At 75.8% G+C, this 112792-nt stretch carries 115 protein-coding genes and 2 tRNA genes (1 of these 117 cut by a window edge); 54 read left to right on the forward strand and 63 right to left on the reverse strand.

Going from position 1 to position 112792, the window contains the following annotated elements; translation table 11 throughout:
* The first annotated feature begins 12 nt into the window (after positions 1-12).
* Positions 13-777 (forward strand): lysophospholipid acyltransferase family protein, encoded by a 765-nt coding sequence (locus ACI79E_RS03955; RefSeq protein WP_456931242.1) that lies wholly within the window; start codon positions 13-15, stop codon positions 775-777.
* On the opposite strand, the gene ACI79E_RS03960 is transcribed toward ACI79E_RS03955, so the two are convergent.
* The 3 genes from ACI79E_RS03960 to ACI79E_RS03970 all read right to left on the reverse strand — a co-directional run bounded on the left by ACI79E_RS03960 (position 740) and on the right by ACI79E_RS03970 (position 3976).
* Entirely contained in the window at positions 740-2404 is a 1665-nt protein-coding gene (locus ACI79E_RS03960) for an ABC-F family ATP-binding cassette domain-containing protein (RefSeq protein ID WP_456931243.1), read from the reverse strand. The two genes, ACI79E_RS03955 and ACI79E_RS03960, sit on opposite strands and share 38 nt — an antisense overlap.
* A gap of 24 nt (positions 2405-2428) precedes the next feature.
* The gene (locus tag ACI79E_RS03965; protein ID WP_456931244.1) at positions 2429-3412 is read right to left on the reverse strand and encodes an adenylate/guanylate cyclase domain-containing protein; all 984 of its coding nucleotides are present in this window, start codon (positions 3410-3412) and stop codon (positions 2429-2431) included.
* A gap of 105 nt (positions 3413-3517) precedes the next feature.
* Positions 3518-3976 carry a universal stress protein gene (locus ACI79E_RS03970; RefSeq protein ID WP_456931245.1) on the reverse strand — a complete coding sequence of 153 codons (459 nt, stop codon included), beginning with the start codon at positions 3974-3976 and terminating at the stop codon, positions 3518-3520.
* A gap of 173 nt (positions 3977-4149) precedes the next feature.
* On the opposite strand from ACI79E_RS03970, the gene ACI79E_RS03975 reads away from it, so the two are divergent.
* From ACI79E_RS03975 to ACI79E_RS04005, 7 genes are all read left to right on the forward strand, one after another.
* A complete protein-coding gene (locus tag ACI79E_RS03975) occupies positions 4150-5091 on the forward strand; it encodes an ABC transporter ATP-binding protein (protein WP_456931439.1) in 942 nt (313 codons plus the stop codon).
* A complete protein-coding gene (locus ACI79E_RS03980) occupies positions 5088-5843 on the forward strand; it encodes an ABC transporter permease (RefSeq protein ID WP_456931246.1) in 756 nt (251 codons plus the stop codon). The genes ACI79E_RS03975 and ACI79E_RS03980 overlap by 4 nt, the downstream gene beginning before the upstream one ends.
* 53 nt (positions 5844-5896) lie before the next feature.
* Positions 5897-6706, forward strand: coding sequence for an ankyrin repeat domain-containing protein (locus ACI79E_RS03985; RefSeq protein WP_456931247.1), 810 nt, complete (start codon positions 5897-5899; stop codon positions 6704-6706).
* Between the two features lie 147 nt (positions 6707-6853).
* On the forward strand, positions 6854-10732 hold the full coding sequence (locus tag ACI79E_RS03990) for a multifunctional oxoglutarate decarboxylase/oxoglutarate dehydrogenase thiamine pyrophosphate-binding subunit/dihydrolipoyllysine-residue succinyltransferase subunit (protein WP_456931248.1): 3879 nt from the start codon (positions 6854-6856) through the stop codon (positions 10730-10732).
* 68 nt (positions 10733-10800) lie between these two features.
* Entirely contained in the window at positions 10801-10983 is a 183-nt protein-coding gene (locus tag ACI79E_RS03995; RefSeq protein ID WP_456931249.1) for a DUF6104 family protein, read from the forward strand.
* A 93-nt stretch (positions 10984-11076) separates the two neighbouring features.
* Entirely contained in the window at positions 11077-11499 is a 423-nt protein-coding gene (locus ACI79E_RS04000; protein WP_456931250.1) for a DUF2269 family protein, read from the forward strand.
* Between the two features lie 65 nt (positions 11500-11564).
* Positions 11565-12278: a metal-dependent hydrolase gene (locus ACI79E_RS04005; RefSeq protein WP_456931251.1), complete on the forward strand. Its 714-nt coding sequence runs from the start codon at positions 11565-11567 to the stop codon at positions 12276-12278.
* A 61-nt stretch (positions 12279-12339) separates the two neighbouring features.
* Here ACI79E_RS04005 and ACI79E_RS04010 read toward each other — a convergent pair whose 3' ends face one another.
* Positions 12340-13548 (reverse strand): NAD(P)-dependent malic enzyme, encoded by a 1209-nt coding sequence (locus ACI79E_RS04010; RefSeq protein ID WP_456931252.1) that lies wholly within the window; start codon positions 13546-13548, stop codon positions 12340-12342.
* Positions 13549-13601: 53 nt separating this feature from the next.
* Between ACI79E_RS04010 and ACI79E_RS04015 the strand changes: the two genes are divergently transcribed.
* Entirely contained in the window at positions 13602-14207 is a 606-nt protein-coding gene (locus ACI79E_RS04015; RefSeq protein ID WP_456931253.1) for a dTDP-4-dehydrorhamnose 3,5-epimerase family protein, read from the forward strand.
* Here ACI79E_RS04015 and ACI79E_RS04020 read toward each other — a convergent pair.
* Positions 14190-14498, reverse strand: a complete 309-nt coding sequence (locus ACI79E_RS04020; protein ID WP_456931440.1) for a S26 family signal peptidase — start codon at positions 14496-14498, stop codon at positions 14190-14192. The two genes, ACI79E_RS04015 and ACI79E_RS04020, sit on opposite strands and share 18 nt — an antisense overlap.
* 120 nt (positions 14499-14618) lie before the next feature.
* Between ACI79E_RS04020 and sodN the strand changes: the two genes are divergently transcribed.
* The 6 genes from sodN (at position 14619) to ACI79E_RS04050 (ending at position 19224) form a co-directional block, all read left to right on the forward strand.
* The gene (gene sodN, locus ACI79E_RS04025; protein WP_456931254.1) at positions 14619-15020 is read left to right on the forward strand and encodes a superoxide dismutase, Ni; all 402 of its coding nucleotides are present in this window, start codon (positions 14619-14621) and stop codon (positions 15018-15020) included.
* Positions 15021-15109: 89 nt separating this feature from the next.
* Entirely contained in the window at positions 15110-16396 is a 1287-nt protein-coding gene (locus ACI79E_RS04030; RefSeq protein WP_456931255.1) for a PP2C family protein-serine/threonine phosphatase, read from the forward strand.
* A 32-nt stretch (positions 16397-16428) separates the two neighbouring features.
* Complete coding sequence (locus ACI79E_RS04035; RefSeq protein WP_456931256.1) at positions 16429-17094, forward strand: phosphatidylserine decarboxylase; 666 nt, start codon at positions 16429-16431, stop codon at positions 17092-17094.
* An 11-nt stretch (positions 17095-17105) separates the two neighbouring features.
* On the forward strand, positions 17106-17933 hold the full coding sequence (pssA, locus tag ACI79E_RS04040; RefSeq protein ID WP_456931257.1) for a CDP-diacylglycerol--serine O-phosphatidyltransferase: 828 nt from the start codon (positions 17106-17108) through the stop codon (positions 17931-17933).
* Positions 17930-18415 (forward strand): N-acetyltransferase family protein, encoded by a 486-nt coding sequence (locus ACI79E_RS04045; RefSeq protein ID WP_456931258.1) that lies wholly within the window; start codon positions 17930-17932, stop codon positions 18413-18415. Before pssA ends, ACI79E_RS04045 begins: the two co-directional genes overlap by 4 nt.
* Positions 18412-19224, forward strand: coding sequence for an HAD-IIA family hydrolase (locus tag ACI79E_RS04050; RefSeq protein WP_456931259.1), 813 nt, complete (start codon positions 18412-18414; stop codon positions 19222-19224). The genes ACI79E_RS04045 and ACI79E_RS04050 overlap by 4 nt, the downstream gene beginning before the upstream one ends.
* Before the next feature lie 4 nt (positions 19225-19228).
* Here ACI79E_RS04050 and ACI79E_RS04055 read toward each other — a convergent pair whose 3' ends face one another.
* Positions 19229-19708, reverse strand: a complete 480-nt coding sequence (locus tag ACI79E_RS04055) for a hypothetical protein (protein WP_456931260.1) — start codon at positions 19706-19708, stop codon at positions 19229-19231.
* A 107-nt stretch (positions 19709-19815) separates the two neighbouring features.
* Here ACI79E_RS04055 and ACI79E_RS04060 point away from each other — a divergent pair, with 107 nt between their 5' ends.
* Complete coding sequence (locus ACI79E_RS04060; RefSeq protein WP_456931261.1) at positions 19816-20838, forward strand: diacylglycerol/lipid kinase family protein; 1023 nt, start codon at positions 19816-19818, stop codon at positions 20836-20838.
* A 330-nt stretch (positions 20839-21168) separates the two neighbouring features.
* Positions 21169-21420 carry a WhiB family transcriptional regulator gene (locus ACI79E_RS04065; RefSeq protein ID WP_097208407.1) on the forward strand — a complete coding sequence of 84 codons (252 nt, stop codon included), beginning with the start codon at positions 21169-21171 and terminating at the stop codon, positions 21418-21420.
* Positions 21421-21518: 98 nt separating this feature from the next.
* On the opposite strand, the gene ACI79E_RS04070 is transcribed toward ACI79E_RS04065, so the two are convergent.
* Complete coding sequence (locus ACI79E_RS04070; protein WP_456931262.1) at positions 21519-23003, reverse strand: sensor histidine kinase; 1485 nt, start codon at positions 23001-23003, stop codon at positions 21519-21521.
* An 86-nt stretch (positions 23004-23089) separates the two neighbouring features.
* Between ACI79E_RS04070 and ACI79E_RS04075 the strand changes: the two genes are divergently transcribed.
* Entirely contained in the window at positions 23090-23596 is a 507-nt protein-coding gene (locus tag ACI79E_RS04075; protein WP_456931263.1) for a GNAT family N-acetyltransferase, read from the forward strand.
* 24 nt (positions 23597-23620) lie between these two features.
* Here the strand turns inward: ACI79E_RS04075 and ACI79E_RS04080 are convergent, their stop codons facing one another.
* The gene (locus ACI79E_RS04080; RefSeq protein ID WP_456931264.1) at positions 23621-23842 is read right to left on the reverse strand and encodes a biotin/lipoyl-binding carrier protein; all 222 of its coding nucleotides are present in this window, start codon (positions 23840-23842) and stop codon (positions 23621-23623) included.
* Positions 23843-23893: 51 nt separating this feature from the next.
* Positions 23894-24937 (reverse strand): biotin carboxylase N-terminal domain-containing protein, encoded by a 1044-nt coding sequence (locus tag ACI79E_RS04085; RefSeq protein WP_456931265.1) that lies wholly within the window; start codon positions 24935-24937, stop codon positions 23894-23896.
* 219 nt (positions 24938-25156) lie between these two features.
* Between ACI79E_RS04085 and ACI79E_RS04090 the strand changes: the two genes are divergently transcribed.
* Positions 25157-25231, forward strand: coding sequence for a 50S ribosomal protein bL37 (locus tag ACI79E_RS04090; protein WP_014377707.1), 75 nt, complete (start codon positions 25157-25159; stop codon positions 25229-25231).
* A gap of 105 nt (positions 25232-25336) precedes the next feature.
* Here the strand turns inward: ACI79E_RS04090 and rsrA are convergent, their stop codons facing one another.
* Positions 25337-25669 (reverse strand): mycothiol system anti-sigma-R factor, encoded by a 333-nt coding sequence (gene rsrA, locus ACI79E_RS04095; protein WP_456931266.1) that lies wholly within the window; start codon positions 25667-25669, stop codon positions 25337-25339.
* Positions 25666-26349 (reverse strand): sigma-70 family RNA polymerase sigma factor, encoded by a 684-nt coding sequence (locus ACI79E_RS04100; protein ID WP_456931267.1) that lies wholly within the window; start codon positions 26347-26349, stop codon positions 25666-25668. Before ACI79E_RS04100 ends, rsrA begins: the two co-directional genes overlap by 4 nt.
* A 226-nt stretch (positions 26350-26575) precedes the next feature.
* Between ACI79E_RS04100 and ybaK the strand changes: the two genes are divergently transcribed.
* Entirely contained in the window at positions 26576-27049 is a 474-nt protein-coding gene (gene ybaK, locus ACI79E_RS04105) for a Cys-tRNA(Pro) deacylase (protein WP_456931268.1), read from the forward strand.
* 9 nt (positions 27050-27058) lie between these two features.
* On the opposite strand, the gene ACI79E_RS04110 is transcribed toward ybaK, so the two are convergent.
* Both ACI79E_RS04110 and ACI79E_RS04115 read right to left on the reverse strand, forming a co-directional pair.
* Positions 27059-28600 (reverse strand): fused MFS/spermidine synthase, encoded by a 1542-nt coding sequence (locus ACI79E_RS04110; RefSeq protein WP_456931269.1) that lies wholly within the window; start codon positions 28598-28600, stop codon positions 27059-27061.
* Position 28601: 1 nt separating this feature from the next.
* A complete protein-coding gene (locus ACI79E_RS04115; RefSeq protein ID WP_456931270.1) occupies positions 28602-29348 on the reverse strand; it encodes an SOS response-associated peptidase in 747 nt (248 codons plus the stop codon).
* A gap of 174 nt (positions 29349-29522) precedes the next feature.
* Between ACI79E_RS04115 and ACI79E_RS04120 the strand changes: the two genes are divergently transcribed.
* From ACI79E_RS04120 to rsgA, 4 genes are read left to right on the forward strand one after another with little or no spacing between them, the layout of a single operon-like run.
* Positions 29523-30983 carry an NAD-dependent succinate-semialdehyde dehydrogenase gene (locus tag ACI79E_RS04120; protein WP_456931271.1) on the forward strand — a complete coding sequence of 487 codons (1461 nt, stop codon included), beginning with the start codon at positions 29523-29525 and terminating at the stop codon, positions 30981-30983.
* Positions 30984-31038: 55 nt separating this feature from the next.
* Positions 31039-31479: a YdeI/OmpD-associated family protein gene (locus ACI79E_RS04125; protein WP_456931272.1), complete on the forward strand. Its 441-nt coding sequence runs from the start codon at positions 31039-31041 to the stop codon at positions 31477-31479.
* Between the two features lie 23 nt (positions 31480-31502).
* Positions 31503-32771 (forward strand): 3-phosphoshikimate 1-carboxyvinyltransferase, encoded by a 1269-nt coding sequence (gene aroA / locus ACI79E_RS04130; protein ID WP_456931273.1) that lies wholly within the window; start codon positions 31503-31505, stop codon positions 32769-32771.
* Positions 32741-33784, forward strand: coding sequence for a ribosome small subunit-dependent GTPase A (gene rsgA, locus ACI79E_RS04135; protein ID WP_456931274.1), 1044 nt, complete (start codon positions 32741-32743; stop codon positions 33782-33784). Before aroA ends, rsgA begins: the two co-directional genes overlap by 31 nt.
* Before the next feature lie 145 nt (positions 33785-33929).
* Here the strand turns inward: rsgA and ACI79E_RS04140 are convergent, their stop codons facing one another.
* Together ACI79E_RS04140 and ACI79E_RS04145 are read right to left on the reverse strand one after the other, a co-directional pair.
* A complete protein-coding gene (locus tag ACI79E_RS04140) occupies positions 33930-34661 on the reverse strand; it encodes a hypothetical protein (RefSeq protein ID WP_456931275.1) in 732 nt (243 codons plus the stop codon).
* Positions 34662-34740: 79 nt separating this feature from the next.
* Positions 34741-35277: a DUF2087 domain-containing protein gene (locus ACI79E_RS04145; protein ID WP_456931276.1), complete on the reverse strand. Its 537-nt coding sequence runs from the start codon at positions 35275-35277 to the stop codon at positions 34741-34743.
* A gap of 53 nt (positions 35278-35330) precedes the next feature.
* Here ACI79E_RS04145 and ACI79E_RS04150 point away from each other — a divergent pair, with 53 nt between their 5' ends.
* Together ACI79E_RS04150 and hisN are read left to right on the forward strand one after the other, a co-directional pair.
* Positions 35331-35507 (forward strand): DUF2795 domain-containing protein, encoded by a 177-nt coding sequence (locus tag ACI79E_RS04150; protein WP_456931277.1) that lies wholly within the window; start codon positions 35331-35333, stop codon positions 35505-35507.
* A gap of 22 nt (positions 35508-35529) precedes the next feature.
* Positions 35530-36324: a histidinol-phosphatase gene (gene hisN, locus ACI79E_RS04155; RefSeq protein WP_456931278.1), complete on the forward strand. Its 795-nt coding sequence runs from the start codon at positions 35530-35532 to the stop codon at positions 36322-36324.
* A 54-nt stretch (positions 36325-36378) separates the two neighbouring features.
* Here the strand turns inward: hisN and ACI79E_RS04160 are convergent, their stop codons facing one another.
* From ACI79E_RS04160 to ACI79E_RS04185, 6 genes are all read right to left on the reverse strand, one after another.
* Positions 36379-36573, reverse strand: coding sequence for a hypothetical protein (locus ACI79E_RS04160; RefSeq protein WP_456931279.1), 195 nt, complete (start codon positions 36571-36573; stop codon positions 36379-36381).
* 85 nt (positions 36574-36658) lie between these two features.
* The gene (locus ACI79E_RS04165) at positions 36659-38038 is read right to left on the reverse strand and encodes a xylulokinase (protein ID WP_456931280.1); all 1380 of its coding nucleotides are present in this window, start codon (positions 38036-38038) and stop codon (positions 36659-36661) included.
* Positions 38035-38541, reverse strand: a complete 507-nt coding sequence (locus ACI79E_RS04170; RefSeq protein ID WP_456931281.1) for an XdhC family protein — start codon at positions 38539-38541, stop codon at positions 38035-38037. The genes ACI79E_RS04165 and ACI79E_RS04170 overlap by 4 nt, the downstream gene beginning before the upstream one ends.
* On the reverse strand, positions 38538-39554 hold the full coding sequence (locus ACI79E_RS04175; protein ID WP_456931282.1) for an aldo/keto reductase: 1017 nt from the start codon (positions 39552-39554) through the stop codon (positions 38538-38540). Before ACI79E_RS04175 ends, ACI79E_RS04170 begins: the two co-directional genes overlap by 4 nt.
* Positions 39551-40810: a cytochrome P450 family protein gene (locus ACI79E_RS04180; protein ID WP_456931283.1), complete on the reverse strand. Its 1260-nt coding sequence runs from the start codon at positions 40808-40810 to the stop codon at positions 39551-39553. The genes ACI79E_RS04175 and ACI79E_RS04180 overlap by 4 nt, the downstream gene beginning before the upstream one ends.
* 57 nt (positions 40811-40867) lie before the next feature.
* Positions 40868-41647, reverse strand: coding sequence for an aldo/keto reductase (locus tag ACI79E_RS04185; RefSeq protein WP_456931284.1), 780 nt, complete (start codon positions 41645-41647; stop codon positions 40868-40870).
* 98 nt (positions 41648-41745) lie between these two features.
* On the opposite strand from ACI79E_RS04185, the gene ACI79E_RS04190 reads away from it, so the two are divergent.
* Genes ACI79E_RS04190 through ACI79E_RS04200 form a run of 3 tightly spaced genes read left to right on the forward strand, consistent with a single transcriptional unit; the run spans position 41746 to position 44823 of the window.
* Positions 41746-43140: a cystathionine beta-synthase gene (locus ACI79E_RS04190; protein ID WP_456931285.1), complete on the forward strand. Its 1395-nt coding sequence runs from the start codon at positions 41746-41748 to the stop codon at positions 43138-43140.
* Positions 43137-44276, forward strand: coding sequence for a cystathionine gamma-synthase (locus ACI79E_RS04195; protein ID WP_456931286.1), 1140 nt, complete (start codon positions 43137-43139; stop codon positions 44274-44276). The genes ACI79E_RS04190 and ACI79E_RS04195 overlap by 4 nt, the downstream gene beginning before the upstream one ends.
* 37 nt (positions 44277-44313) lie before the next feature.
* Entirely contained in the window at positions 44314-44823 is a 510-nt protein-coding gene (locus ACI79E_RS04200) for a VOC family protein (RefSeq protein WP_456931287.1), read from the forward strand.
* Positions 44824-44838: 15 nt separating this feature from the next.
* Here ACI79E_RS04200 and ACI79E_RS04205 read toward each other — a convergent pair whose 3' ends face one another.
* The 4 genes from ACI79E_RS04205 to ACI79E_RS04220 form a co-directional block, all read right to left on the reverse strand.
* On the reverse strand, positions 44839-45126 hold the full coding sequence (locus ACI79E_RS04205; RefSeq protein WP_456931288.1) for a GNAT family N-acetyltransferase: 288 nt from the start codon (positions 45124-45126) through the stop codon (positions 44839-44841).
* Positions 45127-45166: 40 nt separating this feature from the next.
* Positions 45167-45358 (reverse strand): ferredoxin, encoded by a 192-nt coding sequence (locus ACI79E_RS04210; RefSeq protein WP_456931289.1) that lies wholly within the window; start codon positions 45356-45358, stop codon positions 45167-45169.
* Positions 45358-46644 carry a cytochrome P450 gene (locus tag ACI79E_RS04215; protein ID WP_456931290.1) on the reverse strand — a complete coding sequence of 429 codons (1287 nt, stop codon included), beginning with the start codon at positions 46642-46644 and terminating at the stop codon, positions 45358-45360. Before ACI79E_RS04215 ends, ACI79E_RS04210 begins: the two co-directional genes overlap by 1 nt.
* A 133-nt stretch (positions 46645-46777) precedes the next feature.
* A tRNA-Met gene (locus ACI79E_RS04220) sits at positions 46778-46851 on the reverse strand.
* Between the two features lie 102 nt (positions 46852-46953).
* Between ACI79E_RS04220 and ACI79E_RS04225 the strand changes: the two genes are divergently transcribed.
* The 3 genes from ACI79E_RS04225 (at position 46954) to ACI79E_RS04235 (ending at position 48731) form a co-directional block, all read left to right on the forward strand.
* The gene (locus ACI79E_RS04225) at positions 46954-47361 is read left to right on the forward strand and encodes a hypothetical protein (protein ID WP_456931291.1); all 408 of its coding nucleotides are present in this window, start codon (positions 46954-46956) and stop codon (positions 47359-47361) included.
* Positions 47362-47526: 165 nt separating this feature from the next.
* On the forward strand, positions 47527-47967 hold the full coding sequence (locus ACI79E_RS04230) for a hypothetical protein (RefSeq protein WP_456931292.1): 441 nt from the start codon (positions 47527-47529) through the stop codon (positions 47965-47967).
* Positions 47964-48731, forward strand: a complete 768-nt coding sequence (locus tag ACI79E_RS04235) for a DUF6544 family protein (protein WP_456931293.1) — start codon at positions 47964-47966, stop codon at positions 48729-48731. Before ACI79E_RS04230 ends, ACI79E_RS04235 begins: the two co-directional genes overlap by 4 nt.
* Here the strand turns inward: ACI79E_RS04235 and ACI79E_RS04240 are convergent.
* The 4 genes from ACI79E_RS04240 to ACI79E_RS04255 form a co-directional block, all read right to left on the reverse strand.
* Positions 48709-49173 carry a CPBP family intramembrane glutamic endopeptidase gene (locus ACI79E_RS04240; RefSeq protein WP_456931294.1) on the reverse strand — a complete coding sequence of 155 codons (465 nt, stop codon included), beginning with the start codon at positions 49171-49173 and terminating at the stop codon, positions 48709-48711. The genes ACI79E_RS04235 and ACI79E_RS04240 overlap by 23 nt on opposite strands.
* A 181-nt stretch (positions 49174-49354) precedes the next feature.
* Positions 49355-49428: transfer RNA gene (locus tag ACI79E_RS04245), tRNA-Met, on the reverse strand.
* A 113-nt stretch (positions 49429-49541) separates the two neighbouring features.
* Complete coding sequence (locus tag ACI79E_RS04250) at positions 49542-52478, reverse strand: UPF0182 family membrane protein (RefSeq protein ID WP_456931295.1); 2937 nt, start codon at positions 52476-52478, stop codon at positions 49542-49544.
* 212 nt (positions 52479-52690) lie between these two features.
* Positions 52691-53713, reverse strand: a complete 1023-nt coding sequence (locus ACI79E_RS04255; protein WP_456931296.1) for a YlbL family protein — start codon at positions 53711-53713, stop codon at positions 52691-52693.
* 113 nt (positions 53714-53826) lie between these two features.
* Here ACI79E_RS04255 and ACI79E_RS04260 point away from each other — a divergent pair, with 113 nt between their 5' ends.
* Positions 53827-55215 carry a zinc-dependent metalloprotease gene (locus tag ACI79E_RS04260; RefSeq protein WP_456931297.1) on the forward strand — a complete coding sequence of 463 codons (1389 nt, stop codon included), beginning with the start codon at positions 53827-53829 and terminating at the stop codon, positions 55213-55215.
* 9 nt (positions 55216-55224) lie between these two features.
* Here ACI79E_RS04260 and ACI79E_RS04265 read toward each other — a convergent pair whose 3' ends face one another.
* The gene (locus ACI79E_RS04265) at positions 55225-55893 is read right to left on the reverse strand and encodes a M48 metallopeptidase family protein (RefSeq protein WP_456931298.1); all 669 of its coding nucleotides are present in this window, start codon (positions 55891-55893) and stop codon (positions 55225-55227) included.
* A gap of 374 nt (positions 55894-56267) precedes the next feature.
* On the opposite strand from ACI79E_RS04265, the gene ACI79E_RS04270 reads away from it, so the two are divergent.
* The 3 genes from ACI79E_RS04270 to ACI79E_RS04280 all read left to right on the forward strand — a co-directional run bounded on the left by ACI79E_RS04270 (position 56268) and on the right by ACI79E_RS04280 (position 59184).
* Positions 56268-56420: a DUF5679 domain-containing protein gene (locus tag ACI79E_RS04270; RefSeq protein WP_012950213.1), complete on the forward strand. Its 153-nt coding sequence runs from the start codon at positions 56268-56270 to the stop codon at positions 56418-56420.
* 110 nt (positions 56421-56530) lie between these two features.
* Positions 56531-57610: a ThiF family adenylyltransferase gene (locus ACI79E_RS04275; protein WP_456931299.1), complete on the forward strand. Its 1080-nt coding sequence runs from the start codon at positions 56531-56533 to the stop codon at positions 57608-57610.
* Positions 57611-57861: 251 nt separating this feature from the next.
* On the forward strand, positions 57862-59184 hold the full coding sequence (locus ACI79E_RS04280) for an ABC1 kinase family protein (RefSeq protein WP_456931300.1): 1323 nt from the start codon (positions 57862-57864) through the stop codon (positions 59182-59184).
* Positions 59185-59512: 328 nt separating this feature from the next.
* On the opposite strand, the gene ACI79E_RS04285 is transcribed toward ACI79E_RS04280, so the two are convergent.
* From ACI79E_RS04285 to ACI79E_RS04300, 4 genes are all read right to left on the reverse strand, one after another.
* Entirely contained in the window at positions 59513-59677 is a 165-nt protein-coding gene (locus ACI79E_RS04285; protein WP_456923783.1) for a hypothetical protein, read from the reverse strand.
* Positions 59678-59760: 83 nt separating this feature from the next.
* Entirely contained in the window at positions 59761-59997 is a 237-nt protein-coding gene (locus ACI79E_RS04290) for a WhiB family transcriptional regulator (protein ID WP_456931301.1), read from the reverse strand.
* A gap of 242 nt (positions 59998-60239) precedes the next feature.
* A complete protein-coding gene (locus ACI79E_RS04295; RefSeq protein ID WP_456931302.1) occupies positions 60240-60590 on the reverse strand; it encodes a hypothetical protein in 351 nt (116 codons plus the stop codon).
* A 184-nt stretch (positions 60591-60774) separates the two neighbouring features.
* Positions 60775-62793: an ATP-dependent helicase gene (locus ACI79E_RS04300; protein ID WP_456931303.1), complete on the reverse strand. Its 2019-nt coding sequence runs from the start codon at positions 62791-62793 to the stop codon at positions 60775-60777.
* Between the two features lie 158 nt (positions 62794-62951).
* Between ACI79E_RS04300 and ACI79E_RS04305 the strand changes: the two genes are divergently transcribed.
* From ACI79E_RS04305 to ACI79E_RS04315, 3 genes are all read left to right on the forward strand, one after another.
* The gene (locus ACI79E_RS04305) at positions 62952-63215 is read left to right on the forward strand and encodes a mycoredoxin (RefSeq protein WP_456931304.1); all 264 of its coding nucleotides are present in this window, start codon (positions 62952-62954) and stop codon (positions 63213-63215) included.
* A gap of 122 nt (positions 63216-63337) precedes the next feature.
* Positions 63338-63895 (forward strand): ANTAR domain-containing protein, encoded by a 558-nt coding sequence (locus ACI79E_RS04310; protein WP_456931305.1) that lies wholly within the window; start codon positions 63338-63340, stop codon positions 63893-63895.
* Positions 63896-63996: 101 nt separating this feature from the next.
* Positions 63997-64545 (forward strand): uridine kinase, encoded by a 549-nt coding sequence (locus tag ACI79E_RS04315; RefSeq protein WP_456931306.1) that lies wholly within the window; start codon positions 63997-63999, stop codon positions 64543-64545.
* On the opposite strand, the gene nudC is transcribed toward ACI79E_RS04315, so the two are convergent.
* The 6 genes from nudC to ACI79E_RS04345 form a co-directional block, all read right to left on the reverse strand.
* Positions 64538-65536: an NAD(+) diphosphatase gene (gene nudC, locus ACI79E_RS04320; protein ID WP_456931307.1), complete on the reverse strand. Its 999-nt coding sequence runs from the start codon at positions 65534-65536 to the stop codon at positions 64538-64540. The two genes, ACI79E_RS04315 and nudC, sit on opposite strands and share 8 nt — an antisense overlap.
* Before the next feature lie 61 nt (positions 65537-65597).
* Positions 65598-66977 (reverse strand): M16 family metallopeptidase, encoded by a 1380-nt coding sequence (locus ACI79E_RS04325; RefSeq protein WP_456931308.1) that lies wholly within the window; start codon positions 66975-66977, stop codon positions 65598-65600.
* Complete coding sequence (locus ACI79E_RS04330; RefSeq protein ID WP_456931309.1) at positions 66974-68284, reverse strand: M16 family metallopeptidase; 1311 nt, start codon at positions 68282-68284, stop codon at positions 66974-66976. The genes ACI79E_RS04325 and ACI79E_RS04330 overlap by 4 nt, the downstream gene beginning before the upstream one ends.
* Before the next feature lie 142 nt (positions 68285-68426).
* The gene (locus ACI79E_RS04335; RefSeq protein WP_456931310.1) at positions 68427-69023 is read right to left on the reverse strand and encodes a hypothetical protein; all 597 of its coding nucleotides are present in this window, start codon (positions 69021-69023) and stop codon (positions 68427-68429) included.
* A 77-nt stretch (positions 69024-69100) separates the two neighbouring features.
* Positions 69101-70003: a DUF2510 domain-containing protein gene (locus ACI79E_RS04340; RefSeq protein ID WP_456931311.1), complete on the reverse strand. Its 903-nt coding sequence runs from the start codon at positions 70001-70003 to the stop codon at positions 69101-69103.
* 9 nt (positions 70004-70012) lie between these two features.
* Positions 70013-71470 carry a M20/M25/M40 family metallo-hydrolase gene (locus ACI79E_RS04345; RefSeq protein WP_456931312.1) on the reverse strand — a complete coding sequence of 486 codons (1458 nt, stop codon included), beginning with the start codon at positions 71468-71470 and terminating at the stop codon, positions 70013-70015.
* 55 nt (positions 71471-71525) lie between these two features.
* On the opposite strand from ACI79E_RS04345, the gene ACI79E_RS04350 reads away from it, so the two are divergent.
* Positions 71526-72362, forward strand: a complete 837-nt coding sequence (locus tag ACI79E_RS04350) for an alpha/beta fold hydrolase (protein WP_456931313.1) — start codon at positions 71526-71528, stop codon at positions 72360-72362.
* Between the two features lie 2 nt (positions 72363-72364).
* On the opposite strand, the gene ACI79E_RS04355 is transcribed toward ACI79E_RS04350, so the two are convergent.
* From ACI79E_RS04355 to ACI79E_RS04385, 7 genes are all read right to left on the reverse strand, one after another.
* Positions 72365-75670: an ATP-dependent helicase gene (locus ACI79E_RS04355; RefSeq protein ID WP_456931314.1), complete on the reverse strand. Its 3306-nt coding sequence runs from the start codon at positions 75668-75670 to the stop codon at positions 72365-72367.
* A complete protein-coding gene (locus ACI79E_RS04360) occupies positions 75667-78849 on the reverse strand; it encodes an ATP-dependent helicase (RefSeq protein WP_456931315.1) in 3183 nt (1060 codons plus the stop codon). The genes ACI79E_RS04355 and ACI79E_RS04360 overlap by 4 nt, the downstream gene beginning before the upstream one ends.
* 57 nt (positions 78850-78906) lie before the next feature.
* Positions 78907-79224, reverse strand: coding sequence for an MGMT family protein (locus ACI79E_RS04365; RefSeq protein WP_456931316.1), 318 nt, complete (start codon positions 79222-79224; stop codon positions 78907-78909).
* A gap of 20 nt (positions 79225-79244) precedes the next feature.
* Entirely contained in the window at positions 79245-79829 is a 585-nt protein-coding gene (locus ACI79E_RS04370; RefSeq protein WP_456931317.1) for a TIGR03086 family metal-binding protein, read from the reverse strand.
* A 134-nt stretch (positions 79830-79963) separates the two neighbouring features.
* Positions 79964-81124 (reverse strand): adenylyltransferase/sulfurtransferase MoeZ, encoded by a 1161-nt coding sequence (gene moeZ / locus ACI79E_RS04375; protein ID WP_456931318.1) that lies wholly within the window; start codon positions 81122-81124, stop codon positions 79964-79966.
* Positions 81125-81306: 182 nt separating this feature from the next.
* The gene (locus tag ACI79E_RS04380) at positions 81307-82203 is read right to left on the reverse strand and encodes a DUF3152 domain-containing protein (RefSeq protein ID WP_456931319.1); all 897 of its coding nucleotides are present in this window, start codon (positions 82201-82203) and stop codon (positions 81307-81309) included.
* Between the two features lie 296 nt (positions 82204-82499).
* Positions 82500-83540, reverse strand: a complete 1041-nt coding sequence (locus tag ACI79E_RS04385) for an alpha/beta fold hydrolase (protein WP_456931320.1) — start codon at positions 83538-83540, stop codon at positions 82500-82502.
* 68 nt (positions 83541-83608) lie between these two features.
* On the opposite strand from ACI79E_RS04385, the gene ACI79E_RS04390 reads away from it, so the two are divergent.
* Positions 83609-84259 carry a TetR/AcrR family transcriptional regulator gene (locus ACI79E_RS04390; protein WP_456931321.1) on the forward strand — a complete coding sequence of 217 codons (651 nt, stop codon included), beginning with the start codon at positions 83609-83611 and terminating at the stop codon, positions 84257-84259.
* A 101-nt stretch (positions 84260-84360) separates the two neighbouring features.
* On the forward strand, positions 84361-84597 hold the full coding sequence (locus tag ACI79E_RS04395; RefSeq protein WP_456923807.1) for a DUF3107 domain-containing protein: 237 nt from the start codon (positions 84361-84363) through the stop codon (positions 84595-84597).
* Positions 84598-84655: 58 nt separating this feature from the next.
* Here ACI79E_RS04395 and ACI79E_RS04400 read toward each other — a convergent pair whose 3' ends face one another.
* Both ACI79E_RS04400 and ACI79E_RS04405 read right to left on the reverse strand, forming a co-directional pair.
* Positions 84656-85315 (reverse strand): SDR family NAD(P)-dependent oxidoreductase, encoded by a 660-nt coding sequence (locus ACI79E_RS04400; RefSeq protein WP_456931322.1) that lies wholly within the window; start codon positions 85313-85315, stop codon positions 84656-84658.
* A gap of 12 nt (positions 85316-85327) precedes the next feature.
* A complete protein-coding gene (locus tag ACI79E_RS04405; RefSeq protein ID WP_456931323.1) occupies positions 85328-85978 on the reverse strand; it encodes a ferritin-like fold-containing protein in 651 nt (216 codons plus the stop codon).
* A 476-nt stretch (positions 85979-86454) separates the two neighbouring features.
* Here ACI79E_RS04405 and ACI79E_RS04410 point away from each other — a divergent pair, with 476 nt between their 5' ends.
* From ACI79E_RS04410 to ACI79E_RS04425, 4 genes are read left to right on the forward strand one after another with little or no spacing between them, the layout of a single operon-like run.
* Entirely contained in the window at positions 86455-87939 is a 1485-nt protein-coding gene (locus ACI79E_RS04410; RefSeq protein WP_456931324.1) for a DEAD/DEAH box helicase, read from the forward strand.
* Between the two features lie 9 nt (positions 87940-87948).
* A complete protein-coding gene (locus ACI79E_RS04415) occupies positions 87949-89085 on the forward strand; it encodes an outer membrane protein assembly factor BamB family protein (RefSeq protein ID WP_456931325.1) in 1137 nt (378 codons plus the stop codon).
* 44 nt (positions 89086-89129) lie between these two features.
* A complete protein-coding gene (locus ACI79E_RS04420; RefSeq protein WP_456931326.1) occupies positions 89130-90077 on the forward strand; it encodes an alpha/beta fold hydrolase in 948 nt (315 codons plus the stop codon).
* Between the two features lie 36 nt (positions 90078-90113).
* Complete coding sequence (locus ACI79E_RS04425) at positions 90114-90980, forward strand: oxygenase MpaB family protein (protein ID WP_456931327.1); 867 nt, start codon at positions 90114-90116, stop codon at positions 90978-90980.
* On the opposite strand, the gene ACI79E_RS04430 is transcribed toward ACI79E_RS04425, so the two are convergent.
* The 5 genes from ACI79E_RS04430 to ACI79E_RS04450 form a co-directional block, all read right to left on the reverse strand.
* Positions 90970-91851, reverse strand: coding sequence for a RecB family exonuclease (locus ACI79E_RS04430; RefSeq protein ID WP_456931328.1), 882 nt, complete (start codon positions 91849-91851; stop codon positions 90970-90972). The genes ACI79E_RS04425 and ACI79E_RS04430 overlap by 11 nt on opposite strands.
* A 36-nt stretch (positions 91852-91887) precedes the next feature.
* The gene (locus tag ACI79E_RS04435; protein WP_456931329.1) at positions 91888-92745 is read right to left on the reverse strand and encodes a PHP domain-containing protein; all 858 of its coding nucleotides are present in this window, start codon (positions 92743-92745) and stop codon (positions 91888-91890) included.
* 50 nt (positions 92746-92795) lie between these two features.
* Complete coding sequence (locus ACI79E_RS04440; RefSeq protein WP_456931330.1) at positions 92796-93470, reverse strand: PH domain-containing protein; 675 nt, start codon at positions 93468-93470, stop codon at positions 92796-92798.
* A gap of 9 nt (positions 93471-93479) precedes the next feature.
* Positions 93480-93638 carry a hypothetical protein gene (locus ACI79E_RS04445; RefSeq protein WP_456851673.1) on the reverse strand — a complete coding sequence of 53 codons (159 nt, stop codon included), beginning with the start codon at positions 93636-93638 and terminating at the stop codon, positions 93480-93482.
* Between the two features lie 133 nt (positions 93639-93771).
* Positions 93772-94395 carry a DUF6758 family protein gene (locus tag ACI79E_RS04450; RefSeq protein ID WP_456931331.1) on the reverse strand — a complete coding sequence of 208 codons (624 nt, stop codon included), beginning with the start codon at positions 94393-94395 and terminating at the stop codon, positions 93772-93774.
* 74 nt (positions 94396-94469) lie between these two features.
* Between ACI79E_RS04450 and ACI79E_RS04455 the strand changes: the two genes are divergently transcribed.
* Positions 94470-94901: an NUDIX domain-containing protein gene (locus tag ACI79E_RS04455; RefSeq protein WP_456931332.1), complete on the forward strand. Its 432-nt coding sequence runs from the start codon at positions 94470-94472 to the stop codon at positions 94899-94901.
* Positions 94902-94911: 10 nt separating this feature from the next.
* Here ACI79E_RS04455 and ACI79E_RS04460 read toward each other — a convergent pair whose 3' ends face one another.
* Complete coding sequence (locus tag ACI79E_RS04460; RefSeq protein ID WP_456931333.1) at positions 94912-95418, reverse strand: MaoC family dehydratase; 507 nt, start codon at positions 95416-95418, stop codon at positions 94912-94914.
* Between the two features lie 136 nt (positions 95419-95554).
* Here ACI79E_RS04460 and ACI79E_RS04465 point away from each other — a divergent pair, with 136 nt between their 5' ends.
* Both ACI79E_RS04465 and ACI79E_RS04470 read left to right on the forward strand, forming a co-directional pair.
* Positions 95555-96043, forward strand: a complete 489-nt coding sequence (locus tag ACI79E_RS04465) for a hypothetical protein (RefSeq protein ID WP_456931334.1) — start codon at positions 95555-95557, stop codon at positions 96041-96043.
* Entirely contained in the window at positions 96040-96987 is a 948-nt protein-coding gene (locus tag ACI79E_RS04470) for an MFS transporter permease (protein WP_456931335.1), read from the forward strand. Before ACI79E_RS04465 ends, ACI79E_RS04470 begins: the two co-directional genes overlap by 4 nt.
* 13 nt (positions 96988-97000) lie before the next feature.
* On the opposite strand, the gene ACI79E_RS04475 is transcribed toward ACI79E_RS04470, so the two are convergent.
* Positions 97001-97294, reverse strand: a complete 294-nt coding sequence (locus ACI79E_RS04475) for a WXG100 family type VII secretion target (RefSeq protein ID WP_456931336.1) — start codon at positions 97292-97294, stop codon at positions 97001-97003.
* A gap of 150 nt (positions 97295-97444) precedes the next feature.
* Between ACI79E_RS04475 and ACI79E_RS04480 the strand changes: the two genes are divergently transcribed.
* Positions 97445-101683 carry an FtsK/SpoIIIE domain-containing protein gene (locus tag ACI79E_RS04480; protein ID WP_456931337.1) on the forward strand — a complete coding sequence of 1413 codons (4239 nt, stop codon included), beginning with the start codon at positions 97445-97447 and terminating at the stop codon, positions 101681-101683.
* A 20-nt stretch (positions 101684-101703) separates the two neighbouring features.
* Here ACI79E_RS04480 and ACI79E_RS04485 read toward each other — a convergent pair whose 3' ends face one another.
* The 4 genes from ACI79E_RS04485 to ACI79E_RS04500 form a co-directional block, all read right to left on the reverse strand.
* Positions 101704-102216, reverse strand: a complete 513-nt coding sequence (locus ACI79E_RS04485) for a DUF6912 family protein (RefSeq protein WP_456931338.1) — start codon at positions 102214-102216, stop codon at positions 101704-101706.
* Positions 102217-102288: 72 nt separating this feature from the next.
* Positions 102289-103668 (reverse strand): WS/DGAT/MGAT family O-acyltransferase, encoded by a 1380-nt coding sequence (locus ACI79E_RS04490; protein ID WP_456931339.1) that lies wholly within the window; start codon positions 103666-103668, stop codon positions 102289-102291.
* A gap of 152 nt (positions 103669-103820) precedes the next feature.
* Complete coding sequence (locus ACI79E_RS04495; RefSeq protein ID WP_456931340.1) at positions 103821-105116, reverse strand: AAA family ATPase; 1296 nt, start codon at positions 105114-105116, stop codon at positions 103821-103823.
* Entirely contained in the window at positions 105116-105946 is an 831-nt protein-coding gene (locus ACI79E_RS04500; RefSeq protein WP_456931341.1) for an SAF domain-containing protein, read from the reverse strand. The genes ACI79E_RS04495 and ACI79E_RS04500 overlap by 1 nt, the downstream gene beginning before the upstream one ends.
* A 181-nt stretch (positions 105947-106127) precedes the next feature.
* Between ACI79E_RS04500 and ACI79E_RS04505 the strand changes: the two genes are divergently transcribed.
* Complete coding sequence (locus ACI79E_RS04505; RefSeq protein ID WP_456931342.1) at positions 106128-106418, forward strand: helix-turn-helix domain-containing protein; 291 nt, start codon at positions 106128-106130, stop codon at positions 106416-106418.
* Between the two features lie 6 nt (positions 106419-106424).
* On the opposite strand, the gene ACI79E_RS04510 is transcribed toward ACI79E_RS04505, so the two are convergent.
* Positions 106425-106994 (reverse strand): hypothetical protein, encoded by a 570-nt coding sequence (locus ACI79E_RS04510; RefSeq protein WP_456931343.1) that lies wholly within the window; start codon positions 106992-106994, stop codon positions 106425-106427.
* Positions 106995-107094: 100 nt separating this feature from the next.
* On the opposite strand from ACI79E_RS04510, the gene ACI79E_RS04515 reads away from it, so the two are divergent.
* Positions 107095-108009, forward strand: a complete 915-nt coding sequence (locus ACI79E_RS04515; protein WP_456931344.1) for a hypothetical protein — start codon at positions 107095-107097, stop codon at positions 108007-108009.
* 46 nt (positions 108010-108055) lie between these two features.
* Positions 108056-108622, forward strand: coding sequence for an Rv3235 family protein (locus tag ACI79E_RS04520; protein WP_456931345.1), 567 nt, complete (start codon positions 108056-108058; stop codon positions 108620-108622).
* 97 nt (positions 108623-108719) lie between these two features.
* On the opposite strand, the gene secA is transcribed toward ACI79E_RS04520, so the two are convergent.
* Positions 108720-111824, reverse strand: coding sequence for a preprotein translocase subunit SecA (gene secA / locus ACI79E_RS04525; protein ID WP_456931346.1), 3105 nt, complete (start codon positions 111822-111824; stop codon positions 108720-108722).
* Positions 111825-111882: 58 nt separating this feature from the next.
* Here secA and ACI79E_RS04530 point away from each other — a divergent pair, with 58 nt between their 5' ends.
* Complete coding sequence (locus ACI79E_RS04530; protein ID WP_456931347.1) at positions 111883-112275, forward strand: pyridoxamine 5'-phosphate oxidase family protein; 393 nt, start codon at positions 111883-111885, stop codon at positions 112273-112275.
* Positions 112276-112332: 57 nt separating this feature from the next.
* Here ACI79E_RS04530 and hpf read toward each other — a convergent pair whose 3' ends face one another.
* A protein-coding gene (gene hpf / locus ACI79E_RS04535) for a ribosome hibernation-promoting factor, HPF/YfiA family (protein WP_456931348.1) crosses the window boundary here: on the reverse strand, positions 112333-112792 show its 3' portion. It continues 218 nt past the right edge of the window; 460 of the gene's 678 nt are visible here — the last part of the coding sequence; the start codon falls outside the window, past its right edge; it ends in the stop codon at positions 112333-112335.

Here is a 112792-nt window from a genome sequence, read left to right on the forward strand (position 1 = left end):
CCGGGGGGCACCGTGCCGCCACCGACCGCGCCGCCACCGACCTCCGCCCGCTGGCTGCGCGCCGGCGCCGTCCTGGCCGCCCAGCGGCTGCGGCCCCCCGTCGGCAGCGCCCGCCGCCGGGCGGTCTGCGGCGCGGCGCGGCTGCTGACCGGCCTCGGGGTGCGGGTCGACGTCCGGGCGCCCTCGGTCGCCTGGCCGCGCACCGGTCGTGGCACCGGGGCCCTCCTGGTGGCCAACTCCGTGTCGCCGCTGGACCCGCTGGTGCTGCTCACCGCCGTCCCCGGGGTCGTCGTCGCCGGGCCCGACCGCGCGGCCGGGGTGCCCGTCCCCGCCGTCCCGGCGACCGTGGCCGGGGTCCGTGCCGCGCTGGCCCGCGGGACGTCGGTCCTCGTCCGCCCCGAGCTGCCCGCCGGCGGGCGCGCCAGGCTGGGCCGCTTCTCCCCCGCGCTGTTCGCCGCGGCCGTGGACACCGGCGCCCCGGTCTGCCCGGTCGCGCTGCACTACCGGGGGGACGGCGGCGCCCCGCCGCCGGCGCCCGGTGGCCGGTCGCTGCTCGCGGCGCTGCGCTGGGTCGGCACCGCGCGCGACGTCGTCGTGGCGGTGCAGCCCCTCCCCGCCCTCGGCTCGGCGGGCGCGACCGCGGAGGAGCTGGCCACCCTCGCCGAGTACGCGGTCGCCGCGGGCCTGGAGGCCCCGCCGGCACCGCGCGGGCCCACGGCAGGGAGTCGCCCCGAGCCCGTCAGGGACGAGGCGCGGCGCGGGCCTGGTACTCGGTGACCCGCCCGTCGTCGACGGCGATCCGGCGGGTGGTCGCGACCGCGTCGAGCATCCGCCGGTCGTGGGTGACCAGCAGCAGGGTGCCCTCGTAGCCGGCCAGCGCCTGCTCCAGCTGCTCGATCGCGGGCAGGTCCAGGTGGTTGGTCGGCTCGTCGAGCACCAGCACGTTCACCCCGCGGGCCTGCAGGAGGGCCAGCCCGGCGCGGGTCCGCTCCCCCGGCGAGAGGGTGTCGGCCGGGCGCAGCACGTGCTCGGCGGTCAACCCGAACTTGGCCAGCAGGGTGCGCACCTCGGCGGCCGGCCACTCGGGCACCTCGGCGGAGAACGCCGCGAGCAGCGTCTCGGAGCCGAGGAACGCCTGCCGGGCCTGGTCGATCTCACCGATCCGCACCGACGGCCCGAGTGCGGCCCGCCCCTCGTCCAGCGGCACCCGGCCCAGCAGCGCCGCCAGCAGCGTCGACTTGCCCGCGCCGTTGGGCCCGGTGATCGCCACCCGGTCGCCCCAGTCGACCTGCAGGTCCACCGGCCCGAGGGTGAAGCTCCCCCGTCGCACCACCGCCCCCGACAGCGTGGCCACGACGGCTCCGGCCCGCGGCGCGGCAGCGATCTCCATGCGCAGCTCCCACTCCTTGCGGGGCTCCTCGACCACCTCCAGCCGCTCGATCCGCCGCTCGGTCTGCCGCGCCTTGGCCGCCTGCTTCTCCGAGGTGGCCCGCATGTGCGCGCGGATGTTCTTGTCCGGCTCGTTGCCCTGCTTGCGCACCGCGTTGCGCACGCCCTTGGCCATCCAGTTGCGCTGCATGCGCGCCCGGCCCTCGAGCCCGGCCCTGGTCTCGGCGTACTCCTCGTACTCCTCGCGGGCGTGCCGGCGGGCGACCTCCCGCTCGACCAGGTACGCCTCGTAGCCGCCGTCGTGCACCCGCACCAGCTGCTGGGCCAGGTCGAGCTCGACCACCCGGGTGACGGTGCGGGCCAGGAACTCCCGGTCGTGGCTGACCACCACGATCCCGCCGCGGGCCTCGGCGACGAACCGCTCCAGCTGCTCCAGCCCTCCGAGGTCCAGGTCGTTGGTGGGCTCGTCGAGCAGCAGGACGTCGTAGCGCGACAGCAGCAGCGCGGCCAGCCCCACCCGCGCGGCCTGGCCACCGGACAGCCCGGTCATCGGGGCGTCCAGCGACACCCCGGGCGCCACGTCGGCGACCACCTGCCCGGCCCGCTCGTCGACGTCGGCGCCGCCGAGCGCCAGCCAGCGCTCCAGCGCCTCCCCGTAGGCGTCGTCGGCGCCGGCCGCCCCCGCGGTGAGGGCCTCGGTCGCGGCGTCCAGCGCCGCCTGCGCCGCCGCCACCCCGGTGCGGCGGGCCAGCGCCGCGCGCACCGTCTCCCCCGGGCGGCGCTCGTGCTCCTGCGGCAGGTAGCCGAGGGTCGCCGTCGGCGGGCTGACCGTCACGCTGCCGGACTCCGCGGGCAGCTCACCGGCGAGGGTGCGCAGCAGCGTCGACTTCCCCGCGCCGTTGACGCCGACGAGGCCGACCACGTCGCCGGGTGCCACGACGAGGTCGAGGTCGGAGAACAGGACGCGGGCACCGTGGCCGGCGGCCAGCCCACGGGCGACGAGGGTGGCACTCACGCACCCCACCCTCTCACCGCGCCGTCAGCGCCCCTCCTCGTCCTCCTGGTCGACGCCGAGGACGTCGGCCGCCATCTCGTCGAGCATGCCCTCCAGGGCGTTGTCCTCCTCGCCCGGCGGACGGCGGCGGACCAGCCACGGCTGCAGCTCGTCGTAGCCCCGCACCGAGACCTGGCGCAGCGGGCGCACCCGGTACCGCGGCTGCGCGTGCAGCCGCCGCGCGAGCTCGCGGTCGACCAGCAGCGTCTCCGGGCGGGCGATGGAGGTCAGCCGGCTGGCCAGGTTGACCACCGGCGAGTAGACGTCGCCGAGGTGGGTGAGCACCGTGCCGTGGGCCGCGCCGACGCGCAGCGGCGGGCGGTCCTCGGCGTGCCAGGCCTCGGGCAGCTCCAGCCCGATCTCCACCGCGTCGACCGGTGCGGCGGCGGTGTAGAGGACGCCGTCGCCGACGCTCTTCACCACCCGGCCGTGGTGCCGGGCGATCACCTCGGCCGCGGTGGCCTCGAAGTCCTCGACCATCCCGCCGAGCTCGCGGGCGCTCATGCCCTGGCTGCGGGTGGTGTAGCCGACGAGGTCGGCGAAGCCGACGGAGAGCTCGCGGCGGTCCCCCGCGCCGGCGGCACCGAGCAGCCGCTCGGCGTTGGCCGCGAGGTGCCGGCGCCACACGTAGTCCTGCACGGCCCGCAGCAGGGGCAGCAGCCGCCGGGTGCTCTCCGCCGCCCGCTCGGCGTCGACGGTCCCCCGCCCCCCGGCGTCCCGCGTCAGGGTCTCGGCGAGCATGTCGGTCTGCCAGTCGGCCAGCCGGGCCAGCGACTGGGCCATGGCCCGTGCGATGGAGGCCTCGGTGCCCTCGTCGACGAAGCCCGCGTCGATGAGGGAGGACAGCAGCCCGAGCGCCTGGACGTCGGCGTCGGTGAAGACCAGGTCGTCGTCGGCGGCGTCGGGGAAGCCCAGCGCCCGCCACAGCCGCTGAGTGCGGCGGGCCGGCATGCCGGCCTGCTCGGCCACCTGCAGCCGGGTGTAGCGGCGTGGCCCGCCGAGCAGCAGGCGCTCCAGCGCCTCGCGGGCGTCGGGGAGGCCCGGGGCGTCGTCGGGGCCGGTCTCGGGCAGGACTCAGCCCGTGGTGTGGACGACCAGCACGTCGATGGCGGAACGGCGGGTCACGTCGGAGGGGACCGAGCCGAGCAGCCGGCCCTTGATGCTGTTGAGGCCACGGTTGCCGACGACCAGCAGGTCGGCCTGCTCGCGCGCGACGACGTCCATCAGCGCCTCGACCGGCGAGCCGACGACGGCGATCGGGTAGACGTCGGTCGCGCCGGCGGCGCGGGCGCGCTCGGCGGCGGTGCGCACGGTCTCCTCCGCCGGGGCGTTGCCGATGACCTGGTAGGCGTCCTCGCCGAGCACCTCCTGGGCGCGGCGGACCTCGCGGTCGTCGGCGCGCGGCGGCAGGTAGGCGCAGACGATCACCAGCCGGGCGGCGCAGGCCCCGGCCAGCGCGCCGGCGCGGCGCACCGCGCGCAGGGAGGACTCCGACCCGTCGGTCCCGACGACCACCGTGCGATAGGCGCTCACGGGCAGGCAACCTACCTGCTCAGCGCTGCGTGTGCCCGTCGTCACCCGGGGCCGCCACGCCCGCGCGGCACTGCCGGACCGTCGTCCCGGTGCGGTTGGATGGACGCGCCGTCCGGCCCCCCGAACGCGAGGAGAGTGCCATCCACCCCGGCAGCCCCGCCCGGCCCGACCCCGTGCGGGTCGAGGTCCGCGGACTCACCAAGACCTTCGGCGCCGTCCGCGCCGTCGACGACCTCACCTTCACCGTCGAGCCCGCCTCGGTCACCGGCTTCCTCGGCCCCAACGGGGCCGGCAAGACCACGACCATGCGCATGGTGCTCGGCCTCGAGCGCCCCGACTCCGGGACGGCGACGTTCAACGGCGCGCCCTACACCTCCCTGCCCGCCCCGGTGCGCACGGTGGGCGCGGTGCTCGAGACGGCCTTCCACCCGGCCCGCTCCGGCCGCAACCACCTGCGCGTGTACTGCCGCGCCGCCGGCCTGCCGGTCTCCCGGGCCGACGACGTGCTGGCCCAGGTCGGCCTGGCCGACGCAGGCGGGCGCCGGGCGGGCGGCTACTCCCTCGGCATGCGCCAGCGGCTGGCGCTGGCCACCGCCCTCCTCGGCGACCCCTCGGTCCTCGTGCTCGACGAGCCGGCCAACGGGCTGGACCCCGAGGGCATCCAGTGGCTGCGCGGCTTCATCCGCCACCTGGCCCACGACCAGGGCCGGACGGTGCTGGTCTCCAGCCACCTGCTGTCGGAGATGGAGCACACCGCCGACCGCGTGGTCATCGTCGGCGCCGGACGGCTGGTCCGGGAGGGCTCGATCGCCGAGCTGCGCACGGGCGCCCAGGGCGAGGGCGCGGTGCTCGTCCGGGGCCCGGAGCCGGCGCGGCTGGCCGAGGCCCTCCAGGCCGCCGGGCTCGTCGTCCGCCGCGGCGACGACGGCCTGGTCACGGTGACCGGTGCGACGCCGGCCGAGGTCGGCGCCCGGGCCTTCCGGGCCGGCCTCGAGCTGCACGAGCTGCGGGCGGAGTCCAGCGGGCTGGAGGAGCTGTACTTCCGGCTCACCGCCGGCCAGGAGCAGTACGCCGCCTCCTCGACCGACACCACCACGCAGGGAGCAGCCCGATGACCGCGCTCGTCCGCGCCGAGTGGACCAAGCTGTTCACCACGCGCGTGTGGATCGGGCTGCTGCTCGGCTCCTGCGTGATGGTCGCCGGGTTCGCGATCCTGTTCACCTCGTTCGCCGGCGACGCGCAGAGCGGACTGCCGGCGGTGGGCACGGAGCAGTACGAGGAGCTCATCCTCGCCACCGCGGCCAACGTGACGGTGCTCTTCCTCATCCTCGGGATCATCGGGATGACCCAGGAGTACCGGCACCGGACCGCCACCCCGACGTTCCTCACCACGCCCCGCCGCGGCCGCGTCGTCGTCGCCAAGCTGGTCGGCTACGCGCTGGCCGCGGTGCCCTTCGCGCTGGTCGTCCTGGCCGTCAACTACCTGGTCGTGCTGGTCCACGCCGGGGCCAAGGGCGACGCGCCGTCGCTCACCGGGGACAACCTGCGGATCCTGGCCAGCAGCGGGCTGGCGCTGGTCGTCTACGCCGTCATCGGGGTCGGCCTGGGCGCCCTGCTGCGCAACCAGGTCGGGGCCATCGTCGGCGGGCTGGTCTACCTCTTCGTGGTCGAGCCGATCATCCGGTCCATCCCGGCGACGGCCCCGGCCTACAAGTGGCTGCCCGGCGGCGGGCTGGAGGCCATGACCGCGACCTTCCAGGGGCCCGACCTCCTCCAGCCCTGGCAGGGAGCCGTCCTGCTCCTCGGATACGGTCTGGTCGCGGCCCTCCTGGGCGCCCTGCTGGCCGTCCGGCGCGACGTCGTCTGACGCCCGCGGGACGCCGCACCCGCACACCCGACACCAGGAACGGGGATCCCCCGATGACCGTCCGCATGACCGCACAGCGGCTGGGCCGGCTGATCGCCGAGGGCGACACCGAGGCCGTCCGCACGGCCGTCAGCGACTCCCCCCGCCTGCTGGCCACGCCCCTGGAGCGGGCCGGCCAGGGCGGGTGGACGCCGCTGCACGTGGCCGTCGCGGAGGCGCAGGCGGAGGTGGTCCGCGTGCTCGTCGCCGCCGGCGCCGACCTCGGCGCGCGCACCGAGCACGACCGGACGCCGCTGCACGTGGCCCTGGAGTCCGCCCCCCAGCTGGTGGCGGTGCTCCGTGAGCTCGGCGCCCCGGTGGACGCCCCCAGCGCCGCCTACCTCGACGACGTCGACCAGCTGACCGCCGAGCTGGACCGGGGAACCCCGCTGGCCGACCCGGTCACCGGCGTGCACCTGCTGACCTGGGCGGCGGCCGGGGGCGCGTCCGGCGCGGTGCGGGCGCTGCTCGACCGGGGTGCCGACGTCGACGGCGGGGCCCTGCACGCCGCCGCGGCCGGCGGCCACCTGGAGGTGGTCCGCCTGCTGCTCGACGCCGGCGCCGACGTCGACCGGCGGGACCCCGACACCGGCCGGTCCCCGCTGCACGCCGCGGTGACCGCCGGGGCCGACGGCGACGCGCCCGAGGTCGTGCGCGCCCTCCTGGACGCCGGGGCCGACGTCAACGCGACGACCAACGACGGCGCCAGCGCCCTGGACATCAGCCGGGTGTCCGCGGCCCGCAACCGGCGCGCCGACGCAGGTCAGGCGACCGCCCACGACGCGCTCGCCGACCTCCTGGTCACCCGCGGCGCCACCGACTGAGCGGGGCCCCCGACGTGCCCGCTCCCGCCCCCGACCTGCCGACGTGCCGCTGCACGGCCGGTCAGGGGCACGGGACGGGCGTAGACTGACCGCCCGGTCCAGAGACGTCCACCGACGACGAAGAAGGCACTCGACCCCGTGTCAAGCGTGAGCTCATCCCGGCCGTCCGCCACTCCCTCCTCCTCCGCGGTCGCGGGGTTCGGCACCAACGAGTGGCTGGTCGAGGAGATGTACCAGCAGTTCCTCGCCGACCCGTCCAGCGTGGACCAGGCGTGGCACGAGTTCTTCGCCGACTACCGGCCGGGGAGCCCGGTGGCCGCCAGCGACGACCGTGAGACACCCGCCGCCTCCCCCGACGGGGGCTCCACGCCGCCGCCGGCCACCCCCGCCACCCCCGCGCCGACGCAGGAGGTGACCGCCCCCGCGTCGCCGGCCCCCGCGTCGCAGGCCCCCGCCGCGCCGGCCCCCGAGCCACAGCAGCCGGCCGGCAAGCCGCAGCAGCCGGCCCCCGCGGCGGCGGCACCGTCCCGCGCGACGGCCGTCGAGCCCAAGACCGAGGACACCGTCGTGAACCGCGCCGCCGAGCGGACCGCCCAGCAGCAGGCGGCCACCCCCGCCCCCAAGCCCGCCGCCAAGCCGGCCCCGAAGGCCGCCGACGGCGGGGGTCCCAAGCGCACCCCGCTGCGCGGTGCGGCCGCCAGCATCGTCAAGAACATGAACGCGTCGCTGACGGTGCCGACGGCGACCAGCGTGCGCGCGGTGCCGGCGAAGCTGCTGGTCGACAACCGCATCGTCATCAACAACCACCTGGCGCGCGCCCGCGGCGGCAAGGTGTCGTTCACCCACCTGATCGGCTACGCGCTGGTCCGGGCGCTGGACGACTTCCCGGAGATGAACGCCTCCTACGCCGAGGTCGACGGCAAGCCGACCCTGGTGCAGCCCGAGCACGTCAACTTCGGCCTGGCCATCGACCTGCCCAAGCCCGACGGCTCCCGCTCCCTCGTCGTCGCCTCGATCAAGGCCGCCGAGGAGATGGACTTCGCCCAGTTCTGGGCCGCCTACGAGGACGTCATCCGCCGCGCCCGCGCCGGCAAGCTGACCCTCGAGGACTACTCCGGCACCACCATCAGCCTCACCAACCCGGGCACGATCGGCACCAACCACTCGGTGCCGCGCCTGACCGCCGGCCAGGGCACGATCGTCGGCGTCGGCGCCATGGAGTACCCGGCGGAGTTCCAGGGGATGAGCTCCGAGGCGCTCACCGAGATGGCCGTCAGCAAGATCATCACGCTGACCTCCACCTACGACCACCGGATCATCCAGGGCGCCCAGTCCGGTGACTTCCTGCGCCGGCTGCACCAGCTGCTCCTCGGCGAGGACGGCTTCTACGACGGGGTCTTCCGCTCGCTGCGCATCCCCTACGAGCCGGTGCGCTGGATGCCCGACGTGCGGGTCAGCCGCGAGGGGCAGATCGACAAGGAAGCCCGGGTCATCGAGGTCATCGAGTCCTACCGGCGCAACGGCCACCTCATGGCCGACACGGACCCGCTCGAGTTCAAGGTCCGCAGCCACCCCGACCTCGACATCCTCCAGCACGGCCTGACCCTGTGGGACCTCGACCGGAAGTTCCCGGTCGGCGGGTTCGCCGGCGAGCGGCTGATGGCCCTGCGCGACGTGCTGGGCGTGCTGCGCAACTCCTACTGCCGCACCGTCGGCGTGGAGTACATGCACATCACCGACCCCGAAGAGCGCGAGTGGATCCAGAAGCGCGTCGAGGTCAAGGCCGACCAGCCCGACCGTGAGAAGCAGAAGCACATCCTCGGCCGGCTGAACGCCGCCGAGGCGTTCGAGACCTTCCTGCAGACCAAGTACGTCGGGCAGAAGCGGTTCAGCCTCGAGGGCGGCGAGTCGGTCATCCCGCTGCTGGACGAGGTCCTCATCGCCGGCACCGACCACGGCCTCGACGAGGTCGCGATCGGCATGGCCCACCGCGGCCGCCTCAACGTGCTGGCCAACGTGCTGGGCAAGAGCTACGCCAAGATCTTCGGCGAGTTCGAGGGCAACATCGACCCGGGCACCGTGCAGGGCTCCGGCGACGTCAAGTACCACCTGGGCGCCGAGGGCACGTTCCGCAACCCGTTCCGGCCCGACGCCGAGATCGACGTGTCGCTGGCCAGCAACCCCTCGCACCTGGAGACGGTCAACCCCGTCCTCGAGGGCGTCGTGCGCGCCAAGCAGGACATGATCGACAAGGGCGAGCAGGGCTTCACCGTCCTGCCGGTCCTGCTGCACGGTGACGCGGCCTTCGCCGGCCAGGGCGTGGTCGCCGAGACGCTCAACCTCTCGCAGCTGCGCGGCTACCGCACCGGCGGCACCGTGCACGTCGTCATCAACAACCAGGTCGGCTTCACCACCAGCCCGGCTCAGTCGCGCTCGAGCCTCTACTCCACCGACGTCGCGCGGATGATCGGCGCGCCGATCTTCCACGTGAACGGCGACGACCCCGAGGCGTGCGTGCGCGTGGCCCGGCTCGCGGTGGAGTACCGGCAGGAGTTCAAGAAGGACGTCGTCATCGACCTGGTGTGCTACCGCCGCCGCGGGCACAACGAGGGCGACGACCCGTCGATGACCCAGCCGCTGATGTACGACATCATCGACCGCAAGCGCTCGGTCCGGAAGCTCTACACCGAGGCGCTCATCGGCCGCGGGGACATCACCCTGGCCGAGGCCGAGGAGGCGCTCAAGGACTACCGCGGGCAGCTGGAGCGGGCCTTCGCCGAGACCCACGACACCCAGGACACCCCGAAGGCCCAGCCGGCCATGGACCAGCCGGCCCAGGAGTCGTCCACGGTGGCCACCGCGATCAGCACCGAGGTGCTCAAGGCGATCGGCGACGCGCACGTCTCGCTGCCGCCGGACTTCACCGTCCACCCGAAGCTGCAGCGGCTGCTCGAGCGGCGCGCGGCGATGGTGAGCGAGGGTGGCATCGACTGGGCGATGGGTGAGCTGCTCGGCTTCGGGTCGCTGCTCATGCAGGGCATCCCGGTCCGGCTGGCCGGGCAGGACTCCCGCCGCGGCACCTTCGTGCAGCGCCACTCGGTGCTCATCGACCGGGAGACCGCCGCGGAGTACACGCCGCTGGCCCACCTGTCCGAGGACCAGGCGAAGTTCTTCGTCTACGACTCGCTGCTGTCGGAGTACGCGGCGCTGGGCTTCGAGTACGGCTACTCGCTGGCCAACCCCAAGGCGCTGGTGCTGTGGGAGGCGCAGTTCGGCGACTTCGTCAACGGCGCCCAGATGGTCATCGACGAGTACATCAGCTCCGGTGAGGCCAAGTGGGGCCAGCGGTCCGGCGTCGTCCTGCTGCTGCCGCACGGTCTCGAGGGCCAGGGCCCGGACCACTCCAGCGGCCGCATCGAGCGCTTCCTGCAGCTGTCGGCGGAGAACAACATGACCGTCGCCAACTGCTCGACGCCGGCGAACTACTTCCACCTGCTGCGCCGCCAGGCGCTGTCGGACGTGCACCGGCCGCTGGTGGTCTTCACGCCGAAGTCGCTGCTGCGGGCCAAGGCGGCCGTCAGCCCGGTCGCGGACTTCACCGAGGAGACCTTCCGGCCGGTGCTGCCCGACCCGGGCGTCGGGGGCGACCCGCTCGACGACGCCGCCGTCCGGCGGGTGCTGCTGTGCAGCGGCAAGGTCGCCTACGACCTGCTCGCCCAGCGGGAGACCGAGGGCACCGCCGACGTCGCGGTCGTGCGGGTGGAGCAGCTCTACCCGCTGCCGGCCGAGCAGATCGCCCAGGCCCTCGAGCGCTACCCGAACGCCTCGGACGTGGTCTGGGTGCAGGAGGAGCCGGCGAACATGGGCGCCTGGCAGTTCATGGCGGTCAACCTGCCCGAGCACCTGCCGGCCGGCCGCAGCCTGCGGCGGGTCAGCCGCCGGGCCTCGGCCAGCCCTGCCGTCGGCTCGGCCAAGGTCCACGAGGTGGAGCAGAAGCAGCTGATCGCGGACGCCTTCGCCCGCTGACCCACCCCGTTCCCGCCGACGCCCGGCCGCCGACCCAGTCGGTGGCCGGGCGTCGTAGGTTCTGCTGCGTGTACTTCACCGACCGCGGTCTCGAGGAGCTCGCCGACCGGCGGGGCGAGGAGCAGGTCACCCTCGCCTGGCTCGCGGACCAGATGCAGGCCTTCGTCGACCAGCACCCCGACTTCGAGGTACCCGTCGAGCGGCTGGCCACCTGGCTGGCCCGCGGCGGCACGGACGACGAGGACGAGTAGCAGGCCTCCCGCCCCCCACCGCTCGCACGCCCGCGGCGGGACCCTGCAGCGGGCCTCGGCCGGGACGGGGCCACGGTTGCCTAGCCTCGGGTCATGGGCACCGTCCTCGCCGTCCTGCACGTCGTCGCCGCCGTCTTCCTCATCGGGCCGATGGCCCTGCTCCCCCAGACCGCCCTGCGCGCGGTGCGGGCCGGCAACGGGCCGATGGTGGAGCTGCTCACCCGCTCGACCCGGGTCTTCACGTGGGCCTCGCTGGCGGTGGCCGTGTTCGGGTTCGGTGTGTCGGGGGTCGAGGGCATCCCGCTGTCGCGGACCTGGCTGTGGCTGTCGATCGTGCTGTACCTGCTCGCCCTCGTGCTCAGCCTCGTCCTCGTCGTCCCCTCGCTGAGCCGCGCGGCGGCCGACCTCGCCGGGGGCCGCCCGGCCACGGCCCTCTACGGTCGCATCGCCGCCGGCTCGGGCGTGGTCTCGCTGCTGCTGCTCGCCGTCGCCGTGCTGATGGTCTGGAAGCCCTGAGCCGACCGACACGCCCGGATGGCCGCGTCCCCCGCTGACGGGGACGGCGGCGGCACGCTTCGTGCGTGCTCGGTCACTCCCACGCCCTCTCGGGGCTGGCCGCGGGAGCCGCGACGCTCCCGTGGGCCCCGGTGGAGGGCCCGATCGCCCAGGTCGCGTGGATCGCCGCCGTCGGCGGGATGTCGATGCTGCCGGACCTGGACCACAGCGGCTCCACGGTCTCCGACATGTGGGGCCCGGTCACGGACGTGCCCTCGGGCGCGGTCGGCCGGCTGGCCCAGGGGCACCGGTGGGGCACCCACGACGCGGTCCTCGCCCCCGTCGCGTTCGGCGCCCTCGCGCTGGCCGCGGCCAACGCGTTCTGGTCCAGCCTGCTGCTCATGGCCCTCGCGATCGGGCTGGCGCTGCGGGCCCTGCACTTCGTCATCCCGGGCCGCGCGGAGAACACCGTCGTCGGCAACCTCGTGCTGTCCTGGGCCGGGGCGTGGCTGCTCCTGGAGCACATGCCCGCCCCGGCCTGGCTGCCGTGGGCGGTCGCGCTGGGCGTGCTCACCCACATCGCCGGCGACGCGATCACCACCCAGGGCGTGCCCGTGCCGCTGGTGTGGCTGGTCAGGCGCTGCCGGCTGGCCCTCACCCCGCTGCGCACCGGGACGGTCCTGGAGAAGGCGGTCCTGGCGCCGGCGTTCGTCGTCGTCACGCTGTGGTTCGTGTACGCCAACACCGGCGTCCGGGCGGCCGTCGACCCCTGGCTGCAGGACCTGCGCGGACTGGGCTGAGCGGCCCTGTGCCGGGCTCGCCACGCGCGTGCGCGTGGCGGGCCCGGCAGGGGCGCCTCGCTCAGCGGGTGACGCCCTGCTCCCGCGCGCAGGCCGCCACCGCGGCGGCCACCGCCTCGGCCACCCGCCGGTCCAGCGGGCTCGGGACGACGTAGTCGGCGCGCACCTCGTCGCCCACCACGTCCGCGATCGCGGTCGCGGCCGCCAGCTTCATCTCCTCGGTGATGGAGGTGGCGCCGGCGTCGATCGCCCCGCGGAAGACCCCCGGGAAGGCGAGCACGTTGTTGATCTGGTTCGGCTCGCCGCTGCGGCCGGTGGCGACCACCGCCGCGTACCGGGCCGCCATCTCCGGGTCGACCTCGGGGATCGGGTTGGCCAGGGAGAACACGATGCAGCGCTCGGCCATGGTGGCGATCGCCGACTCGGGCACCGACCCGCCGGACAGGCCCAGGTAGACGTCGGCCCCCTCCAGGGCGCCGGTCATCGTGCCCGCGTACCCGGCGCGGTTGGTGTTCTCCGCGACCCAGCGCTTGATCGGCGTGAGGTCGTCGCGGCCCGTGTGGACCACGCCGCGGGAGTCGGCCACCGCGATGTCGCCGATGCCCGCCTCGAGCAGGATCTTGGTGCAGGCGATCCCGGCCGCCCCGGCGCCGGCGACGACGACCCGCAGGTCGCCGATCTCGCGGCCCACGATCCGCGCGGCGTTGCGCAGCGCGGCCAGGACGACGATCGCCGTCCCGTGCTGGTCGTCGTGCATGACCGGGATGTCCAGCCGCTCGCGCAGCCGCTCCTCGATCTCGAAGCAGCGCGGCGCGCTGATGTCCTCGAGGTTGATCCCGCCGAAGGACGGCGCGATCGCCGCCACCGTCTCGACGATCGCGTCGGTGTCGGTCGTCGAGAGCACCACCGGCACCGACGACAGGCCGGCGAACTCGCTGAACAGGCAGGCCTTGCCCTCCATGACCGGCAGCGCGGCGGCCGGCCCGATGTCGCCCAGGCCGAGGACGGCGGTGCCGTCGGAGACCACGGCGACCACGCGCGGCGCCCAGGTGAACCGGTGCGCGAGCTCGGGCTCCGCGGCGATCGCGCTGGAGACCCGGGCGACCCCCGGGGTGTACGTGAGCGCGAGGTCGGCCACGGAGTCGATCGAGCGGGTGGGGCGTACCGCCAACTTCCCGCCCTCGTGCACCGCGAACGCCGGGTCGTCGGCGAATCGGTCGGGGCTCCCCGCCCGGGGAGCGGAGGACTCGGGATGCTGGGTTCCGCCCATGGACACGGCAGCGTAGACCGGTCGCCGTCCACCGCATCGCTACGGTCGACTCCGTGCAGATCCGCGAACTCGCCGTGCGCGACGCCTACGTCCTGGACCTGGTCCCCCACGGTGACGCCCGGGGCCGGTTCACCGAGTGGTACCGCGCCGACGTCCTGTCCGGGGCGCTCGGGTTCGGCCTGGGCCTCGCCCAGGCCAACCACAGCGTCTCCGCCCGCGGGGTGCTGCGCGGCGTCCACTTCGCGCTGGTGCCGCCCGGCCAGGCCAAGTACGTGTACTGCCCGGCGGGCCGGGTGCTCGACGTCGTCGTCGACGTCCGCGTGGGCTCCCCGACGTTCGGCGCGCACGACGCCGTCGTCCTGGACAGCGACCGGCCGCGGGCGGTGTACCTGGCCGAGGGGCTCGGCCACGCCTTCGTCTCCCTCACCGACGCGAGCTCGGTGACCTACCTGGTCTCCAGTGGCTACGACCCGACGCGGGAGTTCGGCATCCACCCGCTGGACCCGGCGCTGGGCCTGCCCTGGCCGGCCGACGTGGAGTTCGAGCTCTCCGCCAAGGACCAGCAGGCCCCCACCCTGGAGCAGGCGCGCCAGCAGGGGCTGCTGCCCACGATGGAGGAGTGCACCGCGCGGTACGCGCAGCTACGCGGCGGGCGCTGACCCCAGGCGCCCCGGGCGCGGCCAGAGCCGGCCGACGACCCGGCCCACGACGACCGCGGGACCGAACGCCCGGCTGTCGTCGGCGACCAGCGGGTTGTCCCCCACGACCCAGTGCCCCCCGGGCACGGCCCGGTGCACCCGCTTGACCACGAGCAGCCCCGGGCGGGTCGGGAACCGGGCCAGGACGACGTCGCCGGCGCCCACTGCGTCCGCGGCGTCGACCCGGCGCACCAGCAACCGGTCGCCGTGCCGCACGGTCGGGGACATGGACGGACCGGAGACACGGGCCATGACCCAGGGCGTGACCAGCGGCGGGACCGTTCCGGGGGTCTCGTCCTCGGACCTGTCGTCGGCGTTCACCGGGAGTAGGGTCGCAGACGAAACGACCCACGAGACCCGGAGGGCAAGTCCATGCGTTTCCGCATGTTCTCCGCCGTGGAGGCCACCGCGCACTGCGACCTCCCCTGCGGCGTGTACGACCCGGCCCAGGCCCGCATCGAGGCGGAGTCCGTCAAGGCGATCCAGGAGAAGTACCAGGCCAACGAGGACCCGGTCTTCCGCACCCGGGCGATCCTGATCAAGGAGCAGCGCTCCGACCTGGTCAAGCACCACCTGTGGGTGCTGTGGACCGACTACTTCAAGGCCCCGCACTTCGAGAAGTACCCGCAGCTGCACGAGCTGTTCAACAAGGCGACCAAGCAGGCCGGCGCCTCCGGCGGCAAGGGCAGCATGGACCCCGCCGAGGGGCAGAAGCTGCTCGACTACATCGCCGAGATCGACAAGATCTTCTGGGAGACCAAGGCCGCGGCCTGACCGCTCCCGCTGGCAGCGGCGCCGTCCGGCGGGGATCCCCGCCGGTCGGCGCCGCTGTCGTCTGCCCCCTCGCCCCGGCGGCCGCCGGGATGACCGCGCACTCCCCCGACCGTCCACCGCACACGTCAGCCAGGAGGTCTCCGATCGACGTCGGGGCACTGCTCCAGCGGGTCGAGGACGCCGCTCCCATCGAGGCGGTCGAGGCCGTCGCGGCCGCCCTCGCCGAGCAGGTGGGCGCACGCGCGGTCAGCTTCCTGATCGCCGACTTCAGCGGCCGGGCCGTCGTCCGGCTCTCCTCCTCCGGGCCGGCCGCCGGTGCCCGCAGCCACGCCGCCGAACAACCCCAGACCGTGCCGCTCGCGGGCAGCGTCTTCGAGCAGGTGCTGCGCTCACAGCAGGCCGACGTGCGCGCCGAGGACGACCTGTACCGGGCCCTGGTCCCGGTCACCGACCGGGGCGACGCGATCGGCCTGGTGGAGCTGCTCCTGCCCGAGGCGCCCACACCGCAGGTGCTGGAGGAGGTGCGCAGCGCCGCGCACGCGCTGGCCTACGCCGTCATCGCCGCCCGCCGGCACACCGACGTCTTCGAGTGGGGCATGCGCTCCACCCCGTTCACCCTGGCCGCCGAGATCCAGCGCCGCCTGCTCCCGGACGCCTACAGCTGCGAGGCCGCGCAGTTCACCCTGGCCGGCTGGATGGAGCCGGCCAGCTCCGTCGGCGGGGACACGTTCGACTACACGCTCGACCGCGACGCGCTGCAGCTGTCGATCACCGACGCCGTCGGCCACCAGGTGCCCGCCGCCCTCCTCGCGACGCTGCTGGTCGGCGGCCTGCGCAACGGCCGGCGGCGCGGGCTGGACCTGCTCGCGCAGGCCCGCTACGCCAACGACGCGCTGGCCGAGAACGCCGCCCCGGGTCAGTTCGTCACCGGGCAGCTGGTGCGGATCGACCTGCACAGCGGCACCGCCGTCGTCGTCAACGCCGGCCACCCGTTCCCCCTGCGGCTGCGCGACGGCCGGGTCAGCGAGGTCACACTGGCGATCGACCCGCCGTTCGGCGTCCGGCCGGGCGGGTCGTTCACGGTGCAGCCCCTCGCGCTGGAGCCGGGCGACCGGATCGTCTTCCTCACCGACGGCATGCAGGAGCGCAACGCCGCCAGCCTCGACGTCGCCGCCACGCTGGCCGCCACCGCCGACCTGCACCCGCGGGAGGTCGTGCACGCCCTCGGCGCCGCCGTCCTCGGCGCCACCGGCCACGACCTGAGGGACGACGCGACGATGCTGTGCCTGGACTGGTACGGCGGCCCGCAGCGGGCCCGGAACAGCGAGCACGGCGCCGATCCCGCACGCGTCTCCCCACCCGCCGCCCCCGGGTGACGCCGGGTGCGTCCCGGTACCGTTTGACCACGATGCGCATCGACCCGGCCGGGTGGCCCTTCATCACCGGGCCCCTGGCCCCCGCCGCCCTGCTCACCGCCGCGGGACGGGCCACCGGACGACGCGGTCTCCGGGTCGCGGCCTGGCCGCTGGTCGGCCTGGCCGCCTACATGGCGCTGTTCTTCCGCGACCCCGACCGCCGCTGCGACGTCCGGCCGCCGGACCCCGACGACGTCGTCTCCCCGGCCGACGGGGTGGTGATGGTCGCCGGGGAGCCGCAGGAGGGCGTGGCGCCCGACGGGGACTGGCAGCAGGTCAGCGTCTTCCTGTCGGTCGTCGACGTGCACGTCAACCGCTCGCCGTACCGCGGCGAGGTCGTCGAGAGCTCCTACCGCAAGGGCAGCTTCCTGGCCGCCTACCGCAAGGAGTCCGCGCACCGCAACGAGCGCAGCGAGCTGTGGCTGCGCGACGGCGAGCGCACCGTGGTGTTCCGGCAGATCGTCGGGGTCCTCGCCCGGCGCATCGTCACGCGCACCGGCGTCGGGCAGCGGCTGGAGACCGGCGAGCGGATGGGGCTGATGAAGTTCGGCTCCCGGATGGACGTGTTCGTCCCGCGGGAGTGCACGATCACCGTCCGCACGGGGCAGCGGGTGCGGGGCGGCGAGACCGTCATCGCCCGCTGGCCCGCGGCCGGCTGAGGAGCGCCCCCGTGCCCAGCTCAGCCTCCGGCCACCGGCTCCCCCCGACCCGGCGCACGGCCACCGTCGAGTTCGTCCGCGGCTCGGTCCGCGGCACCCGGCGCCGGGCGCTGGCGACCCTGCCCAGCCTGTTCACCCTCGCCAACATGATGTGCGGCTTCGCCGCGATCCTGGTGTCGATCCGCGGGCAGTACACCCTGGCCGCGGTGCTGGTCGGGCTGTCGGTGGTCTTCGACATCACCGACGGCGCGGTGGCCCGGCTGGTCGGCGCCGTCACGCCCTTCGGGCTGCAGTTCGACTCGCTGGCCGACCTGGTGTCCTTCGGCCTGGCCCCGGCGCTGCTGGCGTTCACGCTGTTCTCCGAGGGCCGCGACGAGTGGGACCCCCTCGGCTGGGTGGTCTGCTTCCTCTGGGTGGCGTGCGCCGCGATCCGCCTGGCCCGGTTCAACACGACGATCGACCCCACCGCCGACAAGCGGTACTTCACCGGCATGCCCAGCCCCGGCGCCGCCGGCGTCGTCCTGGCCTCGGTGTTCGCCTTCGGTGACCAGATGCACGGCCGCGACCGGCTGTGGGTGCTGCTGATCGTCGCCGTGCCGGCGCTGCTCATGGTGAGCACCGTCCGGTTCCGCTCGTTCCGCTCGCTGGTCAGCCCGAAGAGCGGGAAGCCCTACGGGCTGGTGGTCGCCGCGCTGGCGGTGGTCGTCGGCTTCGCCCTCGCGCCCGTGGTCACCGGCTGTGTGCTGGCCTACGGCTACCTGCTGGCACCGGTCCTCGTGCCGCTGCTGTCCCCGCTGTCCCGGCTCGTGCCGACCCGACTCAAGGAGCTGCTCACATGAGCGTGCGGCCCATCCGCCCCGACGACGTGCCGGCCGTGGTCGGTCTGGTCCGGGAGCTCGCCGAGTACGAGAAGGCCGCCCACGAGGTCCGGCTGACCGAGGAGCAGCTGAGCGCCGCCCTGTTCGGCGACTCGCCGAAGCTGTCCGGCCACGTCGCGGTGGTCGACGGCGAGGTGGTCGGGATGGCGCTGTGGTTCCTCAACTTCTCCACCTGGAGGGGCACCCACGGCATCTACCTCGAGGACCTCTACGTCCAGCCCCGGCACCGCGGCAGCGGCCTGGGCCGCGAGCTGCTGCGCACGCTCGCCGAGGTGTGCGTGGAGCGCGGCTACAGCCGGCTGGAGTGGTCGGTGCTGGACTGGAACACCCCGTCGATCGAGTTCTACAAGGGCGCCGGAGCGGTCCCCATGGACGAGTGGACGGTCTTCCGGCTCACCGACGAGGCCCTCAGCGGCTTCGCCGCCGACCGGCGGCCGCGGTGAGCGGGCCGGCCGACACCCGCGCCCACCCGGGCACCGAGCGCCGGCCCGCGGAGTGCTGGCTCACCGACATGGACGGTGTCCTGGTGCACGAGGGCAACGCGCTCCCCGGCGCCGCGGAGTTCCTGCAGCGACTGGTCGAGCGGGGACGCCGCTTCCTCGTCCTCACCAACAACTCGATCTTCACCCCGCGCGACCTGGCCGCGCGGCTGGCCCGCTCCGGCCTGGACGTGCCCGAGGAGTCCATCTGGACCTCGGCCCTGGCGACGGCGGACTTCCTCGCCACCCAGCTGCCCGGCGGCTCGGCCTACGTCATCGGCGAGGCCGGCCTGACCACGGCGCTGTACGAGGCGGGGTACACCCTGACCGACACCGACCCGGACTACGTCGTCCTCGGGGAGACCCGCACCTACTCCTTCGAGGCCATCACCCGGGCCATCCGGCTGGTGGGCCACGGCGCGCGGTTCATCGCGACCAACCCCGACGTCACCGGGCCCTCCCCCGAGGGCCCACTGCCGGCCACCGGGTCGGTCGCGGCGATGATCACCAAGGCGACCGGCGCGGAGCCCTACTTCGTCGGCAAGCCGAACCCGATGATGTTCCGCAGCGCGATGAACCGGATCGCCGCGCACTCGGAGTCCACGGTGATGATCGGCGACCGGATGGACACCGACGTCGTCGCCGGCATCGAGGCCGGGCTGGACACGATCCTGGTGCTGACCGGCTCCACCCGGGCCACCGACGTGGCGCGGTTCCCGTTCCGGCCCGGGCGGGTCCTGGACTCCATCGCCGACGTCGTCGACCTGGTCTGAGGGCTCAGCGCCCGGAGAAGGCCAGCCGCGCCTCCGGCGTGGCCAGCAGCCACAGCTCCAGGGCGACGAGCACCAGCAGCGGGACGCCGACCAGCGGGCCGCCCCACTCGAACGCCGAGAACCAGCCGAACAGGCCCAGCAGCACCTGCAGCACGACCACCGGCCCGCGGGCCCAGCCCGACACCCGCCACAGCCCGACGGCCGCCGCGGTCAGCACGGCGGCGAAGAAGCCGACGTAGACGACCTCGGCGAGGGCCCGGCCCAGGCTGTCGGGCTCGGAGGTGATGGTCAGGTACAGCAGCACCAGCGCGACGACGCCGAGCGCGGCGGCCTCCACGGCGACGACCAGCGCCGCACGGCGGACGGCCGGCGGCGCCTCGGTCCGCCGGGCCGGGCGGGCCGCCGTGGGCTCGGCAGCGCCGCCGAGCAGCCGCTCGGCCAGCCGGCGCTGTCTCGGGGGCTGCGCCCCCGCCTCCTCCGTCACGGCCGCGAGGGTACGCGCCGCGGCCGGGTGCCCCCCTCGACCGCCGGCGCCCGCGTCCTCCCTGTGCCTGCCGGGGAGCGGGCGCGGTCCTGGTTAGCCTGACCGGCATGCGTGCGCTCGTGGTGGCCAACCCCGCGGCGACGACGACCAACCGCAGCGTCCGCGACGACGTCCTCGCCGTCCTGGGCGGCGAGCTGAAGGTGGACCTCGCCGAGACGACCCACCGCGGCCACGGCACGGAGCTGGCCCGGGAGGCCTGCGCCGACGGCGTCGACGTCGTCGTCGCCCTCGGCGGTGACGGCACGGTCAACGAGGTGGTCAACGGGCTCCTGCACCGCGGACCGGGCGAGCACCTGCCGCCGCTGGCCGTCGTCCCGGGCGGGTCCACCAACGTCTTCTCCCGGGCCCTGGGGCGGTCCCGCGACCCGGTGACGGCGGCCGGTGAGATCACCGACTCGCTGCGGGCCGGGCGCACCCGCCGCGTCTCCCTGGGCACCGCCAGCGCCCGCGGCGCCACCGGCGCCCCGGTGGCGCTGCCCGACCCCGCCCGCGCCCAGGAGGCCGCCGACGCGGGGGCCGCGGCGCACCCGGGGTGGACCGACCCGCGCTGGTTCGCCTTCAGCGCCGGCCTGGGCTTCGACGCCGACGTCATCGGGCGCGTGGAGGCGCAGCGGGCCCGGGGACGGCGGTCCACCGGAGCGCTGTACGTGGTGGAGGCGACCAGCGCGTTCGTCCTGGGGCACGAGCGGCGGCGTCCGCCCATGACCCTGGAGCTGCCCGGGGAGCCGCCGCTGGACGGGGTGTTCCTCTGCCTGGTCTCCAACGTCTCGCCGTGGACCTACCTCGGCGCGCGGCCGGTCAACCCGAGCCCGGAGGCGTCCTTCGACGCCGGGCTGGACGTGTTCGCGATGGGCCGGATGGGGGTGCTGCGCATGCTGCACCACGTGCGCCAGGTCTTCGCCGCCCGGCCCGACGCCCGCGGCCGCGGGGTGCACCGCCGGCACGACCTGCCGTGGCTGACCATCACCGCGCAGCGGCCCCAGGGGTGGCAGGTCGACGGCGACCACCTGGGGACGGCGACGGGGCTGCGGGTGTGCAGCGTGCCCGCCGCCCTGCGCGTCGTCGCCTGAACCGGGCGTTCTCGCAATTCCGGGTGTGACCTGCGTCTTTGCGCACGCCGGGCAAGGGTTGTCAACGGCCCGGCCGCGGGATGGGCAGGTCGAGTGGCGCACCTAGCACGCCCGTGGTGAGCTTGCTCACGAGGGGTCGACCGAAGCCCCCGATCTGCTTGACAGGCCCCCACGCCGTGAAAACATCGCGGCAGGAAAGCAACCTGTCGGTAACAAATGCACGAAGTCGCTGTGCCATGGCGCTGGCCAATCCCGGTGCCGGCCTGCGGAGCGGTCCGAGGCCGGCGACTGACGCACCACACCGTAGACGACATCGAGGAGAACACCGCCATGGACTGGCGCCACCGCGCGCTCTGCCGCGACGAGGACCCGGAGCTGTTCTTCCCCATCGGGACGACCGGTCCGGCCCTCGGCCAGATCGAGCAGGCCAAGGGTGTGTGCCGGCGTTGCCCGGTCGTCGAGTCCTGCCTGGACTGGGCCCTGCGCTCGGGTCAGGACTCCGGCGTCTGGGGTGGGCTGTCCGAGGACGAGCGGCGCGCGCTGAAGCGGCGTCAGGCTCGCACCCGGGTCCGCACCGCCTGAGCACACCGCACGCCGGCGTCCGGGCCCCGCGCCCGGCACCGCCGTACTGAACCGTCACGAGGCCGGTCCGGGCGCACCCGGTCCGGCCTCGCGGCTGTTCAGCGCCGGAGCCGACCGGCTCCGGGCAGCGTCAGCACCACCTCGGTCCCCGGCCGGCCGGTGGGCTCGCCGCCCATGCTCAGGTGCCCGCCGAGCTCGCTGGTGACGAGGGTGCGCACGATCTGCAGGCCCAGCCCGTCGCTGGCCGCGACGTCGAAGTCCGCCGGCAGGCCGCGCCCGTCGTCGCGCACCCGCACGACGAGGTCGTCGCCGTCGCGCTCGGCGACCAGCTCGATGGTGCCGGGCCGGCCCTCCGGGAAGGCGTGCTCGGCGGCGTTGTGCAGCAGCTCGGTGACCGCGAGGACCAGCGGGGTCGCCGCCACCGACGGCAGCTCGCCGAACTGGCCCACGCGCCGGGTGCAGGCCGCCGGGCCGACCGAGGTGAGGTCGCCCAGCATCGGCAGCACCTGGTCGAGGACGTCGTCGACGTCGACCACGTCCTCCCGGCTGCCGGCCAGGGTCTCGTGCACCACGGCGATGGAGGACACCCGGCGCACCGACTCCTCCAGCGCCTCCCGGGCCGCGGGCACCGTCATCCGCCGCGCCTGCAGCCGCAGCAGCGCGGCCACCGTCTGCAGGTTGTTCTTCACCCGGTGGTGGATCTCGCGGATGGTGGCGTCCTTGGTGAGCAGCGCGCGGTCGCGGCGCCGGACGTCGGTGACGTCGCGCACCAGCACCAGCGCGCCCTCCTCACCGCCGGGCGCCTGCAACGGCAGCGCCCGCACCAGCATCGTGGCGGCCTGCCCCTCGACGTCCATCGGGTCGGGGAACCGCCCGGCGACGGCGGCCCGGATCCCGGCCACCACCGCCTCCCCCGCCACCCGGTCGGCGGCCGCGTCGCGGGTGAGCCGGGCCAGGTCGGCCCCGACGACGTCCCCGGTGACGCCCATGCGGCGGTAGGCCGACAGCGCGTTGGGGCTGGCGTAGACCGCGGCGCCGGTCCCGTCCAGGCGCACCAGGCCGTCACCCACGCGCGGGCTCAGCTCGGCGTCCAGCAGCTTCTCCGGCGGGAAGGTGCCCGCCGAGACCATGAGGCACAGGTCGGCGGCGATGTCGAGGTAGGTCAGCTCCAGCGTGGACGGCGACCGGGTGACCGCCAGGTTCGTGTCCCGCGCGAGGACGGCGACCACGACGCCGTCGTGCCGGACCGGGATCACCTCGCGACGCCGGGGGGCCGCCCCCGACCAGTCCGGCTCGCCCTCGGTGACCGGGCGCCCCTCCCGGTGGGCGACCTCGAACGGCTCCGCGCCGGGCCCCTGCAGCTCCGAGCCGACGAGGTCCTCCGGCTGGCTGGTGGGGGCCGTCAGCGGCCGCACCTGCGCCACGCACCACCAGGCCCCGGTCGGCAGCGGCACCCACAGGGTGAGGTCGGCGAAGGAGAGGTCGGCCAGCAGCTGCCAGTCGGCGACCAGCCGGCGGGCGTGGTCGACCTGGGCGGGCGCGGAGGCCGCACCCCGGGTGAGGCGCTCGGAGAGGCTGCTCATGGTGCTCCGAGCGTAGAGAAGGGCCCCCTCCCGGCCCGCACCGCTCGCGGCGGGCCCGGCGGGAGGGCCGCACCTAGGCTGCCGACGTGGTCTCCCCCACCGGCGCCTCCCGCGTCTCCGTCGAGCACGCCCGGCCCGTGGACTTCCCCGCCATCGCCGAGCTGACCGTGCGCGTGTACGTCGACGGCGGCCTGGCCCCACCCGAGTACCTCCCCGCGCTGGCCGACGTGGAGGGCCGGGCGGCCCGCGCGGAGCTGCTCGTCGCCCGCGACGCGGGCGGGCGGGTGGTGGGCAGCGTGGCGCTGGTGCTCGACGGCGAGTTCGGCGAGGTGGTCGAGTCCGACGACGAGGCGGCGTTCCGCATGCTCGTCGTCGACCCGGCCGAGCGGGGTCGGGGCATCGGGGAACGGCTGGTGACCGACTGCCTCACGCGGGCCCGCGCGGCCGGCAAACGGCGGATGGTGCTCTCCACCGACCCACGGATGACCGCGGCCCACCGGCTGTACGCGCGCCTGGGCTTCACCCGGCTGCCGGAGCGCGACTGGTCGCCCGTGCCCGGGGTCGAGCTGATGGTCTACGCCCGGGAGCTGTGACGCGCCCGTCGTCCGGGGTCTCCCTCAGTCGTCGACCGTGGCGATGAGGTCGCCCTCCTGGAGCACCTCGCCCTCGACGACGTGCAGCTCCCGCACCCTCCCGGCGCGCTCGGTCAGCACCGGGATCTCCATCTTCATCGACTCGAGGATCACCAGGGTGTCACCGGCGGCCACCTCGCTGCCCGGCTGCACGAGCACCTTCCAGACGCTCGACACCATCTCGGCGTGGATCTCCTCGACCGCCACCGGCACCTCCCTCGCTCGCCTGCGTCCATCCAAGCACGCAGGGCGGGGCGGTCAGCTCCCCGGCGTGCAGCCGCTGGCCAGCCGGTCGAGCACCGGGCAGATCTCCGGCCCGTCGTGCGGCACACCCGTCTCCGGCAGGCCCGTGAGCAGGTCGCTGGCGGCCCGGGCCGCGGTCGCGGTGTCCGGCCCGCTGGCGCTCACGGTGGCCAACAGGGCGTCGTACCAGCCGTCGAGCCGGTCTCCGGGGTCGTAGCCGCTGACGGCCACGACCTCGACCCCGTCGGTCCCACCCGGTCGCCGTCCGGACTCGGGCAGCCGGCCGGTCACCCGGCCCGCCTGCCCCGGCGGCAGCGTCGAGCGCAACTGGACGGCGACAGCCTTGCGCGGCGTGCGTCCCGGGCCTGGATCCGCCGCGGCGCGGCCACCGACCGCGCTGCGCAGCGCGAGCTCGACGGCGTCCACCCCGTGCGCGCGCTCGAGGACGGCCATGTCGAGGGAGAAGCCGGCCGCCACCTCCGCCAGCTCGCCGTCGGGTGCGATGCCGACCGTCACCAGCCCCCGCCAGCCCACCTCGGCCAGGCGCTTGGCGGCCGGCGGCAGCTCGACCGGCTCGTCCGGCGTCCAGGAGACGCGGGCGATGCCGGCGGCGCGGTCGCGGGAGACCGGGGTCGTGTGGTGCAGGCCGGAGTCGGTGACCCAGGCGAGGAAGCCGCGCTCGCTGGCCGGCTCCACCCCGTCGCCGCCCAGCCGTTCCAGCACCGCCGCCGACGGCCCCACCCAGGTGAGGCCGGCCGCGACGACCGCAGCGGCCAGCCGGGCGTTGCCGGCGAGGGCCGGCGGCACTGGGAGCACCGCGGCCACCCCGCTGCGCCGGGCGGCCTCCACGATGCGGTCGACGGCGAGGTAGGACTCCGCGGCCGGCGCCGGCCCCAGCAGCACCGCGTCGTCGGCCAGCCGGACGTGCCGGGCGGAACGGTCGGCCTCGGAGTGGACGGCGACGGCCTTGACCTCCAGCCGGGAGCAGGCCGCCACCACCGCGCACGCGGCGGGCCCCCGCCCCGCGACGAGGACGCTCTCGATCCCGACCTGTGCCACCCTGCCGGCCCTCCCCCAGTGGTGCGTCGTGCCACCCACAGCCTGACCCGCCGCCCGGCTCCACCGCCACAGGGGGACGACGTCGCTCGGGGCCGTGAGAGGCTGGGAGGCGTCAGCTTGACGGGTCCCCCGGCACCGCACACACGCGGGTCCGGGGTGCCCGGCGGCACCGAGGGCCCGCCACGGGCCCGTACCGGCGATGAGGAGAGGAGGGCAGCGATGTCCAAGCGTGGACGCAAGCGGCGCTCCCGCAAGGGGAACAAGGCCAACCACGGCAAGCGGCCCAACGCGTGAGGCGCGGCCCCGTCCACCCGGGCTCAGGCCGGGACCTGGGACGGGGGCCGAACGCCAGAGGCCCAGGACCCGACGGGTCCTGGGCCTCTGGCGTTCGAGCGGCCGTCAGGCGGAGGGGCGTTCCTGGGTCCGCTCCACCGTCAGCTTCTCGACGCTGACCTGGGTGCCGTCCTCCTCGAAGGAGACGGTCGTCAGCTGGAACTTGATCCGGTCGCGCAGCCCGGGCGGCGGGGTGTCCCCGCCGCAGCGGCGGCGGACCAGCGCCTTGAACTCCTGCTCGATGCCGAACTGGCGCAGGCAGGGCGAGCAGTCCTCGAGGTGCTCGGCGATCACGTCGCGCCGGGCGTCGTCGGTCTCGTGGTCGAGGAACTCGAAGACGTGGGACAGGACGTCGTCGCAGGAGTTGATCTCGATCGGCTCGCCACGGTCCTCGCTCACGACTGCGTCGCCCCCTCCCCGGCCCCGGCGCGGACGAAGCCGCGCTCCCGTGCGTAGTCGGCCAGCAGCTTCTGCAGCCCCCGGCGACCGCGGTGCAGACGGGACATCACCGTGCCGATGGGCGTGCCCATGATCTCGGCGATCTCCTTGTAGGCGAACCCCTCGACGTCGGCGAGGTAGACCGCCAGCCGGAAGTCCTCCGGCAGCTGCTGGAGGGCCTCCTTGATGTCGGAGTCCGGCAGGTGGTCCAGCGCCTCGATCTCGGCCGACCGCAGGCCACTGGAGCTGTGCTCCTCGGCGGCGTACAGCTGCCAGTCCTGCACCTGGTCGGTGGGGTACTGCTGCGGCTGGCGCTGCTTCTTGCGGTAGCTGTTGATGTAGGTGTTGGTCAGGATCCGGTACAGCCAGGCCTTGAGGTTGGTCCCCTCGGCGAACTGGTGGAACGCGGAGTAGGCCTTGACGAACGTCTCCTGCACCAGGTCCTCGGCGTCGGCGGGGTTGCGGGTCATCCGCAGGGCCGCCGGGTACAGCTGGTCCAGGAAGGGCAGCGCGTCGCGCTCGAAACGGGCGTCCCGCTCGGCGCGGGTCTCGGCCACCTCGGTACGGCTGCCGCCTTCGCGCGCCTCGGGGACCTCCACCGGGGCGGTCTGGGGGTTCAGTTCCGCGGACTCCTCGGGCACCGACCGTCCTCTCTGCGGCGCCCGGACGCGGGCCACCGCCTCGGACGATCCTAGCCGCGGTGCGTCGGGGCGGCCCGGGGGCCGCCGGTGCGCGACCCGCGCTCGGGCGCTGGAGGACAGGGTGCTGCTCACGGCCACTCCAACCGCGCCCGCGGCGGCGTCCATTCCCCCTGCGACCGGGATCTCCGTGGCCCGCCGCGACGGCCCGCGGCTAGGCTGCCGCGCCGTGGCGGCGACCCCGGCGGTGCGGACCCTCGAGAGGGCGCGCGTGGCGCACACCCTGCACCCGTACGACCCGGAGCACCCCGCGGACCAGGGCCACGGCGAGGCCGCCGTGGCCGCCCTGGGCGCCGATCCGCGGCAGGTGTTCAAGACGCTGGTGGCCCGCGTCGACGGCGCGCTCACCGTCGCCGTCGTCCCGGTCAGCGGCAGCCTCGACCTCAAGGCCCTCGCGGCCGCGGCCGGCGGCCGGAAGGCGGCGATGGCCGACCCCACGGACGCGGAGCGGACGACGGGCTACGTGCTGGGCGGGATCAGCCCGCTGGGCCAGAAGAAGGCGCTGCCGACCGTCGTGGACGACACGGCACTGGCCTTCGACACGGTCATGGTGAGCGCCGGGAAGCGCGGCCTGCAGGTGGAGCTGGCCCCGGCCGACCTCGTGCGGCTGACCCGGGCCCGGACCGCCCCCATCGGACGCTGAGGACCGCCGTCAGGCGCCGGGCGCGGCGTACGGGGTGAGCAGCTGGTCGACCGGCGCGTGGTCGTCGGTGAGCACCTCGGCGTCCGCGACGAAGCCGGTCAGCCGCTCCCCCTCGGCCACCTGCCAGGTCAGGCCCCGCGCGCGCAGCGCACCGGCGACGGCGTCGGCCGGCAACGGCGCCTGCGAGGCCACCGCGACGACGTTGCCGCCGTCGTCCCCCGCCAGCACCGGCTCCCGGGCCAGCAGCAGCACCGAGCCGAACACCGCGCGCAGGGTGGCCAGCTCCGCGCGCACGAAGCCCATCGGCGGGTTGTCGATGAGGTTGGCGACGTAGACGCCGTCGTCGTCGAGCGCCCGGTCGACCAGCTCGAGCGCCTCGACGGTGGTCAGCTGCCAGGGCACCGACAGGCCGCCGAAGGCGTCGCCCACGACGAGGTCCCGCTCCCCCGCCGGCTCGTCGGCCAGGCCCACGCGGGCGTCGGCCACCCGGACCCGCAGGTCGTCGGACTCGGCCAGCCCGAGCTGCTCGCGGTCCATCGCCACCACCCCGGGGTCGACCTCCAGCACCAGGCTGGTGGTGCCCGGGCGGACCTCGGCCAGGTAGCGCGGCACGGTCAGGCCGCCACCGCCCAGGTGCAGCGCCGACAGCGGCTCCCCCTCGGGCGCGAGGACGTCGGTGACCGCGGCGATCGCCTGGACGTACTCGAACTCCAGGTGCGTGGGGTCGTCGAGGTCGACGTAGGAGTGCCGCAGCGTGTCCAGCACCAGCACGCGGCCGCCGTCCCGCTGCGGGTCGGCCACCACACGGGCGCAGTGGTAGGCGGTCTCGGCCTCGCACGGGGTGGGGGCGACCGCGGCCAGCAGCGAACCGCCGAGCGCGAGGACGAACAGCCCGGCCGGTACCCGCCCTGCGCCGCTCCCGGACCGCCGGCGCAGCAGCAGCGCCACCGCTCCCCCGGCCAGGACGGTCACGATGCCGGTGCCCACGAGGATGCCGCTGGTCGGGAAGACGGCGATGAGCAGGAAGCCGGTGACGAAGGTGGCCGCGATCCCGCCGAGCGTGCCGATGCCCGACAGCCGGCCCACCACGGCGCCGGTCTCGGCCAGGCTGGCCAGCTGCAGCTTGACCACCATCGGCGGCACCGCCGACAGCAGCGCCGCGGGGACCACGACGGCGACCGCGGCGAGCAGCAGCACGCTGCCGGCGTCGGCGCCGGTGAGCCACGACCCGGCGAACCGCACCAGCGGGAGGACGGCGACCACCAAGGCGCCGCCGGCGACCATGAGCGGCGCGATCAGCCGCCGCGGGTCGGTGCGGTCGGCCGCCGCGCCGCCGGACCACGCGCCCAGCGCGATCGCGGCGAGGGCGAAGCCGATGACCGCGGTGTTGGTCTGCAGCGTGATGCCGACGTAGGGGGCGATCAGGCGGAGGCCGGCGATCTCCAGCACCAGCACCGCACCCGAGCTCAGGAACGTGACGGCGGCGGCGACCCAGCCGGGCAGCGCGGCGGTCCCGGCGGTCGGCTCGACCGCCTCCTCGGTACCGGCCACCTCAGAACAGCGCGGGCTGGTCGGCCGGCGGGCTGACCGCCTCGGCGCGGGCGGTCAGCTCCGCGCCGTTGTTCTTGACGTTGTTGACCGCGGTGCCCACCGGCCGCAGCTCCAGCCGCTCGACGAGGTCGGGCGGGGTGGGCTGGGTGAGCGCCTCGACGTCGTCGCGGGCCGGGTCGAGCCAGTCGGCCCAGCGCTCGCGGGGCAGCACCAGCGGCATCCGCTCGTGGATCCCGGTGAGCGCACCGACCGCGGGCGCGGTGACCACGGTGCACGTGTACAGGCGGTCCTCGCCCTTCCCCCACACCTCCCACAGCCCGGCGAAGGCGAGGCCGGAGCCGTCCTCGGGGGTGATGAAGTACGGCTGCTTGCCGGGCCCGTCCAGCCGCTTGGCCCACTCGTACCAGCCGTCGGCCGGCACCAGGCACCGCCGCGAGCGGGCCGCCGTCCGGAACGCCGGCTTCTCGGTGAGGGACTCCACCCGGGCGTTGAGCATGCGGTTGCCGATCGAGGCGTCCTTGGCCCACGACGGCACCAGCCCCCAGCGGACGGCGCGCAGCTCCCGGTGCCCCTCGCCGGTGGGCCGGCCCTCGGCGTCGCGTTCCTCCTTGTGCCGGACCACGTAGACGTCCTTGGTCGGGGCGACGTTGTAGTCGGCCGGCAGCGCCGGCTGCCCCTCGGCGCGGACCGCCTCGAACTCGAGGACGAGGTCCTCGGGACGGCGGCTGGCGGCGTAGCGGCCACACACGGTGCGTACTCCCTCCCCGGGCGGGCGCGGGTCCGCCCGGACGGCGGCCGGCGACCCGACGGTCGCGAGCCTAGATCCGTCTTCCTCCCGACGCGGGCCCCTGCGCGTGCCCGCGGGGGTCAGGGGTAGACCTGGGGTGCGACACAACCGAGACGCGACGGAGGACACAGAGCAGTGACCACCACCCAGACCTCCCCAGCCGGCAAGACCGCCAGCGACGCGGGCGACCGGCCGTACGCGACGATCAACCCGGCCACCGGCAGGACCGAGAAGGAGTTCCCCTTCCTCGACAGCGGCGAGGTCGACGGCGTCGTCGAGCGGGCGCACGCCGCGTTCCTCGAGTGGCGGCGCCGTCCCGTCGAGGAGCGCGCCGGGGTCGTGGCACGCATCGGCGAGCTGATGATCGAGCGCCGCGACCAGCTCGCCGCCCTCATCACCACCGAGATGGGCAAGCCGATCCGGGAGGCGGCCGGCGAGGCGATGCTGGTGGCCAGCATCTTCGACTACTACGCGAAGAACGGCCCGCGCTTCCTCGAGCCCCGGCCGATCGACGTGATGGACGGCGAGGCGGTCGTCGTCAACGAGCCGACCGGCGTCCTGCTGGCCATCGAGCCGTGGAACTTCCCGCTGTACCAGGTGGCCCGCGTCGCGGCGCCGAACCTCGTGCTGGGCAACGCGATCCTGCTCAAGCACGCGGAGAACAACCCGCAGACCGCACTGGCGCTGGAGCAGCTGTTCATCGACGCCGGCGTCCCCGAGGGCGTCTACACCAACCTGTTCCTGCGCATCTCCGACGTCGAGCGGGTCATCGCGCACCCGCACGTGGCCGGCGTGACGCTCACCGGCAGCGACCGGGCCGGCAGCGCGGTGGCCTCCCTGGCCGGCAAGTACCTGAAGAAGTCGGTGCTGGAGCTGGGCGGCAGCGACCCGTTCATCGTCCTCGACGCCCCCGAGGTCGCGCAGACGGTGAAGGCCGCGGCGATGTCGCGGACCATGAACGCCGGCCAGGCGTGCATCGCCGCCAAGCGGTTCATCGTCATGGACGACGTCTACGACGAGTTCGTCGCCGGCCTCGCCGACGTCTTCAAGGGTCTGCAGCCCGGCGACCCGAGCGACCCGGGGACGCGGCTGGGCCCGCTGTCGTCGGAGCGGGCGGCGGCCGACCTCAGCGCCCAGGTCCAGGACGCCATCGACAAGGGCGCGACGGTGCTCGCCGGCGGGGGCCGCCCCGACCGCGAGGGCGCCTACGTCGACGCCACCCTGCTGGCCGACGTCACCCCGGAGATGCGGGCCTACCGCGAGGAGCTGTTCGGCCCGGTGGGCGTGGTCTACCGCGTCTCCTCCGAGGAGGAGGCCGTGCGGCTGGCCAACGACACCCCGTACGGGCTGTCGGCGACGGTGTTCAGCAGCGACGTCGAGCGGGCCCGCAAGGTCGCCGACCAGGTCGACTCCGGCATGGTGTGGATCAACTCCCCGTCGGGCACCTCGGCGGAGCTGCCCTTCGGTGGCGTGAAGCGCTCCGGCTACGGCCGCGAGCTCTCCGAGCTCGGCATGTTCGAGTTCGCCAACCGCCGGCTGGTGCGCACGGCCGGGGCCAAGAAGGCGAAGCCGGCCGACGCCGCGGCCGCCGGCTGACCCGGTGGTGGCCCGGGCCCTGTCGCTGCGGGGTCCGGGCTGCCAGGCTCCGGCCATGAGGTTCACGACGACGATCGAGCTGGGTGGCAAGACCGCGACGGGGTTCGAGGTGCCCCCCGACGTCGTCGAGGCCCTGGGCTCGGGACGTCGGCCGGCGGTCACCGTGACCCTCGCCGGGCACTCCTACCGCAGCACGGTGGCGACGATGGGCGGCCGGTTCCTCGTGCCGCTGGCAGCGGAGAACCGGGAGGCCGCCGGCGTCGCGGCCGGCGACACCGTCGAGGTGGACCTCGAGCTGGACACCGCTCCGCGCGTGGTGGAGGTGCCCGCCGACCTCGCCGCCGCGCTGGACGCCGAGCCCGCGGCGCGGCGCCGGTTCGACGCCCTCTCCTACAGCCACCAGCGCCGGCACGTGCTCGCCGTGGAGGGGGCCAAGGCCGCGGCCACCCGGGAGCGCCGGGTGACCGCCGCCGTCGCCGCGCTGCTGGAGGGCTGAGGCGCGCAGGGCACACTGGGGCCGTGACGCAGGTCTGGACGACGCCGCACCGCGCGACCCCCGTGGACGCCGTCGTGGCCCTGCCCGGCTCCAAGTCGCTGACCGCCCGCGCCCTGGTGCTGGCCGCCCTCGCCGACGGGCCGGGCCGGCTGGTGCGCCCGCTGCGCGCCCGCGACACCGACCTCATGGCCGCCGCGCTGCGCGCGCTGGGCGTCCGCGTCGAGGACGACGGCGACGACTGGGTGGTGACCCCCGGGCCGCTGCGCGGCCCCGCCGAGGTCGACGCCGGGCTGGCCGGCACCGTGCTGCGCTTCCTGCCGCCGGTCGCGGCGCTCGCCGCCGGCCCGGTCCGGCTGGACGGCGACCCCCGGCTGCACGAGCGGCCCAACGCCGGCCTGATCGCGGCGCTGCGCGACCTCGGCGTCGAGGTCGACGACGGCGGCCGCGGCCGGGCCCCGTTCACCGTGCACGGCACCGGCCGGGTGCGCGGCGGCGCCGTCACCGTCGACGCGAGCGAGTCCTCGCAGATCGTCTCCGGGCTGCTGCTGGCCGCCGCCCGCTTCGACGCGGGCCTCGACCTGGCCCTCGCCGGCGGGCTGCCCTCGATGCCGCACGTGGAGATGACCGTCGAGTCCCTCCGCGAGCGCGGCGTCGAGGTCACGCCCACCGGGCGCGGGTGGCGGGTCTCCCCCGGCCCGGTCGCCGCCCGCGACGAGGTGCTGGAGCCCGACCTGTCCAACGCCGCCCCCTTCCTCGCGGCCGCGCTGGTGACCGGCGGGCGGGTCACCGTCCGCGACTGGCCGGAGCGGACCACGCAACCGGGCGGACAGCTGGACCGGCTGCTGACCGGGATGGGCGCGGCGGTGACGCGGACCGACGACGGGCTGCAGGTCAGCGGGGGCGCGACCATCGCACCGCTGGTCGCCGACCTCGGCGCGGTCGGCGAGCTCACCCCGGTGCTGGCCGCGCTGTGCGCCCTGGCCGACGGCCCGTCCCGGCTGACCGGCATCGGCCACCTGCGCGGGCACGAGACCGACCGGCTGCAGGCCCTCGACGAGGTGCTCACCGCGGTGGGGGCGACGGTGGAGCAGTTGCCCGACGGGCTCGTGGTCACCCCCGGCCCGCGGCGGCCGGCCCGCCTGGACTCCTACGCCGACCACCGCATGGTGCACGCCGCGGCCGTCCTCGGACTGGCCATCGACGGGGTCGAGGCGGCCGACCCGGGAGCGGTGACCAAGACCCTGCCCGACTTCGTCGAGCGGTGGCACGCGATGCTCGGGGCCGAGCGCTGAGCCGCCGGCACGACCGCCGGTCCGACGAGGACGACATCCGGGTCCGGCCCAGCCGCCGCGGCTCGCGGCCGCGGACCCGCACCCGGCCCACCCACGACGACGCCGTCCCGGGGCTCGTGGTCGCGGTCGACCGGGGCCGGATGACGGTGCGCGTCGACGGCCCGGACGGCGCACCGGTGGAGGTCACCGCCATGCGCGCCCGGGAGCTCGGCCGGCACGGGGTGGTCGTCGGCGACCAGGTGCGGCTGGTGGGCGACACCAGCGGGCGGACCGACACCCTGGCCCGCATCGTCGTCATCGAGGAGCGCACGACGTCCCTGCGGCGCACCGCCGACGACACCGACCCCACCGAGCGGGTCGTGGTGGCCAACGCCGACCAGCTGGTGATCGTCACCGCCGTCGCCGACCCGGACCCGGCGCTGGGCTTCCTGGACCGCTGCCTGGTGGCCGCCTACGCGGGCGGGCTCGAGCCGCTGCTGTGCCTGACCAAGACCGACCTGGCCAGCCCGCAGCCGCTGCTGGACCGCTACGCGGGTCTGGACGTCGACGCCGTCCCGATGTCGCGCGAGACGCCGCTGGACGAGCTGCTGGGCCGCCTCGACGGGCGGATGAGCGTGCTGGTGGGCCAGTCCGGTGTCGGCAAGTCGACACTGGTCAACCGGCTGGTGCCCGACGCGTTCCGGGCCACCGGCGAGGTGACCAAGGTGGGCAAGGGGCGACACACGTCCTCCTCGGCCGTGCTGCTGGACCTGCCCGGTGGGGGCACGGTCATCGACACCCCCGGCATCCGCTCCTTCGGGCTCGCGCACGTCACCGCGGAGGACGTCGTGGCCGCGTTCGACGACGTCGCCGAGGCCGCCGTCGACTGCCCGCCCGGCTGCGGGCACACCGCCGCGGACCCCGACTGCGTCCTGGACGCCTGGGCCGACGCCGGTCCCCCGGCCCGTCGCGAGCGGCTGGAGAGCCTGCGCCGGCTTCTGGACGCCGTCGGCCAGCTTGGCCCCGGCTACTAGGAGGACCCCGTCCTCCCCACGCCTCGCAGGCTCGGCGCGGGCCCCTGGACGGGGCCAGGAACCGAGGGAGACCCCGTCCTCCCCACGCCTCGCAGGCTCGGCGCGGGCCCCTGGACGGGACCAGGAACCGAGGGAGACCCCGTCCTCAGCCGAACAGGGCGTCGGGCATCGGCTCGTCGACGGCCTCGATGCGCAGGACGTGCCCGGTGCCGACCCACGTGCCGTCCAGCGCCTCGGTCCACACGCAGACGCCGGTCTGCGCGTCCAGCCGCACCAGGTACTCCGTGGGGTACTCCGCGTCGGCGAAGGCGTCCTCGCCCCACTCGGAGCGGTCGACGAGCCGGGAGCGCAGCAGCGGGCAGCAGCCGCAGCGGGGCTCGTACAGCGGCGTCGGGCGGACGACGGCCTCCCACGCCGGACGCCCGCCGTGCTCGACCTCGGCGACACCGGCCACGTCCAGCCCCGGCCCGGTGCGCTCACCGGTCCCGGGGTCGCGGCCGTCGGCGAGCTCCACCGGGTCGAGCACCGCCACCCACGAGTAGGACTGGTACATCGGCGCGTCGTAGGACAGGCCCTCCGGCCGCTCGGCGACCAGCCCGTCGGGACGCCGGACGGGCGGCGGGCCGTCGGCCGGCCACGGGGCGACCGTCTCCCGCCCACCGTCCGGGCCCAGCTGCACGACGTGCCTGCCCGGCTCGCGCACGACCTGGAGCAGGTGCCCGTCGAGGCTCTCCACCCGGACGACGTCCGGCCGGCGCAGCCAGGCCCGCACCGGCGGCAGGGCGTGCTCGCCGCGCCAGCGGACGCTGAACCGCAGCGTCGCCCAGCGCCACGGCGAGGAGCGGGCGAGGGCGCGGAAGTCGTCGGCGTCGGGCACGGGTGGAGTGTCGACGCTCCGGCCCCGGGTCCACCACCGAGTTCGTGTCCCCGCCGTGAGCGGGAGGACGCGGTCTCCCTCAGACGTCGACCCAGCCGCCGCTGCGCCAGTAGAGGCCCGCCTCGCGGGTGAGCAGGCCCTCGTCGACCAGGTAGCGGCGCAGCGCGGCGGTGTCGGGGTGCCAGACCGCCAGCAGTGCGTTGACCTCCCGCTCGGGGTAGCGGACGCCGACGTCGAACACCCGGACCAGGTGCTCGAGCACCACCCGCCGCTTGCTGTGCTGGGCCGGGATGGAGACCAGCCGCCCGTCGCGCACGAACGCCGAGAGCACGGCGTCCTCGGCCGGGTCGTCCGACAGCGGCTCCGGTGGCGGGGCGGACTCCGCGGCGGCCCGGGCAGCCGCGCCGAAGCGTTCGGTCAGCAGCTCCAGGTCGTGCCGGTCGCGGCGCACCAGCCCGGCGCGGGCCAGCCGGCGGGCGGCGAGCGCAACGTCCTTGAGAGAGAGCCCGGTGGCCTGGGCGACCTCCTCGATGGTCCGGGCACCGAGGGCGAGCGCGGCGACCACCTTGAGGCGGGCCGGGTCCGCGAGCAGCCCGGCGATCGTCGCGGCGTCCACGTCCCCGACGGTATCCGCGCATTCCCGGGACGGGGCGAGGGTAGCCCGGGGGCATGGTGAGCCCCATCGACATCCAGAAGGCCCTGAAGGGCATGGACTACCCGGCGACGAAGGACCAGATCCTCGACCACGCCAAGGGCAGCGACAAGGAGGTGCTCGAGGCACTGCAGGGCATCGAGGACCGCGAGTACGAGGGGCCCAGCGGGGTCAGCTCCGCGGTGTTCGACTGAGCGCCCGCTAGGTTCGGTGCCCATGACACCGGGCCGGGACTACACGGGTGACATGCACCTGGCGCACGTGCTCGCCGACCAGGCCGACTCGATCAGCCTCGACCGCTTCCGTGCGCTGGACCTCCAGGTCGACACCAAGCCGGACCTCACGCCGGTCACCGACGCCGACCGCGCCGTGGAGGAGCAGCTGCGGATCACCCTCGCCCGCGCGCGCACCCGCGACGCGGTGCTGGGTGAGGAGATGGGCGTGACCGGCCACGGGCCGCGGCGCTGGGTGCTCGACCCCATCGACGGGACGAAGAACTTCGTCCGCGGCGTGCCGGTGTGGGCCACGCTCATCGCCCTGTTCGACGGCGACGAGCCGGTGGTCGGGCTGGTCTCGGCACCGGCGCTCAACCGTCGCTGGTGGGCGGCGAAGGGCGTCGGGGCCTGGACCGGCCGGCGGCTGGAGTCGGCGACCCGCTGCACCGTCTCGCAGGTGGGCTCGCTCGGTGACGCCAGCCTGTCGTACTCGAGCCTGTCGGGCTGGGAGGAACGCGGCCTGCTCGGCGGCTTCCTCGACCTCACCCGGTCGGTGTGGCGCACCCGCGCCTACGGCGACTTCTGGAGCTACGTGCTGCTGGCGGAGGGCGCGGTCGACGTCGCCTGCGAGCCCGAGGTGTCGCTGTGGGACCTCGCGGCGCTCGACGTCATCGTGCGGGAGGCCGGCGGCCGCTTCACCGACCTGACCGGCGCGCCCGGTCCGGCCGGCGGCAGTGCGCTGGCGACCAACGGCGCGCTGCACGACGCCGCCCTCGGCCTGCTGCGGCCGGCCTGAGCCGTCTCCCGGCCGGCGCCTGCGCGGCCCGGCCGGGAGACGGCGGGGGTGCTGCTAGTGGCCGGTGCCCCACCCGCGGTCGGTGCCCGTCCCGCGGCCGCCCTGGAACCTGCGACGCGCCTCGTCGATCTTGGCGCGGGTCTTGGGGTCCTTCGCCATCTGCTGGGCCCGCTCGGTCACCTGCCGGATGGCCTCCTTGCCCTTGGGGCTGTTGGCCAGCTGGGTGAGCTTCGTGAACATCGACGCCATCGAGCACGCCTCTCTGTGATCGGCCGGGACCGTCTCCCGGCCCCGCTGACCGTCCCAACGGGCCGGCCGGCCTGGCCGTTCCGGCTCACTCCCCGCGCCAGCGGCGGGCCGCCGCGTGCAGCTCCGGGCTCGGCCGCGGCTCCACCAGCCGGCCGGGCTCCCGCCGCGGGGCGGTCTCGAGCCCGCTCCCGCGCGCCGCGAGGAGGGCGGCACCGACGGCGGACGCGCTGCGGATCGGCAGGTACCGCACCGGCACCCCGAGGACGTCGGCGACCAGCTGGGAGACCACCGGGGACCGCCCGCCGCCCCCGGTGAGCACGACCGGCCCCTCGCCTCCGAGCAGCTCCGCTGCCGCGCCCACCGCGAACACCACGCCCTCGACCGCGGCCCGGGCGAGGTCGGCGCGGGTGGTGCCGGCCGACAGGCCCGTCCAGCTCCCCCGGTCCGCCGGACCCGCCACGGCACCGCGCTCGCCGGTGAGGAACGGCCGGAAGACCACTCCCCCGGCGCCGGCCGGTGCGCCCGCGGCGGCGTCGAGGAGCTCGGCGGTGTCGATCCCCAGGACCTGGCACACCCACGACCAGGCCAGCCCGCCGTTCTGCAGCGCGGCCATGGCGTACCAGCCGTCGTCGACGTCGGCGTAGCAGTGCACCGGCGGGTCGTCGGCCGGCGCGGGCGTGCGTCCCGGCGCGAGCACCTGGGCGCCGGTGCCCAGGTTGACCTGGCGGGCGGCGCCGGTGCCCGCGGCCAGCAGCGCCAGCGGGGTGTCCGCGCCGCCCACCACCACCGGCACCTCCCTGACCGGGAGGGCGGCGGTGCCCACCACCTCCGCGGAGGGGCGCACCGCCGGCAGCTGGGCGGGGTCGATCCCGGCGGCGGCGGTCGCGGCGGCCGACCAGCCGTCGGCGACGACGTCCCACAGCAGCGTGCCCGAGGCGTCGCTGCGGTCGGTGACCCGCGGGTCGGCGTCGGGCACGAGCGTGGCGCGCACGGCGTCCTTGGGCAGCAGCACCGCGGCCGCCCGCGCCACGAGCTGCGGCCGGTGCGCCGCGAGCCAGGCGAGGACCGGGCCGGTCATGCCGGGCACCAGCGGGTTGGCCAGCGCGGCGCGCGCGTCGTCGGGCAGCGCGCGCCAGCGGGCCACCTCGCCGGCGGCGCGGGCGTCGGGCCAGAGCACGGCGGGGGCCAGCGGGGCGCCGGCCGCGTCCACCAGGACGGCGCCGTGCATCTGCCCGGACAGGCCCAGCCCCACCACCCGCCGGCCGGCCAGCGCCGGGGCGACCTGCGCGAGCGCGTCGTCGAGGGCCCGCCGCCAGCGCGCCGGGTCGGTCTCCGCCCACCCGCCACGCGGGCGGTCCAGGTCGTAGCCGGACTCGCCCTCAGCGACCACGGCGCCGGACTCGTCGAGCGCGACCAGCTTGAGCCCGCTCGTGCCGACGTCGGCACCGAGCAGGACGGCGCTCACCGCGGCCGGTGCACCGTGCCGCCGCTGCGGCCGTTGCGGTCGGCGAGCAGCCCCGCGAGCGTGCTGAGCGCGATCTCCGGCGGCGTCCGGGAGCCGATGTCCAGGCCGATCGGCCGGTGCACGCGCGCCACCTCCTCCGGCGGCACGCCGAGCGCGGCCAGAGCGGCGACGTGCGGGCCCTCGTGCCGTGGGTTGCCCATCACCCCGACCCAGCGCACCGGTCGGGCCAGCGCGTCGCGCAGCACCTCGCCCAGCTCGGGCCGGTGGTGGTCGGTGACGACGACGTCGGCGTCGGCCAGGTCGCCGTCCAGCGCGGCGAAGCCGGGGACGTCGGCGCCACGTGCCGGGTCCGGGTCGAGCAGCACCGTGCGGAAGCCGAGCTCGGGTGCCCACCGCTGGAGCACCTCGGCCACCGGCGAGGCGAAGACGGCGACCAGGACCCGCCCGGTCTGCTCCCCGGCCGGGGCGCCGTGGGCCACCCCGCAGGTCGGGTCGACGCTCACCGCGCACTCCGCTCCGGGCTGTCGCCGTAGGCGTAGGAGGCGTCGGCGTACCGGCTGCCCTCGGCCACCCCGGGCGGGGCGATCGCCGACAGCCGCGCCAGCTCGTCGTCCGACAGCTCGACGGCCGCCGCGCCGACGTTCTCCTCCAGGTAGGACCGCCGCTTCGTGCCGGGGATCGGGACGACGTCGTCCCCCTGCGCCAGCACCCACGCCAGCGCCAGCTGGCCGGGGGTGCAGCCCTTCTCCTCCGCCATCGCCCGGACGGCGTCGACCAGCCGCAGGTTGGCTGCGAAGGCGTCCCCGGTGAAGCGCGGGTGGCCGCGCCGGAAGTCGTCCTCCGCGAAGTCCTCCGGGCTGGTGACCGCCCCGGTGAGGAAGCCGCGGCCCAGCGGGCTGAACGGCACGATCCCGATCCCGTGCTCGCGGGCCACACCCAGCACCTCGCCCTCCAGGTCGCGCGTCCACAGCGACCACTCGCTCTGCAGCGCCGCGATCGGGTGGACGGCGACGGCACGGCGGATCGACGCGGCGCTGGCCTCGGACAGGCCGAGGTGGCGGACCTTGCCCTGCTGCACCAGCTCGGCCATCGCCCCGACGGTGTCCTCGATCGGCACCCGCGGGTCGACCCGGTGCTGGTAGTAGAGGTCGATCACGTCGACGCGCAGCCGGCGCAGGCTCGCCTCGGCGCAGGCCCGCACGTTCTCCGGGCGGCCGTCGATCGCCATACCGCCGTCCCGGCGGGACAGCGAGAACTTGGTGGCCAGCTGCACCTCGTCGCGCCGCGCGGCGATCGCCTCGCCGACGAGCTCCTCGTTGTGGCCGTCGCCGTACACGTCGGAGGTGTCCAGGAAGGTGACGCCGAGGTCGAGCGCCCGGTGGAGGGTGGCGATCGACTCGTCGCGGTCGGCGGCGCCGTAGCTCTGGCTCATCCCCATGCAGCCCAGGCCGAGGGTGGAGACGACCAGGCCGTCGCGGCCGAGCGGGCGGGTGCCGAGAGGTGGGTTGGGGGTCACCCCGGCATCCTCGCGCCGCCGCTCCCCGGGCCGCCACCGCCCGGCTGCTGCAGGACCACCGGCAGCCGCTCCAGGCCGTGGACGATGACGCTGCGCCGGTGACGCAGCTCCTCCGGCGGCACGGCCAGGCGCAGGCCGGGGAACCGGTCGAGCAGCGACCGCAGGGCCACCTCGCCCTCCAGCCGGGCCAGCGGCGCCCCCAGGCAGTGGTGCAGGCCGTGACCGAAGGCCAGGTGCCCACCCGTGTCCCGGTCGGGGTCGAGCAGCTCCGGCCGGTCGAAGCGGTCCGGGTCGCGGTTGGCCGCGCCCACCGAGAGCGTCACCACCGATCCCGCGGGGATGGTGGTGCCCGAGTACTCGACGTCCTCGGCGGCGAAGCGGAACGGGGCGTTGTGCACGGGGCCGTCCCAGCGCAGGAACTCCTCGACGGCCGCCGGGATGCGGTCCGGGTCGGTGAGCAGGTGCTCGCGCAGCGCGCCATCGGTGGCCACGCCCAGCACCGCGTTGCCGACGAGGTTGGCCGTGGTCTCGTGACCGGCGATGAGCAGCAGCACGCCCATCGCGACGACCTCCTCGGTGCTGAGCTGGTCACCGGCCTCGGAGACCTCGACCAGGGCGGAGACCAGGGCGCCGTCCGGGGAGCGCCGCTTGGTCTCGACGAGGTCGTACAGGTAGCGGGCCAGCCCCGCGGTGGCCTGCTGCTCGTCGACGTCGTCGTGGTCGTCGACCAGCGCGCGCGACCACGTGCCGAAGGCGTCGCGGTCGGTGTCGGGCACCCCGAGCAGCTCGCAGATCACGGCCATGGGCAGCGGCACCGCGTAGGTGGCCAGCAGGTCGACCGGCTCCCCGGTGGGCAGCGCGTCGAGCAGGCCGGCGGCCAGGGCCTCGATGCGGGGTCGCAGCTCGGCGGTGCGCCGCGGGGTGAAGGCCCGCGCGACCAGCCGGCGCAGCCGCGTGTGGTCCGGCGGGTCGAGCAGGATCATCATCGAGCCGAACGGGCCCGGCAGGCGCGGCGCCCGCGCGCGGACCTCCGGTGGCAGCGTCGCCCGGTGGTCCTTGACCAGCCGGGGGTCGGTGAAGGCGGCGCGCACGTCGTCGTAGCGGGTGATCAGCCACGTGCTGCCGCCCCGGGGCAGCGCCACCTCGCACACCGGGGCTCCGTCGCGCAGCCGCTCGTAGGCGGGGTACGGGTCCCGCCAGAACGACCCCTGGAACAGCGGGCCGTCGACCGCCGCCACCTCGGGCTCCCGGCTCATCCCCCCAGCGTCGGGCCCGCCGGCCGGGGCGGCAAGGCGGGGCCGGGGACCTCGAGCTCAGCCCCGCGACAGGCCGTCGATGCGCGCGACCTCCTCGTCGGTCAGGGCGAAGCCCCCGACGGCGAGGTTGGCGCGGATCCGCTCCGGGCTGGCCGACCGGGGGATGACGACGACGCCGTGCTGCACGTGCCAGCGCAGCACCACCTGCGCCGGGGTGACGCCGTGGACCTCGGCGACCTCCCGCAGCACGGGGTCGGTGAGGTCGCTGTTCAGGAACGGGCTGTAGCCCTCGAGGACGATCCCGCGCTCCCGGTGCCCTGCCTCGACCGCGGCGTCGTAGCGCGCCGGCGCCCAGCTGACCTGGTTCACCTGCGGCACCACCCCGGTCGCCCGTGCCAGCCGGTCGACCTGCTCCAGCGAGTGGTTGCTCACCCCGACGGCCCGGGCACGGCCGGCCTCCCGGGCGGCGACGAAGCGTTCCCACAGGGCCTCACCGGCGTCGCGGGGCGGCCAGTGGACCAGCCACAGGTCCACCGCGTCGAGCCCCAGCGCGTCCAGCGACGCGGCCAGGGTCCGGTCGGCGCGGTCGGCGTCCCGGGGGTGCAGCTTGGTGGTCACGAAGACCTCGTCGCGGTCGATGCCGGAGTCGCGCAGCGCCCGCCCGACGTCGGCCTCGTTGCGGTACATGGTCGCGGTGTCCAGGTGCCGGTAGCCGGCGTCCAGGGCGGTGCGGACGGCGTCGTAGCAGGTGGACCCGGTCAGCTGCCAGGTGCCGAAGCCGAGCAGGGGCATGCTGCCGCCGCCGGGGAGCGGCACCGTCGGGACGGTCTCGGTCATGCCGACCCGGTGCCCGGCCCGCCGCCGGACGACACCCCCGCACGGGCGCCGGCCGTCTGGTGGGATGGCGGGGTCCACCCCGCCCGTCTGGAGGCCCCGTGCAGTACGCCGAGTCCGTGATCGACCTGGTCGGCAACACCCCGCTGGTGCGGCTCACCTCCGTCACCCGCGACCTGGGCCCCGACGCGCCGCTCGTGCTCGCCAAGGTCGAGTACCTCAACCCCGGCGGCTCGGTGAAGGACCGCATCGCCGTGCGCATGGTCGACGCCGCCGAGGCCAGCGGCGCGCTGCGACCGGGCGGCACCATCGTGGAGCCGACCAGCGGCAACACCGGCATCGGCCTGGCGCTGGTGGCCCAGCAGCGCGGGTACCGCTGCATCTTCGTCTGCCCCGACAAGGTGGGCCAGGAGAAGATCAACGTGCTCAAGGCCTACGGCGCGGAGGTCGTCGTCTGCCCCACCGCCGTCGACCCCGCCGACCCGCGCTCCTACTACTCGGTGTCCGACCGGCTCACCCGCGAGACGCCCGGCGGGTGGAAGCCCGACCAGTACTCCAACCCGGCCAACCCGCGGTCCCACTACGAGACCACCGGGCCGGAGATCTGGGCGCAGACCGAGGGCCGGGTCACCCACTTCGTCACCGGCATGGGCACCGGCGGCACGATCAGCGGCACCGGGCGCTACCTCAAGGAGGCCTCCGGCGGGCGGGTGCGCGTCATCGGCGCCGACCCGGAGGGGTCGGTCTACTCCGGCGGCACCGGCCGGCCGTACCTGGTCGAGGGCGTCGGCGAGGACTTCTGGCCCTCCACCTACGACCGCACCATCGCCGACGAGGTGATCGCCGTCAGCGACGGCGACTCCTTCGCGATGACCCGGCGGCTGGCCCGCGAGGAGGGGCTGCTGGTCGGCGGCTCCTGCGGGATGGCCGTGGTCGCCGCGCTGCGCGCCGCCGAGGGGCTGACCCGGGATGACGTCCTCGTCGTCCTGCTGCCCGACGGCGGCCGGGGCTACCTCGGCAAGATCTTCAGCGACGAGTGGATGGCCGACTACGGCTTCCTCGACGCCACCGGCGGGGAGACCGTCGGCGAGCTGCTGCGCAGCAAGTCCGGCGAGACGCCGACGCTGGTGCACACCCACCCCAACGAGACCGTCCGCGAGGCGATCGACATCCTGCGCGAGTACGGCGTCAGCCAGCTGCCGGTGGTGCGCGCCGAGCCGCCGGTGACCGCCGGCGAGGTGGTCGGCTCGGTCGACGAGAAGACGCTGCTCGACGCGCTGTTCGAGGGCCGCGCCCGGCTCGGCGACCGGGTGGAGCGGCACATGTCGGCGCCGCTGCCCATCATCGGCTCGGGCGAGGCGGTCAACGCGGCGGTGGCGGCGCTGGGCGCCGCGGACGCGCTGCTGGTGCACGTCGACGGCAAGCCGGCCGGCGTGGTCACCCGGCAGGACGTGCTGGGGCACCTGGCCGGGCTCACGCCTACGGTCGGCGCATGACCGGTTTCAACACCCGCGCGATCCACGCCGGGCAGGAGCCCGACCCGGCCACCGGGGCGGTCATCGTCCCCGTGCACCTCACGACGACCTACAAGCAGGACGGCGTCGGCGGCCTGCGCGGCGGATACGAGTACAGCCGCAGCGGCAACCCGACCCGGACGGCGCTGCAGGAGGCGCTGGCCGCGCTGGAGCAGGGCACCGCGGGCCTGGCCTTCGCCTCGGGCCTCGCCGCCGAGGACACCCTGCTGCGCACCGTCTGCGAACCCGGCAGCCACGTCGTCCTCGGCGGGGACGCCTACGGCGGCACGTACCGGCTGATCTCGAAGGTGGCCGCGCGGTGGGGCGTGGAGCACACCCCGGCCGACCTCAACGACGTCGACGCGCTGCGGGCGGCGATCCGGCCGACCACGCGGGTCGTGTGGTGCGAGACCCCGACCAACCCGCTGCTCAACATCGCCGACATCGCCCTGGTGGCCGAGGTCGCGCACGAGGCGGGCGCGCTGCTCGTCGTCGACAACACCTTCGCCTCGCCCTACCTGCAGCAGCCGCTGACCCTCGGGGCGGACGTCGTCGTGCACTCGACCACCAAGTACCTGGGCGGGCACTCCGACGTCGTCGGCGGCGCCCTCGTCGTCGGCGAGGACGCCGACCTCGCCGAGCGGCTGGCCTTCCACCACAACGCGATGGGCGCCGTGGCCGGCCCGTTCGACTCGTGGCTGGTGCTGCGCGGCCTCAAGACCCTCGGCGTGCGCATGGACCGCCACCAGGCCAACGCCGCCCGCATCGCGGAGTTCCTGCTGGACTCCGACGCGGTCACCTCGGTGCTCTACCCGGGCCTGCCCGACCACCCCGGGCACGACATCGCCGTGAAGCAGATGTCCGGCTCGGGCGGGATGCTGTCGTTCCGGCTGGCCGGTGGCGAGGAGGCGGCGCTGCGGGTCTGCGAGCGGGCGCGGGTGTTCACCCTCGCGGAGTCCCTGGGCGGCGTGGAGTCGCTCATCGAGCACCCCGGCCGGATGACCCACGCCAGTGCCGCCGGGTCGCCGCTGGAGGTGCCGGCGGACCTGGTCCGGCTGTCGGTGGGCATCGAGGACGTCGAGGACCTGCTGGCCGACCTGGAACAGGCCCTCGCCTGAGCGTGACCCCGTCGCCGCGGCCGGGGAGGATGCCCCCGTGACCACGACCGACCGCACGCCCGACCTCGCCGCGATCGAGCAGCAGCGCGCCCGCATCCGCGACGCCCACCTCAAGCCGGCCGGAGAGCGCCCCGCCTCGACCGCGCGGGGGCTGCACCACACCGCGCTCATCAGCAGCGACGTCGAGCGGACCGTCCGCTTCTACCAGGACGTCCTCGGCTTCCCGCTCACCGAGCTGATCGAGAACCGCGACTACCCGGGGTCGTCGCACTTCTTCTTCGACATCGGCAACGGCAACCTCGTCGCGTTCTTCGACTTCCCGGGCCTCGACGTGGGCCCCTACGCCGAGGTCCTCGGCGGCCTGCACCACATGGCGATCAGCGTCGAGCCGCAGCGGTGGGAGGAGCTGGTGCGGCGGCTGGAGGAGGCGGGCGTGCCGCACGAGGTGCACAGCGGCGTCTCGGTCTACTTCCGCGACCCCGACGGCGCCCGCATCGAGCTCATCGCCGACCCGCTGGGCGAGATGTACGGACACCACGTCCTGTAGCCGGCCGCCGCCCGGTCACCGGGCCGCGTCGACCAGGTCGGCGTACTCGGGGTGCCGCTCGATCCAGCCGCGGATGAACGAGCACCGGGGCACGGCCCGCAGCCCGCGCGACCGGACGTCGTCCAGCGCGCCGCGGGCCAGCGTGCTGCCCACACCGCTGCCCTCCTGGTCGGGGTCAACCTCGGTGTGGGTGAACACCACCCGGTCCCCGTCGCGCTGGTAGGCGGCCAGGCCGAGGACGCGCTCCCCGTCGCGGATCTCGTAGCGGTCGGCTCCCGGGACGTCCCGGACGGTCAGCTCCATGGTCGCGGCAACCCGCGCCGGCCCGGCGCTGTTCCGCCGGTCACCCGGACAGCGCCAGCGCGCGGGTCGGGCACTGCGCGACGGCCTCCCGGACGTCGGACTCCTCCCCCGTGCCGGGTTCGGGCCGCAGCACCCGGACGACGCCGTCGTCCCCCACCTCGAACACCGCGGGCGCCAGGGCCTCGCAGGTGCCCGAGCCCACGCAGCGCTCGAGGTCGGCCGTGACCCGCATCAGCCGACCGCCGACAGCCGCGCCGGCAGCCGCTTGATGCCGTTGACGAAGGAGGAGCGCAGCCGGTCGGGCTCGCCGGTGACCTCCAGGTCGGGCAGCTGGTCGAAGAGGGCACGGAAGGTGACGGCCAGCTCCCGCCGCGCCAGGTGCGCCCCCAGGCAGAAGTGCGGCCCCTTCGAGCCGAAGCCGACGTGCGGGTTGGGGTCGCGGGCCAGGTCGAACACCTCGGGGTCGCGGAACACCTCGGGGTCGCGGTTGGCCGAGGCGTAGAACAGCAGGAACTTGTCGCCGGCGGCGAACCGGTGGCCGTTGACCTCGCCGTCCCGCGTGGCGGTGCGGCGCATCCAGGTGACCGGGCTGGTCCAGCGCACCACCTCCTCGACGGCGGTGCGGTCCAGGCCGGGGTCGGCCCGCCAGCGCTCCCGCTGGGCGGGGTGCTCGTGCAGCGCGAGGACGCCCTGGGAGATGGCGTTGCGGGTGGTCTCGTTGCCGGCCACCAGCAGGAGGATGAAGAACGACGCGATCTCCTGGTGCGAGAGCTGCTCGCCGTCCACCTCGGTGGTGACCAGCGCGGTGGTGAGGTCCTGGCGGGGGTGCGCGAGCCGCTCGGCGGCCAGCCCCTCCATGAGCGCGGCCAGCTCCATACCCGCGACCAGGAAGGCGTGCAGCGGGTCGTCCTGGTCCTCGATGAGGTCGGGGTCGCCGCCGGACAGGATGATGTTCGACTGGGCCAGCACGCCGGCGCGGTGCTCCTCGGGGATGCCCATCATGTCGCAGATGACCCGCAGTGGGACCGGTGCCGCGATGTCGGCGACGACGTCGATGGCCCCGCCGTTCGCCGCCGCCGTCCGCCGGGCCCCGGCGAGGACGTCGTCGACCACGGCGCGCACCGAGTCGAGGACCTGCTCCAGCATCCGCGGGGTGAAGGTCTTCGACACGATCCGGCGGATCTTGGCGTGCCGGGGGTCGTCCATGCTGATCAGCGACCCGTAGAACTCGTTGAGGTCGGCCGGGATGTCCTGGATGGAGACCGCCCCCTGCCCGGAGCAGAACACCGCCGGCTGCGAGCTGATCGCCTCGACGTCGGCGTAGCGGGTGACCGCGGTGTAGCCGGGGCCCACCGGCAGCATCGGCATGACCGGCTCGGCGTAGAAGGCCCACGGCCGCTCGCGGCGGAGCGCGGCGAACGTGGCGTGGCGGACCGACGGCGGCCCCGCCCACCAGTCCCGGTCGGACAGGTCGACGGCGTCCAGGTCGACGGGAACGGCGGGGGTCTCGACGGACACGGGCGCTCTCCTCGCGGACGGTCAGCGGTGACCGGAACGCTAGAGAGACGCGGGGGTGACGCACAACACACCGGGCGCGCCGTCGAACGACAGAGGGCCCGGTCACCGTGGTGACCGGGCCCTCCGCGAGGAGTAGCGGGGACAGGATTCGAACCTGTGACCTCTGGGTTATGAGCCCAGCGAGCTACCGAGCTGCTCCACCCCGCGTCGCACCTCCACCATACACGCCGTTCCGACCGCGGCGCCGGGCCCCTCCGGCGCTCGCGAGCCTCACGCTCAAGAGTGGTTCCGACACTTACAGTCGCGGCCGTGACGGCGGAGGTGGCGACGAGCAGCTTCCTCGGCGACCCGCAGCCGGTGGAGGTGTTCCACGCCGGCCACTGGTTCCCCGGCGACCTGCTCGGCTGGCGGTTCGACGAGACCGGCACGTGCCGCATCCGCGTCCGCTGCGTCGTGGGCGGGCTGCGACACACCGCCTGGACCGACCTCGCGCACCTGCGCCTGCCGACCCCGGCCGCCGTAGCGGCACCCGCACCGGCCGTCCCGGCGCCACGGCCCGCTGCGGAGCCCGCGGTGGTGGCCGGTCCGGTGCGGCCGCCCGCGGACGGCGACACCGGTCGGCACCCGCTGCTGCCGGCCGCGGACCGCCGCCCGGCACCGCCCGCCGTCCCGCGGCCCCGTCGCACCGGGCTCGTCGACTGGCTGACCGCCGTCTGACTCCGCGGCCCGGCCGGCCCGCTCGAGCGGACCTGCACGGCTGCTCGAGGGGACACACAGACGACAGTGGCCCTCACAAGAACTGTGAGGGCCACTGTCTGGTGGTGGCGGGGAACGGCCGCACCCCTGCCCGCGACGGGGACGGCGGCGTCTACGGTCCCTCGGATGACGGCCTCCCACTCGCCGAAGGTGCGGTCACCTGCGCAACGGTCACTGCGGGGGGCAGCGGCCCTGGTGCTGGCGGGGCACGGGCTGATCCACCTGTTGGGTGTAGCGCTGCTGTGGCGGTGGGGACAGCCCGGTGAGCTCCGCTACGACGACGTCTCTCCGGCGCCCGGTCCACTGCCCGGGATGATCGTGGGAGGCCTCTGGCTGGCGGCTACGCTGCTGTTCCTGCTGACCGCGGTCCTGCTCGTTGGGGGGAGCCCCGCGTGGCGACCGGTCGGTCTGCTCGCCGCCCTGGTGTCGATCGCCGTGCTGCTGCCCTCGGCCTCGATCGCGCTGGCCGGACTGGTGGTCGACGCTGCCGTGCTGATCGCCGTCGCGGCCGCCGTCGCCGCGTCACACCACAGACCGAGGCGGCCGGACGCAGGAGGAAGGCGGTGACCGGCTCCTCGGCGCCCTGGGCTGCGCGCAGCGTGGGACGGGAGTGGGACCTTCTCAGCAGCAGCTCGGACGAGGTCGGGACCTTCGAGCCCTCGATGGTCGCCGGTCTGCCGGAGCCGGCACGCCGCTGGCTGACCCACGCGATCTCCCCCGGGACCCCGCTGTGGCAGTCGGTGGAGCTGGCCATGCGCGGACAGATCCGCCTCGGCGCGTGGCGGCCGTTCACCGCGCGCCAGGTGCTCGCCCCGCCCCGAGGCTTCATCTGGGCGGCGACCGCTCGACTCCTCGGGATCCCGGTGACCGGGTTCGACCGGCTCAGCTCCGGATCAGGCCAGATGCGCTGGCGGCTGGGCGGGCTCATCCCTGTGATGTCCGCCACCGGTGCTGACGTCACCCGCAGCGCCGCCGGCCGCCTGGCCGGTGAGATGGTCCTGGTACCGACCGCCTTCCCCGCCGCGACCTGGACGCCCGGCTCCGACGGCGACCACGTCGTCGTCACCTGGCGCATCGACGGCCAGGACGAGAGCGCCGAACTCCACATCGGTCCGGACGGCCGGCTGCTCGGCGTGCTCATGCAGCGCTGGGGCAATCCCAACGGGGCACCGTTCGGGCGTTACCCGTTTGGTGTCGCCATCGAGGCCGAACAGACCTTCACCGGCGTCACCATCGGCTCGGTCCTCCGCGCGGGCTGGTGGTGGGGAACGGACCGGCACGCGGAAGGCGAGTTCTTCCGAGCCCAGATCACTGGGGCCACCTTTCGATGAGATGCACCCACCCGGCCTGGCCGGGCGACGCATCGATCAGCGGCCGAGGATGCGGCCACCTCGCAGCAGCCACAGTCCGTAGAGCGGATAGGTGACCGCAGGCGAGCAGGACGGCTGTGGCCGGCCCCTGACCGAGCACCGCACCGGCCGATCCCGCGTCCTGCAGGACGTCGAACAGCGCGTGCAGGGCCAGCGGTGCCCACACGGTGCCCGTGCGCAGCCGGACACAGGCGTGACCGATGCCGAGGAGCGAGGTGACGACGACCAGGGGCAGCACCTCGCCCAACGGCCGCCCCCACGCCCGGACCACCAGGTGCAGCAGACCGAAAGCCACGCCGGAGGCGATCGCGGCCCGCCAGGCGCGCCGGCCGACGAACGCACGCAGGACCACACCGCGCATCACGGGGCCGCGCACAGCGTCGCCGCTTGGCGTCACCGGCACCCCAACAGCCCAACCGCCGCCCGGATCGCCAGTCCGACCCCCTGAGACCGGGCACCGACCTCGTAGGCAGGGGTGGTCCAGCCGATCGGAAGAGTCCGGGAAACGGTCCGCAACGCAGCGAAGACCGGCGCGATTGCGCCGGTCTTCGCTGTCAGGGACCGGTTTCCGGACCCCTGGTGAGTAGCGGGGGCAGGATTCGAACCTGCGACCTCTGGGTTATGAGCCCAGCGAGCTACCGAGCTGCTCCACCCCGCGTCGGTAGGACCAGCGTACCCCCTCGGCCGGGGCGTGCGCACCCGGCCCCGGGGTGGGCTCCCCCACACGGGGACGGGGCAGACCGGCGGCCCACCTCGTCCCCGTGCGGGTGCTCAGCCGCCCGGCGAGGCCGCGGCGCCCTGGGCGGCCTGGTAGGCCTCCACGGCGGTCTGGAGGTCGGCCAGCGCCTGGCCCTGCGCGGCGAAGTCGCCGTTGCGCTGCGCGTTCTCCAGCGCCTGCAGGGCGGCGTTGATGGCGCCGACCGCCTGCTCCATCGCCGGGACGTCCGGCGTCCCACCCGCGTCGGGGGCCGGGTCGGCGGGCGTGGTCGGCTCCGCCGGGGTGGTCGGCTCCGCGGGCGTCGTGGGCTGCGTCGGCGTCCCGTCGCTGTCGGTGGCCGACTCCCCCGCCCCGGCGCCGAACACCTGGTCCAGCGCCTCGGCCAGCGTGTTGGCGTAGCCGACCCGGTCGCCGTAGTTGACCAGCACCTTCTGCAGCAGCGGGAAGGAGTTCTCCCCCGTGCCCTCCACGTACAGCGGCTCCACGTAGAGCAGGCCGTTGCCGCCGATCGGCAGGGTCAGCAGGTTGCCGAACACCGCCCGCGACTCCTGGCTGTTGAACAGCGTGAGGTCCGGGCGCACCTGGTTGTTGGTGATGAACGACTGCTGCACCTGCTGCGGACCGCGGAAGGGCGTGTTGCCCGGCAGCCGCAGCACCTGGATCTCCCCGTAGGTCTCCGGGTCGCTGGACGCGGAGATGAACGACGAGAGGTTCTCGCGGCGGAAGGCGTTGAGCGCGCTGGTCAACTGGAAGCTGGCCTGCTCGTCACCGGGCCGCTGCGCCAGGATGTAGTACGGCGGCTGGGCCTCCTGGGTGTCCTGCGTCGGGTCGGCCGGCACCTGCCAGCGGTCGTTCTGGTTGTAGAAGTCGACCGGGTCGCTGACGTGGTAGCGGGTCAGGATGTCCCGCTGCAGCTTGAACAGGTCCTCCGGGTAGCGGACGTGCCCGACCAGCTCGTCGGACATCTGGTCGCGGGTCTCGATCACGCCGGGGAAGGACTTCATGAACGTCTCGAGGACCGGGTCCTGCTCGTCCCACTCGTAGAGGGTCACCGTGCCGTCGTAGGCGTCCACGGTGGCCTTGACCGAGTTGCGGATGTAGTTGAACTGCTCGTTGGGCAGCGCCGTCGTCCCCGTGCCGGTCAGCGCGTCGGACGCGGCCTCACCGAGCTCCATCGACTCCGAGTACGGGTAGGAGTCCGACGTCGTGTAGCCGTCGAGGATCCAGGTGACCCGGCCGTCGATGACCGCCGGGTACGGGTCGCCGTCCACCTCGAGGAACGGCGCGGCCTTCTCCACGCGCTCCCGCGGGTCGCGCACGTAGAGCACCTTCGAGGCGTCGTTGACCGCGCTGGAGAGCAGGAAGTTGCGCTCCCGGTAGTAGATCGCGAAGGTCAGCTGGCGGAAGAAGCTGCCGATCGCGACGCCGCCCTCGCCGTCGTAGGTGTTGTTGATCTGCCCCTCGTCGGAGCCGTCCTCGGGCTGGTCGAACTCGCGCGGGGTGGACCCCGAGGGAGCGCCCACGACCGAGTAGTCGTCGATCAGCTCGCCGTAGTAGATCCGCGGCTGCTCGACGTCGATGGTGCCGACCGTGGGCAGGTCACGGGTGGTGAAGTTCGGCTCGCCGCCCTCCTGCCCCGCCACGACCTCGTTGGCCGGGGCGGCGACGAAGCCGTTGCCGTGGGTGTAGACGGTGTGCCGGTTGATCCAGGTGTCCTGGTTCTCCGACAGGCCCTCGCTGTCGAGCTCACGGACGGCCACGACGTAGTCGCGGGTCTCGCCGTCGATCGTGTACCGGTCGATGTCGAGCTTCTCGGGGAAGCCGTAGACGTTGCGGATCTGCTGGCGCGCGGTGAACGTGTCGGAGAGGACGTTGGGGTCCAGCAGCCGGGCGTTGGGGATCGTCTCGGTGTCGTTGCGCAGCTCGGCCAGCGCCGCCTGCGTGTCCACCTCGTCGCCGGTGCTCTCCTGCGCGTAGTCGATGTACTCGACGTCGGCGAGGTCGTAGGCCTGCCGGGTCGAGGCGATCGCCCGCTCGATGTAGTCCGACTCCCGCTGGTCGGCGCTGGGCCGGACCACGAACTGCTGCACGATCGCGGGGTAGGCCACGCCGATGACCAGGCTGGACAGCAGGAGCAGCACCAGCGCGGCGGCCGGCAGCCGGAAGTTGCGGACGACGACGTTGGCGAAGAAGGCGATCGCGCAGACCGCCGCGGCGAACACCAGGATCGTCTTGGCCGGCAGCAGGGCGTTGACGTCGGTGTAGCTGGCGCCAGCGAACAGCTCGCCCCGGTCGGAGTAGACCAGCCCGTAGCGGTCCAGCCAGTAGGCCAGGGCCTTGAGGGCGACGAACAGCCCGAGCAGGACCGACAGTTGGATCATCGCCGCCGAGGTCAGCTTCTGCCCCGGCGTCTGCAACCGCAGCCCGCCGAAGACGTAGTGGGTCAGCAGCGCCCCGATCAGCGACAGCAGCACGATCGCGAAGCCGAAGCCCAGCAGCAGCCGGTAGAAGGGGTAGTCGAAGACGAAGAAGGAGATGTCGAGGCCGAACTGCGGGTCGGTCTGGCCGAAGTCGGTGGAGTTCCGGAAGGTCAGCCACGTCTCCCAGTTGCTCTGGGCGGTGAACCCGGCGAACAGGCCCAGGACGACGGCGACGGCGCTGAGCACCAGGGTGCGGCGCGGCTCCAGCGACTGGCGGTAGCGCTCGAGGTTCTGCTGCTCCAGCGACATCGGCCGGAACGTGGGCCGGAAGCGGTAGGCCAGGTAGATGGACAGCGCGGTGAGGCCACCGGTGGCGACGCCGGCGATGGCGAACAGCAGGGCACGCGTCTGCAGCTCGGTCCAGAAGACCTCGGTGTAACCGGTCTCGTCGAACCAGAGGTAGTCGACGTAGACGTTGGTGAGTGTCCCGATGGCCGTGAACAGCACCAGCAGCACGGCGATGGCCCCGATGACCACCTTCGCGCGCCGCGAGAGTGTCGGCACGGACACGGGGGGCCGCATGGCCACGAGCGGTCTCCTTCAGTTGCGGTCGTGGCGGGCAGCCACGGGGTTGCCGGCCGCGGGTGGCCGGGCCGGCCGACCCGGTCGCCGGCGCGGTCCGTCAACCCAGACCAACGCGCGGGACCGCGCCGGGTTCCCCGACCACACGCTCCGGGCGACAGCTTCCCCCACGCGGCCCACGGCGTGGGGCGCGGGCGTCCTCAGCAGGATTCGGGGGTGCGGTCGGCACGGAAGTCGGCGAGGGCCTCGAGGGCGTCGTCGAGCGTGGCGACGCGGGCCGTCGTGAGCCCCTGCTGCGGCGCGGCCAGCGCGTCGGCGCAGTTGCCCGCCGGCACCAGGAACAGCTCCGCGCCGATGTCGGCGGCGGCGACCATCTTCAGCTGGATCCCACCGATCGGGCCCACGTCGCCGTCGGCGTCGATGGTCCCGGTGCCGGCCACCAGGGCGCCCCCGGTGAGGTCGGTGTCCCCGACCAGGTCGAGGATGCCGAGGCTGAGCATCAGCCCGGCCGACGGCCCGCCGACGTCGGCCACGCGGATGTCGACGTCGAACGGCGCGGAGGGCTGCTCGCGGACGAGCACCCCGAGCCGCGAGCCCCCGCCGTCCTCGGCGGTGCCGGTGGTCACCGTCGCCGTCCCCGGCTCGCCCAGGCGGGTGTAGCCGACGGTGACCGACGACCCGCCGGGGATCGAGCCCAGGACCTCGTCGAGCGCCGCCGTGTCCGGCGTCGGGCGGCCGTCGACGCTGTCGATCGCGTCGCCCTCCTCCAGCACCCCCTCGGACGGTGAGTCGCCCGACAGGCCCCGCACGACCACCTTGACCGGGTAGCCCAGCCGGCCCAGCGCCGCGGCCTCGGCGGCCTCCTCGGAGCTCAGGAACGCCTGCCGGTTGGCCTCGCGGGTCTCCTCCTCGCTGCGCCCCGACGGGTAGACCGTCTCCTCGGGGACGACGCTGACCTCGTCGTCGAACCAGCCCCGCACCGCCTCCACGAGACTCAGGCCGGCACGGCTGACCCCCACGGTGGTCAGCGTCAGCTGCCCCTCGACGTCGTTGCGCTCCCGCCCCTGGACGGCGATCACCGGCTCGCCGTCGATCTCCCCCAGGGTGTCGAACGTCGGACCGGGCACCTGCGCGACGTAGGGCACCGGCACCGCGGCGCCGAGCAGACCGAAGACCACCAGCAGCACGACACCGACGCTGAGGACGGCGATCCGACGGGTCACGACCGGCGAGCCTATGTCGCGCGCCTGGACGCGGCCGCGGCCTCCGCGGGTTCCCGGTTCCGCTCCGGGCGGACGGCGACCCGGCGTGAAGATCACGCGTCTACCGTGGGGGCATGAGCGATCTCCCGTTCGGCTTCGGCGTCCCCGACCGCGACCCCGAGCGTCGCGGCGAGCCCGGATCGGGGGCCGGCAACGATCCCTTCGGGTCCGGAGCGGCGAACGACCCGTTCGGGCTGGGTGCCCTCTTCGGCGGCGGTGGGGCGGGCGCGGGTACCCCGGAGGAGCTGCTCGCCAAGATGCCGCTGTTCGCCGAGCTGCAGAAGCTCATGAGCTGGTCGGGCGGCCCGGTCAACTGGGACCTCGCCCGGCAGGGCGCGATCAGCTCGCTGGCCGCGGGGTCGCAGCCGACGTCCGAGGCCGAGCGCACCGCCGTCGCCGAGGCGCTGCGGCTGGCCGACCTGTGGCTGGACCAGGTGACGGAGCTGCCCTCGGGCGTCGACCGGCCACTGGCGTGGTCGCGGGTCGAGTGGGTGGAGCAGACCCTGCCCGCGTGGAGCAGCCTCATCGACCCGCTCGCCGAGCGGGTCGTGTCCGCCATGACCGGCGCGCTGCCGCCCGAGGCCGCCGCCATGGCCGGGCCGCTGGGCGGGCTCATGGGCCGGATGGGCGGGGTGCTCTTCGGCGCCCAGGTCGGCCAGGCCCTCGGGCGGCTGTCCGGTGAGGTCCTCACCAGCACCGAGGTCGGGCTGCCCCTGGCACCGGCCGGCTCCGGGGTCCTGCTGCCGCAGAACGTCGCCGAGTTCGCCACCGGCCTCGACCGCCCCCTCGAGGAGGTGCGGCTGTTCCTCGCGCTGCGCGAGGCCGCCTCCCAGCGGCTGTTCGCCCACGTGCCGTGGCTGCGCCAGCAGCTGCACGACGCCGTGCACGCCTACGCGCGGGGCATCACCGTCGACCGCGAGGCCATCGAGCGCGGCGTCAGCGAGGCCATGGGCTCGATGGGCGGGATCGACCCGACCGATCCGGAGAGCATCCAGCAGCTCCTGGGCAGCGGCCTGCTGGAGCCGGAGGAGACCCCGGAGCAGCAGATGGCGCTGCGCCGGCTGGAGACCCTGCTGGCGCTGGTCGAGGGCTGGGTGGACGCCGTCGTCGCCGCGGCCGCCGGTGAGCGGCTGCCCGGTCACGGCGCGCTCGCCGAGACGATGCGCCGCCGCCGGGCCTCCGGCGGCCCGGCCGAGCAGACCTTCGCCACCCTCGTCGGCCTGCAGCTGCGCCCGCGCCGCCTGCGCGACGCGGCCACGGTCTGGGGCGCGATGGCGCAGCGCCACGGCAGCGCCGAGCGGGACCGGCTGTGGTCCCACCCCGACCTGCTGCCCACCTCCGACGACCTCGACGAGCCGCTGGACTTCGTGGCCCGGCAGGGAGTGGACGACGAGCTGCGCGCCCTCACCGCCGACGACGCCGAGGACCGCGGGGACGACCCCGGGGAGGGTCCGCAGCGCTGAGCGCGGGCCTCAGTCGACCGGGTCGTCGTCCCCGGTCGACGGGCTCTCGCCCCCGGCGTGCGCGACCTCGACGCCCTCGAGGAACCCGCGGGCCCGCTCGGCCCGGGGATAGCGCGCCACGAGGGCCCAGAAGCGGGCGTCGTGGCTCGGCTCGATCAGGTGCGCGAGCTCGTGGACGAGCACGTAGTCCACGACGTACTCCGGCATCGTGCGCAGCCGGCTGGACAGCCGGATCGTGCGGTCGGCCGGCGTGCACGACCCCCAGCGCCGCTGCTGGTTGTCGACCCAGCGGACGCTGGCCGGCTGCGGCACACCGTCGAAGTGGGCCTCCGACAGCGCCCGGGCCCGGGCGATCAGCTCGTCGTCCCCGCCCAGGGACCGCCGGCGGCGCTCCTCGCGGGTCTGCAGCTTGGCGACCATTTGCGCCACCCAGCGGCGCTCCTCCGCGGGGCTGAAGGCCGCCGGGATGAGGACCACGGTGCGGCCGGACTCCCGGTAGGCGGTCACCGTCCGGCGGCGGCGGGCGCTGCGCCGCACCTCCACGTCGTCCGGCAGGACCGTCGCCGCCCGGCCGCGGTCCGACCCGGCGCCGGGGACGGCGCGGGCAGCCCGGCGGTCCTCCCGCGGTGCGGCGGCGGGGACGGGGCTGTGCGGGGCGTCGGGGGTCGTTCCGGGCACGCAGGAACCGTAGTTGCCCCGACCTGCGGTCCGCGCCCGGACCCACCCCTGCTCACGCGTTTGTCGCACGGACGGTGGACACGACGGCGCCCGTCCCGGGGACGTCCCCCGTCCACACCCTCCGGCGCGCTGTTCCCGCAGGTCGGCAGGCACATCGCACCCCTGGTCGCCGACCTCCGCCCGGGTCCGTCCCCGGCCTGCGCACAGCGACACGCCGCCGCGTCCCCACGCCCTCCACAGGTCTGTCCACAGGCTGGAGGTCCACGGTGCCGGCGGACCTCCCCGTCGGCCGGGGACCCCGCCCGGCGCCGGGTAGCGTTCCGGCAACGGCGCCCGAGACGGGTGCCGAGAGGTCCGGACGACGAGGAGGCACCGTGGCGGAGAGCTACAACGGCTACTGCGTGAAGTGCAAGGAGAAGCGCGACTTCGACGGCGAGGTCAAGGTCAGCGAGTCCGGCCGCCGCATGGCGCAGGGCACCTGCCCCGTGTGCGGCACGAAGATGAACCGGATCCTCGGCAAGGCCTGAGACCCCCGGGCCCCGGACGGCGGCGTCCCGCACCGCGGGCGCCGCCGTCGTCGTCCCCGGCCTGTGGACGACGCCAGCGGGCCGGCCGCTCCCGCTGGCACCCTGCCCGCGTGAGTGAGACCGCCCACCCCCTGCTCCCCCCGACCGTCCCCCTGCTGCGGTCCACCACGCCCGCCGGCGACGCGGCGGTGCAGGTGGGCGGGGTCGACACGGCCGACGGGCTGCTCGTGGGCCCCGACACCGGCCTCACCGCACTGCTGCGCGGCCTCGACGGGCGCCGGGCCCAGCGCACCGTGGTGGCCGAGGCCGTGCGGGCCGGCCACGACCCGGCGGCGGTCGCCGCCCTGCTCGACGGGCTGCGGGCCACCGGGCTGCTGGTCGACCTCGACGCCGCGGACCTGCTGGCCGCCGACGCGGGGCCGGCCGCCGCGGCCCGGACGCGCGCGGAGCTGCCGTCGGCGACCGGGCCGGGCGCGGACAGGTTCCCGGCGGGCTCCGCGTGGCAGGCCCGTCGGGCCGCGGCGGTGGTGGTCGAGGGGGCCACCCGGGTGGGTGTCCCCCTCGCCGGTCTCCTGGCCGCCAGTGGTGTGGGTCGGGTCAGCGTCCGCGACGACGGCCTGGTCGCCGCCGGGGAGGCCGTCGTCGGCGGGGTCGGCGCGGCGGACGAGGGGCGCCCCCGGGCCCTCGCGGCGGCCGACGCCGTCCGCCGGACCAGCCCGCAGACCGACCTGCGGCCTCTGCCGGCCGGCACCTCCCCCGACCTCGCGGTCCTCACCGGCCCCTGGGCCGCCTCCGACCCGGCGGCCGCGGACCTCCAGGCCCGTGGCGTCCCGCACCTGGTGGCGACCGTCCGCGGCGAGACCGGCGTGGTCGGTCCCCTGGTGGTCCCCGGCGTGAGCAGCTGCCTGCGTTGCGCGGACCTGCACCGTCGGGACGCCGACCCGCGCTGGCCGGCCCTGGCCGCTCAGCTGACCAGTGGCGGCGGGGTGCCGGGCGGCGCCACGGTCACCTGCGTGATGACGGCGGTGGTCGCGGCCGTGCAGGCCCTCGCCTACCTCGACGGTCGCGCTGCACCGGTGGCGCTGGGGGCGACCCTGGAGCTGCGGGTGCCCGACCTCCTGCCGCGCACCCGCCGCTGGCCTCCCCACCCGGACTGCGGCTGCACGCGGGCGGCGGCTCCTCCGGGGTGACACCAGGTCGCCTCCGACAGCGCTGCACCTGCCCCTCGGGGGACAATGACGGCAGAGTGCGCCTGCGGCCCCACACCGGGGGCAGCCGCGACCGCGGCCGACGAGCGCCAGCGAGGAGGACACGTGACCGAGCGTGCGAGGTCACGCGGGCGCACGGCACCGCCGGTTCCGCGGCCGAGGAGCGCCAGCGACGAGCGCGGGCGCACGGCACCGTCGCGCCGGCGGCCGGCGGCCGGCGAGGGGGCGACCGCGTGAGCGAGACCGAGGGCAGCATGCCCAGGGGCTCGGTGGCGCGGACGGCACGGCTGGCGTCACTGCCGCTGGGCGCCGCCGGCCGGGCCACGCTCGGCATCGGCAAGCGACTGTCGGGCCGGCCCGCCGACGCGGTCGCCGCCGAGCTGCAGCAGCGCACCGCCGAGCAGCTGTTCGCCGTCCTGGGTCAGCTCAAGGGCGGGGCGATGAAGCTCGGCCAGACCCTCTCGGTGTTCGAGGCCGCGGTCCCGGAGGAGGTGGCCGCGCCGTACCGCGAGGCGCTGGTGAAGCTGCAGGAGGAGGCGCCGCCGATGGCGGCCCGCACCGTCCACGCGGTGCTCGCCCAGCAGCTCGGGGGCAGGTGGCGGGAGCGCTTCCGCCACTTCGACGACGCGCCCGCGGCCGCCGCCAGCATCGGGCAGGTGCACCGGGCGACCTGGCGGGACGGCCGCGACGTCGCGGTCAAGATCCAGTACCCCGGGGCGGCCACCGCCCTGATGGCCGACCTCAACCAGCTGTCCCGCTTCGCCCGGCTGTTCGCCGCCCTGTTCCCCGGGATGGACGTGAAGCCGCTGATCGCCGAGCTCAAGGCGCGGGTCGTGGAGGAGCTGGACTACGGGCTGGAGGCGGACGCGCAGCGGGCCTTCGCCGCCGCCTACGTCGACGACCCGGAGATCGTCGTCCCCCGGGTGGTGGCCAGCGCCCCGAAGGTGATCGTGTCGGAGTGGCTCGAGGGCACGCCGCTGTCGCGGGTCATCGCCTCCGGCACCCGGGAGCAACGCGACCGCGCGGGGCACCTCATGGCGGTGCTGCACTTCTCCGGCCCGCAGCGGGCCGGGCTGCTGCACGCCGATCCGCACCCCGGCAACTTCCGGCTGCTCGCCGACGGCCGGCTCGGCGTCATCGACTTCGGCGCCACCGCCCGCCTGCCCGACGGGCACCCGGAGCCGATCGGCCGGCTGGTGCGCTGGGCGCTGGAGGGCCGCGCCGACGACGTCCTGGCCGATCTCCGGACCGAGGGCTTCGTGCGCCCGGGCGTCGAGGTCGACGCGCAGGGCGTCCTGGACTACCTGCGCCCGCTCCTCGAGCCGATCGAGGGCCCGTACTTCCACTTCACGCGCGCCTGGATGCAGGAGCAGGCCGCCCGCATCGCCGATCCGCGCAGCGAGGCCAGCCGGCTGGGCCGGATGCTCAACCTGCCGCCGGCCTACCTGCTCATCCACCGGGTGACGATCGGCTCGATCGGGGTGCTCTGCCAGCTCGACTGCGCGGGGAACTACCGCGGGGTGCTGGAGGAGTGGCTGCCGGGCTTCACCGGCTGAGGGGCTCCGTCAGGGGTCCAGCCGCGCCTCGAGGTCGCGGACGTGCCGCCGGGCGCAGGTGGGACACAGGGCCGTGGGTCGTCCTGGCGGTCGGGCGCCGGGCGTCCCGGTCGGTCGGGGTGGGGTGCTCGTCGACCAGCCCGTCGCGACGTCGGCCGGGGTGCCGGTCCGGCCGCACTCGGTGCACACCAGGGGCTCGGGGTCCACTCCCCCAGCGTGCCCGCGGGCAGGCGGTCTGCACAGGGGGCGGCCGGGCCGGACGCACCGGGAGCGTCCGGACCCGGCCGCGGTCGGGCGGAGGCGGGCGGCCTCCGCGGGGGTGCCGCCGTCAGCGGACGGCGGCGCTGGCCCGCGCGGCGCGCCGCGTCGCGTACTCGGCGCGACGGGCCCAGCGGCGGGCGGCGCGCAGCCGGCGGGCGCGCGCGGCGGTGTCGGCCTCGGCGCGCAGTTCGCGCAGCCGGTCGACGGCCAGGTCGTACTCGTAGCTGTTCACGGCAGGTCCTCGGGTCTCTCGCTGTGACCCGCGCTCAGCGGGCCGATGGGTTCTCGTCGTCGGGTCGTCGTCGGTCCGGCCGCTCATGCGACGGCCACCTTGCGCGGGCGTCCGCGGGGGCGCTTGCGTGGGATGACCACGCCCCGCTCGAAGATCTCCCCGCCCCACACCCCCCACGGCTCGCCGCGGTCCAGCGCACCGGCGAGGCACGCGTCACGGACCGGGCAGGCCGCGCAGAGCGTCTTGGCCTGTTCCAGCTGCGCCGGGCTCTCGGCGAACCACAGGTCCGGGTCGTCCCGGCACGGCAGGGGTCGCCGCACCGGAGCCGGGGCGGCGGGCGCTGCCGGCCGTCGGGGGAGGGAACCGCCGGTCCGGGGGAGCCCGGGTCGGCGGTGGGACGTCGGGCGGTCGATCGTCTGCTGCACTGCCGCTCCTCCTCGTACTCGTCGTCTGCAGCCGGCGGGGGCCCGCCGACCGGAGTCGGGGCCGGGTGCCGCGGAGATGACAGAGGCCGCGGATCCCGGGTTCGGGTTCCGCGGCCTCGAGGAGGACCGGTCGAGCGCTAGCTCAGCGGTCTCCCCGGGGAGTGGATCCCGAGGGGGGTGGTGCCGTCGTGCTGGGTGTTCGGCGTACGGACGCCGGTGGCGTCGAAGGCGTCGGCCACACGGGTGGCATCGGACCCACGGGTGGCGTCGAAGCCACCGGTGGTGGGCGCGATGCCGAACGCAGGGGTGCCGGGGAACGGAGCGCCGGGCACCACGGTCTGCACGACACGGGTGGCGACGGCGGCGGTCAGCGGCAGGGCGCGCAGGCGCAGGGCGACGGGCCGGCCGCCGCAGGCGGCCGGACGCGCGACGAGGCGGCCCGGGCCGGAGACCCCGGCGGGGGCGCTGGACCACATGGTGCTGATCATCGTGTCCCCTCCTCCCGGGGTCGGGGTCCGGCCGTGCGGCCGGGCCCTGGCTTGGTGCGGCCCGGGGCGGTACCCCGAGCGCGAGATGGACAGTAGGGGGCCGCCGCGGAGGCGGTCAACGCATTTAATTCCTCGGTGTGGCGGTGATGCGGGACACCCGTCGACCGCAGCACCCCGTGAGTGCTCAGGCGCTGACGGTCGCGAGCACGTCCTCGCCGTAGAGCTCCAGCTTGCGGGCGCCGATGCCGGGCAGCGCCCCGAGCTCCCGCAGGGTGGTCGGCCGGCTCTCGGCGATGGCCTGCAGCGTCGCATCGGTGAACACGACGTAGGCGGGCACCGACGCGGACGCCGCCGCCTCGCTGCGCCAGGCCCGCAACCGCTCGAACAGCTCCCCCGCCGCCCCCTCGAGCACCACCTTGGCGCGCTTCTGCCGGCGCGGTGCCGGCGCCGCCGTGGGGGCCGACTCGGGCACCAGCCCGGTGAGGAAGCGGCTGCGCGGTCGCGAGCGGCGGCCCCCGGGGTTGCGGGCCAGCGACCACGACAGCGTCAGGTGCTCGCGGGCGCGGGTCACGGCCACGTACAGCAGCCGGCGCTCCTCCTCCACCGCCTCGGGCCGGGAGAGCGACTGCGCGATGGGCAGGACGCCGTCGACCAGGCCGACGACGAAGACGACGTCCCACTCCAGCCCCTTGGCCGCGTGCATCGACGCCAGGGTGACCCCCTGCACGGTCGGCGCGTGCTGCGCGTCGGCCCGGGCCGCCAGGTGCGCGACGAAGCCGGCGAGGTCCAGCGTGGGGGTCTCGGCCACCAGGTCGACGGCCAGGTCGACCAGCGCGGCGAGGGACTGCCACCGGTCCCGCGCGGCGCCGCCGGGCGGCGGTCGGTGCTCGACCCACCCGGTGGAGGCGAGCACGTCACGCACCGTGGGCACCAGCGCCCCGGGTTCCGAGCCCCCGGCCGCGGCACCACGCAGCAGCAGGACCGCCTCGCGCACCTCCGGCCGCTCGAAGAAGCGCTCCCCGCCCTTGAGCACGTACGGGACACCGGCGTCGGTCAGCGCGTTCTCGTAGACCTCCGACTGGGCGTTGATCCGGAACAGCACCGCGATCTCGGCCGCCGGCGTCCCGGCCTCGATGAACGCCCGGCAGGCCTGGGCGACGGCGGCGGCCTCGGTGGGCTCGTCGGGGTGCTCGAAGAACCGCGGCGCCGGGCCCTCGGCGCGCTGGCCGAGCAGCCGCAGGCCGGGCAGCCCCTTGCGGGGCGGCGCCTGCCCGATCAGCTTGTTGGCCAGCGCCACCACCTGCGGGGTCGACCGGTAGTCGCGCTCGAGCTTGACCACCTCGGCGTCGGGATAGCGGTCGGCGAAGCCCAGCAGGTAGTCGGGGTCGGCCCCGGTGAAGGAGTAGATGGTCTGGTTGGGGTCGCCGACGACGCAGACGCTGGCCCGCCCGCCCAGCCAGGCGTCGAGCAACCGCTGCTGCAGCGGGTTGACGTCCTGGTACTCGTCGACGACGAAGTGCCGGTACTGCCCCCGCACCTCGCGGGCGACCTCGGGGTGTTCCTCGAGTGCGTAGGCGGTGACCAGCAGGAGGTCCTCGAAGTCGAGGACGCCGTCGCGCTGCTTGGCCGACTCGTAGCCGGCGTACACCTGCGCGACGACGGACGGCTCGAACGGTGGCTCGCGGCCGGCGGCCTGCGCCCGGGCCGGGTAGTCGTCGGGCGTGGCCAGCGTGGTCTTGGCCCACTCGATCTCGCTGGCGAGGTCACGCAGGCTGGTCCGGTCGGTGGACAGCCGGGCACGGGAGGCCGCGGAGGCGACCAGCCGCAGCTTGTTCTCGACCAGTCCGGGCATCGGCCCCCCGAGCACCCGCGGGGCGAAGTAGCGCAGCTGGCGCATCGCGGCGGCGTGGAACGTGCGCGCCTGCACCCCGCCCACCCCGAGCCCGGCCAGGCGGCTCCGCAGCTCTCCCGCCGCCCGCGCGGTGAAGGTCACCGCCAGGACCTGCTCGGGCACGAAGGCACCGGTGTGGACGCCGTAGGCGATGCGGTGGGTGATCGTGCGCGTCTTGCCGGTGCCGGCACCGGCGAGGATGCAGACCGGCCCGGTCACCGCCTGCGCGGCCGCGCGCTGCTCGTCGTCCAGCTGCGCGAGCACCGCCTCGGCACCCTGGACGACGTCGGGCGCCCCGGCGAGCTGCGACATCCGGACTCCTCCCCTCGGCCGGCTGTCCCGACGGCCGGCCCCATCCTCCCAGCCGGCGACGACGGTGCGGGGAAGCATCCCCAGGGGCGTGGTGTTGGGGTCTTCGGTGGCGCGGACACCCCGCGCCACGGCCCCGATCGACCAGGAGGACCCCCTCGATGAGCGCACCCACCGCCGCTGTGACCATGTACACGACCCCGTGGTGCGGCTACTGCGTGCGACTGAAGAAGATGATGCAGCTCGAGGGGATCGAGTACGCCGAGGTCGACATCGAGCGCGACCCGGCCGCCGCGGAGATCGTCATGAACGCCAACGGGGGCAACCGCACCGTCCCGACCCTCGTCTTCGCCGACGGCACCGCCCTGACCAACCCGAGCATCGCCCAGGTGAAGTCGCAGCTGGCGGAGGCCACCAGCGCCTGACGGCGAGTGGTCCCCCCGTGCCGTTGCGCCACCGGGCATGATCGTCGTCCTGAGGGTCGCGACCGCGGCCCCTGGACGTCCCGGCCGGCGGCCGGGCCCACGCCCCGCGGGAGGACGCCGTCGTGAGCCCACGCGTCGAGCACACTGCCACCGCGGCCGTTCGCCCGGACGACGCACCCCCGGTGGAGGAGCCGGCGGTCGCCGTGGTCCGCACCCGCCGCGGCTGGTCGGTGCTGGCGCCCGGGCGTGCCGAGGACGTCGCTGACCTCGTCGAGGGCATGTCGCTCGCCGACCTCGTGGCCGAGGAGCTGGGCGCGTTCGTCGAGCCCGACCGCACCGCGCGGCGGGCCGCCCGAGGCGCCCCGACGGACGCCGACGCCGACGCCGACCCCCGCGACGCCCGCCTGGCCGCCCTCGAGCGCACCGTCTCCCAGCTGGAGCACGCCCTGGCCGCGCGGGTCTCGACCGAGCGGGCGATCGGCGTGCTGGCCGAGCGGAACGGCACGACCCCGCGGCACGCCTTCGAGCTGCTGCGCGGGGAGGCCCGCGCGCAGGGCCGGCCGGTCGCCGAGCTGGCCCGCGGGGTGCTGGACGCGCTGGAGGCGCGCACCGGCGCAGCCGCACCACCGCCGTCCCGCACCCCCGGGGACGCCGGCCCGCTGCCGGAGGGCCGGTCCTGACCCGTCCGGAACCGCTGACCCCCGCGGCGCTGGCCGACCGGCTGGCCGCCCTGCTCGCCGACCTCGCACCGGAACCGGGTGCCGCGGCGCTGCGGGTCGCCGTGGACGGGCCCGACGTCGCCGCGCCCGAGGAGCTCGCCCAGGCCGTCGCGGACCGGCTGCCGCCCCTGGGCCGTCCCGCCGTCGTCGTCCCCGCGGGCGGGTTCCTGCGGCCGGCCTCGCTGCGGCTGGAGCACGGCCGGACCGACCCGGACGCCCGGTACACCGACTGGCTGGACGCGGGCGCGCTCACCCGCGAGGTCCTGGGACCCATCGGCCCCGGGGGCGCCGGCACCTACCTGCCGGTGCTGTGGGACGTGGCCCGCGACCGCGCCGCGCGCGCCCGACCGCGGCCGATGCCGGCCGGTGGCGTGCTCCTCGTCCCGGGGTCGCTGCTGCAGGGGCTCGGGCTGGCGTTCGACGTCGTCGTCCACCTGCGGGTCGCCCCGGCCGCCCGGCGGCGGCGCACCCCGGCCGAGCGGGCCTGGGAGCTGCCGGCCTTCGACCGCTACGACGCCGAGGTGGACCCGGTGTCCCTGGCCGACGCGGTCGTGCTGGCCGACTCCCCCGACCACCCCGCCCTCGTGCTGCAGGGGCGCCTCGTCAGCTGAGCTCCCCGTCGACCCACCGGTCGATGATGTGCCGGGCGATGGAGACCGCCGGCGGGAGGGCCTGCGGGCCGTCGCCCGACCGCAGCTCGTCCCGCGTGAACCAGCGGGCCTCCTCGATCTCGGTGGGGTCCAGCCGCAGCGTGGGGTCACCCTCGACCCGGGCGGTGAAGCCGAGCATCAGCGACTGCGGGAAGGGCCACGGCTGGCTGCCCACGTAGCGGATGTCGGTCACCGCGACGCCGACCTCCTCGGCGACCTCCCGCGCCACGGCCCCCTCGGCGGACTCCCCCGGCTCGACGAACCCGGCGAGGATGGAGAACCGGCCGGGCGGCCAGACCGCCTGCCGGCCGAGGATGCACCGGTCGCCACCGTCGTGGACGAGCATGATCACCGCGGGGTCGGTGCGCGGGAAGAGCTCGGCGCCGGTCTGCGGGTCGCGCCGGACCCAGCCGGCCCGTTCCACCGTGGTCTCCGCCCCGGACAGCGGGCTGAAGCGGTGCCGTTCGTGCCACTCGATGATGCCGATGGCCTGGGCCAGCAGGCCGGCGTCGAGGTCGCCGAGGTCGGCGCCGAGCTCGCGCAGGCCGGCCCAGCCGTCGACGGGGCGGCCGCCGACGGTCAGCCGCCGGTCCGCCCGCACCGCGGCGTAGGGCACGCCGTCGGCCTCACCGAGGTAGACCGCGCCGGCGGGCAGCTCGGGCTGCTCCTCCCAGAGCAGCCGGGGGCCGCCCTCCGCCTCCTGGACCGGCACCGTCCGGCGCTCGTCCACCACGAGCACCCGGACCGGACGCCCGCCGGTCGGGTCGGGCAGCGACCGCGCCAGGTGGCTGCGGTCGTGTGCCGAGCGCGACAGCACCGGCAGCGGACCGGCCGGGGACGGCGTGCTCTCCGGCCACGCGACGGCGGCGCGGTCGGCGGGTGGGTCGCCCGCGGGCCGGTCGCCGGGTGCCGGGTTGTCGGCCGGGGTGCTGCCGCCGGCGGGGACGCTCACGGGGTCTCCTCGCTGCCGCTGGTGGATCGCCTGGACCGCGCCGTCGGGCCGGCGGCCCCGGTCACGCGCCCGGCTCCGGGCCCGCCGCGGCACTGGCGGTGACGTCGACGGGGCCGAGGGTCCGCAGCGGGCCGGCCACCCGCTCGGCGTCCCCGACCACGACCGCCGTGAGCCCCGCCGGCTGCAGGTACCGCTGGGCGGCGGCCTGCACCTCCTCGACGGTGACCTCCGCGAGGGCGCGCTGGTGCTCGACCAGCCAGTTCGGGGGCAGGCCGGCGCCGACCAGCGCCGAGAGGGTGCTGGCCAGCCCGGTGTGGGTGGCGGTGGACAGCGCCATGCTGCCCAGCACGTAGCGCCGGGCGCCGTCGAGCTCGTCGGCATCGACCGGGGTCAGCGCCATCCGGCCCAGCTCGTAGAGGATCTCCAGCATCGCCGGCCCGGTGACCTCCGTGGCGACGTCGGCCTCCACCAGGAACGAGGAGGCCGCGGCCAGGTGGTCGACGGAGCTGCGCGGGCTGTAGGTGTACCCCCGCCGCTCGCGGATGTTCTCGACCAGCCGCGAGGAGAAGTAGCCGCCGTAGACCATGTTGGCCAGCCGGACGGCGGCGAGGTCCGGGTCGGTGCGGCGCGGGGCGGGGCCACCCAGGCGGATGTTGGACTGCACCGCCCCGGGCCGGTCGACCACCTCGAGGTGGCCGACCGCCAGCTGGGGCGCCGGCGGCGCGGTGACCGCCGTCCCCTCACCGGTCCAGCCGGCCAGTGCCGTCGCTGCGGCGTCGACCGCCGCGGCGGGGTCCAGGTCGCCGACCAGGACCAGCGTGCTGCCCGACGGCAGCACGCGCTCACGGTGCAGCTTGCGCAACGCCGGACCGCGCACGGCCGAGACCAGCTCGGGGGTGGGCAGCTGCTCGGCGTAGGGGTGGGCGCCGTAGCGGCGGGCCGCCAGCGCGGTGCGGGCGATCACCCCCGGCTGCGAGCGGGCGATGGAGATGCGCTCGGCGACGCGGGCGCGCTCGGCCTCGACCAGGTCGGCCGGGTAGGTGGCGCTGGTCAGGACCTCGGCGAGCACGCCCAGGACGGGGGCCAGCCCCTCGGCCAGCAGCGTGGTGGAGAACAGCAGCCGGTCGGGGTCGCTGGAGACCGACAGCTCGCCACCGTGGGCCTGCATCAGCTGGGCGATGCCGGCCGCGTCGTGCTGGGCGGTGCCCAGCAGGGCGGCGCCGGCGAGGACCGACGTCCGGGCGCTGTGCGCCGCCGCCGTGCGGGCCGTCGCGGCGGCGAACGGGACCCGAAGCCGCAGCTCGACCAGCGGGACGCCGGGCCGCGGGACGACGACCAGCCGCAGCCCGTTGGGCAGGGTGGTCTCCGTGACCGACAGCTCGGGCTGGGGGCGGGGCTCACCCAGCGGCGGCACGAGGCCCAGGTCGGGGGCGCCGGTCACCGTCGTCCTCCCGTCGCACGCAGTTCGAGGACCGCGGCGGTGCCGGGGTCCAGCCCGGCCGCCGCGGTCTGCAGCTGCTCGGGGGTGACCGCCGCCAGCCGGGCGGCGAGCTCCCCGGCCAGCTCGGCGCGGCCGTGGATGAGCTCGGCGGAGGCGAAGGCCAGCGTGCGGCCGAGCACGGAGTCCGCCTGGCGCAGCAGCTGGGCCTCCGCCCGGGCCTGCACGCGGGCCAGCTCGTCGGCGCCGACGCCGTCGGTGGCCACGCGCCCGATCTCCTCGTGCACCGCCGCGAGCACCTTCTCCACCGTCACCGACGCCGGGTGGTGTACCTGGGTGGTGAGCAGGGTGGCGTCGCGGACGTCGAACGGGTCCCCGAACATCCCCACGTAGCTGCTCTGCGCCACGGCCAGCTGGTCGTCGTGCACCAGCCGGCGCTCCAGCCGCGAGGCGTCGCTCTCGCTGAGCAGCTCGGCGAGCAGCACCGTGCCCAGGTAGGTGTCGAGGTCACCGACGGGGTCGGGGACCCGCCAGCCGATCGCGACCGCCGGCGTGGGGGCCAGGCGGTCCTCGACGACCCCGGAGCGCACGGTCGTCGGTGACGGCTCCCCGGTGTAGGGCGTCGGCGGCACCTCGCGGGCCTCGATCGGGCCGAACCACCGCCGCACCAGGCGCTCGGTCTCCTCGACGTCGAGGTCCCCGCCCAGGCACAGGACGGCGTTGCCCGGCGCGTAGTAGCGGTGGAAGAAGTCCCTCGCGTCCTCGACGGTCGAGGACTCCAGGTCGACGAAGGAGCCGTAGCCGTCGTGGGTGTTGGCGAAGCTCTCGAAGGCGATCTGCGGCAGCTGCAGCCAGGGGAAGGCGCCGTAGGGCCGGTTGAGCACGTTGACCCGGATCTCCTCCTTCACCACGTCGATCTGGTTGCGGAGGTTCTCCTCGGTGATGGCCGGTGCCGCCATGCGGTCGGCCTCGAGGAACAGCGCCCGTTCCAGCGCCTCGGCGGGCAGCGCCTCGTAGTAGTTGGTGTAGTCCTGGTGGGTCGAGCCGTTGAAGGACCCCCCGGCCGCCTGCACGAGGCGGGCGTGCTCCATCTTCGGCACGTTGGCCGAACCCTGGAACATCAGGTGCTCGAAGAGGTGGGCGAATCCGGTGCGGCCCTGCGGCTCGTTGCGCATCCCGACGTCGTAGAAGACGGTCACGGCGACCACCGGCACGCTGCGGTCGGGTGCGAGCACGACCCGCAGCCCGTTCTCCAGTCGGAAACGCTCCACCGGGTGCCGGAGGGTGAGGTCGGCCCCAGCTGCTGTCACGTGCCGACACTAACCGGGATGGGCGACGGGCCGCTGCGTGGTCGACCGCCGAGGCGCACCGGCCGGCGTCCCGACCACCTCGGACCGCCGGGCCCGGTGGGGCCCGGCAGTCACCGGAGGACGGGGGTGGCGGGAACGGGGGTCAGTCGTCGTCGCCGCCGCGGCCACGGCCGCGGGAGTCGTCACCCGGGCCGTCGTCGGACCCGTGACCCCCACCGACCCGACCGGCGGAGTCGTCGTACCGGGGCGCCCCGGTGGGAGCGGACGGGACGGGCGTGGCCGCGGAGTCGTCCCGCCCGCGCCCGCGGCCGGAGTCGTCGGCGCGTGGCCCCTCGACGGAGAACTGCGGCGTCCCGTCGGCGGCGCAGGCGACCGTCACCTCGAGGTCCTGGGTGCCGTTCTCGAACTCGACCTGACCCGGGTCCTGGGAGTCGTCGAGCCACCACCCGGTGGCCGGCGTACCGCTGAGCGAGAGGGCCCCGGTGTCGCAGGTGGCCACCACCGTGCCGGCGACCGTGGTGTGCTGCCCGGGCACCGCGGCCGACGGGGCGGGAGCGTCGGGCGCCGGCGCCGGCTGCTGGCTGCCGGTGGCCGCCGCGGGAGCCGGCGCGCTGGAGGACGACCGGTCGTCGGGAGGCGCGGCGCCCGCGTCGACGGCGGAGACGGCGAGGACGCCGAGCCCGACGGCGGCGGCTGCGGAGGCGGTCCAGAGGATGCGGGGTGCGAGGGTCCGTGTCATGGCGCAGACCCTGTCGCCGCGGTGGTCAAGCCCGCGTCAAGGCACCGTTAAGGGCGGTGCAGGTGCCGCTGGAGCGGTCAGAGGACCTCGACGGCGTCGACCAGCCGGTCGATGACGCCGTACAGCTCGGCGTGGGTGTTGGGGATGGAGACGTAGAGCAGCGCCGGTGCCGGGCGACCGACGTCGACCAGCAGCAGCGCGGCGCGCTCCCCCGTCGCGTCGTAGCCGGCGACGTCCCAGGTGAGGTCGAACTCGATCAGGTGGGCCGCCGCGCCGTCCACGGTGCGGGCCTCGTCCCGCAGGACGCGCCGCTCGTTGGGCGCCGGGTAGTAGTTGGCCCGCACGCTGTCGGCGACCTGGGTGACGGTGCCCTGCAGGCCGTCGGGCCCGGCGTAGCCGAAGCCGGACGCGAGCGGGCCGGAGGTGCACTGGGCGATGAAGGTGCCGCCGTCGGGGGTGACGTCCTGCGTGGTGAAGAACTGCCCGGCGACCGCGGTGGTCTCGACGACGATGCCCAGGTCGTACTCGTACCAGCCGTCCCCGAGGAAGGGGTAGGAGATGCCCGCCGCCTCGTCGATGATCCGGACCGTGCCGGGCGGGAAGGTGGGCCCGGCGGCGGCCGGCGGGCCGGGGGCGGCCCCCTCGTCGCCGGCGACGGTGCTGGAGGGCCGGCCCACCAGGAACCCGATCAGGACGACGAGGACCACGCCCAGCACCGACAGCCCGACGACCCACCCCGTGCGCCGCCCGCCCGCGCGCGGCGGCTCCTCGGGCGGGACGACGGACGGCGCGACGACGGACGGCGGGACGGAGGACGGCGCCGCGGGCTGCGCCGGTGCGGCCAGCACCTGCACGCCCGGGCCGGCGGGGGTGGTGACGTCGGACCAGCTGACGCCGTTCCACCAGCGCACCACCCCGGGGGCGCCGTCGGGGTCGGGGTACCAGCCAGGGGGTGCACTCCCCTGCCCTGTTGCCGTCACGGCGCCAGCCTAGGACCGCCGTCCGGCCGCACCGGACGGCGACGGGCGGTCACCGGCCGGGAAGGGCACCGCCGCGAGCTCGCGCCACAGGTGGGCGGCGGCCTCGGCACCCCGGTAGAGCATCGGCAGCAGGACCCGCTCGTTCGGCGAGTGGATGCGGTCGGTGGGGAGGCCCGCGCCGAGGAACAGCAGCGGCGCGCCGAGGACGTCGACCAGGTCGGCCTCCGGCCCGCTGCCGCCCTCGCGGGTGAAGAGCACGTCGGCGGGGTCGCGGTCGAAGGCCCGCCCGATCGCGGCGAGCAGCGCGGCCATCGCCGGCGAGTCCAGGTCGCTGGCGCACGGGGAGACGCCCCCGGGCGGGGTGTGCACCTCGGCCTCGATGCCCTCGGGGAGGCGCTCCTCGACCCAGGCGCGCAGCATCGGGCCGACGTCCGCAGGTGCCTGGTCGGCGACCAGCCGGAAGGTCAGCTTGGCGTGCGCCTCGGCCGGGATGATCGTCTTGTGGCCGGGGCCGGTGTAGCCGCCCCACATGCCGTTGACCTCGGCCGTGGGCCGGGCGCCGATCCGCTCGAGCGTGCTGAAGCCGGCCTCGCCGCTGGCCGTGCGGGACGCCGCGGGCCCGGCCAGCCAGGCGGCCTCGTCGAACGGCACGCGGGCCATGAGCGCACGCTCCCGGTCGGTCAGCGGCCGCACCCGCTCGTAGAAGCCGGGCAGCGTCACCCGGCCCTGCTCGTCGTGCAGCCCGGCGAGCAGGCTGGCCATGGCGTGCAACGGGTTGGGGACGCCGCCGCCGAAGGAGCCCGAGTGCAGGTCGACGGCGGGCCCGCGGAGGGTGATCTCGGCGTCGGCCAGACCGCGCATCGCGACCACGGCGCTGGGCACGTCGGGGGCAGCCATCCCGGTGTCGCTGACCACGACGACGTCGCAGCGCAGCCGGTCGGCGCGCTCGCGGAGCAGGTCGGCGAAGTGCGGCGAGCCGGACTCCTCCTCGCCCTCCACCAGCAGCTTGACCGTCACCGCGGGGGTGGTGCGGCCCGTGGCGGCCAGGTGGGCGCGCAGGCCGAGCAGGTGGAAGGCGACGTTGCCCTTGTCGTCGATGGCGCCGCGGGCGTGCAGCTCGGGCCCGTCGGGACCCTCGACGCGGGTCGGCTCGAACGGTGGGTGCTCCCACAGCTCGACGGGGTCGACCGGCTGGACGTCGTGGTGGCCGTAGACCAGCGCCACCGGGGCGCCCGGGTCGGCCGAGGGCCACTCCGCGTACACCGCGGGGGCGCCGGGTGTCGGCCAGATCTCCACGGTCGGGAAGCCGGTCCGCCGCAGCGCCTCGGCCAGCCACTCGGCGCTGGCCGCGACGTCGCCGGCGTGCACCGGGTCCGCCGAGATCGACGGGATGCGCAGCCAGGCGTCGAGGTCGGCGTGCAGGTCGTCGAGGTGCGCGGTGACGAAGTCGCGTTCAGGGCTGCTCACGCCCCGACGCTAGCGCCGGGCGCGGGGGCGCCCGTGCCCGGCTAGCGTCGGCGGCATGCCGGGACAGCTGCTGCGGGTGGACGTCGGCGACCTGACCTTCGACGTGCGGGCCGACGGTCCGGACGAGGGGCGGCCGGTGCTGCTGCTGCACGGCTTCCCGGAGACCTCGGCGTCCTGGGCGGCGGTCACGCCGCGGCTGGCCGAGGCGGGGCTGCGCACCTACGCCGTCGACCAGTTGGGGTACTCCCCCGGAGCCCGCCCGGCCGAGGTCGGCGCGTACGCGCTGCCGAACCTGGCGCAGGTGACCGCGGACCTGATGACCGCGATGGACGTGCCGCGGGCCGACGTCGTGGGCCACGACTGGGGTGCGAACGTGGCGTGGGCGCTGGCCGCGTGGCACCCCGACCGGGTGCGCACGCTGACCGCAGTGTCGGTGCCGCACCCGTCGGCGTTCACGGCGGCCTGGCGGTCGGACCCCGAGCAGCAGGAGCGCTCGGCCTACATCCGGCTGTTCTGGCAGGAGGGCAGGGCCGAGGAGGTGCTGCTGGCCGACGACGCCCGGCGGCTGCGGCGGATGTTCGGCGACGCCGTCCCGGCTGAGGCGGTCGACGAGTACGTCGCGGTGCTCTCCGCGCCGGGGGCCCTGACCGCCGCCCTCAACTGGTACCGGGCGATGAGCTCGAGCACGCCGGTGGACCCGGTCGAGGTGCCCACCACCTACGTGTGGAGCGACGGCGACGTGGCCGTCGGCCGGCCCGCCGCCGACGGCTGCGCGGAGTGCGTGCGCGGCGACTTCCGCTTCGTCGAGCTGACCGGGGTCAGCCACTGGATCCCCGAGCAGGCCCCGGACCCGCTGGCCGCCGCGATCATCGACCGGGTCGCGTCGGGCTGACGCTAGCGGGCGGTGCCGGTGACCAGGGCCAGCAGGCCGGCCTCGTCGAGCAGGTCGACCGGGCGCACCGTCACCCCGGCGGAGACGTGGTGGAACCCCGCGCTCACCCGCTCCACGGGGACGCCGGTCAGCCGTGACCAGCCGAGCCGGTAGGCGGCCAGCTGCACGCCGGCCGCGGCCAGCTCGGCGCCGGTCGGCGGCGGCCCGGTCTTCCAGTCGACGACCTCGTAGCCACCCGCGTCGTCGGCGAACACCGCGTCGATCCGCCCGCGCAGGGTCAGCGGCCCCAGCGGCGTCTCGAACGGCACCTCCACCTCGACCGGCTGGCGGTCGGCCCACTCGCTGGCGAGGAAGGCGTCCTGCAGGTCGGCCAGGGCGCTGTCGGGGAGGGCGGACTCGTCGCCGGAGCCGGGCAGCTCGTCGAGGTCGAGCAGCCGCGCGGCCCCGAAGCGCTCCTCCAGCCACGCGTGGAAGGCGGTGCCGCGCCGGGCCAGCGGCGCGGGTGCCGCCGGCATCGGCCGGCGCAGCCGGCGGGCCAGCTCGCCCGGGTCGCGGCGCAGCGTGACCAGGGCGGAGACCGACAGGTGGGACGGGAGCGGGATCTCGACGGTCGGCCGGGCCGCCGCCGCCCGCTCGCGCAGCAGCAGGTCGGCGTCGCGCACCCACTGGTCGACCACCGGGTCGGCCTCGCCCAGCCGGAGGTCCGGCTCCAGGGGGTGGGCCGCGGACCCGGCCACGAGCTCCGCGGCCGCGGTGAGCGCCCGCCGGCGTCCGGGTGAGAGCGGGTCGGCCGGCCAGACGCCCACCGGCCACTCCGCGAGCGCCGGGTTCTCCGCGCCGTCCTCCGGTGCCGGCGCCCAGGTGAGCACGGTGCCGGCCCCGGCCTCGCAGGCCTCGCGCACCGCGTGCAGCAGGGACGACGGCCCGCAGGGGTTCACCCCGTCGCGCCACCAGCTGCCCGAGCACAGCAGCAGGTGCCGGGCGCGGGTGACCGCGACGTAGCCCAGCCGGACCTCCTCCCCGGTGCCGAACGCCTTCCAGTCCTCGACGTACTCCTCGAGGGCCTGCTTGACCACCGCCTGGTCGCCGGAGCCGGGCACCGGCAGCCGCAGCCGGGGCAGCTCCTCCCGGTCGACGGTGCGCAGGTCGACCGGGACCGCGCCGGGGTCCTTGATCCACGAGTCGCTGGCACCGGGCTTGGCCGGGAACTGGTCGACGGTCATGCCGGGCACGGCCACGACGTCCCACTCCAGACCCTTGGCCGAGTGGCCGGTGAGCAGCTGCACCGCCTCGGGGTTGACCGCCACCTCCCCCGGCTCCAGGCCGCGCTCGCGCTCCTCGGCGTCGCGCAGGTAGCCGAGGAAGGCCGGCAGCGACGGCAGCTCCGCGAGCTCGGTGAACTGCGCGGCCACGCCGTGCAGGGCGTCCAGGTGGGCGCGGGCGCCGGCCGGGCTGACGTCGGGCGCGCTGGCCAGCTCCATCTCCAGGCCGAGCGTGCGGGCCACCTCGTCGACCAGGTCCGGCAGCGACTCGCCCAGCCGGGTGCGCAGCGCGGCCAGTTCGGCGCCGAGCCGCCGCAGCCGGCGGTACCCCTCGGCCGAGTACGCCTCGGCGTCGCCGAGGTCGTCCAGGGCCTCCACGATGCTGCCGCGCTCCTGCGGCGCCTCGGCCGCGCCCTCCTCCTCGCGTGCCGGGCGGCGGGAGTGCACCAGCGCCCGGGCGCGGGCCTCCAGGGCGGCGAGGTCGCGGGGCCCGATCCGCCAGCGGGCGCCGGTGAGCAACCGACCCAGGGCGTCGCCGGCGGTCGGGTCGACGAGCACGGTCAGCGTGGCGACCACGTCGGAGACCTCGGGCACCTCCAGCAGGCCGCCGAGGCCCACGACCTCCACCGGCAGGCCCCGCTCGCGCAGCGCGGCGGCGATGCCGGGCAGCTGCTTGCGGGTGCGCGCCAGGACGGCGACGGTGGGCGGCCGGCCGTCGGGACGACGGGCGACGACCGGATCGGTGCCGTGCCAGCAGGCGGCCAGCCGGTCGGCCAGCGCGGCGGTCTCCTCGGCCACGGTCGAGTACAGGCCGACGGTGACCGCGCCGCGGCCCGCGGTGGGGGCCGGCGCGAGGTCGGGCAGCGGCACGTCGGGCGGGGGCAGCATCGCCGCGACCGCGTTGGCGACGGCGAGCACGGCCTCGTCGTTGCGCCAGCTGGTCGCCAGGGTCAGCCGCTCGGCGCGGCGGTCGGGGAGGCCGGGGAAGGTGCGGGCGAACCGCTCGATGGTGCCGGCCGACGCACCGCGCCAGCCGTAGATCGACTGCCGCGGGTCGCCGACGGCCAACACCGGGTGGCCGGTGGTTCGGCCGAACAGCGCCTCCAGCATCCGCAGCTGCCCGACGCTGGTGTCCTGGTACTCGTCGAGCAGCACCACCCGCCACCGCGCCCGCTCGCGCCGTCCGACCTCGGGCGCGGTCACCGCGATCCGGGCGGCGGAGGCCACCTGGTCGGCGTAGTCGATGGACCCCATCGCCCGCTTGCGCGCCTCGAACGCCTCGACCAGCGGCAGCAGCGCCACGCGGGCCCGCTGGCGGGCCAGCAGCTCGAGGACCGGGGCGTAGGGCCCCTTCTTGCGGGGCGCGTCGGGGTAGGCGGCGACCTGCGCCTCCAGCCGGGCGGTCCAGGCGCGCAGTGCGGCGGGGGTGACGTCGTGCTCGCCCATCTCCGCGGCCAGGGCGAGGACGTCCTCGACGGTGGTGAGCAAGGACAGCGGGACGTCGTCCATGTCGCCGGTGTAGGCGGACACCACCTGCGCGGCCTGCCCCCAGCACATCGCCGGGCCGAGCACGCCGGCGCCGGGCTCGACGCCGATGCGCAGGCCGTGCTCGGCGACCAGCGAGGCGGCGTACCCGTGGTAGGTGGAGACCGTGGGCTGGGCGATCTCCAGCCGTGCCCGCAGCTCCGGCTCGGTCTCCGGGTGCCGGGCCAGGGCGCCCAGCCGCAGCCGGATGCGCTCGTCCAGCTCGCTGGCCGCCTTGCGGGTGAAGGTCAGCCCGAGCACGGCCTCGGGCTCCACGACCCGGTTGGCCACCAGCCAGGAGACGCGGGCGGCCATGGTCTCGGTCTTGCCGGAGCCGGCGCCGGCGACGACGACCAGCGGCCGGTCGGCCGGGGCGGCGACGACCCGGGCCTGCTCCTCCGACGGCGCGTAGGACAGCCCGCAGCGGGCGGCGACCTCGGCCGGGGTCAGCAGCCGCCGGGGGGCGGGCGCGGCGGAGGCCTCCTCGCCGAACAGGTCGTCGAGGCTCAGCTGGTCACTCACGCGGTCACCTGCCGGCCGCGCTCGTGCAGCGGGCAGCTGCGGCGCGCCGGGCAGCGCTGGCAGTGGGTGCCGGTGCGCACCTCGAAGGCGCCGGCGCCCATCCCGTCCCCCACCGCGGCGATCAGCTCACCGGCCGGGGTCTGCGGCAGGGGGACGTCGGAGGGCAGCGGCTCCTGGTGCTGCTCCTTGGCCTTGGCGCCGGTGCCCACCTGCAGCAGCGCGGCCCCGCCGGGGACGGTGCCGTGGTCGGCGAACGCGCCGGCGGCGACGGCGACCTGGTAGGCGGCCAGCTGGCCGTGCTCCTCGACGTTCCTCGCCGCGGTCTTCCCGGTCTTGAGGTCGACGACCACCAGCCGGCCCTCGGCGTCGCGCTCCAGCCGGTCCACCTGACCGCGCAGGCGGGCCCGGCCGACGACGACGTCGAAGTCCTCCTCCGCGGCCACGAGCTCGCGGCGGTTGGCCGCGTGCCAGCGGAGGAACCGCTCGAGCATCTGCTGGGCGGAGGCCCGCTGGCGCTGGTCGGACCAGCCGGGCCCGAGGTCGAGCCGGTCGAGCTCGGCGGCCAGCGCGCCGGGGGCCTCCGCGGGGGGCAGGCCCTCGGCGACGCGCTGGGCGACGGTGTGCACCGCCGAGCCGACGGTGCGGGTGGCGTCGGGGAAGGCCTCCGCGCCGACCGCGCCGAGCACCCAGCGCAGCGGGCAGCGCTGGAAGGTCTCGATGGCCGAGGGCCGCACCCGCACCGGGTCCTCCGGCGGGACCAGCGGGGCGTCGTCGGACAGCGGGGCCAGGCCCCACCAGTGCGCCGGGGCGGCCCCGGGCACGCCCTCCTCGGCGAGCCGGCGCAGCACCGCCGCGGCGGCCGACCGCCGGCCGGGCGGGGTGTGGGGGTCGGCGACCGCGCGGCGCAGGTCGGCGACGAGCGCCGGGAGGGTGAGCGAGCGGGGCAGGTCGGTGAGCGGCCGGCCGTCCTCCGGCGAGGGCACGACCAGGTCGAGGAACCGGGACGCCGTCGCGCCGGCGTCGGCGCCGTCGACCGCCCCCTGCACCGCGGTGACCACCAGGCGGCGCCGCGCCCGGGTGCAGGCCACGTAGAACAGCCGCCGCTCCTCGGCCAGGACGAGGGTGCGCCGGTCGACGGCGGCCGCGTCGATGCCGGCCACCCGCTCGACGAGGGCCTCCGTGCCGAGCAGGGAGCCGCGCTCGCGCAGGTCCGGCCACACACCCTCCTGCACACCGGCCACGCAGACGACGTCCCACTCCAGGCCCTTGGACGCGTGGGCGGTGAGCAGGCGGACGGTCTCGTCGGTGGCCGCGCGGGCGGCCCCGGTGTCCCCGGGCAGCTCCTGGGCGGCGAGGTGGTCGACGAAGGCCCGGACGTCGGCCGACGGCAGCCGGTCGACGAAGCCCGCGGCGGCGTCGAAGAGGGCCACCACCGCGTCGAGGTCGCGGTCGGCCACCGCGCCGGCGGCCCCGCCGGCGGCGCTGGCCCGCGCCCACCGCCCGGCCAGCCCGCTGCGCTGCCACATCGCCCACAGCACGTCCTCGGCCGTGCCGTCGGCGGCCAGCGCGACCCGGCCGGCGGCCAGGACGGCGGCGACCCGGCGGGCCGGCCGGGCGACGTGCTCGGGCAGCGTCTCCAGCAGCAGCTCGTCGAGGACGGCGGTCGCGAGGGGGGCACCGCGCTCGGCGGCGTCGATCCCCTGCTGGGCCAGGGCGATGCGGACCGCCCGCCGCAGCCGGCGCAGGTCGAGGACGGTGGCGCCACCCAGCGGGGAGGTCAGCAGCGCCTCGGCGGCCGGCTCGTCCAGCCCGGCCGGCGCGCCCTCGCCGCCGGGCAGCAGGGCCTCGAGGACGGAGAGGAACGGGGCCACCGCCGGCTGGGCGGCCAGCGGCAGCTCGTCGGCGGAGACGGCCGACGGGACCCCCGCGGAGGTCAGCGCCCGGCGCAGCGGCCCGAGCGCGGTCGCCGTCCGGACGACGACGGCCATCTGCGACCACGGCACACCGTCCAGCAGGTGCGCGCGGCGCAGCACGTCGGCGACGTAGGCGGCCTCCACGGCGGCCGACCCGAAGACGTGCACCTCCGCGGTGCCCTCGTCAGCGCCCTCCACCGGCTGGAGGCGGCGGTGCTCCCACGGTCCGGGCAGGCCCTCGGCGACGCGGCGGCTGATCCGCAGCAGCTCGGCCCCCGACCGGCGGCTCACCCCGAGGGACAGCCGGTCGGCGCGGCGGCCGTCGGCGTGCCGGAAGCGGTCGGGGAACTCGACGATGCCCCGCGGCTCGGCACCGCGGAAGGCGTAGATCGCCTGGTCGGGGTCGCCGACGGCGACGAGGTCCCCGCCGCCGCCGGCGAGCAGGTCCAGCAGCTCCACCTGGGCGGGGTCGGTGTCCTGGTACTCGTCGACGAACAGCCAGCGGGCCCGCTCGCGCTCCTGCCGCAGCAGCTCGGGGTCCGAGGCGAGCTCCGCGATCGCCTCCCGGACCAGCTCGGCGGGGTCGTACCCGGAGGCGTCACCCCGCCCGGCGGTGGCGAAGGCGGTGACCGCCTCGTACTGGGCCTGGAAGGCCGCGGCGTGCACCCACGCCTCGTGACCGAGCTCGCGCCCCCAGGCGGCCAGCTGGTCGGGGCCGACCCCGCGCTCGGTGGCGCGCAGCAGCAGGTCGCGCAGCTCGGTGCGGAAGCCGGCGGTCGACAGCGCCGGCCTGAGCGTCTCCGGCCAGCGCACCGCCCCCTCCTCCTCCACGTCACCGCGCAGCAACTGCGCCACGACGGCGTCCTGCTCGGCGGCGGTGAGCAGCCGGGGCGGCGGCTCGCCGCGCAGCAGCGCGGCACGGCGGAGGACGCCGTAGGCGTAGGAGTGGAAGGTGCGGGCCAGCGGCTCGCGGATGGTGCGCGCCACCCGGCTGGTGATCCGGGTGCGCAGCTCGGCAGCGGCCTTGCGGCTGAAGGTCAGGACGAGGATCTGCTCGGGGTCGATGCCGCGGTCGATCCGGGCGGCGACGGCCTCGACGATCGTGGTGGTCTTGCCGGTGCCGGGGCCGGCGAGCACCAGCAGCGGCCCGCCGGGGTGGTCGACCACGGCCTGCTGCGTCGGGTCCAGCCGGGGCCGCGCCACCGGCGCCGGCCCACCCTGGACGAGCCGGTAGACCGGCGTCCCCTCCGCCCCCCGCTGTGCCACCCCTCGATGACACCACGTCATCCCGACAGCACCGGGACCGGTGGTGCGGCTGGGGCCTCACGGCCAGCCGACGGCGCGGAGGTCGACCCGGCCGTCCCGCACGGGCACCCCCTCGGTGGCCAGCAGCTCCAGCTGCCGCACCCGCACGGGCTCGGCGGCGGTGCCGTCGGCGCGGACCACCCGGTGCCAGGGGACGGCGGCCCCGCCCTGGGAGAGGGCCCGCGCGACCCGCCGGGGCCCGACGCCGACCAGCCGGCCGATCGCGCCGTAGGTGCTCACCCGCCCCGGCGGGATCGCCTCGACGGCGTCGAACACCGCCTCGTCGACGTCGGAGGTGGACGCGGAGGCCGGTCCTCCGGGCGCCTCGGGTCGCACGGCCGGGCCCGCTGTGCGGCTCAGCCGCGCCGGCCGTACCTGGCCAGGAGCCGGGTCTGGGGGTCGGCGGTGGCCGGCACGTCCAGCGGCGGGTCGATCAGCCCGGGGACGCCGTCCTCCGGCAGCCGGTCGGCGACCACGAGCCCGGCGGTGACCAGCACCATGTCCAGCTCGGTGTCCCCGCCGGTGGCGCGGGCGAGGTCCCAGGAGTGCACCGTCAGGTCGGCGGTCATCTCCTCGATGTAGTGCGCGGCGAGCAGGGGCCCGCGGGCCAGGTGCACCGTGCGCAGCAGCGCGTGGTCCTCCGCGAACGCGGCGAGGGCGGCGTCGGCGGCGCTCTCCCAGCCGGTGAGCGGGTCGTCGCCGAGCAGGTCCTCGGTGGCCTCGGGGAACCGCCCGTCGACCAGGTCGGCGGGCTCCCCGGCCAGCAGCGGTGGCGCCCACAGCGCCTCGTCGACCAGGTGGGCCACGAGGTCGGCGACCGTCCACCCCGGCAGCGCGGGGTCCTCCCACTGGTCGGGCTTCACCGCGTCGACCCGGTCGGTGAACGATGCCTGCGCCCGCTGGAACAGCTCGAGCAGTTCGGCGGGAGAGAATTCGGACACGTCGTCAGTAGACGCCACGAGGGCCCGGGCCGCCCCCCGCGGGGAGCGATCCGGGCCCTCGTGACCGACTGGAACGGCCTCGTCCCCGGGCCCCGCGGCGCGCGGAGCGTGTCGTGGGGAGGGACGAGGTCCTCCTAGTAGGTGGGCAGCGCCTTGTCGATGCGGGTGGCCCACGCCGTCACGCCACCCTGGACGTGGACGGCGTCGGAGAACCCGGCGTTCTTGATGGCGGCGAGCACCTCGGCCGAGCGGACACCGGTCTTGCAGTGCAGCACGATCGGCTTGTCCTGCGGCAGCTGGGACAGGGCCCGGCCGGAGAGGATCTCGTCCTTGGGGATCAGCTTCGCGCCGGGGATCGAGACGATCTCGTACTCGTTGGGCTCGCGGACGTCGATCAGCTCGAAGTCCTTGCCGGCGTCCATCATGTCCTTGAGCTCGTCGACGGTGATCGTCGAGCCCGCGGCGGCCTCCTGGGCCTCCACCGACACGACACCGCAGAAGGTCTCGTAGTCGATGAGCCCGGTGATCGGCTCGGCCTCGGGGTCCTTGCGCACCTTGATGGTGCGGAAGGTCATCTCCAGGGCGTCGTAGACCATCAGCCGGCCGAGCAGCGTCTCGCCGATGCCGGTGATCAGCTTGACCGCCTCGGTGGCCTGGATCGCGCCGATCGTCGCGCACAGGACGCCGAGCACGCCGCCCTCGGCGCAGCTGGGGACCATGCCGGGCGGCGGCGGCACCGGGTAGAGGTCGCGGTAGTTCGGGCCGTGCTCGTTCCAGAAGACCGAGACCTGGCCGTCGAAGCGGTAGATCGAGCCCCACACGTACGGCTTGTCCAGCAGCACGCAGGCGTCGTTGACCAGGTAGCGCGTGGCGAAGTTGTCGGTGCCGTCGACGATGAGGTCGTACTGGCTGAAGATCTCCATCACGTTGTCGCTGTCCAGCCGCGTCTCGTGCAGCCGGACGTCGATCAGCGGGTTGATCTCCTTGATCGAGTCGCGCGCGCTCTCGGCCTTGGAGCGGCCCACGTCGGACTGGCCGTGGATGATCTGCCGCTGCAGGTTGGACTCGTCGACGACGTCGAACTCGACGATGCCCAGGGTGCCGACACCGGCCGCGGCCAGGTACATCAGCACGGGCGAGCCGAGGCCACCGGCGCCGACCGCCAGCACCTTGGCGTTCTTCAGCCGCTTCTGCCCGTCCATCCCGACGTCCGGGATGATCAGGTGCCGGCTGTACCGGCGGACCTCGTCGATCGACAGGTCGGCCGCAGGCTCCACCAGGGGTGGCAGGGACACGGGTTTGCTCCTCAGTCACTCGACAACGACCCGCGCGGGGCCGGCGTTCGTCGGGACAACAGCCTGACACGCCCTCCTAATCCCACCCGGAGGGTGCGGTCGAGGAGCAGGCCCGGAGTGCCCCGGGGAGGGCTCGGACGCAGCAGGGCACGGCACGGGGCCGCGGTACCGGCCGAGGCCGGCTACGGGTACGGCCAGGGGTTCTTGGTGCAGCCCTCGAGGCCGAGGGTCTGCTGCTGCATGACCGGCGCCGGCCGGCCGGGCCCGGGGCACTGCTGGTGCCCGTTGCCGAGGGCGTGGCCGACCTCGTGGTTGATCACGTAGAGCCGGTAGGTGGCGACGTCGCCCTGGTAGTCGGGGACGGCGGTCTCCCAGCGGGCCAGGTTGATGACCGCCCGGTCGCCGTAGCGGCAGGAGGTGTAGCCGCCGGTGCCGACCCCCGGGCAGTAGGTCTCCATGTTCCCGGGGCTGATCAGCGTCACCTTGAAGTCGTAGGCACCGGAGGTGGCCTCGGCGGCCCCGACCCGCTGGAACGACATCCGCCCGCCGCTCCCCCACGACCGCGGGTCACCGAGCGTGCCCTCGACCGCGGCGGCGAAGGCGGCGCCGTCGACGCCGATGCCGTCCTCCACCTCGACGACGAACCGCTGCAGGGGCCCGGTGCCGTACACCTGCGAGGCGCCGTCGACGACGGTCACCGTGCCAGCGCCCTGCTGGACGAAGCCGGCCTGGTCGGGTGCCGGGGCGACGGTCTCGGCCGGGCCGGCGTCCCCCTGGGCGGGCGCCGACGGCTCCGCGGGCGCGGGGTCGGTGGTCGGCGTGGGGGCGGTGGTGGCCGGCTGCTCCGCGGCCGCGGTGCCGGCGTCGGTGCGGGCCGTCGTCGTCCCGCTGCCGAGCACGAGGTCGACGAGGGTGAGCACGGTGGCGACGGTCAGGATCGGGATGGCGTAGGCGCGCCAGCCCCAGCGGGACACGAAGCGGCGCACCCGACCGGCCGGACGGCGCGCGGGGGGCCGGGCGCGCGGCGGCTCGCGGCGGGGCGGCACGGACGGGCGCGCGACGGGGCCGTCGGCGGGCACCCGGACGTCCTCGCGGCGGCGGGACGGGCGCGGGGCCTGGCCGCGCACGGCGACCGGATCGGGCCGGGGAGCACCGGGGGGTACGGGGGGCAGCCCGCGGCGCGTGCCGTCGACGTCCGGGAGGCGGCGCCGGGGCCCGGTGACCGGCGGGGAGGGTCGGGGGCGCCCACCCGGCCCGCGGCCGGGAGGTGCGTCCGCGGGGCTCACCCGGCCAGGTTCTCACGGGTCGCGGGCGTGGCGGCAGACCTCACCGGGGACGGCGTGTGCCTGACCGGCCCCGTCCCGACGACGCGGCCTCAGCGCCCCGGGCGCTCCCCCGCCGCGTCCTCGGCCAGGGCGAGCACGGCGCGGGCCGTCGGCTCCGGCGCCTCCATCATCGCCACGTGCCCGACGCCGTCCAGGACGAGCAGCCGGCCGTCGGGGACGGCGGCGGCCAGCCGCGGTCCGAGCGCGGGGTCGACGAGCCGGTCGCGGTCGCCCCAGACGACGAGCGTCGGCGGGCGCAGGGAGCGGGCGGCGCGCCAGGCGTTGGCCGCGCCGACCCGCAGGTAGGAGGTGATCAGCCCGCGCATGCTACGGGTCAGCGCCCGTCCGGCCCACGGCTGCGCGGCCCGCTCCCGCATCTCGTCGAGGGCCTGCTCCAGCCGGGCCCGCGGGATGCGGCGGGGGTCGCCGAAGCACATCTGCACCATGCCGCGCACCTGCTGCTCCGGGGTGACACCGGCCATCCGGCGTTCGGCGATCGACGGCACGCCGGGGAGCAGGAGCAGCAGGAGGGTACGGCTGAACGCCGCCGGGACCCGGTAGACCGGCATCGCCGGGGAGACCAGCGTCAGCGACGCCACCAGCTCGGGGCGGCGGGCGGCCACCACGAGGGCCGCCATCCCCCCGAGGGAGTTGCCCAGCAGGTGCACCGGCCGGCCCGACGCCTCACCGGGCTCGGCGGCGATCCGCTCGACGACGTCGACGACCGCGGCCACGTGCCCGCGCATGGAGTACGAGCCCCGGGACGGCGGGTGCGACCGGCCGAAGCCCGGGAGGTCGATCGCCCACCCGTCGAACCGGACGGCGAGCAGCGCGGCGAGGTCGGTCCAGTTGGTCGACGCCCCGCCGAGGCCGTGCACGTAGAGGGCCCGTTCCCGCGGCGCGCCGTCCCGTCCGCCGTCCACGGGACCGGTCCACGGCGTCCGCCGGACGAAGACCTCCCCGCCGCGGACCAGCACCGACTCCCCCGGCCAGGGCGGGGGCACCTGGTCGACCGACGGCAGCGCCGCACCCGACATCCGGGCGGTGGGGACGGCGACCGGCGCGGGAGCGGTCTCGGGGGCGCGGGTCACCCGCCGACGGTAGGTCAGCCCGGTCCGTGGCGCGCGTGGCGGTGACCCGTCGGTAACATCCGTGCGTCATGTCACTGTCCCGGTCCGCCACCCCGCCCGCCCGGCGCTCGTCGCGTCTCCCCCGTGGAGCGCGACGCGCGCAGCTGCTGCAGGCCGCGCAGGAGGTGTTCGTCGCCCAGGGCTTCCACGCCGCGGCGATGGACGACATCGCCGACCGGGCCGGGGTCAGCAAGCCGGTGCTCTACCAGCACTTCCCCGGCAAGCGGGAGCTGTACCTGGCGCTGCTCGAGCAGCAGGTGACGGCGCTGACCGACCGGGTGAGCGAGGCGATGTCCGGCACCGACGACAACCGCACGCGCGTCAACGGTGCCGTCGGGGCGTACTTCGACTTCATCAACGACGAGGGCGCGGCCTTCCGGCTGGTGTTCGAGTCCGACCTGCGCAACGACGACGAGGTGCGCGCGCTGGCCGACCGCGGCCACCACGCCTGCGTCGAGGCGATCGCCGAGGTGATCGAGGCCGACACCGGGCTGGACCGCGAGCGCTCGCTGCTGCTGGCCTCCGGGATGACCGGGCTGGCCGAGACCAGCGCCCGGTGGTGGCTGGACCGCAAGGGCACCGTCTCCCGCGACGAGGCGGTGTCGCTCATGACGGCGCTGTCGTGGCGGGGCATCTCCCGGTTCCCCCGGCTCGAGGGCGGCGAGACGCCGGCCTCGTGAGGGCCGGTCCCGTTCGCTGACGGCGCAGTCTCGCCGCAGGTCCGTGCCGCACCCCTGCACTAGCGTGGGGAACAGCCGCGCAACTCGAGGAGGCATCCCCCGTGGAAGTCAAGATCGGTGTCCAACACTCCCCCCGGGAGCTGGTCATCGACAGCCCCCAGACCCCCGACGAGATCGCAGCCGAGGTGGCCAAGGCCATGTCCGGCGCCACCAAGGACGGCCTGCTGACGCTGGTCGACGAGCGTGGCCGGCGGGTCCTCGTGCCCGTCGACCGCATCGCCTACGTGGAGATCGCCCAGGCCGACCAGCGCCGGGTGGGCTTCATCGCCGGGTCCTGAGAACCGACCGACCCTGACGGGGCGTCTCCGCACCGCGGAGGCGCCCCGTCGGCGTCGGTCAGGGGGACAGGTCGACGACGGTGCGCCAGGCCTCGCGGGGGCCCGCGGTCTCGGCCACCAGTTCCTCGTACAGCGCGGCCACGCGGTCGGGGTGGACCTGCTGGTCCTCCCCCACGAGCCCCCGGACGGTGACCGTCGCGACGTGCACGCCCTCGGGCGCCAGGGCACGCGCCTGCACGTCCACCAGCGCCCGCAGCGCCGCCTTCTGGACACCGAGGGTCGCCATCGAGGCCACGGGCCGGTCCGCCGCGCCCGAGCCGGTGACCAGGACGGTGCCCGAGCCCCGCTCGCGCATCCCGGGCAGGACGGCCCGGACGGCGGTCTGCAGCGCCACCGCACCGGCGGCCAGGTCGGCCAGCAGGTCCGCGGGGTCCAGGTCGGGCACGGTCACCTGCCGGCCGACCGAGACGTTGAACAGCAGCACGTCGGCGGGGCCGAAGGTGTCCACCAGCAGCTCCACGGCCGCCGACAGCGACGCCGGGTCGGCGGCGTCGGCGGGGGCCCGCCCGGCGAGGACGCCCGCCAGGTCGGACTGCAGCTCCGCCAGCGCCTCGTCCCGCCGGGCGATCAGACCGACGGCGTATCCCCGGCCGCCGAACCGCCGGGCGGTCGCGGCGGCGATGCCGGGGCCAGCTCCCACCACGACCAGGTGCTGCACGGGGCCTCCCTCTCACGGGTTGAGACCGAGGGTCTCCATCCGCTCGGTGTGGGCAGCGGTGATGCGCTCGATGAGCCGGCCGAGCCCGGCGAGGTCCCCCGTGCCCGCCATGATCAGCCGGGCGAGGTCGTCGCGTTCGGCGATCACCGCCTGCGACTGGGTGATGGCCTCCCCCACGAGGCGTCGTCCCCACAGCGCGAGCCGGCCGGCCACGGTGCGGTGCGGGGGGGTCGCCGCGCGGCCCAGCCGGCCGGCGCAGTCGGCGGGGCGGGGGGGGGGGAGGACGTCGAGCAATAACGCCCGGGCCGGGTCGGGGAGGAAGGTCGCGATCTCGCGGTAGAAGTCCGCGGCCAGCCCGTCCCCGACGTAGGCCTTCACCAGGCCCTCGAGCCAGGTGCGGGGGCGGGTGCTCTCGTGGAAGGCGTCCAGCGCGGCGACGAACGGCGTCATCGCGGCGGTCGGGTCGGCGCCGAGCTCGGTGAGGCGGGCGGTGAGCCGCGAGTGGTGGCCGATCTCCGCCGCGGCCATCTCCGCCAGCGCGGCCCGACCGGCGAGGGTGGGCGCCAGCCGGGCGTCCTCCGCCAGCCGGTCGAAGGCGGTCAGCTCGGCGTAGGCGAGCACCCCCAGCAGGTCGACGACGGCGCGCTCGTCGACCGACGTCACGGGCACCTCCTGGAGCTCACCGGCACGGGACCCGCCCACCCGTCCGGGGGAGCTCCGGGCCCCGGGCAGCGCGGCGCGGAGAGGCTAACCGGTGCGCGCGCTAGGATGGGAATCGGCGGGCCCCTCGGTTCGCTTGTGTATCTGTGCGCTGACGACCGCTGGACGACGCCCTCCGGGGCTGTCTCCCGGGCCGATCCGACGCCCGGTCTGCTGGCCGCGTCGGCGCTGGAACTGATCCCGCGACAACCGACCGGGACAGGTGTGACGCGGCCCTCCGCCGCCGGAGCCGGTCCCCCAGTAGACCAGAGGCGAGAGCACTGACCTCCATCGACGACACCACCCCCGGCCCCGACCTCGAGCACGCCGAGACCGGGGCCCCCGATCCCGAGCAGCTCGAGCAGGCCGCCGAGGAGCTCGGCGGCGCCCCCGTCTCCGAGGACGCCCCGCTGTTCAGCGACTTCGACGTCCACCCCGACGTGGTCGCGGCGCTGGCAGAGGCGGGCATCACCCGCACCTTCGCCATCCAGGAGCTCACCCTCCCCCTGGCGCTGGCGGGCAACGACCTCATCGGCCAGGCCCGCACGGGCACCGGCAAGACCCTCGGCTTCGGCGTCCCGCTGCTGCAGCGCGTCGTCCCGGCGGCCGAGGGCGGCGACGGCGTCCCGCAGGCGCTGGTCGTCGTCCCCACCCGTGAGCTGTGCGTGCAGGTCGCCCGCGACCTCGGCACCGCCGGCGCCAAGCGCGGCATCCGCGTGCAGGCCATCTACGGCGGTCGCGCGTTCGAGCCGCAGGTCGCCGCGCTGCAGAGCGGCGTCGAGGTCGTCGTCGGCACCCCGGGCCGGCTGCTGGACCTGGCCCAGCAGGGCCACCTCATCCTCGGCAAGGTCCGCGTGCTGGTCCTCGACGAGGCCGACGAGATGCTCGACCTGGGCTTCCTGCCCGACATCGAGCGGATCCTGGCGATGGTCCCGGAGAAGCGGCAGACGATGCTGTTCTCCGCGACGATGCCCGGCCCGATCGTCACCCTGTCCCGCTCGTTCATGACCCAGCCCACGCACATCCGGGCGCACGGCAACGACGAGGGCTCGACCGTCCCGCAGACCACGCAGTTCATCTACCGGGCGCACAACCTGGACAAGCCCGAGCTGCTGGCCCGGGTGCTGCAGGCCCGTGACCGCGGCCTGGCGATGGTCTTCTGCCGCACCAAGCGGACCGCGCAGAAGGTCGCCGACGAGCTCGTCGAGCGCGGGTTCGCCGCCGCCGCCGTGCACGGCGACCTCGGCCAGGGCGCCCGTGAGCAGGCGCTGCGGGCCTTCCGCAGCGGCAAGGTCGACGTGCTGGTCGCCACCGACGTCGCCGCCCGCGGCATCGACGTCACCGGCGTCAGCCACGTCGTCAACTACCAGTGCCCCGAGGACGAGAAGACCTACGTGCACCGGATCGGCCGCACCGGCCGCGCCGGCTCCACCGGGGTCGCGGTCACCCTGGTCGACTGGGACGACATCCCGCGCTGGCAGCTGATCAACAAGGCGCTGGACCTGGACTTCACCGACCCGCCGGAGACCTACTCCACCTCGCCGTGGGTCTACACCGACCTCGACGTCCCCGAGGGGGCGACCGGCCGGCTGCCCCGCGCGCAGCGGACCCGCGAGGGCCTGGACGCCGAGACCCTCGAGGACCTCGGCGAGACCGGCAAGCGCACCCGCGGGAGCTCGCGCGGTCCCGCCCGCGACGAGGCCGAGCAGAAGCCGGCCGCGGCCCGGTCCAGCCGGCCGCGTCGCCGGACCCGCGGCGGCGGTGCCGCCGCGGCCGGCGCTGCTGCCGTGACCGGGGGCGAGGCCCCCGCGGGGACCGAGGCGTCCGCGGGTGAGGCCGCGGCCTCGGGCGAGACGGCCGGGCCGCGCCGTCGCCGGCGCCGCCGGGGCGGCGCCAACCGCGGCTCCGCCGAGCCCGCCGCCTAGCGGGCGCGCGTGGCCCTCCTGAGGCGTCCGCCCCTGCGGGTGTGGGTCTGGGCGGCGGCCACGCTCGCGCTGGCCGTCGTCGCCGTCCTGCTGTGGCGGGGCTCCGACGCGGCGGCCACCGACAGCACGACCGCCGGTCCGGCCGGCGTCCCCCCGGGGACGCCGGCCGGTGCCGTCTCCGCCGCGTGGACCTCGGCGACGAGCGGGGACGGCGCCGCCCGCCCGGCGGTGCACGGCGGCCGGGTGCTGGTCGGGGACGAGCGCGGGGTGCACGCGCTCGACGCGGTCACCGGCGAGGAGGCGTGGCGCTACACCCGCGCGAACGCCGTCCTGTGCGACTGGACGCTGGTCGGCGGCCGCGTCGTCGCCGTCTTCCGCACCGAGGACCGCTGCGACGAGGCGATCGCGCTCGTGGCGGACACCGGCGTGCGGGCGTGGACGCGGAACGTCGACCTGCGGACCGACGCCGTCCTGCACAGCACCGACGGGATCGTGCTGGCCGCGAGCCCCACCGGCGTGGTGACCATCGACCCGGTCGGGGACAACATCCGCTGGCGCCAGGCCGCGACCGGGGGCTGCCGGCTGCTCGACGCCGACGTCGGGGAGGCCGGGGTCGTCGTGCTGCAGCGGTGCGCCGAGGCGCTGCAGCTGCGCCTGTTCGACGGCTACGAGGGCAGCCCCCGGTGGACCCGGGACCTCCCCGGCGGGAACGCGACGCTGGCGGGGGTCGACCGTGCCGTGGTCCTCGCGCAGGACGACCGCGTGCAGCTGTACGCCGGCGCCGACGGCACCCCGCTCGGCTCCCCCGTGACCGGACCGGCCGACGGGACGGCCACCGCGACCGGCATCGGCGACACCCTGCTCGTGCTGGCCGGCGGCACCCTGTCCGCCGTCGACCAGGCCACCGGCGACCTGCGCTGGGACGTCCCGGCGGCCGCCCTCCCCACGGGGCCGGCCGTCCCCGGGCCGGGCGACGCCACCCCGGTCCCGGTCGCGGAGGACGGCGCCATCGTCGTCCGCGACCTCGCCACGGGGGCGGAGCTCAGCCGCTCGGCCGTCGCGGGTCTGCGACCAGGCGGGGCGACCACCCTGGTCGGGCCGGTCGTCGTCCTGCAGCTGCCCGATCGGGTGATCGCCTTCCGCTGACCCGGGGGAGGCACCCGGCTCCGCGCCGGGGTTGACTGGGGGTCATGGTGATGCCCGCCGGCCCCGACTCCAGCACCCCCCTCTCCATCGCCCCGGACGACCTGCGGCAGCTGGCCGACCACGACGCGCGGCACCGCACCTTCACCGGTGGGGCCGGCCCCCTCGCCGCCCTGGACACCGGTGGGGACGGCGCCGGCGGAACGGTGCTCATGGTGGCCGGCTACACGGGCAGCAAGGAGGACTTCGCGCCGCTGCTGCGGCCCCTGTGCGCCGCCGGGCTGCGGGTCGTCGCGCTCGACCAGCGGGGCCAGTTCGAGTCCCCCGGGCCCGACGACCCGGCCCGCTACACCGTCGCCGAGCTCGGGGCCGACCTGGTCGCCGTCGCCCGGCAGCTGCGCGACGAGGGGGTCCGCCCGCTGCACCTGCTGGGGCACAGTTTCGGCGGGCTGGTCAGCCGGGCCGCCGTCCTCGCCGACCCGTCGGCCTTCGACTCGCTGACCCTCCTCGGCTCCGGGCCCTCACGGCTGGTCGGCCCGCGCGCCGACCTGCTCGACCACCTCTCCCCGCTGCTCGACGCCGGCGGGGTGCCGCTGGTGCAGCAGACGCTGGAGCAGCTGGCGATGACCGACCCCAAGGCGCAGGAGGTGCCCGCCGCCACCCGCGCGTTCCTCGACCGCCGGTTCCTGGCCAACAGCGCCGCCGGCCTGCGCGGCATGGCCGACGCGATGACCACCGAGCCCGACCGGGTCGCCGAGCTGGCCGCCACCGGGGTCCCCGTCCTGGTCGCGCACGGCATCGCCGACGACGCGTGGGCCCCGGCCGTGCAGGAGGACATGGCCCGGCGGCTGGGCGCCCGGTACGAGGTGATCCCCGGGTCGATCCACTCCCCCGCCATCGAGAACCCGCCCCGGACGCTGGAGGTCCTGCAGGCCTTCTGGGCCTCGGTCCCCTCCCGCGCCGGGGACGGCCGGGACGCCACGGTGCGGTCGTGAGTCCGCCGGTGCGGTCGTGACCCCGGCGGTGCGGTGGTGAGCCCCTCGGCGCGCGAGTGGACCGCCGAGGAGGACCTGCTCGGCTTCTTCGGACCCGACAGCGTCACCTGGCGGGTGCACGCGGACCCCGTCTTCTCCGTCGGGGGTCTGCGGGCGCTGCTGCTGCAGGCGCTGCACCCGGTCGCGATGGACGGGGTGGCGACCTTCTCGGAGGGGTTCCGCAGCGACCCGTGGCCGCGGCTGGTCCGTACCGCCGCCTACGTCGACACCCTGACCTTCGGCACCCGCCGCGAGGCGGTGCGCGCCGTGCGGCGGGTGCGCGGCCTCCACCGGCGGCTGGCCGGTGTGGAGCCGACCAGCGGTCGCGCCTACCGCGTGGACGACCCGGACCTGCTGCTGTGGGTGCACTGCTGCGAGGTCGACTCGCTGCTCGACGCCGCCCGCCGGACCGGGGTGGTGCGGACCGACGCCGACGCCGACCGCTACGTCGCCGAGCAGGTGACCGCGGCGGTGCTCGTCGGCTGCACCCCGACCGACGTGCCCGGCAGCGTCGCCGAGCTGGCCGGCTACTTCGCCGCCGTCCGGCCGTCGCTGGCGGTGACGCCCGCCGCCCGCGACGCGCTGCGGCTGGTGGTGACGCCACCGATGCCGACGTGGGTGCGGTGGCTCACCCCGGCCCGCCCGGCGTGGGGCACCCTGGCGTCGCTGGCGGTCGCCACGCTGCCGCAGTGGGCCCGGCGGATGTACTCACTGCCCGGGCTCGGGGTCACCGACGCGGCGGCCACGGCCGCGCTGCGGGCCTTCCGGCAGGCGGTGCTGCGGCTGCCGCAGCGGGCCCGGCGCTCCCCGATCGTCTGGGCCGGACTCGAGCGGGTCGCCCGGGCGGTGCCCGTCAGCCCGTGAGGCGCGGCGACGTCGGGCTGCCGTCAGCCGGGGTCTCCTCGGCGAGGAAGCTCCACGTCTCCCGCGGCGGGGTGGCCGCCTGCCCGACCGGGCAGCTGGGCCGGAAGTCGCACCAGCCGCACTGCCGCCCCGGAGCAGCGGGGAACGCGGCGTCCGGGTCCTCGCCGGCGTCCAGCGCGGCGGTGGCCGTGGCGATGTCCGCGGCGATGTCCTCCGCGCGCCGCACGTGGTTGGCCAGCGACCGGTCGGTGTGCTCGAAGGCGGCCACCGTCCCGCTGGGCAGGTGGTGCAGCTCCACCCGGCTGCACGGCCGGCGCAGGGTGCGGCGGACGCCGAGCACGTAGGCGGCCAGCGCGGGTGACCCGCGGGCCTCGTCGTCGGTGCTGACCGACCGGCCGGTCTTGTAGTCCACGACCACCAGCTCGTCACCGCGCTGGTCGATGCGGTCGACCCGGCCCGACAGCGCCAGCCGCTCGGTGGTGGCGGCCACCTGCCGCTCGGTGCCGACCGGCTCGTCAGTGGGGTCGAGGCCTGCCACGTAGTCGGTGAGCCAGCCGGCGGCGCGGGCCCGCCACCGCTCGGCCTGCTCGGCGTCGCGGAACCCCGCCGTCGACCAGACGGAGTAGAGCAGCTGCCGGGCCGCCACCGGCGTCCGCTTCGACACGGGCAGCTCCCACCAGGAGCGCAGCGCCGCGTGCACCGCCGACCCGACGCTGTTGTGCGCCCACGCCGGCCCCCGGGGCGGGACCGGCCGGTCGACGTAGGCGTACCGGTACCGGCGCGGGCAGTCGGCGAACGCGGCCAGCTTGCTCGGCGTGGCCGGGAACAGCCGTCGGGGCATGCCCGGCATCTCCAGCTGCTCGCCTCCCACCCCACCACGCTAACCGCGGGGACCGACCGTGCCGCGTCAGTCCCGGTACGGCGCGGCGCCGGTGCCGGCGGCCAGCAGCGCCTCCAGCTGGTCGGGGGCGGTGGTGCAGGCGCCGATCGGCGTCGTCTTGTTGGTGCCGTGGTAGTCGCTGGAGCCGGTGACCAGCAGGCCCAGGTCGGTGGCCAGGTCACGCAGGTGGGCCCGCTCCTCCACGTCGTGGTCGGGGTGGTCGACCTCCAGGCCCAGCAACCCCGCCGCGACCATCGCCGCGATCGCCTCGTCACCGACCACCCGGCCCCTCTTGGTGGCCAGGCCGTGCGCGAAGACGGGCACCCCGCCGGCGGCGCGCACCAGGGCGATGCCGTCGAGGACGTCGGTGTCGGCCTTGGCCACGTAGAAGGGGCTGCGGTGGTGCAGCAGCGTGGCGAACGCGTGGTCGACGGACTCGACGACCCCGGCCTCGACCAGGGCCCGCGCGACGTGCGGCCGGCCCACCACGCCCCCGGCCGAGCGTTCCACGATCTCCGCCCACGCCACCGGGTAGCCGGCCTCGGAGAGGGCGGTCACGATCCGCTCCCCCCGGCCCAGCCGCTCGGTGCGCAACCGCGCCCGCTCCTCGGCCAGCGCCGGGTGTGCGGGGTCGAACAGGTAGGCCAGCAGGTGGACGCTGATCGGCGGCGCCCCGGCGGGGAACCAGCGGCACGACAGCTCCATGCCCGGGACGACGGTCAGCCCCGCGGGCCGCGCCGCCTCCGCCTCCGCCCACCCGCCGGTGGTGTCGTGGTCGGTGAGTGCGACGACGTCGAGGCCGGCGGCGGAGGCCGTGGCGAGCAGCTCGGCGGGGCTCTGGGTGCCGTCGGAGACCGACGAGTGGGTGTGGAGGTCGATCCGCATCACCGGTCAGCCTGCCGCACGGGGGGCGTTCCCGCCGGGGGGCCCGGCACTCAGCGTCGCCGTCCGGCCACCCGGGGGGCCCGTGGACGCCGTCGGATCGGCTGGGTGTCGCGGCGTCCTCCCTCGGGCCCCGGCCGCAGCGGGCTGCGCCGGCGTGGCTCGGGGTTGCCCTCGTCGTCGCCCGAGTCGGCGCCGTCACCGCCGAACAGCAGGTTGCTGACCTTGCGGTAGAGGAGGTCGGCGCGCGGCAGGTAGGTGATCTCCGACAGGGCCTGCTGCTGACCGGCGGACTCGAAGCGGAACGTGCCGTAGCCCAGCAGCTGGCCGAACAGCGTCTCCTTGTACGTCAGGTCGGTGATGCGGCGCAGCGGCAGCAGCGCGACCGTGCGCACGATGAGACCACTGGTCAGCAGCACCCGGCGGTTGGTGACGATGAAGTGCCGCATCCACCACTCGCCGACCCGCAGGCCCAGGTGGACCACGGCGCCGACGAGCACGAGGAAGCCGGCGGTCGTGGACACCTGGTTCTCACGGTCGAGCAGCAGCAGCCAGAGGCCGAGGGCGAGGAACGGCAGCGTCTTCACCACCGGCTCGATCAGCACCGCCCAGTGCCGGCGGGTGGCGATGACCGGGGGCTGCTCGTGCGGCAGCAGGTACTTGTCGGCGTCCTTGCTCCACCGCGGTTGCCGGCCGTCGGACGGCCGGGTGCCTGGCGGGCCGGACACGGCGGGCGGCTAGACCAGCGACCCGACGAAGGCCGCGAGGGACGACGCCGCGTCGCCGAGCGCCTGTCCGGCGGTCCGGACGATCTCGGCGGAGTTCTCCGGGGCCTGGATGACGTAGAAGACCACGAAGGCGACGACCAGCCAGGTGAGGACCTTCTTGAGGTTCACCGTCACCTCCGTGGGTGGGCATCGGGGTGCGGGGACGATGGTGTCCCCACAGCGGGCCCCATGGGTAACACAGGTCCCACGGGTCCCATCCGGGACACGCCGCCGGGGTTGCGGGCCGATGCGGTCCGGTCCGTCACGTCCCCGGCAGGAGGTGCTCGCTGGGCGGGCCCAGTGGCAGGTCGGGGTAGAGCCGTTCGCGGAGGTCGAGGAGGGTGAGCCGCTCGGCCAGCAGCCAGGCCGCGGACATCGGCCACATGACCAGCCACAACCACACGCCGTAAGCCTCCCCCACGAAGGCGGCCCGGTCGTCGGAGGTGGGCACCGCCCACAGCGGCGCGCGCTGGCCGGCGGCCTCGACGTCGGCCGAGGACGGCCCGGCGATGACGTCTCCGGGGTCGAGGCCCGGCAGCCCCGCGTAGCCGCACCCGACCCCGGTACCGGGCTCCTCGGCGACCAGGACGAGCTCCGCGGACCCGCCGAGGGGCGCCGGCCCGGCGCAGTCGACGACGATCGCGCGGGCGCCGGGCTCACCGCCCCAGGCCAGGCCGGTCACCGACCAGCCCGTCGGCATGGGGTCGGGCACCCAGGCCGGGACCCTCGCGTCGGCCGTCACCGCGGCGATGGCGTCGTGGCCGACGACCAGTGTGTGGTGCAGCGGCGTGACGGCGCCGTGCACGTGACACCAGGCCTGACCGGAGTTGCCGGGGCGCACGACCAGCCGCTCGCCGCACCGGGGACAGACCGTGGTCGCAGTCATCGGGCATCACCGTCCTGTGACCGGAGGGGTTCGTCAAGCGCGGCGCGGGGCGCCACGTGCGTACCGTGCCGGGCGTGCCAGCCGAGCCCGTTCCCACTCCGACGCCGCCGGTGGTCGCCTGCGTGGGGGCGGTGGTGCACGACGCGCGCGGCCGGCTGCTGCTCATCCGTCGCGGCCACGAGCCCAGCCGCGGGCTGTGGTCGGTGCCCGGTGGGCGGGTCGAGGCCGGGGAGTCCGCCGAGGCCGCCGTCGAGCGGGAGGTGCTCGAGGAGGCCGGCCTGCGGGTGCGGGCCGGTGCACCGGTCGGCCGGGTGCAGATCCCGGGCGCCGGCGTCGTCTACGACGTCGTCGACCTCGCCTGCACCCTGCTGGACCCGGACGCCGCGCCCGTCGCCGGGGACGACGCCGACGCGGTCGCCTTCGTCACTGCGGCCGACCTGGCGCACCTGGCCTGCACCCCGCGACTGGTGGAGACGCTGGGCGGGTGGGGCGTGCTGCCGGTCTGACCGCCCCGGCTCAGCGCGGCAGGGGCTGTGGACGCCCGGGCTGCTCGCCACCCCGGGCCTCGCCGTAGGAGCGCTTGGGCACCATGACCTTGCGCCGGAAGACGCAGACGACGGTGCCGTCCTGCTTGTACCCGATGGTCTCCACGTGCACGACGCCACGGTCGTCCTTCGACTTCGACTCGGTCTTGTCCAGCACCGTCGTCTCGCCGTAGACGGTGTCACCGTGGAACGTCGGCGCCACGTGCCGCAGCGACTCGACCTCGAGGTTGGCGATGGCCTTGCCCGAGACGTCCGGGACGCTCATCCCGAGCAGCAGCGAGTAGACGTAGTTGCCGACCACGACGTTCCTGCCGAAGTCGGTGGTCTCCGCCGCGTAGTGGGCGTCCAGGTGCAGCGGGTGGTGGTTCATGGTGAGCAGGCAGAACAGGTGGTCGTCGTACTCGGTGACGGTCTTGCCGGGCCAGTGCTTGTAGACGGCCCCGACCTCGAACTCCTCGTAGTACCGGCCGAACTGCATGCGCTGCGCTCCCGGTGTCGACCCTGCCGAGGGGCACGGACGGCCGGCGGGCCGGACCTCCGGGACGGGAGGGCCAGTTGCCCACCACGCGGCGTCGGTGACCCATCTGGACGGGCGCCGATCCTACGATGCCCCGGTGCCGCCGGTTGCCCCTGTCCGTGACCCCGGGGAGACCGGAGTCCTGACCCTCTCCGCCCGCGGCCGCGCGGTGCGGCTGGCCGCCTCGGCCCTCGTGCTGGCGCTGCTGCTCGGCGGCACGCTGTGGGGAACCGACGCGGACTTCCCCTTCGGACCGTTCCGCATGTACTCGACGCGGGCCGACCCCGACCGCCCGGTGGTGTCCACCCGCGTGATCGGGCTGACCGCCGCGGGCGAGGAGGTGCGGCTCTCCGGTGGCGAGGTCGGCCTGCGCCGGGCCGAGTTCGAGGGCCAGCTCCCCCGGCTGGTCGACCGGCCGGAGCTGCTGACCCTGCTCGCCGAGACCTACGCCGACCACCACCCGGACGCCCAGCCCCTCGTGGAGGTGCAGGTCGTGCAGCGCCGCTACGAGCTGGTCGACGGCCGGCAGACCGGCGAGGCCACCGACCGCGTCCTCGTCGCCCAGGAACTGGAGGGCACCCCGTGAGCGGCAGCGCGTCGACCGGCGCGCCCACCGGGGGCACCGGACCGGCGACCGGCGACGGGCCGGGGCGGTCGTCGGGCTGGTGGTTCCGGCCGGTCCCGCTGGCCCGGATCGCGGTCTTCCGGACCATCGTCTACCTGTTCGTCCCGGTCGACGTCTTCCTGACCACGGCGTGGGTGCGGGCGCACGCCGACGTCCCGACCGAGTACTACCAGCCCCTCACGATCGGCCAGCTGCTGCCGCTGCCGACGCCGACCACCACGGTCGTGCACGTCGTCCAGTGGGCGCTGGTGGTCACGGCACTGGTCGCGGCGACCGGCCGGGCGCCCCGTCTGCTGGGTTCTGCGGTGTTCCTCCTCTACCTCGAGTGGATGGTCATCGCGATGAGCTACGGCAAGGTCGACCACGACCGCATCGCCTACCTCGTGGCGCTCGCTGTGCTGCCCACCATCGGACGCGTGCGCTGGCGGGACCGGCGCACCTCGGAGGCGGCCGGCTGGGCCATGGCGGCGGTGTTCGTCACCGTCATGCTCACCTACTTCCTCGCGGCCTGGGCGAAGATGCGCTTCGGCGGCTGGGACTGGGCCACCGGCTCGACGCTGGCCCGCGCCATCGTGCGCCGGGGCACGGTGCTGTCGGACTGGACCCTCGAGGTGCCCGGGCTGCTCGTGGCCGCCCAGTGGGCGATGCTCGTCCTGGAGTTCGCTGCACCGCTGATGCTGCTCGTCTGGTCCAACCGCGCCCGGGTGGCGCTCGTGGTCTTCCTGCTGGGCTTCCACCTCGCGGTCTTCGCCAGCGTGAAGATCATCTTCCTCCCGCACTGCGTGGCGATCCTGTCGATCCTGCCGTGGGAGCGGCTGCCGGACGCGGCCCGGCAGGTGCGGGAGCGGGCCGGGCGCCGTCGTCCGGCGGCGGTGCAGCCGGCCGGCGCCGCACCACCGGGCTGACCTCCTCGCCGGCTCACAGGAGCGCGCTGATCCGGGCCGCCACGTCCGCCTCGTGCTGCTGGTAGGACGCGGCCACACCGTCGAGCAGGGTGCCCATGCCGGTGAGCGCGTCGCTCACCCCCTGCGCGCTGAGCCGCCACTGCTCGTAGAGCTCGGTGAACCGCAGTGCTGCCTGGCTGTCGGTCCACCCGTCGAGCACCGACGCGTTGACGCTGCTGGACAGGGTGACGTGCCGCGCGGCGGTGTCGGACGCCTCGGCCCGGCACTGCCCGGCCATCGACTGCAGGGTGGCGATGTCGACCTTCACGGTTCCTCCTCGGTCCGGGTACCTCCCGGTCGCTGCGCACGCTAGGCACGGGGGACGCGACACCGGCCCCGGTCGTCCACAGCGGGCCCCGCCGTCCACAACCGGCGGTGCTCCCGCCCGCCGCGGCTCCCGGACGGCCACGGTCGTCGCGTGCCCGCCTCCACCACCCCCGCGCCGCCCACCGCCCGTTGCTGGACCGTCGTCACGTCCGACGGCACGGTGGACGTGGAGGTCGTGGCGACCGACGACCAGCGACTGGACGCGGTGCTCCCCGGGCTCGCCGCCGCGCTGGATCTGCCGTCCGCCGAGCTGTGGTCCGGGTCGACGCGCCTGCCCGCCGCACACCCGCTGAGCGATGCCGCCCTGCTGCACGGGGCGGTGCTCGGCCTGGGCCGTCCCGGTCCCCGCACCGGTGACCGGGAGCGTCACAGCGCACTCGAACTGCACGTCGTGGGCGGACCGGAGGCGGGCCGGGCGCTCCCCCTGTCCCGCGGGCGGCAGGTGGTGGGCCGCGGGAGCGTCGCCGACATCCCGCTGGCCGATCCCGACGTCTCCCGCCGGCACCTGCTCGTGGAGGTCGGCTCCGGCGAGCTCACCGTGACCGACCTGGGGTCGACGAACGGCAGCCGGCTCGAGGACGACCTCCTCGACGACCGGCCTCGTGCCTGGCCGCACGGATCGGTGGTCCGGGTCGGCGCCAGCACGCTGGTCCCGGCCGGGCCCGGCAGCATCCGGGCAGCGGTGCAGGTGGCGCCCGGCGGTCGCCTGCAGCTGCGACCGCCACCGCGCCTGGAGCCGCGCCGCGCGGAGGTCGAGATCGCCGCCCCTGCGGCACCGGCCACCCACCCGCGGCGCCGGCTGGCCTGGGTCGCCGTGCTCCTCCCCACTCTCGGCGGGGTGCTGCTCGCCTGGCTGCTGGCCACGCCCACCTTCCTGTTCTTCGCCCTCCTCAGCCCGGTCGTCGCGATCGGCACCTGGCTCTCGGACCGGTGGACGGGTCGCCGCGACCGGCGCAGGACGGCGGCGGCGCACGCCGCGGAGGTCGAGGACGCCCGGGCCCGCCTGCGGGCGGCGCTCCGCTCCGACGTGCAGACCGCGCGCACGGTGCACCCCGACCTGGCCACGCTCGCCACGGCCGCGCGGCGCCGGTCCGCTCCCCTGTGGCAGCGCCGGGCAGGAGACGGCGACGCGCTGACCGTGCGCCTGGGCAGCGCCCCCGGCCCGTCCACGGTCACCTACGTCCAGGCCGACGGCACACGGGAGCGGCAGACCGCCGCACAGGTTCCGGTCGTCGTGGCGCTCGGCACCACCGGAGGGCTGGCCGTCGCCGGACCGCGGTCGCACGTGGTGGGCCTGCTGTCGGGCATCGTCGCCCAACTGGTCGTCCTGCACGCGCCCGGCGAGGTCGACCTCGCCCTGCTCACCAGCACCGCGCACCTGCCGGCCTGGTCGTGGCTGCGCTGGCTGCCGCACCTGCAGGGCGGTGGCGTGCACGTCACCGGCGGTCCGGGGCACGCCGACGACGCCGCACTGGCCCGATGGCTCACCACGACCGCGGCGGGTCGGCCAGCCGTCCCCGGCCAGGACGGTCCGGTCGCGGGCAGCGGCGCCGAGGGTCGCGCGGGCCCGCTGGTGGTCGTGCTGGACCGTCCGGCCGGGCCGCGGCTGACCGCCGCTCTGCGCGCGGCCCGCGACGCGGGCGTCGTCACCCTGACCTGCGGGCCGTCGCTGCACCGCCTGCCGGCGGCGCCCGATGCCGTGCTGCAACTCGCCGGGGAGACCGGGGACTCCGCCACCCTGCACCGCGCCGGAGCCGCCGAGCAGACGGGCATCACCGTCGACCGCCTCCCGGCCCCGCTGGCCGACGTCCTGGCCCGCGACCTCGCCCCGCTCGCACCGTCCTCCACCGGGCGCGCCCTCCCCCGCCGGGTCCGGCTGCTCGACCTCGCCGGCCCCGGCCTGCAGGTCACCGACGGCGGACCGACCGGCCGGTGGTCCCGCGGCCGCGACCGCCTCGTCACCCCCCTCGGACGCACGGCCGACGGGCCGTTGACCGTCGACCTGTGCCGCCAGGGGCCGCACGTGCTCGTCGCGGGGACGACGGGCTCCGGCAAGTCCGAGCTCCTGCAGACGCTGGTCGCCGGCTTGGCGCTCGGCCACCCACCGGACCGCTGCTCGTTCCTGCTGGTGGACTACAAGGGAGGGGCGGCCTTCGCCGAGGCCGCCGCCCTGCCCCACACCGTGGGTCTGCTCACCGACCTCGACGGCGCGACCACCGCCCGGGCGCTGCGCTCCCTCAGCGCCGAGCTGACCCGACGCGAGGCGCTGCTGGCCGGGCACCGCGTGTCCGACATCGCCGCACTGCCCGACCACGTGTCGCTGGCCCGCCTGGTCATCGTCGTCGACGAGTTCGCCGGCCTGGCCGAGGAGCTGCCTGCGTTCGTCCCCGGCCTGGTCGGGATCGCCCAGCGCGGGCGGTCCCTCGGGGTGCACCTGGTCCTGGCCACCCAACGCCCGGGCGGCATCGTGTCACCGGAGATCCGCGCCAACTGCACGCTGCGGATCTGCCTGCGCACGACCGGCGAGGCCGACTCCCGGGACGTGCTGGGCAGCCCGTCGGCCGCCTTCCTCCCCACGGACACACCGGGTCGCGCCTACCTGCGGGAGGGCGGCGGCCCGCCGGTCCTGTTCCAGGCGGCGCGCGTCGCCGGCCCGGCACGGCGCCGCGACGACCACGAGCCGCGGGTGCGCCTATGGACCTGGCCGGTGCCGCAGCGCGGGGACGAGGTGGAGCCGCCGGCCGGCGCCACCGACCTCGCGCGGCTGACCGAGGCCCTGGGCCGCCTCGCGACCGCGTCGGGGACTCCCCGCCCGCACCGGCCGTGGTGCCCGCCGCTTCCCGACGCGGTCCGTGCCGAGGACCTGCCCCCGGACCCCGGCGGGACGCCGGGCGGTGCCGGCGGACACCGCCTGCGGATCGGCCTGGTCGACCGGCCCGACGCCCAGTCCCAGCAACCGCTGGTCCTGGACCTGGAACGCGGCAGGGCGTGGCTCGCCGTCGGCGGTGCGCGCAGCGGCCGGACCACCTTCCTGCGGACCGTGCTCGGGGAGGCCGTCACCACCTGCTCCCCCGAGGACCTGCACGTCCACGTGCTGGACCACGGCGGGGGCGCGCTCGCCGCGGCCGCGGCGGAACTGCCGCACACCGGGACGACGGTCGGCGGCGCGGACGCACTGCGCACCGTCCGGCTGCTCGACCGCCTGACCCAGGAGGTGGCCGCCCGCCGGGCCGGGTCGTCGCCGGACAGGCGGCCCCACCTCCTGCTCCTGGTCGACGGGGTGGAGGGGCTCAGCAGCCTGCTCGACGAGGCCGACCCGGCCACCGGCTCGGCGGGGCTGCTGCGCCTGGTCCGGGACGGCGCGGCGGCCGGCCTGACCTGCCTCCTGACCGCCGAGCGGGCCGTCCCCGGCGGCCGCCTGGCCGGGGCGGTCGGCACCCGGCTGGTGCTGCCGCTGCCGGACCGGGCCGACTACGCCGTCGCCGGGGTCCCGGCCCGCCACGTCCCGGACCACCGGCCACCGGGGCGGGCCCTGCTGGGCGACGACGGCCTGGAGTGCCAGCTCGCGCTGCCCCGCCCACTACCGCCGGCCGGGTCCGCGCCCGTTCCTCCGGGGCGGCGGGCCCTGCGCATCGCGGAGTTGTCGGCTGCTCCCGTGCTGCCCCTGCCCGGGCGGACCGGTGCCGACGCCGTCCTGCGGCTGCCCCTGGGGCCGGGTGGTGACGAGGGCGCGGCGCTCGAGGTGGACCTCGCCGACGCCGGTGGACTGCTGGTCGTCGGCCCTCCAGGCAGCGGGCGCAGCACCGCTCTGGACGGCTTCGCCGCCCACCTGGACAGCGGCGGTCTGCCGGTGTTGCACGTCGTCCGTGCCGAGCCACAGCCGCCGGCGGGTGCCGCGACGACCCTGGCGTGCACGGACGTGGACCGGTGGCGGTCCTGGCTGGGGTCGCTGCGCGGTGGAACCGGCGCCGTCGTCGTCGACGACCTCGGCGCCGTGGCCGACTCGCCGGTCCTGACCGCGATGGGCGCCACCGGGGCCACCGACCGGGTGGTCGTCCTGGCGGCCGGGACGGCTCCGGAGCTGGCCGGCGTGTACCGGGGGCCGGTCCCCGCGCTCCGGCGGCGCCGCAGCGGGCTGCTGCTGTGCCCGGGCCCGGGTGACGCCGACCTGCTCGGCACCCGGCTCCCGCGGACCGCGCTCCCCCGCCGTCCCGGTTCCGGCTGGCTGGTCACGGCCGGGGTGCCGCAGCGGGTGCAGGTCGCCCGTCGTGGCCACCCCGCAGCGGCCGGGGCCGGCGCTCCGCCGCGGCTCGCGCCGACCATCCGGTGAGCAGGGGTATGGGCGCCCGGTCAGAGCAGCTCGAGGACCGTGCCGATCTCCTGGCTGGCGTACCAGGCGAGCTCGTGCCCCTCGGCCTGGTCGACGACGAACTGCGCGTCCTCGCTGCCCAGGTCGGCCTCGAGGACGACGTTGACCGCGGCCCGCACGTCCTCCTCCGCGTCGGCCCCGTCGATGTGCGCACTGGCGACGTCGCGCAGGGCGACGTCACCGGTGACCCGTACGGCGCCGGGCTCGGTGTCGGGGTCGTCGATCTCGGTGACCGCGGCGTCGGCGACGTCGGCGGCGAGCACCACCCGGCGGCGGACCGCGGCGGGGTCGATGTCGAGCAGGCGCAGGCTGGCGCGGGCGGCGCCCAGGAGGGCTGCGTACTCCAGCTCCTCGACGTCGGCCCCCGCGTCGCTCACGGCGTAGAACTCGCGCAGCCGTGGGGTCACCGCGAAGGCGGTGTGCGGGCCGGCCAGGCGCCCGTCGTCCACGAGGGTCCGCAGGACGCTCGTCGTCGCAGGCAGATACACACGCACCGGGCTGGCTCCTCTTCGCTGACGGTCAGCGCGACGGTATCCCGGCGGCCGGCGGCGCCGTCCGCCCTCGGCTCAGCCGGCGGTCTCGACCAGCGTCGCGATCTCCTGCTCGATGAGGTCGGCCAGCACGTCGACGTCGGCGACGCTGTCCCGGTCGGCGTTCAGCCCGAAGAAGACCCGGCCGTCGTAGCTGGTGATGCCGACCGACAGGCCCTGTCCCGGCGCCAGCGGCACCACGGGGAAGACCTCCAGCACCCGACCCCCGGCCGCGTAGAGCGGCTGCTGCGGTCCCGGCACGTTGGTGATCACCATGTTCGACACGCGGCGGGACAGGCCTCGCGCCGCCCGGGCTCCGAGGGCGTGCAGCGTGGGCGGGGCGAAGCCGGTCAGGGCGATCAGCGTCTGGGCGCCGACCGAGCGGCCCTGCTGGTTCACCGCCCGCATGGCGTAGCTGATCCGCGCGAGGCGCACCCGCGGGTTCGGCTCACCGACCGGCAGGTCGACGAGGTAGCTGGAGACCCGGTTGCCAGGGGCGTCCTCCTCGCCCTGCACGGAGACCGGGACCATGGCGCGCACCGAGGTGGACCCGAGCACGGCCTGCCCGCGCGACAGCAGCCAGTCGCGCAGCGCCCCGGCGACCACGGTGAGCAGGACGTCGTTGACCGTCCCGCCGTGGGCCTTGCGCACCTGCTTGAGGTCGTCGAGGTCCGCGCGGGCCACCGCGACCCGCCGCTGACTGCCGTTGGTGGCGTTCAGCGGACTGCGCGGCGCGGCGGACAGCGCCGACCGGGCGGCCCGGGCCACGCCACCCACGGTGCTGCCGACGCGCAGACCGGTGGCCTGCAGGTCGGCGACGGCGTGCCGTGCGGTCTCCACGACCGCCGTGGGCCGGGTGACGTACTCGTCCACCGCGTCGCGGACCAGTCGCAGGGCGCTCGGCAGCCGACGGGGGCGCCACGGCTCCGGCTCGGGCAGCACGGCGTCCGGGGCGGGGTCCAGCAGCACCTGCCCGATGTCCACGGCGCCGAGTCCGTCGACCAGCGCCGGGTGGGTCTTGGTGACGACGGCGACCCGCCCGTCCGCGAGGCCCTCCACGAGGTAGAGCTCCCACAGCGGACGGCCGCGGTCCAGCGGTCGCGCCGTCACCCGCGAGACCAGGTCGAGCAGCTGCGCCTGGGTGCCCGGACGCGGCACCGCCGACCGCCGCACGTGGTACTCGGCGTCGAAGTCGGGGTCGTCCGCCCACACCGGGTTGGCCAGGTGCCCGGGCACCTCCAGGACACGCTGCCGGTAGCGCGGGACCAGGGGCAGCCGGGCCTCGACGAGCGCGGCGATGGCCTCCAGCCCGCCCGGCGGTGGCTCGAGCACCAGCACGCCGGCCACGTGCATGGGGCTGTCCGGCCGTTCGAGGTGGAGGAACGACGCGTCCAGGGTGGTCAGTCGCTGCACCATCTGCCTCCTCCCGGTCGGGGGCCCACGCTACGACGGCGCCGAACCGGTCGGCACCCGCTGCGGGATCGCCCCCGGTCGGCCCGGGCACCCCGGCGCCGGGCCGGCGGGCCACCGGTCACCGCCCTGGCGGGTCCGACGCGCACGGGCGCACGTCAGCCGGCTCGCCGCGCCGCGCCGATGCGGCGGCGGCCGGTCGTCGGCGCGGGCACGCCGGCGACGACCGCGGCCAGGGCCCGCAGCTCGGTCCGCAACGGTGACGCCGGTGCCACCTCGGCGAGGGTCCGCCCCTCCGCGAGCGCCGCGTCGGTCGCGCGCCGGTCCGCGGGCAGGAAGGCGGTCACCGGGTGTCCGGCGAACCGGTCCAGCGCCTCGGCGATCTCCCGTCGCGGGTCGCCGGGCACCGGGCCACGACGGACCTGGTTGACCACGACCACCGGCTCGACACCCGGGACGGCGTCCCGCAGCCCGCCGAGCGCGCGGATGGTCCGCTGCAGGGCCACCGGGTCGGCGCCGCTGACGCAGAGCACCGTGTCCGCCGCCTCCAGGACCGTCAGCGTGACCCCGTTGCGGCGCGGCGCCGCGGTGTCGAAGGAGAGCTCCTCGTCCTCCTCGAGGTTGAAGGAGCAGTCGACGACGGTCAGGTCCGCGGTGCGGCGGGCCTCCTCGAGCACCGCCGCCACACCGTGGGGCCGCAGCTCGGGCCAGCGGTCGGCGCGCGCCAGTCCGGTCAGGACGCCCAGCCGCGGGCGCACGGCCCAGGCCAGGCGGGTCAGCGCCGCGTCGTCGAGCGTCCCCGCCGCGGCCTGGCGGGCCGCGCCGGCGAGCCCCGGCGACTCGTCGAGCAGGCCCAGCACCTGGGCCACCACCCCGCCGTACACGTCGGCGTCGACCAGCAGCGTCCGGACGTCGAGCCGGGCCGCCTCGTCGGCGAGCCCCACCGCGACCGTCGTGCGCCCCGGGGCGCCCGTCGGCCCCCACACCGCGACCAGCCGGCCCGCGCCCGGCTGCCGCTCCACGGAGGTAGCAGGCGGTGCCGCTGCGGGCAGGGCCGCGCGGGGGTCCGCGATGTCCCGGCCGGGGCGCGGCCCGCCGGTGACCGCGTCGCGCAGCGCCCGGGCGATGCCGTCGGGTCCGGTGTCGGCCGGCAGCACGTGGACCACGCCGAGCGCGCGCAGCCGGTCCGCCGCCCGGTCGTCGCCCGGATCGACCAGCCCGACCACGGCGACACCGGCCGCGGCCAGGCGGGAGACCGCGTCGGCGTCCAGCCGTCGCAGGTCGGCGGACAGCAGTGCCGCCTGGCCGGTGCCCGTGGCGGCGGCCGCGAGCAGCTCCGCGACGTCGACGCACCGGCGGACGACGGTGACCCCGTGGTCGGTCCGGTCCAGCGCACCGACCAGCGCCGACTCCCACCCCGCCCCGGTGACGGCGGTGAAGACCTGCACCGCCATCAGGGCACCGGCTCCGTCGCGGCGTCGGGCTGCCCCGGCACGGACGCACCGGCCGGCGTCCCGGCCGCGGGCTGCCCCGCCGCTCCCGCGCCCGGTGCGGACGCGGCCGGGGCGCCGGTGGGCACGGTGCCCGCGCCGTCGGGCGACACGGCGTCCACCGACTCGTGCACGACCACGACCAGCGGCCGGCCGGCGATGGCCCCGAGCACCGCCGAGGCGCGGCCGGCCGGCACGGACACCACCACCTGGACCGTCGTCGTGGCCGTGGAGAGCACCCCCTCGGCCCGCCCGGACAGCGCCTGGACCGGAGCCGCGCCGACGACCAGGGAGACGTCGGAGGGGCCGGTGGCGCCGACCGCCGGGTCCGCCACGGCGTAGACGTCCACCACCTGGCCGCGGACCAGCCCCGGCGGGACGTAGGCCGCCTGCACCGGCAGGGCCACCTGGACGAGTTCGGCCGGCTCCTCGAGGGAGGCACGGGGCACCAGCTCACCGGCTCCCACCGCCCGCGCGAGCGTGCGGCCCTCGGGCCGCGTGCTGGCCGCCAGGTACGCCTCCGCGGCGCCGTCGAGCCGGACGTCGACGGCGACGAGGTCGGCCGCCGTCAGGACCGTGCCGGCGGCGAGGTCGCCGGTGGCCGACCAGACGGGCACGGTGGCGTCGGCGGCGCTGACCACGCGGGCGCCCAGCAGCACCGACCCCAGCACGAGGAGGAGCCCCAGCACGAGGCGCAGGTCCAGCCAGCGCGGCGGTCGCACCCGCCGGGGCACCGGCCCCGCGCCCGGATCGGCCGGACGCGGCAGGGTGGGGATGGTGCTCGGCGAGCTCACGGCCAGCGGTTCCTCCGGGCTCCGGATCGTTGTCCACGACCTCGTTTTGGGACGGTCGGACGCAGATGATGCGACACGGACGCGTATCGCCGCAGCCGCTGTCCACACGTTCGGGTGTGGACGCCGCGCATGCCACTCGGACGGGGCTGCCAGACTGGGCCGGACCGGACGGAGAGACCCGATGCCCACACCGCGCTTCCTGACCCTCGACGACGTCGCCGAGATCCTCAACGTGTCGTGGTCGCAGGCCTACGCGCTCGTCCGCCGCAAGGAGCTCATCGCCATCCAGATCGGCGGCCGCGGCCAGTGGCGCGTGGAGGTCGACGAACTGGAGCGGTTCATCCAGCAGAAGTACGCCGAGGCCCGCGCCGGCACCGCACCGGAGCAGCCCGCCACCGCGGAGTCCGACGAGCCCGTCGAGCAGGACGCCGAGAGCACCTCCCCGGCCACCGGCGGTCGCCGCCGACGCTGACCCGGGTCAGACCAGACCGGGCGCGAGGGTCCGCACCACCGCGACCGCCGGGAGCGCCACCACCCGCACGCCCCGCACGGCGTCGGCACGTCGGGGCTGGTCGGCGTCGTGCTCGGCGAGCTCGAGGAAGTCCGCACCCACACCGTCGACGGTGCCGACGTGCACGGCGCCGTCGTCGAGGACCACCTGGACGACGGCCCGGTCGCGGGCCAGACCGCGCAGCGCCCGCCGCATGTCCAGCCGTCCCCGCACCGCCCCCGCAGGGACCGGTGGCGCCGTCTCCCGGCCCAGGCCGGCCACCGACCGCACCGCCGCGAACGCCACGAGCACCTCGCGCCGGACGTCGTCGGTCAGCAGCAGCCAGTCGCTGCCGACGTCGGTGAGCGTCCCCGCCACGTCACCGGCGCCACGACACCGCAGCGCGACGGGCCGGCCCACCGACCCCGCCACCCGGTCGGTCAGCCGGACCCCGCCGAGCTCCGCCCGGCGACGGGACCCGTCCTCGGCCCGCTCCGCCGCCGACTCGGCGGCGTCGAACTCGGCCTGCAGATCGGCGAACAGCTGCTGCCAGCGCATCGTGCACCTCCTCCGCCCAGCGTAGTTCCATTCCAACTCTTGCGTTTGCTTGCATTTGCATGGTTTGGTCTCGTTCCCGTCGCGATGTCGAGGAGGAGACATGTCGATCCGACGCCTGTTGGGCACGGGCCTGGCGATGGCCGCGGTCGCGGTGGCCCTCCGCGCCGTCACCCCCGACCTCGGCTGGGTGGCGGCCTCCGGACTGGGCCTCCAGCGGGCCGCCGACACCCGGGGCGCCGAGACGCTCCTGGTCGGTGGGGTGGCCGCGGTCGCGTGGACCGTCTGGGCCTGGGGCCTGCTCGGCCTCGTCCTGACCGCCCTGTCGACGGTCCCAGGCGCGGTCGGCGCCCTCTCCCGCGGGCTCACCCGGCATGTCCTCCCCGCCGGCGCGCGGCGCGCAGCGGCCGTGGCGCTCGGCGTCGGCCTGGCCGCCGGAGCGCCCCTCCTGACCGCGTGCGGACCCGGTTCCGCGGCCGCGGCGCCGGCGGCGACCGCAGAGCCCGCGGGGACCGCGGAGCCGACTCCTCCCGGCACCGTCGCGGACCGGCCCGGCCCGATCGCGGACTGGCCAGGCCCGATCGGGGACTCGCCCGGCCCCGTCGCGGACTGGTCGTCGGCGACCGGCCGCGCGCCGGCAGGGACACCCCCGGCTCCCGCACCGCCCCCGGCGGCAGCGGAGTCCGCGCCCCCGGCCACGGAGCCCACGCCCCCGACCGTCGCCCCGGCGCCACCCGCGCCGGCACCGGCCACCGCCCCCACCACCGGGGCCGGCGGACCGTCCGCGGCCGTCCCCGACTGGCCCCTGCCGGCGCCCGGCACCCACGTGGTCCTGCGCGGGGAGTGCCTGTGGGGCATCGCCTCCGCCGACCTGCGGGAGCGCACCGGCCGCACACCCGCGGGCGGCGAGGTCGCGGCCGCCGTCCACGCCTGGTGGCAGGCGAACACGGCGGTGATCGGCCCGGACCCCGACGTCCTGCTGCCCGGGCAGGTCCTGCACCCGCCGGCGGCGCCGTGACCGCCGTCCCGAACCGAGCCCACCCCGACCACGGAGCACCCAACCGATGACCGCGTCCCCCTCCCCCACCGCACCGGCTCCGGCCGACCCGCGACCGACCCCCGCCGCTGCGTTGCGCCTGGTCGTCGTGCCGACCCCCCAACCGCCGCTGGACGTCGAGCCGGTCCGTCGGCTGGTCCTCCCCGGTGTCGCGGTGCCCCGCCCGGCACACCGCCCGGGTCCGCGACCGCGGCCCGACAGCGGCCCGGCCGGCTACCCGACCGGCTTCGAGCCGTCCTGGTCCGGGCGCGCCGACCTGCCCGACCCGCACCTGGCCGGCCGTCGGCTGCTCCTGCTGACCCTCGAGGCACTCATCGGGCGTCGACCGCTCAGCCAGGTCCAGCCGCTGACGTCCGTCGGCGTGTTCGCCGCCCTGGCCAGCGGGCGCCGGCCGCGCTGGTGCTCGGGCGGCGCCGCCCCGGTGCTGCTGGGCCGCGTGCACGTCTGCGAGCCGGTCGACGGGGTCGCGGAGGTCACCGCCGTGGCCCGCCGCTCCGGCCGCGCGCACGCGGTGGCCGCACGGCTGGAGGGCATCGACGGTCGGTGGCGCTGCACCGCCCTGCAGATCGGCTGAGGGCCGGCGCAGACGACGACGCCCCCGCCGGGTGGACCGGCGGGGGCGTCGTCTCCGTCCCAGGCGCCGCCGCGAGCGGTGGCGGGACGAGGACCTCTCAGGCGCCGGAGGGGGCTCCGTGGCAGGACTTGTACTTCCTGCCCGACCCGCAGGGGCACGGCGCGTTGCGCGCCGGCTCCTTGGTGCCGGTGACCGTCGCCGTCTTCGCCGCCTTGGCCGGACCGCTCTCCTTGGGTGAGGCGTCCAGGCTCGGCGCCGAGTAGCTCAGCTGCTCGTCCGACCGGCGCGGCTCCTCCAGGCCCTTGACCGCGAGCTGCGGTGCCGGACCGGCCGACGCCGGCTCGGCGGCGGGAGCGGCCTCGGCGGGCCGGGCCGTGGCGGCCGACGACCGGCGGGCGGTCGGGGCCTTCGCCGGCGTTGCGGCGGGGGCCTCGGCCGGCGTGGCGGCGGGGGCCGGCCCCGCGGCCGCTGCCGGCGCCGCGGTCTCCGCCGGCGCGGGGGTGGCGGGAGCAGGAGCCGCGACGGGGGCCTGGGCCGCGGCGGCTGCGGGAGCGACCGCGCCGTCGCCGCCGGCAGCAGCCGCCTGCGCCGCCTTCGCGGCCGCGGCCTGGCGGGCCAGCACCCGCGCCGTCCCCTGCTGGGCGGCGGCCAGCGCCTTGGCCTCGGCCTCGGCCTGCTTGGCCGCGGCCTCCGCCTCCTGCTGCTCCTTGGTCTTGACCTCCAGGTTGAACAGGAAGCCGACCGACTCCTCCTTGATGCCGTCGAGCATCTGGTTGAACATGTCGTAGCCCTCGCGCTGGTACTCCACGACCGGGTCGCGGTTGGCCATCGCGCGCAGGTGGATGCCGGCCCGCAGGTAGTCCATCTCGTAGAGGTGCTCGCGCCACTTGCGGTCCAGCACCGACAGCAGCACCCGCCGCTCGAGCTCGCGCATGACCTGCGAGCCGAGGGTCGTCTCCCGCTCCTCGTAGGCGCGGTGGACGTCGTCGAGCAGCTCGCGCTTGAGGACGTCGGCGGTCAGCGCGGCCTGGTCGCCGTCGGCCACGCGGTCGATCAGCTCGTCGCGGTCCAGGCCCACCGGGTAGAGGGCCTTGAGGCCGGTCCACAGCTGCTCGAGGTCCCAGTCCTCGGCGTAGCCGGTCTCGGTCGCGCCGTCGACGTAGGCGCTGATCACGTCGTCGACCATCGCCCGCACCTGCTCGTGCAGGTCCTGTCCGTCGAGCACCTTGCGCCGCTCGTCGTAGATGACGGTGCGCTGGCGGTTGAGGACCTCGTCGTACTTGAGGACGTCCTTGCGGACCTCGAAGTTCTGCTGCTCGACCTGGGTCTGCGCCGAGCGGATCGCCCGGGTGACCATCTTCGACTCGATCGGCTGGTCGTCGGGGACCCGCAGCGTGGTCATCATCGACTCGAGCATCGGGCCGTTGAACCGGCGCATGAGGTCGTCGCCCAGCGACAGGTAGAACCGCGACTCACCCGGGTCGCCCTGCCGGCCCGAGCGGCCGCGCAGCTGGTTGTCGATGCGCCGGCTCTCGTGCCGCTCGGTGCCCAGCACGTACAGACCGCCGGCCTCGGCGACCTGCTCGTGCTCGGCCTTGACCTGTTCCTTGGCGGTGGCCAGCGCCTCGTCCCAGGCGGCCTCGTACTCCTCCGGCGTCTCCGCCGGCGACAGCCCGCGGGCCCGCAGCGTCTCGTCGGCGATGAAGTCGGGGTTGCCGCCGAGCTGGATGTCGGTACCGCGACCGGCCATGTTGGTGGCCACGGTGACCGCGCCCAGCCGCCCGGCCTGGGCGACGATGTGCGCCTCCCGCGCGTGGTTCTTGGCGTTCAGGACCTCGTGCGGGATCCCGCGGCGCAGCAGCAGCTTGGAGAGCACCTCGGACTTCTCCACGCTGGCGGTGCCGACCAGCACCGGCTGGCCCTTCTCGTGCCGCTCGGCGATGTCGTCGATGACCGCGTCGAACTTCGCCGACTCGGTCTTGTAGATGACGTCGGAGCGGTCCGCGCGGATCATCGGCCGGTTCGTCGGGATGGGGACGACGCCCAGCTTGTAGGTCTGGGAGAGCTCGGCGGCCTCGGTCTGGGCCGTGCCGGTCATCCCGGAGAGCTTCTCGTAGAGCCGGAAGAAGTTCTGCAGGGTGATCGTGGCGAGCGTCTGGTTCTCGTCCTTGATCTGCACCTTCTCCTTGGCCTCGATGGCCTGGTGCATGCCCTCGTTGTAGCGCCGTCCGGCGAGCACCCGGCCGGTGAACTCGTCGACGATGAGCACCTCGCCGTTGGTGACGATGTACTGCTGGTCGCGGTGGTAGAGCTCCTTGGCCTTCAGCGCGTTGTTCAGGTAGCTGATCAGCGGGGAGTTGACCGCCTCGTAGAGGTTGTCGATGCCCAGCTGGTCCTCGACGAACTCCACGCCCTCCTCGGTGACGGCGACCGTGCGCTTGGCCTCCTCCACCTCGTAGTGGGTGTCCCGCTTCATCATCGGCACGATCCGCGCGAACTCGACGTACCACTTGCCGGCCGACTCGGCCGGGCCGCTGATGATCAGCGGGGTGCGCGCCTCGTCGATGAGGATGGAGTCGACCTCGTCGACGATCGCGTAGTGGTGCCCGCGCTGCACCAGGTCGGCCTTGTTCCAGGCCATGTTGTCGCGCAGGTAGTCGAAGCCGAACTCGTTGTTCGTGCCGTAGGTGATGTCGCAGGCGTACTGCTCGCGGCGGTGCGCCGGGCGCTCGCCGGAGAGGATCGTGCCCACCGACAGGCCGAGGAAGCGGTGCACCCGGCCCATCTGCTCGGCGTCGCGCTGGGCGAGGTAGTCGTTGACCGTGACGATGTGCACGCCGTTGCCGGTCAGGGCGTTGAGGTAGGCCGGGAGGACGCCGGTCAGCGTCTTGCCCTCACCGGTGCGCATCTCGGCGATGTTGCCCAGGTGCAGCGCGGCGCCGCCCATGATCTGGACGCGGAAGTGCCGCTGGCCGAGCGTCCGGGTGGCGGCCTCGCGGACGACGGCGAAGGCCTCCGGCAGGAGGTGGTCGAGTGTCTCGCCCTCCTCCAGCCGCTGCTTGAACTCGTCGGTCTTGGCCCGCAACTCCGCGTCGGTGAGGTCGGCGACGTCGTCCGCCAGCGACTCGACCGCGTCAGCGATCTTGTTCAGCCGTCGGAGGATCTTGCCCTCACCGGCACGGAGGATCTTGGAGAACACCACGTACCCCAGCGTAGGCGGCGTCCGCGCGAGACCCCGCCCCATCGCCCACAATCGGCCGGTGGCGCACCACTTGGACGACCTGGGCCCCGGGCTGCTCACCTTCCTCACCGAGCGGCACCTGGCCACCCTCACCACGCTGCGCCCGGACGGCAGCCCGCACGTCGTCCCGGTGGGTGTGACCTACGACGCAGCCACGCGCACCGCCCGGGTCATCACCTCGGGGAGCTCGGCCAAGGCCCGCCACGTGCGGGCGGGGCAGGCGCGGGTCGCCGTCTGCCAGGTGGACGGCCGCCGGTGGGTCACCCTCGAGGGGTCGGCGGTGGTGCGGGAGGACGCCGCGTCGGTGGCCGACGCCGAGGCCCGGTACGCCCAGCGCTACCGGCGGCCCCGGGAGAACCCGGCCCGGGTGGTGCTGGAGATCTCGGTCGACCGCGTCCTGGGCAACGCCTGAACGAGGGGCCGGCGGGACGGCGGGCGGGGCGCCTCCTGCGCCCCGCCCGCCGGACGATCAGAGGGGCGCCGCCGCTGGCTGGGCGGGCTGCTGCTCGAGCTTGCCGTCGAGCGGGGCGTCGACGAGCCGGATGAGGCCGTAGTCGTAGGCGTGCCGCCGGTAGACCACCGTCGGCCGGCCGGTGTCGGCGCACTGGAACAGGAAGAAGTCGTGCCCGACCAGTTCCATCTCGTGGAGGGCCTGGTCGACGGTCATCGGGGTGGCGGGGTGGTGCTTCTCCCGCACGATCCGTCCGGGCAGGTGCTCGTCGAGGTCGGTGACGTGCGGCCCCTCGGCGGCGAGCTGGCGCTCCCGGTCCAGCGCCTCGAGGACGCCGGTGTCGGGTCCTCCGCCGACGCGGACGGTGGCGGGGGTGCGCCGGCCGTGGTGCACCCGGCGGCGGTCGGCCGCCTTGCGCAGCCGGTGCTCGAGCTTGCCGGCGGCCAGGTCGAGCCCGGAGTAGAAGTCCGGGGCGCTG

This window comes from Geodermatophilus sp. SYSU D00079 (assembly GCF_054050635.1).

What these genes read in the sequence shown, in the direction of transcription:
- ACI79E_RS03980 (WP_456931246.1), top strand. Translation starts at nt 5,088, where the DNA reads ATGACCGCGCTCGTCCGCGCCGAGTGGACCAAGCTGTTCACCACGCGC.
- ACI79E_RS03985 (WP_456931247.1), top strand. Translation starts at nt 5,897, where the DNA reads ATGACCGTCCGCATGACCGCACAGCGGCTGGGCCGGCTGATCGCCGAG.
- ACI79E_RS04000 (WP_456931250.1), top strand. Translation starts at nt 11,077, where the DNA reads ATGGGCACCGTCCTCGCCGTCCTGCACGTCGTCGCCGCCGTCTTCCTC.
- ACI79E_RS04010 (WP_456931252.1), bottom strand. Translation starts at nt 13,548, where the DNA reads ATGGGCGGAACCCAGCATCCCGAGTCCTCCGCTCCCCGGGCGGGGAGC.
- ACI79E_RS04020 (WP_456931440.1), bottom strand. Translation starts at nt 14,498, where the DNA reads ATGGCCCGTGTCTCCGGTCCGTCCATGTCCCCGACCGTGCGGCACGGC.
- sodN (WP_456931254.1), top strand. Translation starts at nt 14,619, where the DNA reads ATGCGTTTCCGCATGTTCTCCGCCGTGGAGGCCACCGCGCACTGCGAC.
- ACI79E_RS04030 (WP_456931255.1), top strand. Translation starts at nt 15,110, where the DNA reads ATGACCGCGCACTCCCCCGACCGTCCACCGCACACGTCAGCCAGGAGG.
- ACI79E_RS04035 (WP_456931256.1), top strand. Translation starts at nt 16,429, where the DNA reads ATGCGCATCGACCCGGCCGGGTGGCCCTTCATCACCGGGCCCCTGGCC.
- ACI79E_RS04045 (WP_456931258.1), top strand. Translation starts at nt 17,930, where the DNA reads ATGAGCGTGCGGCCCATCCGCCCCGACGACGTGCCGGCCGTGGTCGGT.
- ACI79E_RS04060 (WP_456931261.1), top strand. Translation starts at nt 19,816, where the DNA reads ATGCGTGCGCTCGTGGTGGCCAACCCCGCGGCGACGACGACCAACCGC.
- ACI79E_RS04065 (WP_097208407.1), top strand. Translation starts at nt 21,169, where the DNA reads ATGGACTGGCGCCACCGCGCGCTCTGCCGCGACGAGGACCCGGAGCTG.
- ACI79E_RS04070 (WP_456931262.1), bottom strand. Translation starts at nt 23,003, where the DNA reads ATGAGCAGCCTCTCCGAGCGCCTCACCCGGGGTGCGGCCTCCGCGCCC.
- ACI79E_RS04125 (WP_456931272.1), top strand. Translation starts at nt 31,039, where the DNA reads ATGAGGTTCACGACGACGATCGAGCTGGGTGGCAAGACCGCGACGGGG.
- ACI79E_RS04150 (WP_456931277.1), top strand. Translation starts at nt 35,331, where the DNA reads ATGGTGAGCCCCATCGACATCCAGAAGGCCCTGAAGGGCATGGACTAC.
- hisN (WP_456931278.1), top strand. Translation starts at nt 35,530, where the DNA reads ATGACACCGGGCCGGGACTACACGGGTGACATGCACCTGGCGCACGTG.
- ACI79E_RS04160 (WP_456931279.1), bottom strand. Translation starts at nt 36,573, where the DNA reads ATGGCGTCGATGTTCACGAAGCTCACCCAGCTGGCCAACAGCCCCAAG.
- ACI79E_RS04180 (WP_456931283.1), bottom strand. Translation starts at nt 40,810, where the DNA reads ATGAGCCGGGAGCCCGAGGTGGCGGCGGTCGACGGCCCGCTGTTCCAG.
- ACI79E_RS04185 (WP_456931284.1), bottom strand. Translation starts at nt 41,647, where the DNA reads ATGACCGAGACCGTCCCGACGGTGCCGCTCCCCGGCGGCGGCAGCATG.
- ACI79E_RS04195 (WP_456931286.1), top strand. Translation starts at nt 43,137, where the DNA reads ATGACCGGTTTCAACACCCGCGCGATCCACGCCGGGCAGGAGCCCGAC.
- ACI79E_RS04205 (WP_456931288.1), bottom strand. Translation starts at nt 45,126, where the DNA reads ATGGAGCTGACCGTCCGGGACGTCCCGGGAGCCGACCGCTACGAGATC.
- ACI79E_RS04210 (WP_456931289.1), bottom strand. Translation starts at nt 45,358, where the DNA reads ATGCGGGTCACGGCCGACCTCGAGCGCTGCGTGGGCTCGGGCACCTGC.
- ACI79E_RS04230 (WP_456931292.1), top strand. Translation starts at nt 47,527, where the DNA reads ATGACGGCCTCCCACTCGCCGAAGGTGCGGTCACCTGCGCAACGGTCA.
- ACI79E_RS04260 (WP_456931297.1), top strand. Translation starts at nt 53,827, where the DNA reads ATGAGCGATCTCCCGTTCGGCTTCGGCGTCCCCGACCGCGACCCCGAG.
- ACI79E_RS04295 (WP_456931302.1), bottom strand. Translation starts at nt 60,590, where the DNA reads ATGATCAGCACCATGTGGTCCAGCGCCCCCGCCGGGGTCTCCGGCCCG.
- ACI79E_RS04300 (WP_456931303.1), bottom strand. Translation starts at nt 62,793, where the DNA reads ATGTCGCAGCTCGCCGGGGCGCCCGACGTCGTCCAGGGTGCCGAGGCG.
- ACI79E_RS04305 (WP_456931304.1), top strand. Translation starts at nt 62,952, where the DNA reads ATGAGCGCACCCACCGCCGCTGTGACCATGTACACGACCCCGTGGTGC.
- ACI79E_RS04335 (WP_456931310.1), bottom strand. Translation starts at nt 69,023, where the DNA reads ATGACACGGACCCTCGCACCCCGCATCCTCTGGACCGCCTCCGCAGCC.
- ACI79E_RS04350 (WP_456931313.1), top strand. Translation starts at nt 71,526, where the DNA reads ATGCCGGGACAGCTGCTGCGGGTGGACGTCGGCGACCTGACCTTCGAC.
- ACI79E_RS04390 (WP_456931321.1), top strand. Translation starts at nt 83,609, where the DNA reads ATGTCACTGTCCCGGTCCGCCACCCCGCCCGCCCGGCGCTCGTCGCGT.
- ACI79E_RS04420 (WP_456931326.1), top strand. Translation starts at nt 89,130, where the DNA reads ATGGTGATGCCCGCCGGCCCCGACTCCAGCACCCCCCTCTCCATCGCC.
- ACI79E_RS04435 (WP_456931329.1), bottom strand. Translation starts at nt 92,745, where the DNA reads ATGCGGATCGACCTCCACACCCACTCGTCGGTCTCCGACGGCACCCAG.
- ACI79E_RS04450 (WP_456931331.1), bottom strand. Translation starts at nt 94,395, where the DNA reads ATGACTGCGACCACGGTCTGTCCCCGGTGCGGCGAGCGGCTGGTCGTG.
- ACI79E_RS04460 (WP_456931333.1), bottom strand. Translation starts at nt 95,418, where the DNA reads ATGCAGTTCGGCCGGTACTACGAGGAGTTCGAGGTCGGGGCCGTCTAC.
- ACI79E_RS04490 (WP_456931339.1), bottom strand. Translation starts at nt 103,668, where the DNA reads ATGGTGCAGCGACTGACCACCCTGGACGCGTCGTTCCTCCACCTCGAA.
- ACI79E_RS04495 (WP_456931340.1), bottom strand. Translation starts at nt 105,116, where the DNA reads ATGGCGGTGCAGGTCTTCACCGCCGTCACCGGGGCGGGGTGGGAGTCG.
- ACI79E_RS04505 (WP_456931342.1), top strand. Translation starts at nt 106,128, where the DNA reads ATGCCCACACCGCGCTTCCTGACCCTCGACGACGTCGCCGAGATCCTC.
- ACI79E_RS04510 (WP_456931343.1), bottom strand. Translation starts at nt 106,994, where the DNA reads ATGCGCTGGCAGCAGCTGTTCGCCGATCTGCAGGCCGAGTTCGACGCC.
- ACI79E_RS04515 (WP_456931344.1), top strand. Translation starts at nt 107,095, where the DNA reads ATGTCGATCCGACGCCTGTTGGGCACGGGCCTGGCGATGGCCGCGGTC.
- ACI79E_RS04520 (WP_456931345.1), top strand. Translation starts at nt 108,056, where the DNA reads ATGACCGCGTCCCCCTCCCCCACCGCACCGGCTCCGGCCGACCCGCGA.